A 115,343-nucleotide genomic window follows, 5' to 3' on the forward strand; every position below is an offset into this window, starting at 1 on the left:
GCGCGAATGGTGCCGGCGCAGCTCGGCCCATGCATCGGCTTTCTCGTCGGCCAGCCGGCTCTGGCGCGCGGTGGAGCCCGCCAGTGGCATGCTCGATGAGGCGCAGCGGGACGATCTCCGTCATCGATCGCGCCGGATCGCGCGACGCGCGTTCATCGGCGGCGCGATGGCGGCCTCCACCGGTGGCTTGCTGCTGGCGAAGCCGCCGCTCGGTCTGTGGCCATCCTATTCCGAGTTGCAGGCGGATTTCCGCACCGGCACCGGTGAACGGCGCGCCATCTCCGTTGCGGATGGTGTTGCCGTCGAGATGAATGCACGCACCAGCCTGTCGGTGACCGGCAGCGTCGTCAGGCTGATTTCAGGGGAAGCGTCCTTTTCCGCATCCGAAAAGCGTGCGGGTCATCTCGACGTACTCGCCGACAGCGGCACGACGTCCATGACCGATGCCCGTTTCGATATTCGCACGGCGGGCGGTGAGGTGCGCGTGACTTGCTATGCGAACGAAGTCCGTATCGCCCATCCAAGCGGGGCGATCGTCCTCGGTGCGCGGCAGCAGGTCAGCTACAGCGCCGATGCGATAGGAGAGGCGGTATCCATCGATCCGGCCGTCGCCTCGGCGTGGCAACGCGGCTTGATGATCTTCGATATGACGCCACTGCACGAGGTGATCGACGACCTCAACCGCTATCGTGCGGGCCACATCGTTTTGCTCGATCGCAATCTCGCGCGCAGCCCCGTCAACGGTCGGTTCAGGATCGACCGGCCGGATGACGCCCTGTCCCAGATCGAACTGGCATTCGGCATCCGGCGCCGCACATTGCCCGGCGGACTGGTGCTGCTCGGCTGATCGCAGCCGGCGGCGTGACATGAAAATTTCATAAAAATTCGGTGGGAGCTGCGAGGCCCCAGGTGTCTCCAGGAGGACGCTGCCACAGCCGGGGTCGATCCGGTGGATGGTGCTTGCCTTTGGAATGATGAGAGACCCATGATCGTTTACGCCGCCCATTCGCCATCGTCGGTTTCGCGCAAGTTGCTCAAGCGTAGCAGTCTGCTTGTGAGCGCCAGCCTGGTGGTGCTGCTCGGTGCGGTGACCAAGGCGGATGCACGCAGTCTCGGTGGCAGCAACGCGGCCGGCGCCAGCAATCCGGCAGCGATTGCAGCTGCTGCAGCCGCGGCGAGTGCGCAGCAGTCGTCGGCGGCTGGGCAGCAGGCGATCCAGTCCATGGCGCGGGCGGCGCAATCGCTGCAAGCCATCCGCGATGCGCAAAGTGCCGCGCGGGCGGCTGCGTTGGCCGGGGCGGATAGTGCGGTCCCCAATGGGTTGACAGCGGGGGGGCTCGTCGTGGCGCCGGGCGCCGGTGTGACGCCAGATATCTGGGTCGGCGCTGACAAACCGACGTCAGCACAAGTTGGCGGTCGTACGCAGGTCGAGATCAGGCAGACCGAGCAAAAGGCCATCCTCAACTGGTCAAGCTTTAATGTCGGCCGCGAGACCGATGTGTATTTCAACCAGACTGCAGGTGGCGCCGACAAGGCGAACTGGATCGCCCTCAACCGCGTCACCGATCCGTCGCTGGCACCGACCCGCATCCTCGGCAGCATCAAGGCCGAAGGGCAGGTCTATGTCATCAACAAGAATGGCATCGTGTTCGGTGGCGCCAGCCAGGTTAACGTCAGCAGTTTCGTCGCATCGTCGTTGAGCTTGTCGGACGAGCAGTTTCGTGCCGGCATCAACAACGTGCTCTACGTCTTCAAGGACGATAGTGGCAGCAGCATCGCCAAACCGCAATTCGGTTATCTCGGCCAGGCCAAGCCTAACCAGTCCGTGGGACTGAACGACCCTGGACAAGTGGCTGGCGCCGTCATTGGAGATGCGCCCGGCGACGTGCTGGTCGAGGCCGGTGCGCAACTGACGATGGCCTCGGGCGGCAAGGCGCTCGTGTTCGCTCCGCGCGTGTTTAACGACGGGCGTATCTCTGCGCCGGACGGTCAGGTGATCCTGGCGGCGGGCGAGCAGGTCTATCTGACAGCTGATATCTACGGCGTTCGCGGCCTGGACGTTGCCGTCTCCTCGCCGATGCGGTGGATGTTCGACTATTACCACATGGCGACGGCCAGCGGCCAGGCCAATTGGGAGAACCCGGGCAAGGCTTTCATCATCGGTATGAAGGAGCTGCTCTTCCCGGAAATGGAGGCGCGGGCGGCATCGGTTGGCTACACCGTCGTGAACAACGGCATGGTCAAGGCAGATCACGGCAACATCACGCTGATGTCGCGCAGCATCGTGCAGAATGGTGCACTTGAGGCGTCCACTGCGCTGAACAATCGCGAGGGCTCGATCCGGCTGCGCGCCTGGGATCAGGGCATGCTCTCCTATGCGAGTTCTCTGCCGGATGGGTCACCCTTGCGGTATTGGTCCACGGGCAGCGTGACGCTCGGCAGCGGCAGTGTCACCACGGCGATGCCGGATCTGACCGATACCAGCGAGATCGAGCAAACTTCGCTAGCGACGCGCTACAGCCCCGGCAAGATCGAAATGCGCGGCCAGCTGATCAACATCGGGTCTGCTGCGAACGTCATCGTGCCCGCCGGTACGATCAGCATCGTCGCCAGCACATCGACGTTGTCCGGGGAGACGCCGATCACCGGCGAGCCGGTGAAGCGCGATGGCAGCCGCATCTATATCGGCGAGGATGCCTATCTCAGCGTCGCCGGCCTACGGGATGTGTTGTTGACCATGGAAAGCAACGTCGTCACCGGCGAATTCCGCATCAACGAACTCCGCGACTCGCCGCTCTATCGGGACTCCTGGCTGCGCGGCAAGACCGTCAGCGTGGATAAGCGCGTTGCCGGCCTGTTCACCGATGGTCCGATGGCCGATGTGCAGTGGGTCTCGGGATCGCCTGGTGCGTGGGTCGGTACGCCGCTCGGCGACTTCTCCGGCTGGATCGGGGTCGGTAAGACCTCGCTGGGCGAATTGTCCACGATCGGCGGCTCGATCGCGATCAAGTCCAGCGGTTCGATCATCACGCGTCCGGGATCCCTGCTCGACGTATCCGGTGGCTCGGTGCGCTATCAGGACGGCTGGATCACCACCACGCGGCTGCTCGGCGCCGACGGCCGCCTCTACGACATCGGCGACGCGATGCCTGACCAGCTTTATGTCGGTTTCGCCGGCTCGTTCTCGCGCACGCATAACGTCCAGGGTCAGGTTGATAGCCGGCTCACCGAGACATGGTCCAGCATCTTCGATCGCGGCAATGCGCGCCGCTTTGAACAGGGCTATAGGGAAGGGCGCGCGGCCGGTGCGATCCGCATGTTTGCGGCCGAAGCACTCGTGCTCGAGGGCAGCTATTGGGGCGGCGTCCTTACTGGCGAACGCCAGTCGGCATCAGGCAAGACGGCCGCGGCGGGCTCGTTCACGATCGGCGGCAACAGCGACGAGCATCGCCAGTGGTTGATCGGCAATCTGGTAATCGGCAACAGCCCTGAACTGCTGCCGGCTGGTTTCGATGCCTACAGCACGCTCGATCCCATCTGGTATTCGGGCACACAAGGCGACGACCTGTCGGTGCGCAAGAAGACGACCTATCTCGACGCCGATATTCTGGCCCAGTCCGAAATGGGAAAGCTGGCATTCTACGTTGCCGCCGGCTTCACATTGGCTAAAGACGAAAAGCTGGAGTTGGCGCCCGCGAGCACGCTCAACATCATTGCCAATACCGGCTCGAACAATCCTGCGACCTTCAATGTGGACGGTAGCATCCGCATCGCCGGTGGCACGGTCTGGTTTGCCGGTGCCGAGACCGCGAATTACGGCCCCACGGCGTCCATCGATGTGAGCGGAGTCTGGTTTAACGGGCCGCGCAATGGCCTGCAGCCGGTGATCAAGGGCGGCAGCATTACCGTCGCTGGCGACCTCGCGCCCGGTGCCACATTCGATGTCTCTGGCGGCGGCTGGTACGACACCACAGGCATCAAGCCGAAGCTGAAGCTTGGTGATGCCGGCACGCTGACACTGTCACCGACGGATGTTGCGCAACTCGCCGATCTCGAATTGCGCGGATATTCGGCGGCCTCGGGCGGCTCCCTGTCGATCGTTACAACAGGATCGGTCGTGATCGGCGGCGCCGTGCCGACCGATCCCGCGACGAGCTGGCTGCCCGGCACGCTGTTCGGCGAGCGTGGCTTTCGCAGCTTCGAACTGAGCACCACCGGCGACATCATGGTCGCGGACGGCACGGTCATTTCCCAGGAGGCACGGAGTATCGAACTGGCCGGTATCAATCCGGCCACCATCCTGTCGGGCACCGCGATCCGCGACATCGCTGGCCTGACCATGCGTCCGTTGGCTGAGCGGGTCGCCGGCAAGCCCACCGCGCTTGGTTTGGTTGGCGACAACATCATCATCGGCACAGGCGCGGTCGTGGCTACCGATATCGGCGGCAGCATCACGCTGGTCGCGAGCGGTCATGACGACCTTGTGGGCACCAAGGTGCCTGGAAACCTGACCATCCGCGGCACGCTCGATGCACCTGCCGGCGTGATCGCGCTCACCGCCGCAGGTGGCGAGCTGAAGCTGACGGCCGGCGCCCGGGTTCTCGCGCGTGGTGCGGTAGTGACCGAGATCAGCAATCGTGGCTTGCGGTCCGGCGAGGTGCTCGCGGGCGGCTCGGTGAGTTTCAGCAATGCCCTGACAATAACGGCGGAAAAGGGATCTCTGGTAGATGTCTCCGGCGCCAGCGGCGAGTTCGATCTCGACGGCGGACGCGGTGAATCCGGCGCCTACACGTTGACGAGCGATGGCGGCAAAATATTGCTCGGTTTCAGCGGTGCATCGAAGGATGTAATCGCCGGCAAGTTCGAGGCGCACAGCGGCGGTGCTGGGTCCATTGGAGGAACGCTCGAGATCAGCGTTGCGCAACTGTCGGAAACGACGCCAATGTTCGATCTCCCGACAACGCTCTATTACGTCAATCGTGACACCGGCCTCATCACGGCGCTCAACGCGCGTGGCAATCTGGACATCTACCGCGAACATAGCTCCGGCTCCGACACGGCGTATCGCTATAGCACCGTGCTGCTTGCGATCCGCGCAGCGAGCACGGGGCTTTCCCGAGGGGGCGGACTCGCGATCGTGGATCTCGATGCCGATATGACGCCGCGCGGCATTGATCAGCCGCTCTCGTCCGTGATGCCGACGAGTGTGAATCAGCTCGACCTGTTAACGCGATATTTTTATCTCGATAGCGCTGCCACGCAACGGGTCGAGTTGCCGACGGCGTCCGTCAAACTCACCAAGATCTCCAGCGACACGATCTCCAATGGTGGCTTTGGATCACTGAACGTCAATGCGACGGCTTTCGTCGTTGCTCCCGGTATCAACTTGACGCTCGGCAAGTCGATCTCGATCACAGGCGCTATCAATAGTGGCGGCGCGGGAACGGCGACTATCACCGCGCCTTATATTGCGCTGAACGGTGCATCCGGCTCAGCGCACGATGCAGGGAGCGGCAAGCTCGTGATGACGGCTGACGTCATCGATGTTACTCGTGCGGCATTCTCCGGCTTTGCCGATACGCAATTGGTCGCGCGCGACGTACGGATGGGCGGGCTGCTCACGGATCTCACCACTGCACGTACGGCGACACTGAGCGCCGACGGCCGCCTGGAGCTCAAGGTCGGTCAACTCTATCCCGCCACCGGAATTCTTGCATCGGTTGAAGCGGGGACCGAACTCGTGATCACACGTCACGGCGATAGTGAATTGCCGTTGTCCGCCGCGGGCACTTTAACGTTGAAAGCGCCGGTAATCGCCCAGAATGGCATCGTGCGCGCGCCGTTTGGCAGTATCGTGTTCCAGGCCAGCGACAGCATCACGCTCGGCGCCAGCAGTATTACGTCAGTGTCTGGCGACGGCCTGATCGTTCCATATGGCATGCTGAGTAACAACGAATTCTGGATCGATCCAATAACAAAGCCGACGTGGGCCGAACCAACGCCATCGCTGAGCAAGCTGCCGGAAAAGAACATTGTTCTGCAGGGTCCGAAGGTCACGCTTGCGGCCGGATCGGTCGTCGATATTCGCGGTGGTGGCGACCTTCTCGCCTGGGAACACGTGCCGGGCCCGGGAGGCTCACACGACGTTTTGGCGCAGTCCGGTGTTTACGCCATCCTGCCGGGAATGCAGGTGTCGGGAGTTGCACAGCAGAAGGTCTGGCTGGCCGGCGGCAATGGGTTCGCGGCGGGTTGGTATGACCTCTTGCCTGCGCGCTACGCGCTGCTGCCCGGTGCGTTCGCGGTATCCATGGTGAAGGGCTCTGCCAGCAACCAGTCTTCTTTCAGCGTCGCGCTCGCGGACGGTACGTCCCTGATGGCCGGGCGCCGCGCCGACACCTTCGGTCGCGGGCACGATCAGCTCACCTCGTCCTGGCGTGTGATGTCGGGCGCGGCGCTGCGCAGCTACAGCGAATACAATGAGGCCACGGCCAACACGTATTTCGCCTCCGACGCCTTCAAGCTTGGCCAGTATCGCCTCACTGGCGCCAATGTTGTGACCCCGCGCCTGACGATGGATGGCGGCTCGGTGGTGTTCCAGGCCACGTCCAGCCTCGTTCTCGATGGCAAGCTGCAGTCGCAGCCCGCTCAAGGCGGGCGCGGCGGCCTCGTCGATATCGCCGGCAGCAAGATCGCTATCGTCGGCGCAGGACAGGATCGTAGCGATCTGGTCGGCTATCTGGTCGTGGATTCTGCCTCGCTCAGTAGTTTTGGCGCGGGCAGCGTCCTGATTGGCGGCATCCGCAGCGTCGATGCGCGCGGCATGCGCGTCGACGTCTCGGCCACCGACATCATGGTCCGCAACGATGCCGGAAGCAGCCTCAGCGGTTCGGAGATCGTGCTGGCTGCGAGCGGCACGGTCCATGTGGCTGATGGCAGCGTCATCGTTGCGCGCGGCGGCTCGCCCGGCGCCGGCGTGGATCTCGTGATGGCACCGCAGGCGAAGGCCGTTTATGGCGATATCGGCACGCCTGACACCAATCCGGACAATGACGTGCTGCTCACGCCGTCGCGCGACTATGGTGCGCTGATCCGTGTATCGAGTGGCGACGCGGTGAAGGTCATCCGAGAGAATGTCGATATCTCGGCGGGCGGCTTGGTCAACATTGGCGCCAATGCGACGCTTTCGGGTGGCAATGCCCTGCTTATCGACGCGACGGGCGACACTTCGGTGGCGGGAAGCGCAAGCCTGTCCGGCTTGGCGCTCTCGCTGGCCAGCGGTCGGATCGGATTCGGCGGCGGCAGCAGCGGTCTGGTTCTCAATGCCGCATCGCTGGCACAACTCGCTAATACGCAGGCGCTGACTCTGCGCAGCTATACGACGATGGATTTCTACACCTCTGTCGATCTCGGTCGCGCTGGCCTAGGCACCGTCACCTTCGACGCCGCCGGCCTTGTCGGCTATGGCAGCGGCGCCATCGTCGTGACAGGCGACACTGTGGTGCTGGAGAATTCTGCCGGCACGTTTGTCAGCCCCGGTGCTGTCGGCAATGCCCAACTGTCGCTGAATGCAAATGACATCATCCTCGGCGGCGGCGCCAAGACGCTGCGCGGCTTCGATGCGGTGATTTTGATGGCGAACCGTCAGGTAACCGGGCAGGGCAGCGGCTCGCTCGATGTGGGCACGGCCGCGGTGACGCTGGTCAGTCCGGTGGTTACGGGGCGCGGCGGTGCCTCGCAGTCGATCATCACCCAGAACGCTATCCGCGTGGTCGGAATCGGTAGCGCTCCAGTCGGAAATGTCGAAGCCAGCCTCGGCACGCGCCTCGCATTGACCGGGACCAGCATCGAAATGAGCGGACGCATCGTCGCGCTCGGCGGTGCCGTCAATCTCACAGCAACGGCGGGCAGTGTCACGATCGCATCCGGCGGAACCATCGATGTGAGCGGCTTCAAAAAGCAGTTCTACGATGTCGCGCAATTCGCCGATGCAGGCAGTATCGCACTTACCGCGGTCGGCTCGGTGGTCGTCGCGTCGGGCGGTCACCTCAATCTGTCCGCCCATACGGACGGTGGCGCTGCCGGCAGGCTATCTTTGACCGCCTCCAATGGCGGCACGGTCTTGCTGGGCGGATCGATCGAAGCGCATGCGCGGACAGGCGAGAAGGGCGGATCCTTCGCATTGGATATCGCCACGCTGCCCGACTTTGCCGGCATGAGCCAGACGTTGAACGCATCCGGCTTCTCGGCATCGCGCCAGTTCCGCATCCGCTCTGGCAATGTACTGGTCGATGGCCTGACCGAGGTGGCAGATTTCACGCTGGTCGCCGACCAGGGCTCGGTGACGCTCGCGGGAACGATCGATGCCCGCGCACCCTATGGCGGTAACATCTCGATCAGCGCGGGCAATGGCCTGACCATGTTGAGTTCGGCATTGCTGCAGGCCGGCGCAACCGGCCGATATGGCAGCGGTCGCGTGACCCTCGAATCCAGCGGCGGCCGGATGGATGTTGCTGGTGGCATCATCGACGTGTCGGGCGCCTCGGGCGGCAGCGTTCGCTTCCGCGCGCAGCAGACGATCGGTCATGACGAGATCAACGTCAGTCACCTGCAGGCCACGGTGGTCGGTGCGCGGTCCGCGGTTCTGGAAGGCGTCAGCGTGGAGAACGGCGATGCTGGTTCTGTCGATGCCGTCCGCGCCGCCGCGATTGCCCATGCGAACACGTTTGCGAGCCATACAGCGGCGATCGCGGCCCGGTTGAACGCCGGCGGCATTGCCGTGATACCCGGCATCGAAGTCAGGAGCACCGGTGATCTCACGCTTGAGACCGACTGGAATCTCGCTACCGATTTCGCGTCGATGCGCATGGGAACCCTGACGCTGCGTGCCGGAGGCAATCTCGTTCTGCTCGGCAATCTCAGCGACGGATTCTCGGTAGCGGACACCAGCGGAATTCTGCAGGGCACCGCATCCTGGAACCTGCGTCTCGTCGCGGGCGCCGACCTCTCATCAGCCAGCGCATTGACGGTCGTGCCGCTCGCAGCGCTCTCCACAGCAAGCGGTACGCTGACAATCGGCGATGCGACCTCTGGCAAGGTCGTCCGCACCGGCACCGGCGATATTGATATCGTTGCCGGCCGCGATCTGCTGCTCGCACATCATGAATCGGCCGTTTATACGGCAGGTCGCGCCGACGCGATCGTCTATGCCGATTTCCAGGCGCCGACGGGCGCTACTTACGGCATTGACGGCGGCAATCTGCGGATCGCTGCGCAAGGCAATGCGACCTCGGTGCTCCCGACCGGTCGATCCACCGCTACCGAGCTGGACGACAATCAGCTGTTTACCGAATGGCTGCGCAAGGTCGGGTCGATCGGTCTGGACCTGCGCTTCGAGGATGACCTGCAGAGCTCGTGGTGGATCGACTACGGCAAATTCCAGCAAGGCGTGGGCGCGCTGGGCGGGGGCAATGTTTCCGTGAGTACCGGCGGTGATCTCGTCAACATGCTGGTAGCCCTGCCGACCAACGGCCGGGTGCGCGGCGGAGAAAGTACGACGAGCAATCCGATGCAGCTCGAAATGCGCAATGGCGGCCTGATGCAGGTCGAGGCCGGCGGCGCGGTGCGGGCAGGTTATTACTATGTCGGTCGCGGCGATGGCGTCATCAATGCCGGCGAATTCGCAAATGGCCGCACGGTATCCGCGGTGCTCACTGACGGGCGCGAATCCGTTTTCGACATCGCGCCGGTGCTGGCTCTGGGTGATGCCGTCATGAAGGTGAAGACTGCAGGCGATCTGGTTCTGCAAACGGTGCTGGACCCGCTGATGCTCAATTCGGACAGCGTTTACGCTGGCGGTTCGAGCCGGAACAGCGCCTATATGAGCGGCTATACGGACCGGACTTCGCTCGAACTGCTGTCGGTCGGCGGCGACGTCACGCTCGCCAATCAGGGGCGCTTCCTGTCCAAGGAGGTCGATATCTCCGGCGGGACGTTTGGTCTCCACGTGGACTATTCATATATCGGACTGTTCGCCACTAATCTCTATCCGTCGGTGACACACGTCGCCGCTCTGAATGGTTCGGTGATCAGTCACGATCGCTTCTTCACGGTACCGGGCAAGAATCCGGAACTGCGGATCCTCGCAGACAGCGACATCGTGCTCGGTGAGGTCACCATGGCACGCGCCACCATTGCGATGATGCCCACGCCTCTGATGCCGGTTACCGGCAGTAGCGGTGGCTGGTTGCAGATGCGGACCCCGTACAATTTCAGCGAGTTCCAGTCGCTCAACGGCAGCGGTTTCGCCGCGCTTCTCCTGAACCAGTTCACGTTCAACCACAGCATGACTCCTGGCAACGGCCCGCTTCGGAGCTATCTCGAAAGCGTCCGCAATCCGGACAGCCTCGACAATGCCGCGGATATGGAGCCCAGCCGCATCTATGCACGGAACGGTTCGATCACCGGGTCGCTGATTGCGACCTCGTCGGGTGTGCAGACTCTGGCGAACATCACCACCAACGAACAGACATGGTTCCGCGCTGGCACGGATATCCGTAACATCAACTACAATCTGCGAAACATCCACAAAGCGGATGTGTCGCTGCTCGAAGCCGGCAACGATATTATCGGGATCGGCGGCAAGATCGAAGTCCAGGGACCAGGCGCGATTGCGCTCGCCGCCGGACGCGATGTCTATGGCACCAGCTTCGAGGTTGTCACCAACGGCCGTTACGACGCCTATCAGAGCAATCGCGCGAACGAACTGAGCGAGGTGAAAGGCCTTGCCCGCGAGGGCGCTGCAATTTCTGTCATGGCCGGGCTGAAGGGCAAGCAGCCAACCTATGATGCCTTGATGGCCGCCTATCTGGATCCGGCTAATCTGGCGTCCATGCCGGACTACCTGAAAACCGAGGTCGATGGCTTCATGCTCCCGATCTATCTCACTGACAAAGTCGAAATCCGGCGCGGTGCCGAGCACAAGGCGCGCTCCGGCCTCGTATCCTTCATTGCGGAGATGACCGGAGAGACCTTGTCGCCGCTTGATGCGTGGCAGCGCTTCAAATCCCTGCCGACATTCGCGCAGCAGCGCTTTCTCCGCGACGTTTATATCCAGGAACTGAACGCGGCCGGCGATGACCAGAACACGCTCGATGCGAACGGCCTGCCGCGCAACGGCGGCTATAATCGCGGCTATGCGGCCATCGCTGCGCTGTTCCCGGGGCAGGAATGGAGCGGCGATATCAAGATCGGCAATGCCACCTTCCGCACCATGGCGGGCGGGGCCGTCGAGACCCTGACGCCTGGCGGGGGCCTGCAGGTTGCCGCGCTCGGCATGACTGTGCCGGATGGCGCCGGCCTCGTCACGCTCGGCAATGGCGATATCAGCATCTTCGCCCGCGATAGCGTCACGGTGAACCGTTCGCGCGTGCTCACCTTTGCCGGCGGCGACGAGGTGATCTGGTCCACGCTCGGTGACATCGATGCCGGTCGCGGCGCCAAGACCACCCGCGTGCCCTCGGCACCGGAAATCACGACGGACGAAGATGGCGTGACCAAGGTGCAGGAGCGCGCCGATATCGGCGGTAGCGGAATCGGCACGATCATCGGCTTCACCGGTGTCAGGGAAGGCGACGTGTCGCTGATCGCGCCGCAAGGCACCGTCAATGCCGGTGACGCCGGCATTCGCGTCAGCGGCAATTTCAATGTCGCAGCCTTGATCGTGCTCAATGCCGAGAACATCAAGGTCGAGGGCGACAAAAAGGGCATGCCGAAGGTCGAAAGCGTCAGCCTCAATATGACGGTTCAGACCAAGGACAAGGCTGCCGAGGATGCCACCAGGGAAGCGACGCAGGGCGGCGCCAAGGAACGTCCATCCGTCATCATCGTCGAAGTGCTCGGCTATGGCGGCGGCAGCGATGGCCCCCGCCAGGACGACGAGCGCCGCCGGCAGGACGACCGGCGTAGCTATGACACCAACAGCGTGATCCAACTGGTCGGCAACGGGGCACTGAGCGAAGCGCAGAGCGAGGCGCTGACCGACGACGAGAAACGGCGGTTGCAGGACATCAGCCGCGCGGCACGCACGCGCTGACGCTTCCAGCAAAAATGTCCATAGGGGCTTAGCTGCATATGCGAGGGCGCCTCTGGACGCAGACGTGTTGCGGGTCTAGCGGCCTTCGTACAGCAGGCTGCCCGCGGCATTGGCTAGCGACTACAATAGCCAGCCGTGCTGAACGAACCGGCGAATGTATACTGTTGATGTTGCGTTATACATCCGAGCTTGATTGAGCTGTAACAATCGATGCTGCGCTGTTAGCGCGAAGGCGATGTTTGATCGGTAATGGCATCTTGGCGCCAAGCGATCATGCTTGCTCGGTCACGAGAGAATGAGGTCAAGCGTCTCACTCTGCCACTTTTCTTCGACGCAACCCGGCGCCACTGGCCGCGCTTGACCATGTCAGCAATGAGGTCAGCCATGGCGGTGGCAACCGCTTCGCTGCCGCGGGCGTTCATGGTCCGCTGCGAGACGACCACGACAGGGTCCGTGCGGGCATCGCACGGGCAGTGCATCCGCTCATGGCGCTACGCGGCCAGTCCATGCGCGGAAGACTTGCGGCGAGACGCCGACTGTGCGTGCGACCCGCACCCTGTGACCGTGAGCAAGCCTCGAGCCTCTTTTTCAAGCGGTGAGCGCCGAAAACTGCGGCTTGACACGTGGGGACGGCCAGTCAAGATTATTGACTAACTGGTTAGTAATCCCGAGGTGCGCGATCGTGGCTGCAGCGTCTGGTGGAAAAATACGGGTGGCGGTGGATATCGGTGGCACATTCACCGATATCGCGCTCTTCCTGGAATCCGGTCTGATTCATCAGAGCAAGGTGTCTTCAACCCCTGCAGATCCAAGTCGGGCGGTTGTCGAAGGCGTCCAGAGCCTGTTGGCGGAGCTATCAATCGCGCCCGCCGCCGTGGCCGAGGTGCTGCATGGCACTACGGTTGGCTCCAATACCATCCTGCAGCGATCGGGAGCTAAAACAGGTCTCATCACCACGCGCGGTTTCCGCGATGTCCTCGAGATCGGGCGTATCAGGATGCCCGACATGTTCGATCTGACATGGGTGAAGCCGCAACCTCTGGTGTCGCGCCGCTATCGGATAGAAGTCAACGAGCGGATGGCCGCTGACGGTACGGTGATCGAGCCTCTGTCCGAAGCCAGCGTGATAACGGCCGGCGAAGCGCTGGTCGCCGAGGGCATCGAGGCTGTCGCCATTGCGTTCATCAACAGCTATCGCAATCCGACGCATGAATTGCAGGCCGAAGCGATTCTGCGGGCGAACTTCCCGCAACTGCTGGTGACGACATCCTGCGCAGTTCTGCCGGAGATGAAGGAGTATGAGCGGACCAGTACGACGGTGGTGAACGCCTATCTGCTGTCGGCGATGCGCACCTATCTGCAGAAGCTCGAATCCGGTCTGCGCGCGATCGGCGTGGCCGCACCCATTCTGGTGATGACCTCGAATGGCGGCATGCTCGCTGCCAATGTCACCTGCGAGAAGCCGGTGCTGGTGGTGGCGTCCGGTCCAGCTGGCGGCGTCATCGGTGCGGCACGACTCGGCATCGCACGCGACGATCGCGATGTCATCGTGTTCGACATGGGCGGTACTACGGCCAAGGCCGTCATCATCGAGGATGGCCGTCCGACCATGACGTCGGAATATGAATTCCGTGACGGCATCTCGACATCCAGCCGTTTCATCAAGGCCGGCGGCTATATGCTGAAAGTGCCGGCCATCGATATCGCCGAAGTCGGTGCCGGCGGCGGCTCCATCGCGGGCATCGATAAAGGCGGCCTGCTGGTCGTCGGCCCGCAATCCGCCGGCGCCGTTCCTGGCCCGGCCTGCTACGGGCTCGGCAATGACAAGCCAACAGTAACCGACGCCAATGTGGTGCTCGGTTTCATCAATGCGACGTCGCTGGCCGGCGGCAATCTCAATATCGATCGCAAGCTGAGCGAGACCGCCATTCGCAGCCATGTCGGCGATCCGCTTGACCTGTCGCTACTCGATGCCGCGCATGGCATCCGTGCCGTCGCCAATGCGGCCATGGCCCGTGCGGTACGCGCTGTCACAGTCGAGCGCGGCCGCGATCCGCGCGACCTCACGCTGATGGCGTTCGGCGGCAATGGCGGCGTGCATGCGCCGGATCTGGCGCGCCAGTTGGGCATTCCGCGTGTCGTGGTGCCGCCGATGTCGGGCATCTTCAGCGCGCTGGGGATGCTGGCTTCCGACATCGAACACACGGCGTTGAAGACCGTCAGCCTGTATCTCGACAGGATGCGGGTCAGCGACCTCAAGGCAATCAAGTCCGAGTTGCAGCAGCAGGTGGCGCGGCAACTTGCCGGTGACGGCTATCAGGCCGAACGCACGCTGTTTCTGTGGGAAGCGGATCTGCGCCACGAAGGACAGGCGACCGAATTGACCGTGCCGTTCGAGGGCGAGGATTTCGACCAGATCCGCGAGCGTTTTGTCGCCGAGTATTTCAAGACCTATGGCTATCGCGATGACACGCCGATCGAGCTGATGAAGGTGCGTGTGGCCGGCCGCGGCTTGCGAGAGAACCGTCTCGATTTTGGTGCGATGAAAATCGCTGCGCGCCAGGGCGCGTCGCGCTCTGGCACCCGTGACATATCGTTCGCCCGTGGCGAAGCCGCGATCGCCGTCAAGATCGTCGATCGCAGCGCAGTAGGGGCGTCGCCGCAACAGGGACCGCTGATCATCGAAGAATTCGACGCCACCATCATCGTGCCCCCCGATGCGAGGGTGCACAAGGACGCCATCGGCTGCATCGTGCTGGAGTTCGAGGTATGAAAGTCGATCCGATCACCTTCGCGGTCATCAAGAGCGGCCTGGATTCCATCGCCGACGACATGGCCTATACGGTCGTGCGCATCGCACGCTCGGAAATCGTCAAGGACGTGATGGATTTCTCGGCCGCGATCTGCGCCGGTGACGGCCAGATGGTGGCGCAGGCCAAGACCATCGCCCAGCATCTCGGCGCGATCCCCGAGGCGATGGCGTCGGTGCTGCAGAAGTATGAAGGCGATCTGCATGAAGGCGATGTCGTCATCATGAATGATCCGTATCACGGCGGCATGCATCTGCCCGACATCTTCATGTTCGTGCCGATCTTCCACAGCGGCAAGCGGCGAGCCTTTGCCGTGGTGATCTGCCATCACACCGATGTCGGCGGCCGTGTGCCGGGGTCCAATGCATCGGACTCGACGGAGATCTATCAGGAGGGGCTGCGAATTCCGCCGCTCAAACTATACGATCGTGGCGTACTGAACACGACGCTGGAGACGCTGATCAAGATCAATGTCCGCGTGCCCGATCGGGTGTGGGGTGATCTTTCGGCGCAGTTTGCGGCGGCTCAGGTCGGCAAGCGCGGGCTGGAAAAACTGATGCAGCGCTACGGCGCGGACGATGTCGATGCCTATATGCAGGAACTGCTCGATTATGCGGAGCGGCTGACGCGGCAAGAGATCAAGGCCTGGCCGAAGGGCACCTATCGTTTCACCGACTATATCGACAATGACGGCTTTTCTGACACGCCGATCCCGATTGCGGTGGCCATCACCGTCAATGGCGACGGTACGCTTGACGTGGACTATACGGGATCATCGCCTCAGGTGAAGGGGGCGCTGAACTCGACGCTCAGTTTCACGCATTCGCTGACCTATCTCAGCGTGCGTTGCGTGTTGGCGAAGGACGTGCCGAACAATGTCGGCCTGTTTCGCTGCATCAAGGTGAAGGCGCCGGAGGCATCCGTGCTGAATCCGGTGATGCCCGGCCCTTGCGCGGCGCGCGCGCTGACCGGCTACCGTGTGTTCGACACCATGCTGGGCGCGCTGGCGCAGATCGTGCCGGACAAGGTGCCGGCGGCAGGTGAGGGCGGCAACAGCGTCATCTGCATCAGCGGTCTCAGGCCCAATCGTCAGCCTTTCATCATCGTCGATATGATCTGCGGTGCCTGGGGTGGTCGCCCCGACAAGGATGGCCTCGAAGCCGTCACCAATGCCTCGCAGAACCTCTCGAACATGCCGGTCGAGGTGATGGAAGCCGAGCACCCGGTTCGGATCGAGGATTATTCCTTCGTGCCAGATAGCTGTGGGGCCGGGCAATATCGCGGCGGCGTCGGTATTCGCCGCAGCTATCGTATTCTGGCGCCAGAAGCGCTGCTGCAATTGCGCACCGACCGCGTCAAATTTCATCCTTACGGCCTCAATGGCGGCGAGCCGGGCGGCTTGTCGAACAACTATATCGAGATCGGCAACGAGCGCACCGCCATTCCCGGCAAGATTACGCGCAATGTCAGCGAGGGCGCTTTGCTGATCCACGAGCAGGCCGGCGCCGGTGGCTTTGGCGATCCGCTGCTGCGCGATCCCGTCGACGTGCGCGAGGATTTCCTGGACGGCAAGATCACGGCGGAGTTCGCGCGAAAGCATTACGCCGTGACATTCGGCCCGCGTGGCGTGCTGGACGTCGAGGCAACCGCGGCATTACGATCCGCGCGCGCCAGGCCATCACCGGACGGGCATCATGGAGCTTAGTGTGGCGGCGCCGAGCAAGATCACCCGCAATCCGGAGGCCAGCCGCGCCAAGATCCTGGATGCGGCGCGGGTCGAATTCGTGTCGAACGGGCTCAACGGCGCGCGCGTCGATCGCATTGCCGAACAATCCGGCGTCAACAAGAACCTGATCTATCACTATTTCGGCTCGAAGGATGAGCTGTACCTGATGGTGCTGGAGCGCATCTATACGGACCTGCGCGCCAAGCAACAGGACGAGGATCTGCGCGAACTACCGCCGATTGAAGGCATGAAGCGCCTCGTCAGCAGCACATTCGACCATTTCGTGGCGACGCCCGACCTGATCCGGCTGATGAGCATCGAGAACATTCATTACGCACAGAACCTGAAGAGTTCGAACGTCATCAAACCGCTGTATCGCGGGCTGCTCGACACGATCCAGATCCTGCTCAAGCGCGGCCAGACCGAGGGCGTGTTTCGTGCCAATGTCGATGCAGTCGACCTCTATATGTCGATTTCCGGTCTCGCTTATTTTTTCCTGTCCAATCAGCACACATTGTCCTGGCTGCTCGACCGCGATCTCGCGGCGCGCCGGCGCGTGCTCAAGAGACGCCAGCACGTCGTCGAGATGGTGCTGAGCTATTTGACGCAGAATTCGCCGGCAGAAGCGGATGGCGCCGACACACAATAGTCAAACCGGAGATTGGGATATGAGAAGACTTTTTCTATCGACCCTGATGCTTCTAGGTGTTGCGGCCGGTGCGGGTATCTCTCCCGCCTTGGCCCAGGATAAATTGTCGGTGCGGCTGGATTTCTCGCCATGGGGCGTACAGGCCGCGATGCATCTGGCCCAGAACCGCGGCTGGTTCAAGGAAGCGAAGCTCGATGTCGATGTGCAGGACGGCCGCGGTTCCGGCAACACGATCCAGCTGGTGAATGCAGGCCAGGTCGATGTCGGTCAGGTGCAGGTCGGGCTGGTCGGCTCCGCGCGTGCCAAGGGCGCGACCATCCGCTCCATCGCGATGTTCCAGCGCAAGACGGATCTCTGCATCCTGGTCGACAAGACATCGCCGATGCAGAAGGTCGCCGACCTGCGCGGCAAGAGCGTGGTGGTGTTTGCGGCAAGCCCATGGGCGCCTTTCATCGATGTCTATCTGAAGTCGGGCGGGCTGACGCGCGACGATCTCAAGGTCGAAGTTGTCGATCCGGCCGCCCTGTGGGGCACCTATATCGCCAAGCGCTCGGATGGCCTGATGTCGACCATCGGCTCGGCGCTGCCACTCGCGGAGGCGAGTCGCCCGTCGAAATGCCTGTTGGCATCGGATGCGGGGATCGCGTTCCCGAGCTACGGCCTGGTTGCACGTGATGACGTGATCGCTAGCAAGGGGCCGGCATTGAAGCGCCTGATCGAGGTGCAGCAGCGCGCCTGGCAGCATCTGCGCACCAATCCCGAGGATGGCGTGAAGGCGATGATCGCCGAGCGTCCGGACGCGAAGCTCGATCCCGTGGTGCTGCTCGGGCAGATCAAGCTGACGCTGGATTATTTCGACACGCCGGCGGCGCAGGGCAAGCCGATCGGCTGGCAGGCAGCGGCTGACTGGGAAGCCGCGGGCAAATCGATGGAAGCTGCCGGCGTATTGCCGGCCGGCTGGAAGGCGGCAGACTATTACACCAACAGCCTTATCGAGTAACATGTCCGGTCCTGTCTCATCAGAAGCTGCGGCCTATGTTGCGCTTGGTCGCGTGGGGAAGACATATGCGTCCCCGCGCGGCCCGGTCGCGGCACTGGTCGACATCAATCTCGATATCCGGCCGCAGGAATTCGTCAGCGTGGTCGGCCCGTCCGGATGCGGCAAGAGCACGTTGCTGAAGCTCGTTGCCGGTCTCGAGGCCACGACATCCGGGACGATCGATATCGGCGGCAAGCCGCTCGATGGCACGCCGGACCGGCTGGGCGTGGTGTTCCAGCGCGATGTGCTGCTGGACTGGCGCACCATTCTCGACAATGTCCTGCTGTCAATCGAATTCACCCGCAAGCCGACGGCCAGTGAGCGCGCGCGTGCGGAGGCCCTGCTGAACCGGTTTGGCCTGGGCGGTTTCGAACATCGCTATCCCTGGGAACTGTCAGGCGGCATGCGCCAGCGTGCATCGATCTGCCGCGCATTGCTGGCCGATCCCGATCTGTTGCTGATGGATGAGCCATTCGGCGCGCTCGACGCCATGACCCGCGACGATCTCAATATCGAACTCGCGCAGATCTGGCAGGATACGCGCAAGACCCTGCTGTTCATCACCCATTCCATCGCCGAGGCGGTGTTCCTGTCGGACCGGGTGGTGATGATGAGCAAGGCACCGGGCATGGTGGTCGACATCATCACCATCGACCTGCCACGGCCGCGCCTGCTTGCGGTGCGCGACACGCCGGAATTCGCGGCCTATGTGCACCGCATCCGTCATCACTTCGCCGAGTTGGGGATCGTCAAGGAATGATGCGTTTCGTCAGGCGCCTGTTTGTGGGAGACAATGAGACACGCGACGTCATCGTCGTATTAGTGGCGGCGCTTGTGCTGTGGGAGGTCGGCGTACGCGTATTTCAGCCATCGCCGCTGATCCTGCCGGCACCATCGGCGATCTTCGCTGCATTCCTGGAAACCCCGGGTCTGTTCCTGCGTCACCTTGGCTTTACGCTCTGGATGACATGTGTCGGATTCGGGCTGGCTGTCGTGATCGGCGTCGCGCTGGCGGTCGGCATCGTTTATTCGAAGTTTCTTGAACGGACGATCTACACGCTTCTGGTGGCGCTCAACTCGATTCCCAAGGTCGCGCTGGCCCCGCTGTTCGTGATCTGGATGGGTACCGGTCCGGAGCCCAAGATCGCTATTGCACTGATGCTTGCGATCTTTCCGATCGTCATCGACATGGTGTTGGGCCTGCGTTCAGTCGATCCCGATATGCTGGCGCTGGCAAAAGTCTCGAAGGCGCCGCCCTGGGCCGTGCTGGTCAAGATCCGTTTCCCCTGTGCGTTGCCCAGCCTGTTTGCGGGCATGAAAGTGGCGATCTCGTTCGCTCTGGTGGGCGCCATTGTCGGTGAGTTCGTCGCCGGCAGCCGCGGCATCGGCTTCCAGATCCTCACGGCGCAAGGGCAGTTCGATACGGTGCGCGTCTTCGTGTCGCTGCTGTTGCTGGGCGTCGTCGGCACCGTTCTGTTCTTCCTGGTCGATTATGCCGAGCGGCTGTCCCTGCCATGGCACGTGTCGCAGCGGGGACGTCATCAACCATCCCCCGATCGGGCATGATCGGCGGCCCGCGATCGCTGGGCACGCTGGCGCTGATCGCGACGGCAGCACTGTGGGGCAGCAATCACGTGGTCGCCCGTGCCGCGCGCGACGCTGCGCCGCTGCCGGCGCTCGTGTTCTGGCGTTGGCTTCCGGCGCTCCTTATTCTGACTGCGGTTGCCTGGCCCGGTCTCCGACGATGCTGGCCTGACATTCGGGCGCGACTGGGCGCGCTGACGATCGGCGGTGTCGTCGGTGTCGGCCTGTTCTCGTTTCTTCTGATCGGAGGCGCCTATCAGAGTCCTGCCATCGAGGTCGGCTTCATTAATGCCACGACACCGGTATGGGTGGTGCTGCTGAGCCGAATGATGGGGCAGGGTGAGATCACACCGAGAGGCTATCTGGGGTTTGCCCTCGCCTTTATTGGTACGATCCTGATCATCGGGAAAGGCGATCTGGCGCAGTTGACCAGACTGCAGTTCAATCTTGGAAATCTCTGGTCGCTCTTGGCGGCGATCTCTTTTGCGTGGTTTTCTATCCGCGTGCGCGATTGGTCGCCCGTCATTGAAACGCTGCCACTCACAGTGGTGACAGCCTGGGCGGGGCTCATCGTGGTGTCGTTACCGGTCTACACGATATGGGTAGCCACCGGCGGCCCCTGGTTTGCCTGGAGCGATGCCGACATGGCTGTTTCGCTTGGCGCCATCGCCTATACGGGACTTGGCCCGACCATGCTCGGCAACGTGTTTTATCTCTATGGCGTCGCCACCAACGGACCGACGCGCGCCGCAGGCTTCCTGTATCTCAGCCCGCTATGCACCGCGGTGTTCTCCATCGTGTGGCTCGGCGAACACCTGGCCTGGTATCATGTTGTCGGTATCGCAGCAATTTTCGCCGGTTTGATGCAGTTGGGACGCGTCGGGCAAGACAAGAAGGCGATGTCGTAACTACCGAATATCGGCGCATCCCAACCGGAAAAGCACCCGCGTCGAGAGCTTGTCTGTCAGCGCTTCTCGACTGACGCGTCGGGTCGGCAGGAATAAAAGCAACGCAACGTTCGCTGCGAAGGCCTATTCGGAACTCCGATCAAGACGCGGAATCTGCGCGTAACAACGTTCGCGATTCTGCACCGGATTGGCGATCCCAGCAGGACTCGAACCTGCAACCCGCGGAGTAGAAATCCGCAGGACGATGAGTCTAATCAACGACTTATTGGGATGGTGCTGTCATCGTGCTGTTACGGCAGAGTAAACGAGAATTTCGTCTCTTTCTGCTCTGTGGGCCGATCAAGTCGGTGGTACAGGACATAGAGCTCTGCGCGCTTATTTTTTCCTGCTTCAAGGCTCGGATCTATCGAGATGAAACCTTTCCAAGTGCCGCGCTGGAATGCGGGAATATCTTCTATCTCGCCAACACCAAAAGCGCTGGCGCCCCCTAAGCCGCGCCCAGGCAACAGGCCCGGCTGCCCCAATCTCGAGAGTGTTGCGCCTTTTGGTCCGACAATTGCTAGTTGCTCGAACACAATTCGAGCGTCTGCTCGGTTTTGAATATCGATGTCTAAAGTCCATAACCGACCGCTATCGCCGACTGCTCTTGCGGACGGGTCGACGATCGGCAACTGAGCATTTCGATCACGCGCGTCGCGCTGCTCTGCTAGTGCGAATTGTTCGCGCGTATAGTAAGCCGAAAAGCCCGATGCACCCAGCGCGCAAACCGAAACTACAAGAGCCAGACCAGCGATCTTTTCGGATGTAGTCACGCGGTGACCCCCTTGATTAGCCGATTTTGAATTTGCTCTGCGGCTTTCTGATCCGCTTCGGCATCCTCGAAGAGGTGGCCGTAGACGTCATAGGTCACCTTGATCGACGAATGGCCCATCAGCTTCTGGATCTGCTTCGCGTTATGGCCCTGTTCGATCCAAAGGCTGGCGCAGGCATGGCGCAGTGAATGCATGCCATACTTGCCCGACTGCGAGATCTTCGGCTTACCGGCGTCGTCCAGCGCCGGCTTGCCGTCTGCCTGCAGTACCTGCCGCGTTTCGGTCAAGCCGGCTGCAATCAGGATCGCTTCCAGACCGCGTTCGGCCAGGTTGGAATGGCTCTCCACCTTGCCGATGCCGTTGGGGAAGGCCAAATCAAGCTCACCTTTCGGGCAGACAAGTTTCCATTCACGCAATGCGTTGAGCGCCATAGGCGGGCAAGGGATCGAACGATAGGCGGCCTTAGACTTGAGTTTGCCGATTTTATGCGAAGCGTCGGCGCGCTGTGTCAGGTTCAGCCGCTTGGCCTCAAAATCGATGTCGGCCCACTGCAAGCCACGAAGCTCGCTCGCGCGAAGTCCGCAGAAGATTGCGACCAGCATGACCGGCCTCCAGCGGCCTGCGGCGCCATTGATGATGGCGTTAAGCTCGGCCTTGCTCGGAATGACAGCGCGGGGATCATCGCGATCAGGCAGTGCCAAATCCAGTCCCACGGTCGGCGCCGTGCTGGCCAGCCCCCGCCGACGGGCTTCCTTGAAGATACCGCCGACTGAACGGACCACGCGCTTGACCATTTCCGGCGATCGGCCGGCCCCGCGGAGCGCATCCGCGAAAGCGTGCATGGCCGGCACAGTCATGTCAGCAAGCTTTTTCGCCCCTATGAAGGGGATGATATGAAGATCGACGTGCTCTTCGTAGCCCTTCACGGTCATCCGCTCGAGGCCCTTGTCCTCGCACCGTTTGAGCCATAGCGCCGCTGCATCCTTCACGGTCGGCGATACGCTCGACGCCGTGTGCAGGCCGCGCTTGAGGTCGTGCTGCACGTCGACAAGCCAGGCTTTGGCGTCTGTCTTTGTTTCAAACAGCTTTGCGCGGCGCTGACCGCCGCCGTCGAGATAGGCTGCTTCCCAGCGTGTTTTGCCTGAGGGCAGGGTGCGTTTACGAACGTTCGCCATGGCTTCAGATTTCCTCAACCGAGCTTGAGATTCATGAACATGCGATGAAGATCGATCAATGTGTACGTATCGTATTCACCAGCCTCTCGGAGTGTCTTGGGAAGGTGAGAAAGCTTGGCGTATCGGATAATTGGTTGTTGTTGGTCGGATCGCCCGATTATCAGAAACGTGTCGCGAAACCCGCGGCCGCTGTTCGTATTCAGCAATTCCAGAAATGCGTTGTGCGCATGAACCAGAACGGATGATGCCGCAACTGCTGACGAGCCAGTTCCGTCGATCAGAGCTTGAAGAAGGGCCGCCTCGATTACCCCCATGTGGTCGTAAAGTCGGGCACGTCCGGTACCAGGATTCTTGTCTCCGACCGGCTTGATGAGGCCTTCCTTCGTCCAATTACGCAGCCGATCGGTTGCCGCTTGAAGGCCTTCGCGAGGCCTCTTTATTTTTTCCGCGACCTGACCCGCCGTGAAAGGACCGGTTGTTAGTTTATCGGAACGAGAAGGCATGTCTGGTACTCAGTTGCACTCGGCGTGAATAAGGTACCTACTCCCTCTTGTCAAGTGGATGCAAATCAGTCGTAGTCGACGAATAAGGGAGTAACTCCCTTATGTCAGCTAGGAGATGATCTATGGGAACCGAGGTTGGAGAAGATCTTCTGCGCGGCGCGAAGCGCATCGCGGAATTTATCAACGAAGACATGCGCTCGACCTATCACAAACTATCCACGGGTTTGATCCCGGCAGGCAAGGAGGGGGATCAATGGATCGCTTCTAAGTCAGTGCTGCGCCAGCACTATGCCAAGATCACCGGCGCGCAGGCGGCTTGATAGGTGCAGGTATCAGAAGCGACGAAGCCGGCCACCGCGCGATACGGTGAACCGGCTTTGAAAAACGAGCTGCTTGGCGGCGGGCTCGATCCGGAAAATAGCGAAGCTGTCCTGAGCCTTCAAGTGGCAAAGCTCGCTCGGCGATGCGCGATCAGCACAGCGATGGCGGCTATTGTCGCGCCCCTAGCTTTCGGGGAGGTGCGATCATGACCGAGGCAAAACGCCCCGAATGCGCGACTTGCCGGTTCTTCCACCCCTATGTCGAGACGTCAGTTTTTCTTACGAAACGGACTGACGACGTGCCGGCCGGCGAGTGCCGGCGGTGCCCGCCTCGTTTGCCGAGATACCCCGACCACATCTCCGATACTTCCGGCGGCGTCTTTCCCGTCATGTGGAGCGATGCATGGTGCGGTCAATACGAGGGCGCCTCAGATGCATAGTTTTGAGATCGGACAGACCGTTCAACACAGCGACTACGGCATTGGCCGGGTGACGTCCGTCGATGGGAACGTGGTGCACGCTGCGTTCCCAGGCTACGGCGCCCGCGTCATTCACGGCAAAAATCAACGAAGGCGCAATGGCGGCGCTCCGTCGCGGGACATCATGCCCGCGCCGTTCAATGTCACACCTATCCGCGCCACGCCATTTGCCTGGCGCCCGCGTTCGGCAATCCCGATGCGTGAGTGGCTTTATGGTCGCCTACTGCTTCGGAAATTTGTCAGCGGCACCATCTCGCCGGGCGGTGTTGGCAAGTCTTCGCTGATTACCGCTGAAGCGCTGGCCATGGTGTCGGGATACGATCTTCTCGGTGCAGAGCCAAGCGGAGCGCTACGTGCCGGCGCGCTTCGCGTCTGGCTGTGGAACCTAGAGGATCCTCAGATCGAGACTGAGCGTAAGATCCAAGCAGCGACGCTACACTACAACCTGGAATCGACTGACATCGAAGATCGTCTGTACGTCGATAGCGGCCGCGACCAGCCTCTGGTGATCGCAACCAACACACGCAGCGGCGCCATGATCGTCAGGCCCGCGGTGGATAGCCTTGTAGCCGAAATCGTTGCCCGCCAAATCGACGTGGTGGTGATCGATCCGTTCGTGAGTTCGCATGAGGTCAGCGAGAACGACAATACGGCCATGGATATGATCGTGAAGGAATGGGGTAGGGTCGCCGACCGCGGGGATTGTGCCGTCCATCTTGTGCATCACACGCGCAAGATGGGTGGCACCGAGCTTGAGGTGACGACGGACAGCTCGCGCGGCGGCAAGGCGCTCACCGATGGCTGCCGCGTGGTGCGCACCGTCAATCGCATGTCCGAGGCCGAGGCAGCCAAGGCCGGCGTCGAGAACAGCCGATTCTACTTCCGGACCTTCAATGACAAAGCCAACCTACAGCCGCCAGCCGACCAATCGGACTGGTTCAGGCTGATCAGCGTCGATCTCGGCAACGGTCCACTCCCTGGTGGCTTCGGCGGCGACAGCGTCGGCGTCGTGACGACATGGCAGTGGCCTGACATCGCGCAGAGCATCAGTGCCTCGGATTTCGATGCAGTAGCCAGAGTGATCCGGGGAGGCCAGTGGCGCGAAAATATCCAAGCCAAGGATTGGGTAGGGAACGCTGTTGCGCAGGCGCTGGACTTGGATGTGACAAACAAGGCTGAGAAGTCCAAGGCGGCGTCGATGGTCAAATATTGGCTGGCTGCTGGGTCGCTGAGAGTGTTTGAGAGTGAGGACGCGGCGCGGGTCAAGCGCAAGTTCGTCGAGGTGGCGGACCATGTCGACGACTAAGATTTGCAACACCTCAATTCGGCTCCTTATCTGCAACGCTACACCACATCACCCTAATAAATAGGGTGGTGGTGTTGCAGCAATTGCTACGGGTGCAACGTCGTTGCAACACTTATGGTGTTGCAGGTGTAGCAAGGTAGCCATGGGTGATGATGTCGGTATTACCGATTTTATCCCGATCCCCTACAGATCAGCTTTCGACAACGCGACGCAACTCGTCGGTCATCGTAGTCGCCACTCAGCGCACAACATCAAAAGCGAGTAGCGGATAATGTATCCGTGTGTCCCGAATTCCTCTCGTGTTTTCAACGCACTGCGAGGCGTGCTGTTTTCGTGCTGTTGACGTGAAAACGTTTGTAGCAAGCGGAATCATTGTGGCTATTCCGCGCGATACTTTATCGCGCATGTTCGTGGACATGAGCCGAGCCCGCACCATATCTGCACGCTGCACAGTCTGCCGCCACCCTGAAAAGTGGCGGATCGAGCTGTTGCAGGCCGGTGGTGCCAGCCTCGATCGGCTGGCTGACAAGTTCAACCTGCAGCGCGACGCCATCCATCGCCACTACCGGAACCATGTCAGCGACGAGCTGAAGGCCACGTACCTGGCCGGTCCGGTCCAGCTGCAGGAGTTGGCCGAGAAGGCGGCCGATGAGGGGGGCTCGATCATCGACCACTTGCACGCTGTCCGGGTGATCCTCATGGGCAACCTGGCCAGCATGAACGAAGCTGGTGATGGGCGTGGCGTGGCCTATGTGGCCGGCCGCCTGACCACGACTCTCGAGGCCATTGCCCGCATCACCGGCGAGTTGGGCAGCATGGCCCAGTCCATCAACGTAACTAACAACATCGCCATCCTGGCCGAACATCCGGCATTCGTTCGGGTCCAGGCCGCCATGCTGAACGCACTTGCGCCATACCCTGAGGCGCGCACGGCAGTCGTCGTGGCCTTGCGCCGTCTCGACGAAGAAAACGCGCCCGCGACTCCCGCTGCGAAGGTGATCGACCATGTCGCAGCTTAGCCTCGCCACCAAGCTCGCCGAGACGCTGGCAGATGGCGGCTGGCGTGCCAAGGCGCGACCATCACAGCTGGCGCCTGAGGGCGACTGGAACGGGTGGCTGGTGATGGCCGGTCGCGGGTTCGGGAAGACCCGGACCGGTGCTGAGTGGGTCAAGGAGCAGGTCGAGGCTGGCAGGGCCGGTCGTGTCGCACTGGTGGCACCGACTGCCAGCGATGCCCGCGACGTCATGGTCGAGGGGCCGGCCGGTCTGCTGGCCACCGCTTCGCCGTGGTGCCGACCCGAATACGAGCCGTCCAAGCGCCGGCTGACCTGGCCGAACGGAGCGCAGGCCGCGACCTTCAGCTCAGAGGAGGCCGATCGATTGCGGGGCCCGCAGCATGACCTGGCATGGTGCGATGAGGTCGCCGCATGGAACGAGCCGATTGCGACCTGGGACATGCTGGAATTCGGTCTGCGCCTTGGCAAGCGGCCGCGCTGGCTGGCGACCACCACACCGCGACCGATAAAGCTGCTCAAGGCCTTGCTCGCACGCACAGATGTAGCTGTGACGCGGGGCAGCACATTCGATAACCGCGACAACCTCGCGCCAACCTTTCTTGCGGCGATCGAACAGCGCTATGCCGGCACCAGGTTAGGTCGGCAAGAGCTCGAGGCCGAGCTACTGACGGACGCGCCCGGCGCCTTGTGGCAACTCGACTGGTTGGACCGCGACCGTGTGAAGTCTGCGCCTGAGCTTCGTCGCATCGTCGTGGCGATCGATCCCGCCGTGTCAAACAACGAGGGCTCCGACGAAACCGGGATCATCGTCGCAGGTAAGGACGGGGCAGGGCACGGCTACGTACTCGAGGATCTCAGCGGCAAGTACGCGCCGCATGAATGGGCCGCCAAGGCGGTTGGCGCTTATCACCGATGGAGCGCGGACCGTATCGTCGCCGAAGTCAACAACGGCGGCCAGATGGTTGAGAGCACCATCCGCATGATCGATGCGAAGGTCGCCTACAAGGAAGTGCGTGCCACGCGCGGCAAGGTGATCAGGGCCGAGCCCGTGAGCGCGATGTACGAGCAGGGCCGCATCCACCACGTGGGCGGCTTCTCAAAACTTGAAGACCAGATGGTCGAGTTTACCAGCGATTTCAGTCGCTCCAGCGCCGGGTATTCGCCCGATCGCGTCGACGCCCTTGTGTGGGCGATGACCGAGCTCGTGGTCACCGGTGCATCCACCTACGGCATGTTGAACGTCATTTGAGGAGAATGGAAATGGGATCGGTATCTGTTTTGAAGACGGGCGCGACGCTGACCATCGAGGACCGCATCGCGCAGGCGCTGACTGGCAGCCCGGCGTCAATTGAGCTGCGGGGCTTGCTTGATGATGTCCGCGAGGCCGTGCGCGCTGCGCAGGACGTGGCTGACGAGGCGCGTGAGAAGGCGCTGGATCCAATTTTGCCCGCCGTTGAGGTAGAGAGCGCGCGCAGGGTGCTCGGCGACTCCGAATTCAGACGGGACCGGCTGAATGTGGCGGTTGGCCGCCTTGAGCTCGCTCATAACGAAGCGCTCGCACGCGAAGCCGAGAGCGAGGGGCAGAAACGGTGGAATGCAGCGTTGGCGGAGCGTGACGCATTGGCCGCGGAGCTCGCCGAGACTTATCCCGTGATATGCAATCAGCTCACCGACCTTCTGCGCCGGATTGCTGCGAACGATGCGCGCATAGGCATACAGGCGCCGTCAGCCGAGGCCGTAGCGCGGTCGGCTCCGGAATATTGGGACGTCAGACCGTCAGCGTCTTTTCGGCGGCTCACCACGATGATCCGCTTGCCCGCCTTCGAGCAGACCAATCACAACTTCGGCATGGCCTGGCCGCCGAGCGCTTAGCCACGCGCAATTGAGCGTTCGCGTGGTCATCGGCGGGAGGGGCGGATCTCCTCTGGACCTCCCGCCATCAAATTTGAAAGGGACGACAATGATTTTGAACGATGCACTGACAATCGACGGCATGCGCCGGACCAACGGCGGTTATCTGGCGGTCAGCGCAAAGGTGGCGCGTGCCGGCAATGTCCAGATCTATAGCGGCGCCGAGGTCGGTAAGCCTCACCTGAGCGTTGTGCGGGTTTATCGGCCGGAAGCCGAGGTTTTCAACCAAGACACACTCAAGAGCTTCGCGCATCGCCCCATGACGCTCGGGCATCCATCGTCGGCTGTCACGGCGGACAACTGGAAATCGAGCGCCCGCGGCTGGACCGGCGACGAGGTGATCCGCGACGGCGACAGTATCCGGGTCAACATGCTGCTCGCCGACGGCGACGCCATCCGCGCTGTGCAGGACGGCACCAAAGAACTCAGCGCCGGCTACGACTGTGAGCTCGACTGGACCCCCGGCACCACAGTCGACGGCCAGGCCTACGACGCCAAGCAATCGAAAATCAGAGCGAACCACATTGCCGTCGTGCCGCAGGCGCGTGGCGGATCAACCTTGCGAATTGGAGACAGTGCGATGCAGACGATGGATTTGGCAGCGATGACCCTCGATCATGTAGCGGCGCTGCCCGGTTATGACTGGTGCCGCGGCCGCATGGAACGCGACGGCACACCATCCGAGCGGCATTACGCCATGCGCGACATGGCAATGGCCTCGGCCGGCGGTCAGCGCATTGTCGCAGCTCATGACCACATGTCCCAATCGATGCAGGACGCTTGGCGCGGTGGAGCGCCGAAGCGCTCTGACGGTCCGGAGTTCGCGAGGGACGGCCGACCGATGGCTAATCTTCAGCCGCAGGAGCAGGCCTATGAGCGCATGCAGGCTGGTCTGCAGGATGCATGGAAGGCGGCCTGATCTAACCAATCATCACCGATAAATTCTATTCCCGGAAGGAAAATGAATGTCAGACGACGCAGAGCGCGGCACGGTCAATTTTGACCTAGATGGAAAGCAGCGAACGCTGAAAACTTCGATCAAGGCGGCTAAGCTGGTGAGCGGCGAGCATGGCTTTCAGATAACGCTGGCTAGGCTCTCATCAATGGATCTGTTGACCTACATCAACGTGGTCGCTGCCGGCCTTGAGGTTCGCCCAGTCGAGATCGAGAACGCGGTGTGGAGGACTGGCCTTCCGGAGCTGACCGAGCCCTTGTCTAAGTTCGTGCTGTTGCTCGCAAACGGCGGCCGATCGCTGGCCACTAGCGCGGGAGAGTAGCGCATGTCCGATGTCGCCACGCTTGGCATTGCCGTTGATAGTTCGCAGGCAAAATCGGCCGTCGGCGATCTCAACCAGCTTTCTTCGGCCAGCCAAAAGGCAGAAGAGGCCGTCTCGCAGCTCGCCCAGGCCGGGGCCAAATCGGAATCGGCGCTGAAGTCCATCCAAGGAGCCGCGCAACGAGCGGGTGTATCCGTCGAGGACTATCGTGCGCGCACAGCGAAGTTCAACGCCGAGTCCGAGAAAATGGCAACGGCGTCTGCCACGGCCGCTGGCGCGATGGAGAAGCTGTCGGCCGCCGCAAAGAGTGTCGCCTCGGGTGGCGGCATCATGGGCGGCCTTACCGGCCTGCTCGGCTCTGCCACCGGCGCGTCGCTCATCCTGCAGGGCATCACTGCTGCCGCATCGGCGTATTACGCGCTAACAGCCAATAGCGGTCCCGAGGTAGAGGCCACGCTGGCCGAACAGACCCGGCTGCTCGGTGCAGTGAAGGACGCGTACCGCGATGCAGCCGATAAAGCTGGATCCTTCTATCACCAGTCGAAAGCCATCCTCGAGCTGCAGACCTCGCAAAACATCAATGCGTTGCAATCGGGCATCCGAGATCAGTCGTACAATTTCCTGCGCGCTCAGGTGCCAGTTGCACCGCAATATGATCCGGGCGGCAACGCGTTCGGACAGAGCACATTCGACACTGGTAACATGGGCGCGTTCAAAGCCGCCTACGAGGAGCTCGCCGGCACAATCGCGCAGGGCGCACCGGCGATCGAGAAATTCCGGAACGCAATCGCCGACATCGGCAATTCAAACCCCGCGCTCGCCAGCGTCGCGAACCAGATCCTTACGGCTTCCCAAGAGGCTGGAATCGCCGCCGACAAGGTCAAAGACATGCAACGCAGTCTTCGCCTGCTGCAAGGGAACGCAACAAAGGACGATCGTGAGGCACTCGGTCTATCAAACCGGGTTCGTGCACCGGCTCGCGACCCCTTCGATGGCGCGGTCGTTTCGGCCAGCCGACACATCGCCGCCATGAAAGCCGACGTCGAGGCCGTCGACAAGACCGCGGGCGCGCACGCCCAACTGAGAATGGAAGCTCAGCTTCTCGAAGCCGCACAGCAGAAGGGAACGGCCGCGACTGAGGCGCAGAAGCAAAAGATTGCCGAGATGGGGCAGGCGGCGAACGACGCAGCCATGGCGCTGGCGCGGGCGAACGTGAACAGCAACATAAAATTCGGCCGGGATACCGCCTTCCTCACGCGGGATGAGGTGGCGATCGCCAGCCAGCTCCGCGCGCTCTATCCAGATGTCACTGCCGCACTGCAAAGCGCAGAGGCGGCGCAGCTCCGTCTCAACGCTACGATGACGGACTTTGCCCAAACATCACTCACCACCCTCAGTGAGGCGTTCTGCGACCTCGAAACCGGAGAAGCGGCATGACCAGCATCATCACCATGAAGCACCCTGACGCGCTGTACCTGCTCACGGACAGTGCGAGCTATGACACTGCCGGCGTTGTTGTCGGGATCGAGGATAAGACGAAGATCATCCCCGACATCGACATGGTCATCTTCACCCGAGGCCCCACTTTTGCACGCAACGTGTTCGCCCTGGCATTCTCCCACCGATTCTCGTCTTTCGACGAGTTCGTGGCGGGTGCCGCAGATCATGTCCGCCAGGCGTATTTCGAATACGAGTACCTTTTCCGACAGAACCCTGAGCCTGATGTCGAATTCTACTATGCTGGGTGGTCGGATCGGCGGCAGCGGTTCGAAGCCCATATGATGCGATGCGGGTACGCTGATTCCGCCTGTCACACTGAAGCCAAGACGGCGGAACGCATCAAGGGACGCTACATCAAGCAGGTTCTTCACGCGCCGTTCATCCCCTATGAGATCGGCAATTTGGGCATTGCGCCTGGCGTCTTTAACCCCGACACGCTGAAGGCAGCGGGACTGCCGATGCATCTTGGCACCATGGAATGGACCCCTGAAGTCGACATGCTGCAGATCATGGAGATGATCCGCCGCACCCCATGCGCGCGCTTTGCGGACCAGTGCAAGACGATCAATTGCGGCGGCCGCGCAGTGCTGACCAAGATCGCCAAGCGAGGAATCACCCAGAAAATGCTGGTCGAATGGCCAGACGTTGTCGGCGAGCCGATCATGCAGCCGGCGCCGATCGACTGGCAGAAGTGGCGTGATGTAAATGATTTCCGGCGGCGCCTGGCCACACCGCGCAGCCGGGCGCTGGCGGCATGATGACCACCGAGCAATCGCTGCTGCTGATGGAGCGCGTGGATATCGTCTTCGGCGAGCTCGTCGAGGCCGGTATCCCGCCGATGATGGTGGCGAACGAGATGATGGCGCGTGGGTGGGCCTCCACCTTCATGTGCGACATGGAAATCGCGCGAGAGCGGGTCTGCGAGTTCTATGACGAGATAGCGAAGGCTGCGACGAAAGAGGCCGAGCGCATCGGCATGAACCGACACGCGCGCCGTGCGGCGAATTCGAATGTCAAGCGGCGGTGAATTAGTCGCCGCAACGTACAATAAGCGGCGTAGGCTTTCCGCTGGCTGTGAAGTCACCGTAGCGAATTGAATAATCATTCTGCTCGCCTCGGTTCATAATTGTTCTGATCTTTCCGTCTGACTTGGTCAGAACAAGTGTGCGATCTTCTCGTTTCGGTTTGTAATGGCGCAGCTTTACCGTGAGTGATTGATCGGCGTTGATTGCGACATCGATCACATCGCTTGTTCCACCCGGAAATTCGTAAATAAGCTTGCCGTCAGGCTCATTTCTGTATGCGAGGGCAATGTTGTTCGTCAGGTCGGCGGGCTGAGAGCAGTCTGACCGCCATGACCCCAGCAGACCCCAAGACCTCGCCACCTCTGTCGTTGAGGCGATGGCCTGATCCATCGGAAGAGCAAGCAGGGCGAGTATTGGAAGCGACTTGAGCGTCACAGCTAATCTTTCGCTAACTTTGCATTCACTGCTTTGATTACGATCTCCGCCCGATCGAGAGTTTCGGTGACTTTCGCATCTTTGCCATCCAGAATCTGCGGGTTTCTGATCAAATAATCAGCCGGGCTGTAGTGATCGAATTCCGGGATCTCTGGCGGTAAAAGCTTGAACGCGTTCTCGGTTTGCTTCAGTAAACGCACGCTACCAGCGGCACTAGCGGCGAGTTTTGAAGCTGAAAGTACGTTCTTCTTGTCGAGTGCGAAGGCTCCGTTGACGATATCGAGATATAGATCCGGAGAGAATATGTCTTCGACATCTGCCTCCGTTGCTCCAAGTAACTCGGCGAACGTCATCAGTCGGTCATTGCCTAGCAGTTTTGTGTTACGCAGATTGTCGAGCTTCTTCTTATCTGCTTGAGAGTAATCGGTCAGGGCAGCGATGTGCAGCTTTGCTCCAGAGAAAAGAGCAACGAAAGACTGTATTTTGTCGATGCCGCCCGCAGGACAGATCGTCCACTTCGGATCTAGCGCCGTACGCCCGCGCTTTTTGAGCGCCGCAGATAGTGCATGGAAGTACAGAACGTCGCCGGGCCCTTCAACAAGCAGGGTGTTTTTACCGATGAAGAGTGATTGTGTTATGTCATAGCCAAGAGCGCCTTGGAGAGGGAAGAGCGAGTCCTGATCGACAACCAGTGTCTCTTGCGAGATTTTCGTCCCGTCAGTAGTCCAACTCCCGCCACGACCTTGCTTGATCTTATCTTCTACGATCCGGCATTTATCGAGTTGATCGGCTGGCACCATAAACGGCGAGTGTGTGGAAAAGATAAGCTGATGATGCGGAAGAAGCTTGTCGCTAAAGTATCGCAGAAGATCTTCCTGAGCCTTGCCATGCAGTGTCAGGCCCGGTTCGTCCAAAAGTAATAACAGGTCGCCGCCAGTTTCTCGAACTTGTGCAAACTTCACAAGAAATGAGAAGAACCAGATAAACCCGGCGCTGCGTTCAGAGAAAGGGACACTGACCCGGTGAAGAGTGTTTTTGACGCGGCTGCGAACAATCGTTCCGTCGTTAAATGGCGGTGGATCGCCGGCTTCTGCCCTTGTGACGCGCACTTCTATTTCGAGGTGCGGGTTTTGAGTCCAATATTCTTTCAGTTGGTCGGTGATGTTGTTTGAAGCGCCTTCACATCGCGCATTTAGCGACTCATATGTCACAGCGTTCGTTATCTCTGCTGCTGACGTGCCGGCGTATTCGAGAAAATCAAGGAAGACTTGTTCGCCTTGCTCGATTGGGCCCTGGTTCATTCGATGTTGGAGCGTATCTACGCGAATTTGCCCAACCATGCGATCGTAGTGGGAGAAGTACATGAACTTCGGCAGGCGCTGCAGGATGAGCTTGTTCATGTAAGCTCGGGTGCTTGCCGAGGGATATTTATTTATCCGGTCAAGCAGTCGTTGCTGGCGCTCACTTCGCTCTGCAATTGCCGTTAAGGTTTTAGCGAGAACCTGCGTGTTGGCCGGAGCACCGAGCGCCTTCTTCTCCGTCGCGGTCAGCCTCTCATCGTCGATAAGGTGTTGAACTACTCCGCTGTAATTGACGTCGGGATCCAGCTCGGGGGCGCTGGCGCCATACCGCCTTAAGATCGTGACCTTGTCAGTCAAGAGCGCTTGTTCACCCAATTCTTCGCGGATCTCCGCGTGCACGTCCCTGTCTATTGACCAGACAGTGGTGATCACGATCGCCTGGTCGTCGGGATGGCGCTTAGCGTAGTCCTGCAAGTACCTACGCGGGTAATCGGTCTCTTTGTCGAACACCCGTGGTGTTGATGGGTGGGGGTTCAGACCGGTCAAGGCTTGAAGAATAGCCGTCTTGCCGGCTTCGTTTTTCCCAACAAGGCAAACCATGTTATCGGCGGCTACTTCGCCGGAATCTTCGACACTACGATAGTTCGTGACGCGAAACGAAAGCAGGCGCATTTCCAGTTCCCCATTGCTGCGGCATCCAAGCGCAACCGCAGCGGGAGGGCAACGGGACTCTAGCCGCAGCGGACGGGTGTCCACAGTCGCACGTCGCGCGACGCGCCGTGGCTCGTTGTGCGGTTGCTGATCTGGCTCTATCGCAGGGTAACTTGAACCTCAGGCATCCTGCGATCCGTCTGCGCGTCACCTGTGACGCCGTCACGTGTGACGCCCCAAACCTCGACACCCCCCCGTTACTTCCCCACTTCTGTAACGCTTAATTCGGAATTATTACGCGGCTGTAATGTCGCTTGGTGTGCCAGTTTGGATGTCCGATTGTGGGCTTGAGGCTCAATAAATCGGCAGGTCCTGTGTGCCTCACACAGCAAAAAGCCCGCCAGGAAGGGCGGGCCGTGATCGAACGATTGTATGCTGAATCAGCGCGGGTTTTCCCCGCCCCCAAGCTCTGCGGCGGTAGGCGCGAGAGCGACGTGGAGCTTACCCAAAATTTCAGAAAAATCAAGCCCTACCGGTAGAGAGGTGATTAAACTTATCTTGATAAATCAATGGCTTATTCACCCCCCTAGGCATACAAAATAAATGAACGTATTTGTAGAGAGTAAGTTAGACCGGAGTATCTGGCCGGTTTGACGTGAGGAGGGATCCCAGGGTGGGGCTGGATCTCAATCAAGCTCATCCAGGTTTTGAGTAGAGCCATAAAGGAGGGATGCAATGGCAACTCTTCAAGTTAGTCTGATGCAATTGTTGAGCGTAGTGAAGCCGTCAAAGGACGGCAACAAGCGCGCGCGTGAGTTTGCTCAGTGGGCCTACAAGAAGACCAATGGTCCAACTCCCGAATTGAAGCGGGTGTATGGGGCTTACTTGGAAAATGAGCGACGACGCAAAGAACAGCAACGAAAAGGCTGACCCGGACTCCGTCGAATTCAAGCGGCTCACTGCAGAGTGCAGTAGGGCCGCTTTTTCATGCGGTGAATCTGACATCGATAAGTGGTTCCGCAGGAAGGCCCAGACGCATCACGACGGGCTGAGGTGTCGTGTCATGACGGCTCACATGCCCGGCAATGACGTTCCGGTCGGATTCTATGCTGCTACCATGAAGCTCGAGTCCGTCAATGACCTGCCAAAAGAATTCAGGCCGACCGTCTCGTGGTGGGGAGGCGGCCAGTTTCCCGCGTTTCACCTGCAGTATGTCGCAGTTCAAAAAGCGCTGCAGCGACAGAATTTCGGGAGCATCTTGATGGGGTCACTCATCAACGACTTTTACGAAGTCGCCACCCGGAGTGGGATAGTCGCTCTTACCCTTGTCGCAATCGACCAAGACACGGCATCGTTTTACGAAAAGGTTGGTTTTGTTCGGTTCGGTGATCCAGATGCCAAGCAGCCATCGTTGTTTTTGCCAGCAGTGTCGGTCATTGAGGCAAGAGAGGCCCTGGTAGGGTGACGTTTGCAATTAATTGCACAAGGCCCGCTTCGGCGGGCTTTTCTATTTAAATAGAAAAACCCTACGACGGCTTCCAGCCTCTCAAACCCGTCAGCACGTCGGCAAAGGCCGCCGCAACGTCGGCAACTTCGTCAGCGTCCGGGAGCACGACGGTGCCAGGCTCGTCACCACTGCCGGCGCTGCCGTGGATGGCCAAGATGCTGTTCTCATAGCCGACCATATCGGCGTCGCCGGCCATGAAATCGTGCTGAGGGAACGTGGCGTTCAGATCGCTCAGAACGCGCTCCACCGCCGCTGCGCCTACGTCTTTCGTCAGCATGAATATGAAGGTTGTCACTGAGCGTCTACGATCCTGTCTGCTTACTTTTTTGTCTTCCTATCGCGTCGAACCTCACGAAACTCAGACGGTCCTTTCAGCAGCCGTCGCTTCCGCGTTTCCCGCTCTTCCGCGGGTAGGGCGGGGTCGATCATCTCTTCGATCTGGGTTGCGGCGAGCGTTGAGGATTTCGAAGACGTTGCCGATCGCTTTGCGCGGTTCGACTGTGCGCTCGCTAGGCCAAGGTCGACCAGTCGCCGGATGGCCTCTGGACGCGTGGGGGCATCAGAGTGTTGCTTTGACCACTCATCTACTTGCTGAAGCTGATTGTCCTCGAAACGCACGAGAACGCCATTCTTCCGACCGCCAGTGGAGGGGCGACCGCGTTTATTTGGGATATCCCGAATTGACTTTGACATGAATTTAGGATATCCCAAAAGCAAGCCGAGGGGAAGCTGTAACTTCCGCCCCGGCTCTAACCTTGAGCGAGGATTTGGCCCATGCCCAAAGCTGATTTGATCAATACCACGAGTCCGTCCCGCGCGCCCTGCAAAGATCATGAGACACGTTGTGGCGCCGATGGCGCGAACCAATTGTCTCAGCCAACCGCAGATCTGGCTACCCGGTCTGCCGCATTGCAGGCGGACGGCGGCAGGGGTGAACCATCCACTTCGGTTGTCGCTTATCGACCCATTCAAGAGGTCAACAGGAGAACCATCATGAACATGATCGTTGGAGCGGCGACATTGGCGGGGGCGACGCGGGTGGCGGCAGCGCAGCCGAGCGACGACGCCAAGCTGGTCGAGCTGGCTGAAAAGCTGAAGACTGCTCGCAACCGCTTAAATGTTGCAGAAGCTGAGCAGCGTCGCTGTGACGAGCGATATGCAAAATTAATCCCCGAGTACCCAAAAGCCTTGGTGTGGAGGGTGAATGACCCAGTCGGTCACGACGGAGGGCAGCGCCTTCGGGTGGATGGTCGAATCGTTTTTTGGTGCGACGAATGTGAGATCACGCAGCTACGCGACAAGCAGGTGATGCGACATGAATTTGTCGGTAATGACGCTGATGTAAAGAGCTTTCCACGGCTACTTTCGAACGAGCAGTTGGCCACTCATCCCGACTATGCGCACTGCTACGAGTCGGCACCCGATGCGATCGGCCAAAAGCGAGCGAACGAACTCATCAAGGCACTAGACGAGTATCGAGCTGCGGAAGTTGCCGCTCGATTAATGAGCGGGCTCAGCGCTGCCGATGATGCTTGCGAAAAAATCGATGAGGAGATGACGGACTTATATTGCGATATGCTGGATCTGACGCCGACTACATTAGACGGCTATCGCGCGATGGCGGCTGCGATCGTGATACACTATTGGAATGGTAAGATTGAACATCCGGTATTCGGCGAACAGAAGATGATCGCAGCTATGTTTTCGAACCTCACCGGAGTGATGATCGAGCCGCAGGCGAAGCTTCAATGAGCGACATCGTTGATACGATTGCGAAGCAGATCCTAGACGCATGGATGTCGTCGACCGATGAAAGCGAGCGATGGGACATGTGCCAGACGCTCAGCCGCAGGCTCATAAATCTGGCTCGTATTGACCCTTCGTCGAATGAAGTTGTGCCGACGTTGTTGCGGGCGCTGCAAGCTGCACATTGGTACATCGAGGACGATCTTCTGACGAAAGATCGGCCGGAGCGGCAGGAAATGCTGACGTTTATCCAAGCTGCAACCAAGGTTGCTAACCCTGGATCGCCGCTTCTTCCGCGCAAGTGATGAAGGCGCTACTGCCAATACCCTCGCGCCCGTCGGCTACGGCCGGCGGGCAAATCTTATCACTTAAACGATTGGCTGCGGCCGCCATACATGACAATAAGGTACTTCATCGCATCAGCAACTCGTTCGGCAGAAATAGCGTCGCAAAAATTGTAGTAAGCTCTAGACCCCTTGCGAACAGTTCGTATTTCTTCTCGGTTCTCCGGAAGGTGTCGCAAGAAAGGCTTCCATCGCGAGATTGTTTCGAACGTAAAGCAATCTGGCTGTAAGCAGGCGAGGGTAATGCCGTTACCATTCACACGTACATCCGGATCGATCATACCCCAACCAACCATTCCAGAGAAGATCGTTCCGTCATCTGGATGGGACACTACGGTGTTGAAGTTTTGGTCTCTAATGAGCCAAGAGACAACTTCCTCCTGAAAAAGAAATGTCCCGATCTGCTTGCCGTAGTACGAATTCTTAACCCCGTAGAACTTTCTGACCGAGCCGTCACTGTTGAAGTCTGATGACTTATCTGGCGGGTTGCATGAAGCATTCGTCTTAATTGCATCGATTGCGTCGAAGGCTCGTCGCAGTTTGGCGGCTCTCTCGTCTCCTAAAGATGCCGCACGCTCTGCCCATCGTTTGGCCTCATCATTGTCAATCGAAACGCCAATACCATTTCCATACATCTCTGCGATCCCGACCATCGCAAAGGTGTTGCCTAAGTTTGCAGCCTTCTTATACCACGCCAAGCCTGTGGCTGGATCCGCTGTATAGCCTTCTCCCCTAGAGTAAGAGCGGCCCAAGCTGGCCATCGCAGCTGCGTTATTCAAACTAGCTGCTGCTTCAAAGAATGCATTGGCTTTCTTCATATCAACTGGGACTGCTTTGCCCTCTCGATACGCTTCCCCGAGTTGAAGCATGCTATAGGCCTCCTGGCTGTCGGCCCCTTTCTGAAACCACATAACGGCTTCGTCGGCTCTTAGGCTCAGCGAGGGCTGTGCCGTGAGAAGTCTCCCCAAAGTGTAGTAAGCAGGGACAAAGCCTAACTGGGCGGAGCTACGATATTCCGCCACTGCGCCAGCGAAATCTTGTTTACGCTCCAGCGCTCTCCCGAGTTGAAATCGCGTTTGCCCATCATTGGGTTTTTCAGAAGCCGCGGCTCGGCAAGCTTGCTCTGCGCGGACGGCATCAATCTTCCCAAAGACAACGCCAGCAACGCCGCTACGACTGTAATTCAGAAAAGTAGGGTTTGCCGCGGCGGCATCACACATTGCTACGTTGTCAGCTTGCGCGACAGTTGAGATGCCAGCGAGAGAGGCTGCGAAAAGATAAACCTTGATTGAAGCCATAGCTTAACTCGTCAACAGCCGCAGGTAGTCAAGCACGAGGCCTCTTCACGTCTGCATTGATGGGCAGTTGTGCTGCTGTCACCTAAACACGAATTTAGTAAGCGGCTGCACTTGGCGACACACGCGCCTTGCGCAGTTCGGTCGTACTCGTTGCACGCAATTTTATGGATTTCAGACAAGGGGCGCGTCTGAAAGGCTTTGCGCGGAGCGGAATAACGCGTCAGCGCTTCTTCAGAAAACGAAGCAGTCGAGGAAAGCATCAGAAGTGCGGCCGTGACAATTTTGAGCGTGTTTCTCATTTCAACTCTCTTGCGGGGAAATTTCTGTCAGTTTGTTGATTGAAATTTGAAGGACCGCCGCGAATTCACTCCAGGCCGATCATGCGATCGACCAACAGGATTGCGACGATGGCGCATAAAGCTGCGCCAATCCAAAGTTGGGCTAATACAGGCAACCAAAATCTGTCCGTGGTATTGATTGCGCCGGCAAGCGCCAACGTGAGTGCTGTGAGCGCGGCGCCGATCGCATAGAACGATCTTTCTTTTCTGAGTGCATCGGATTTCTGCACTCGCGGTCGAAAGGATTGAAAGCAGCCGATCAGTGTGCACGCGCATGACGCGCCACAGAGAAAAGCGCCAAACCACATCATGAAAGCCACCCCTATGCACAAACGACACAAAGCGAGTGTGACATTATAGCGCAGCTTTCCAAACAATCTCAACATGAACGCCAATTTTCAATGAGTATCTTGGCCCCAAGAGAAAAGTTTTTCGAAGTGTTGATCGAGGATATATCCACAACTCCAATCAGGAAAAAATACACCTTCGAATGTTTCGCCTCGTGGCGAAGCACTGCCAGTTTCTAGATCAAAGCAGAAACTTCGTCCCATCTCGACTGATGCAAGTATCAAGTTATGTCCATTTCGCACCCTGATCGCTCCACGCGGAGTGTCGACAGCGCCGCAAGACCTCGCGGTGCGCCAGTCCGTTCGAATAAAGGCTTCGGGAAAGTGAAGGATTGGGAAGTGCTCTTGCTTGCCAATCGACAGCCATGGCGAACCGCCACGGTCAGGCGCATTTGAGAAGTATATTGCGGCATCGGGACGATCGTCAGTAGCGACGCGGATGCCCCAGTCCGGCGTGTTGCGCAGAATTTGAAACACGCTGCCAAGCGGAAGCTCAGCCCACGGAGCTAACTGGCCGGCACTTTGAATTCTCATCGAAAAGCTCCGATCATTCCCTAAATCGCTTACGCAGCGTCACCATCAGATCCTCTGCGGCTTTGCTGACCTCAGCGCGTAACTGACCGCGAGTGCGGTTCGGCGGTCGAAGCACCGAAATCGCATCATCATCCTGATCGAATATACGCATGACACCACGGCCGGACCGCTCCTGTTCAGACGCCTTTGCCCTAGTCATCCAGTTTGCGCTGCCGGCATTGCGAATGGCGGCAGCGAAGACGACTTGAGACAGGCGCTCGTTGGGGTCGTGGGCGTTCAAAATGGTCCCGGCGAAGCGTAAAGTTCGCTCAAGGCTCGCCAGAACATCTTCCTCGACTATGACCGAAAAGAACCCGCGCTCACGCTTCAGCGGCATCGACATTGCGATCGATAGGTCCTCAGAAACTGCGAACGAGCGATCGTTTTGATAGATCCGGAGGCCGTGATCGACGAATTCGCGCTTAGTGCCGGCTCCTGGGTCAAAGAGGGCGTGCTGGCCGTATGACAAGTCGCGCATCAGCGTTGTCGCCAGCGCAGGCTGCTCAATTTCGCTTGGCCTCAGTATTTGACGCGGCGGCCCGCCTACGATCGACACCCAAAGTGTTGGTCCTTCGCCACTGTAACTATTTCGGTCGGACTGGGGAATCTGAGCCTTAGCGCGTTCGACCGTCTCGCTCACATCGACGACGCCAGCGGCTTCGGAGATCTGCCAGCGATTGACGGCACGGGTGATCCCCTTGGCCAATTCAGCAGGCGAGGCGAAGCCGGCCGTAAACCCACCGGAGACCCACCCTTGCGCTTCCCTAATCAAAGAGCGTTGCTGATCGTCCGGCGTGATGTTCGATTGAACGAAAACAAACAGCGGCTTGCCGTTGTCGCGAGCCTCAAGGAACTCCTGATGGGTTGGCGAAATGCGTGGAGATGGCTCGCCGTATCGCTCATTGAGCACCAGCACCACAAAGTCGGCATCTCGCACACCGGCCAAGCAAGCAATCTGCGGTGACTTCGGCGAGGCCGCAAACTGCTCCGCGCGAATGACCTCATGGTCCAGGGTCGTTAGGGCTTCGTCAGCCGCGTCTCTAAAAGCTTCGAACCCCGAAATGACCGAGCTCAAGAAGACCTTCATGCGTGCTCCTCGGTGCGAACGCACCACGAACTTCCGTGCCGCTCCCGTGCTGTCAGGAGTCGTTTGCAGTAGTTGGTAACACGCTGATTTTGTTGGAGTCACGTTGCAAAGAATTGCAGCACGAAAACAGGGGAAAAGAACAAAATGAAACGGATAAAACGTCAGTGAAAACAATATCTTCCAATGGCGATCCCAGCAGGACTCGAACCTGCAACCCGCGGAGTAGAAATCCGCTACTCTATCCAGTTGAGCTATGGGACCGTTGGCCGGTTCATAACATGGCTCTATGAAAAATCCGCCCCCAGGCCAAGCCCTTCCCGAACCATTTTCCCCGTGGATACGACCAAGGAGCGGCGAGGTGGCTTTGCCATTTCGTTGACCGACCGTCATCATGGGCCGGAGCGTCCGGCGCTGGCCCGGCCATCAGTCCGTCACCATTTTTGCGCAATTTGGCGCCGAACGGCGTTCGTCCGTGCAGGGGAGTTCGTCATGAAGGTTTTGGTTCGCGCCATCGGTGTCTGTGCCGTGATGGCGCTCGGCCTCGCATCGGCTTCCGCCGCCGATAAAGCCTTCCGGCGGGACGAACTTGCCGACCGCGCCATCAAGTTGGAAACCCAGATCAAGACCGAAGCCGGCCCGGTCGCCAAGTCCGCATCGACGTTGCGCACCGACGCGGACGCCGCGTTCCGGCGCTCCGATACGCGCACCGGCCTGCAGATTCTTGGCCAGATCGTCGCCATTGCGCCGGAAGATGGCGCCAACTGGCTGCGTCTTGCCAAGACGGTGACGCAAATCCGCCCGGCCAATTCGACCGAGACGACATTCCTCAACGAACGCGCGGCAACGGCTGCCTATATCGCCTATCAGCGCGCCGGCAATGCCGGCGAGGAGGCCGAGGCGCTGGCGGTGCTCGGTCGCGCCATGGCGGAGCGTAAGCTCTATCGGCCGGCGCTCGATGCGCTGCGGCTGTCGCTGGATCTGCGCGAAGTCGCCGATATCCGCGAGCAATATGAAAAGATGCGCGGCGATCACGGCTTCCGGCTGCTGGATTACAGCGTGGATTCCGATTCGGCGTCGCCCCGCGCCTGTTTCCAGTTCTCTGAAGATCTCGCCAAGCGCGTCGATTTCGCGCCATTCCTGGCACTCGCTGGCAGCGACAAGCCGGCGCTGTCGGCCGAGGACAAGCAGCTCTGCGTCGAGGGGCTCAAGCATGGCGAGCGCTACAACATCAATCTGCGCGCAGGCCTGCCGTCCACGGTGAAAGAGAGCCTGCCGAAATCGGCCGAGTTCAACATTTATGTCCGTGACCGCAAGCCTTTCGTGCGCTTCACCGGCCGCGCCTATGTGCTGCCGCGCACTGGCCAGAAGGGCATCCCGCTGGTGTCGGTGAATACCCAGGCGGTCGATATCAAGGTGTTCCGGATCGGTGATCGCAACCTGATCAATACGGTGATCGGAAGCGACTTCCAGACAGCACTGAGCAAATACCAGCTAGACTCGCTGGGCGATGAGCGCGGGCAGAAGGTTTGGGCCGGCGAACTCTCGACCGAGACACGGCTCAACGAGGATGTCACGACTGCATTCCCGGTCGATCAGGCCATCGGCGAGTTGCAGCCCGGCGTCTATGTGATGACCGCGGCAGCCAAGGGGCCGGGGGCCGGCCGGAGCGACGACGAAGATGGCTCGCTGGCGACCCAATGGTTCATCGTCTCCGATCTCGGTCTGACCGCCTTTTCCGGCAATGACGGCATCCATATCTTCGTGAACTCGCTGGCCTCGACGGAGCCGATGGGCAAAGCCGAGGTGCGGCTGATCGCTCGGAACAATGAAATCCTGGCGACGAAGAGGACCGATGAGGCCGGTCATGTGCTGTTCGAGGCCGGGCTTGCCAAAGGCGATGGCGGCCTGTCGCCGGCGCTGCTGACCGTCTTCGGCGAGAAAGCCGACTATGCCTTCCTCAGCCTCAAGTCGAACGCCTTCGATCTGTCCGATCGCGGCGTCTCCGGCCGGCCGGTTCCAGCCGGTGCCGATGCCTTCGTTTATGCCGAGCGCGGTGTCTATCGCTCCGGCGAAACCGTCTATCTCACCGCGCTGCTGCGCGACGGGCAGGGCAATGCCGTGACCGCCGGCCCGGTGACGCTGGTGATCGAACGCCCTGACGGCGTGGAGTTCCGCCGCGCGGTGCTGCAGGATCAGGGGGCGGGCGGGCGTAGCCTGACGCTGCCGCTGAACAGCGCAGTTCCGACCGGCACCTGGCGCGTGCGCGCCTTCACCGATCCGAAGGCGCCGGCAGTCGGCGAGACCACCTTCATGGTCGAGGATTACGTCGCTGACCGGATCGAATTCGATATATCTTCCAAAGAGAAGCAGATCAAAGCTGATCTTCCAGTTGAACTCAAGGTTGACGGCCGTTTCCTCTTTGGCGCGCCTGCTTCAGGCCTCAGTTTGGAGGGTGACCTGCTGGTCGCTCCGGCAACTGAAAGACCGGGCTTTGCCGGCTATCAGTTCGGTGTCGCCGACGAGGAAAGCGCCAGCAATGAGCGCACGCCCATCGAGGACCTGCCGGAGGCCGATGCGAATGGCTCGGCAACATTCCCGGTCAGCCTGGCCAAGCCGCCATCCTCGACCCGGCCGCAGGAAGCGCAGATCTTCATCCGCATGACCGAGAGCGGCGGCCGCGCCGTCGAGCGCAAGCTGGTGCTGCCGATCGCGCCATCCGCGCCGATGATCGGCGTCAAGCCGCTCTTCAAGGACAAGAGCGTCGCCGAGGGCGACAATGCGGCTTTCGACGTCGTGGTGGTGTCGCCGGAAGGAACCGCACTGGCGCGCGGCGGCCTCCGCTACGAGCTCCTTAAAATCGAGTCGCGCTATCAATGGTACCGGCAGAATTCGTCCTGGGACTACGAGCCGGTCAAATCGACCAAGCGCGTGGCCGACGGCGATCTCACCGTTGCTGCAGACAAACCGTCGCGGATTTCGTTGCAGCCGCAGCCCGGCCGCTATCGTCTGGATGTGAAATCCAATGATGCGGACGGGCCGCTGACATCGGTGCAGTTCGATGTCGGCTGGTATTCGGACGGCAGCGCCGATACGCCGGATCTGCTGGAAACGTCGATCGACAAGCCGGAATATGCCTCCGGCGAGACCATGACCGTATCGGTAAATGCCCGCACGGCCGGCCGTCTCACGGTCAATGTGATCGGCGATCGACTGCTCACGACCACCAGTATTTCCGTGAAAGAAGGCGCCTCGAAAGTCACGATTCCGGTCGGAAAAGACTGGGGAACGGGTGGATATGTTGTGGCAACCTTGCGGCGTCCTTTGGACAGCACAGCGGCACGCATGCCCGGCCGCGCGATCGGGCTCAAATGGTTCGGGATCGACAAGAAAGCCCGCACCCTCGACGTCGCGCTGACGCCACCGGCGCTTGTGCGGCCGAGCACGACCATGAAACTGCCGGTCAAGCTCGGCGGCCTCAATCCGGGCGAGGACGCCAAGATCGTCGTGGCGGCCGTGGATGTCGGCATTCTCAATCTAACCAACTACAAGCCGCCGGCGCCGGATGAGTATTATCTCGGCCAGCGCCGCATGACGTCTGAGATCCGCGATCTCTACGGGCAACTGATCGACGGCATGCAGGGTACCCGTGGCCAGCTGCGCACCGGCGGTGACAGCGCAGGCGCCGAGCTGCAGGGCTCGCCGCCAGCGCAAAAACCGCTGGCGCTGTATTCGGGCATCGTCACGGTGAAGTCCGATGGCACGGCGGAGATCGATTTCGAGATTCCCGAATTCGCAGGCACCGCGCGCGTGATGGCGGTGGCCTGGACCGCGACCAAGCTGGGCAAGGCGACAGTCGATGTCACCGTCCGCGATCCCGTGGTGCTGACGGTGACGCTGCCGCGGTTTCTGTTGTCGGGCGACAAGGGCACGATGTCCTTTGATCTTGATAATGTCGAAGGCGCAGCGGGCGACTACACAGTCAGTGTGAAGACGTCGGGTCCTGTGAAGCTCACGGGCAATCCCTCGACCACGGTGAAACTTGCTGCCAAGCAGCGGACCTCGATGGCGCTGGCGGTGGATGCGTCGGGCGCCGGGCGGGCGATGGTCGATGTGGACATCAGGGGGCCAAACGGGCTGACGCTGGCGCGGCATTATGAGCTCGACGTCAAACCGGCTACGCAGATTCTCGCGCGACGTTCGATCAGGACATTGGCCAAGGGCGAGAGCCTGACGCTGACCTCGGACATGTTCACTGATCTGGTGCCGGGGACGGGCGGCGTCTCGCTATCGGCAAGCCTGTCCACGGCGCTGGATGCGGCGACGATCCTGAAGGCGCTGGACCGCTATCCCTATGGCTGCTCCGAACAGATCACCAGCCGCGCGATGCCGCTGCTCTATGTGAACGATCTCGCGGCCGGCGCGCATCTGGCGATGGACACCTCGGTCGATCAGCGCATCAAGGAGTCCATCGACCGGCTGCTGGCGCGGCAGGGCTCGAACGGCTCGTTCGGCCTGTGGTCGTCAGGTGGCGACGATGCGTGGCTGGATGCTTACGTCACGGACTTCCTCACCCGCGCGCGCGAAAAGGGTTTTGCGGTGCCCGACGTGCTGTTCCGTGCGGCGCTCGATCGCGTCCGCAACGCGGTGGTCAATGCGGCCGAGCCGGAGAAGGATGGCGGCCGCGAACTGGCCTATGGCCTTTACGTGCTCGCCAAGAATGGCACCGCACCGATCGGTGATCTCCGCTATCTCGCCGATACCAAGCTGAGCAATCTCGCGACGCCGATCGCCAAGTCGCAGCTTGCTGCGGCGCTGGCATTGGTCGGTGATCGCGTGCGTGCGGAGCGCGTCTACAATGCGGCCGTCGAGAGCCTGAAGCCGAAGCCGGTGATCGAATTTGGCCGCACCGATTTCGGCTCGGCGCTGCGCGATGCGGCGGCACTCGTCTCGCTTGCCAGTGAAGGCAATGCGCCGCGGGCGACGCTGACCCAGGCCGTGCAACGCGTCGAAGCGGCGCGCGGGCTGACGCCATTCACCTCCACGCAGGAGAATGCGTGGCTGGTGCTGGCCTCGCGGGCGCTGGCGAAGGAGGCCAATACGCTGTCGCTCGACGTCAATGGGGCTGCCGTGAAGAGCGCGCTCTATCGCAGCTACAAGGCGGCAGAGCTCTCCGGCGTGCCGATCAAGATCACCAATACCGGTGACACGCCGGTGCAGGCGGTGGTCTCGGTCACTGGCGCACCGGTCACGCCAGAGCCGGCGGCATCGAATGGCTTCAAGATCGAGCGCAGCTATCACAAGCTCGATGGCACGCCTGCCGATGTCACCAAGGCGAAACAGAATGATCGCTTTGCCGTGGTGCTGAAGATCACCGAAGCCAAGCCGGAATACGGTCACGTGATGGTGGCCGATTATCTGCCGGCCGGTTTCGAGATCGACAATCCGCATCTGGTGTCGTCGGGCGACAGCGGCACGCTGGACTGGATCGAGGACGGCGCGGAGCCGGTGAACACCGAATTCCGCGATGACCGGTTCACGGCGGCCATCGACCGCAAGGCCAATGACAAGGCGGTGTTCACGGTGGCTTACATCGTGCGTGCGGTGTCGCCCGGCAAATATGTGCTGCCGCAGGCTGCTGTGGAGGACATGTATAATCCGTCGCGCTACGGACGGACGGGGACGGGCACAGTCGAGGTCGCGAAAGCGAAATGAGCGGGATGCCGCACACACTTCCGTCTTCTCCGGCCGTGCCACCCAGGCAATCGCATCCGGATGAGGATAGTGCTCGGCCTGCATGGTTCGAGACGTCCGCTGCTCGGGCTCCTCACCATGAGGGTCGTCTACGGCGCCCAACACTCTCCCCGCATCCTCAGGAGCGGCCGTCTTCGGCCGCGTCTCGAAAGATGGCAGCAGGTTTCGTGAAGCGGGCGGCGCTTGGCGTCGCGATAATCGCCGTGCTCACCATCGCTGCCGTCGCCACCTGGGTCCATTCCCTCGGCCCGCTGCCGCTTGAGAAAGCCAGCACCGTCTCCACCACCGTCCTCGATCGCAACGGCAAGCTGCTTCGCGCCTATGCGATGTCTGATGGACGCTGGCGGCTGCCGGTGACAGCGAGTTCGTCCATCGATCCCGGCTATCTCAACATTCTCCTCGGTTACGAGGACAAGCGCTTCTATGAGCACCATGGTGTCGATCCGTGGGCGCTCGGACGCGCTGCGTTTCAACTCGTGACGCGCGGAAAGATTGTCTCCGGCGGCTCGACCATCACCATGCAGGTGGCGCGGTTGCTGGAACCGCGGCGCGAGCGCTCGATCAACGCCAAGATCCGCCAGGCGGTGCGCGCGCTGCAGCTTGAACGGCAGATGAGCAAGGAGCAGATCCTGGATCTCTATCTGACGCTGGCGCCGTTCGGCGGCAATCTGGAAGGTGTTCGCGCTGCCGCCATCGCCTATTTCGGCAAGGAGCCGAAACGGCTGTCGCTGGCTGAAGCGGCACTGCTGGTGGCGCTGCCGCAGTCGCCGGAAATGCGCCGGCTCGATCGCCATCCCGGCAATGCCCGTGTCGCGCGCGATCGCGTGCTGGAGCGCATGGTCGGCGAGGGACGTGTCTCCGCGGCCGATGCCACGCAGGCGAAAGCCGTGGGTGTGCCGAAGCTGCGAAAGCCGATGCCGATCCTGGCGCCGCATTCTGCTGATCAGGCCGCGTCGCTGCGCAAGGATGTGCCGATCATCAAGACGTCGCTCGATGCCGGCATCCAGCAGGCGCTGGAGACCTTGGCAAAGGACCGTGCGACCGCGCTTGGCAGCAACATCTCCATCGGCATTCTCGCCGTCGATAACGAGAGCGGCGAAGTCCTCGCCCATGTCGGCTCCGCCGACTATTTCGACGATCGCAGGGCCGGGCAGGTGGACATGACGCGCGCGGTGCGCTCGCCCGGATCCACGCTCAAACCTTTCATTTATGGCCTAGCTTTTGAAGATGGCTTTATCCATCCGGAGAGTTTGATCGACGATCGTCCGGCCCGTTTCGGCGCCTATGCGCCGGAGAATTTCGACATGACGTTCCAGGGCACGGTGCCGGTGCGCAAGGCGCTGCAGCTGTCGCTGAACGTGCCGACCATCGCCTTGCTCGAACGTGTCGGCGCCTCGCGCTTCACCTCGCGCCTCAAGCAGGCCGGTGGCAGTCTCGTCCTGCCACCGGGAGAGGCGCCGGGGCTGGCCATGGGCCTTGGCGGTGTTGGGGTGACGCTGCATGACCTGGTCCAGCTCTATACCGGCGTTGCCCGGCTCGGCAGCGTCAAGCCGCTGCGCGAGCTGATGCAGGCCAATGGCGGCGACGATCGCGAAACCTTGCGGCTGATGGAGCCGGTCGCGGCCTGGCAGGTCGGCAATGTGCTGCTCGGCACGCCGCCGCCGGAAAACGCCGCGCATAACCGCATCGCCTTCAAGACGGGCACCAGTTACGGCTATCGCGATGCCTGGTCGGTCGGCTTCGACGGCCGGATGACCATCGGCGTCTGGGTCGGCCGCCCCGATGGTGCGCCGGTGCCGGGACTGGTAGGGCGGGTGGCCGCAGCGCCGATCCTGTTCGACGCTTTCGCCCGCACCGGAAAACTGCCGGCGCCGCTGCCAAAGGCGCCGAAGGGCACGCTGATGGCAAGCAATGCAAAACTGCCATTGCCGCTGCGCCGGTTCCGTCCGGCTGGCGATCTGATCCGCGCCGGCAGCGAACAAACCCTGCATATCCAGTTCCCGTTGAATGGGTCGCGGATCGATGCCAGCGGGGGTGAGGGGCAGTTTTCCTCCGTTCCGGTCAAGGTGGCCGGCGGGGTGATGCCGATGACCGTGCTGGTCAATGGCATGGCCGCGGGGGAACTGGATAGCCGGCGCCAACGCTTGGTCGATCCACCCGGCCCCGGATTTGTTCGCCTGACAGTCATGGATGCCATGGGCGCCGCAGACACAGTTGTGGTCAGAATTCAGTGAGACCCGGCTAACTGGTTGTGAGACCGGCCCTTTCATCGTATGCGACAGCCATATGGCTGAGACAGAATACAGACCCCGCTTTGGCGCCCCCCGAGAGCAGAAACCCCGCGTCGATCCGGGCAATACGCTCGCGCGCGTGCTGGATGTCGTCACCCTGAGCCATGGCCGGGCGGTTGCGTTCCTCGCGGTCACCAGCCTCCTGTTCTTCCTGTCCGGCTTTTTCACCATCCCGCCGATCGATCGCGACGAGTCGCGCTTCGCCCAGGCGACCAAGCAGATGGTCGAAACCGGCGATTTCGTCGATATCCGGTTCCAGGACGAGGTCCGCTATAAAAAGCCCGTGGGCATCTACTGGATGCAGGCGGCTGTCGTGGAGATCGCCGACAAGCTCGGCGTGCCGAATGCCGAGATTCGGATCTGGCTGTACCGGGTGCCGTCGCTGCTTGGCGCCATCGGTGCGGTGCTGCTGACCTACTGGACCGCGCTGGCCTTCGTCACCCGCAGGGGCGCGGTGCTGGCCGGATTGATCATGTGCAGTTCGGTGCTGCTCAATGTCGAAGCCCGCATGGCCAAGACCGACGCCATGCTGCTGCTCACCGTGATGATGGTGATGGGCGCCATGGCGCGGGTCTATCTGGCCTGGCAGCGCGGCGAGGACAACAAGCAGGGCGGCTGGCTTGAGCCTTTCGTGTTCTGGACCGGCATGGCGATCAGCATCCTGGTCAAGGGACCGCTGATCCTGATGTTCGTCGGCTTCACCATTTTGGTGCTCGGCGTCATGGATCGCTCGGTGGGCTGGCTCGGACGGCTGAAGCCGCTGGCCGGCATTCCGTGGACGCTGCTGCTGGTGCTGCCATGGTTCGTGGCGATCTACCTCAAGGCCGGGCAGACCTTCTTTTCGGATTCGCTGGGCGGCGACATGTTGAGCAAGCTGTCGGCGCAGGAATCCCATGGCGCGCCTCCCGGCACCTATTTCCTGCTGTTCTGGGTGACGTTCTGGCCCGGCGCACCATTGGCCGGCATGGCGGCGCCCGCGATCTGGCGGGCCCGGCGCGAGCCCGGCGCCCAGTTCCTGCTGGCCTGGCTGGTGCCGTCCTGGATCGTGTTCGAAGTGGTCATGACCAAGCTGCCGCATTACGTGCTGCCGCTCTATCCGGCCATCGCCATCCTCATCGTCGGCGCCATGGAGCGCCGGGTGCTGGCGCGCAACTGGCTGAGCCGCGGCTCGGCCTGGTGGTTCGCCATTCCCGTGCTGGCAGCCGTGGGCGCGCTGGTAGGCTCCGTGGCCGTCGTCCGGCATCCGATGTTCCTGGCCTGGCCGTTTGCGGCCGGCGCGCTGGTGTTCGGCCTGTTCGCCTGGATGATGTATGACAACAACCGCGCCGAACGCTCGCTGCTGTCAGGCGTGGTGGCATCATTCTTCATGAGCATCGCGTTTTACGCCGTGTTCCTGCCATCGCTGCGCCCGGTCTTCCCGAGCGTGCATCTGGCGCGGGCGCTGCGCACCGTGGTCTGCGTGGCGCCGAAGGCGGCGGCTGCCGGCTATCACGAGCCGAGCCTCGTCTTCATGACCGACACCTCCACGCTTCTGACCGATGGCGCCGGCGCGGCGGATTTCCTCGGCCAGGGCAGCTGTCGTTTTGCACTGGTGGAATATCGTTCGGAACGCCAGTTCGCACTGCGTGCCGAGGCCATTGGCCTGCGCTACAACATGTTCACGCGGATCGAGGGCTATAACTACTCCCAGGGCAAGCCGGTCTCGATCGCCGTCTATCGTTCCGAAGGCACGCAGTGATGGCGGCGCCGGGTTACGTGTCGCAACTCGGGACCATTCTTGGGCAGGCGCTGGCGCAACTGGTTCGCGCGCCCTCCCATTCACGCCGTGCGGAAGCCGCGCGACATTGGGCGAAGCGATCGCTGGCTTTCGCGGCGCTCACCGCACTCGTTATCATCGCGCTGATGTTTCTGCTCGATGCCTATGAGATCACGCTGATGCCAGTGCGCGGCACGGCCGGCCTGTGGCCCCTGCGCATCGTCACCGACTTCGGCAAGTCCGAATATGTGCTGTGGGCGTTGTTCGGCTTTCTGGTCGTGATCATGCTGCTGGCACCGCGGCTGCGCGGGATGTCGCGAGCGATCTGGCTCAGCGTCGGCACCCGCGTTCAATATATCTTCCTGACCGTGTTGCTGGCGGTGATATTGGGCGAGGTGCTGAAGGGCATCATCGGCCGCGGCCGGCCCTTTGTCGGCGGTGCTGCGAACGCGTTCCACTTCAAGCATTTCGCCTGGAGCGAGGTCTATGCGAGCTTCCCGTCGGGCCATGCTACCACGAGTTTCGCGCTGGCCTTCGCCGTGGCGGCGCTGTGGCCTAGGCTGCGGGCTCTCATGATCGCTTATGCGGTGATCATCTGCTGCAGCCGCCTCGTGCTGCTGGCGCATCACCCGAGCGACGTGGTGGCCGGCGGGTTGCTTGGCTGGATTGTGGCCATGGCGGTGCGCTACTGGTTCGCGGCCCGGCATCTGGCGTTCATCATCCGTCCGGGCGGCCATATCGACCCGCTGCCGGGGCCGTCCGCAGCCCATGTGAAGAGGGTTGCCCGCGAGGCCATCGCCCCATAATAAGCGGTCTTCGCGCGGCCGGTTGCGACAAGTTCCCGCAGCCAAGGCCCGCCAACCAAGAGCCCTGATTTGTCCGCTTCCGACACAGCTTCCATCGATGTCTCCATCGTCGTCCCCGTACGCAACGAGGAGGGCAATGTCGCGCCGCTGATCGCCGAGATCGCGGCAGCGCTGGACGGCCGCTGGGCTTACGAGATCATCTATGTCAACGACGGTTCGACGGACCGCACGCCGACATTGCTCGCCGAACTGATGCAGTCCCGCGGCAATCTGCGGCGCATCGATCATGCGGCCTCATCGGGCCAGTCGGCGGCCGTACGCACCGGCGTGCGCCACGCGCGCGGCGGCATCGTCGCGACGCTGGATGGCGACGGGCAGAACAATCCCGCTTTCCTGCCGAACCTGATTTCCGCGATTGCGGATGGCGGGGGACGCGTTGGCCTTGCAGCGGCGCAGCGTGTCGGCCGCAAGGATACCGGCTTCAAGAAGTTTCAGTCGCGCATCGCCAACAAGGTCCGCAATGCCGTGCTCAAGGACGGCACCCGCGACACCGGCTGCGGCTTGAAGGCATTCCGCCGCGATGTCTTCCTATCGCTGCCTTATTTCGATGGTCTGCATCGCTTCCTGCCGGCGCTGGTGCGCCGCGAGGGGTTTGAGATCGCCTATGTGGACGTCACCGACCGTCCGCGTCACTCCGGCGTGTCCAATTACGGCTTCTTCGACCGGCTGTGGGTCGGCCTGATGGATCTGGCCGGCGTGTGGTGGCTGATCCGCCGCAAGCGGACGACGCCGGTCGCAACCGAGTTCAAGTAAATGCTGATCAGCTACGGCCAGGCACTGGGCGACTATCTCTATGACGTGTTCGTCGCCAAATTCGATTTCTGGCTGGCATTCGGCCTGATCGCGCAACTGCTGTTCACGGCGCGGTTCGTGGTGCAGTGGATTTCGAGCGAGCGCGCCGGGCAGAGCGTCGTGCCGATGGCGTTCTGGTTCTTCTCCATCGCCGGCGGCATGATGACGCTGGTCTATGGCATCGCCAAGCGCGAGCCGGTGATCATTCTCGGCCAGGCTGCGGCCACGGTGATCTATGTCCGCAACATCATGCTGATCGTGAAGAATCGCGGCAAGGCGTCGAAGACGCTGTCGAACTAGCGCGTTTTTGGATTCAGACCACCACCGTCCTCATGGTGAGGAGCGCGCCCATTGGCGCGTCTCGAACCATGGCGTGTGTCGCCCATCCTTCGAGACGCCGCTGCGCGGCTCCTCAGGATGAGGGGGGAGTGAGTGGAGAGGGCGCTCCATCTCAAAATGAAAGCGCTCTGGTTGTCAGCCGCCCGACACCGTCATCCACCAGTGCTGCACGACTTCCGGACTGGTGAGCTGCACCGTCGATGACGCCTCGCGCTGGCTCTTGCGATAGGCGCTGGCGGTGACGCCGAAGCGGGCGCGAAAACTCCGGCTGAAATGCGCTTCGCTGCTGAAGCCGAGATCGGTGGCCAGTTTTGACAGCCGACGCGTTTCCAGGGGATCGCTGAGCGCGGCCTGCACGGCGAGCAGCCGGCGTTCCTGCACATGCTTCATGATGCCGCCGTGATCGGCGAACACGCGATACAGCGTGGCGCGCGAGATATCGAGCTGCTGTGCCAGCCATTCCGGCGTGAGATCAGGCGAAGCGAGATTGTCGCGGATGGTGGCTTCGGTGAGGGCCAGAATGGTCTCGTCCGCCTGCTTTTGCTGCTCGAGCTTGTCGTCCGGCGCGGCCGTCAGCAGGCGCTTCAGGAACACGACTGTGTCGGCGACGGTCGCCTCGACATCGGCCTCGGTGAGCTGCGCGCTGCGTTCCTGCAGTGAGCGGATATGCGCGGCGAGCAGGTCGTTGCGGAACGGATCGAGCCGCGGCTTCAGCTTGTCGAGCGGCGCGTCGCCGAGCAGCGCACGCGGGACAATGAGCGATATCGTCGAGGATGCAAAGGCGCGCGTATTCACGGGATGACCGAGGTCGATCATGGCGACCTTGCCGGGGCCGATCGTGGTCTGCTGCCCGGTGATCTCGCCGTTGAAGCCGCCCGTCAGATAGAGATGCAGCAGCAAATGATCGGGGGTCACCGCGATCCGCTCCGGCGTGCGGACAAAATCCTGCGCCGTAAATGCGACCTTGGCGATGATGATGCTGCCGATGATGACACCCGATGCCGAACCGGTCGGGATCTTCTTGCCGGGCCCGGCCGCACGCGGCTCGAACAGCGGCGCGAGCACGGCACTCCAGGTGGCGAAGGCTGTGGCCTCATCAAGGCCGGTTGTGACGTAGTAAAGACGGGGAAGCGGCGGCATGGCGGGTGAATGTGGTCTTGCGATCATCTTTGTCGGACATTCAGGCTCGCGTCCGCTCATCTATAACCATCATCCTAGCGAGGTTTGCTCGGGGCTACGACCACTACATTGGCCGCATAGCCGGAACGTCAGTTCGTGGTGAACGCACAGTGCAATGACGCGTGTCGTCACGACACAACGCGGTTCCGCATGTGTGGTTTCCGCCAGTGTGCTGGAACGTCGTCATGTCGCGGGGAACTGAGACGCCCGGACAAGGGAAACAGCAACCTCTGCGGTGCACAAGCCATCATTGCGCTGTTCGTTCGATTTCTCCCCATACTAGAACGGGTCGAAAGCAGAGCGGAATGGAGATCACTCCAGACGCTCAGAATAATGGGGACGATGCAGGCAGCCGGGCAGCTGCTTGCATCAGCGAATTGGCGAAGGGGACGTCTCGTGGGGGCTATCGGGATGCGTCGGGTTTCGACGCTGTTGATGTGCACGACTTTGTTGAGCAGTGCGTGGTTTCTCACGCCATCGCTCGCAGACCCCGCAATCAATCCTCAGACCTGGCCGCTCGATCTGATGAAGGCCGGAAAGGCCTATGAACGCGGGTTCACGGGCTCTGGCGTGACTGTGGCCGTCGGCGACAGCGGCTTCGATACCGGCCATCTGGCGCTGGTGAACAAGTTCAACACGGCGTTGGGCCGGAACTATCTGGTGCTGGATGGCACCACCTACAATGCATCGGAACTGGCACCGCAAAGCGGTGACAAATTCGACAGCCATGGCACCCATGTCGCAGGCATCATTGCGGCCGCCAAGATGGCGGGCATCGACATGCACGGCGTCGCCTATGACGCCAACCTGATTGCGATCCGGACAGTCATTGCCAACGACATATACAGCTATGCGCCCGGAATTAACGGCGACGCAGCGCCGCTGAACTATTTCGCCTCGCTGCGCGATGTCATGATCTACAATGCAAGCTATGGCCCGAGCAGACCCGAAGGCGCTCCGGCGCAGACGGTCTGGGCGAATACGATGCCCTTGAGCCAGGGCGAAATCGACGCCGTCGCGAATGTGTTGCGGAACGGCAAGATCATCGTGGCGGCGACCGGCAATGATCGCAGGTCGGATCCCATCGCCGGCAAGAACCCGAGCGGGATAGCGCTCTATCCCTATATTACGCCGGCACATAACAATACGGGCGTCTATGATTCCCGCGGTCAGAACCTGGATATGACCGGCTTTCAACAGCAGAGCGGCCAGATCATCAGCGTGATGTCGGTCGGCCCGACCAAGCTTGCGGCCTGGTATTCCCAGCTCTGCGGTGTCACCGCGAGCTGGTGCGTCGCTGCGCCGGGCGGCGACAATGAGAAGGGCGGACAGGTTCTTTCGACCATTCCCTATACGACCCTTTACAATTACGATCAGGGCACCTCGATGGCTGCGCCGGCCGCGTCCGGTGCATTGGCGGTGCTGGTCCAGGCTAACCCGACCTACAATGCGCAGGATCTTTCGCGCCTGCTGTTCTCCACCACCGAGGACCTCGGCGCGCCCGGCATCGATAAGGAGTTCGGCCACGGCCTCGTTCGGCTCGATCGTGCCACCGATGGGGTGACGACCCTGGCCGCCAACGCGACCAAGTCGGTTGCCGCCAACTCCACCGAATACTGGAGCAGGCCGCTGACCACGGACGGTTCATTCACCAAAGCCGGCGACGGTATCCTGACCATTTCCGGGCGGACGACTGCGAAAGGTGATGTGTTCGCACAGCTCGGCACGCTGGCCGTGGATGGCACGCTGTCGGTGCAGTCCGGCAGCAGCCTGAACGTGGCGCAGCCGGCGACATTGGCCGGCTTCGGCGTCGTGGCGGGCAACAGCACGATCGCAGGCACCTTGTCGCCGGGCAAGATGGCCAATTACGACGACCTCGTTGCCTATGGCTCGATCGCCGCCGGCACGGTGTTGCAAGGCAACTCGGTGGGATCGCTGACCTTCAACGGCAATGTCACGCTGACGGCAACGGCGACGACCCGCCTCGACATCGACGGCACGCTGATCGTGCCGGGCGGGCCGGGCACCTATGACAAGATCTTCGTGTCCGGCGCTGGCAACGTGTTCTACGCCGCCGGCGCGCTCACCCCCGTATTGCGTGGCAGCGTCGGCACTGTCAGCAGCTACACGCCGGCCCTCGGCGTTCAGTTTGCAATCGTGCAGGCACAGAATGGTGCGACCACCGCCGGCAGCTTCTCATCGCTGCTGCAGCCGACGGCGGGACTGCCGACCAATGGTCGCTTCGACCTGATTTACAGCACGACGGCGCTCACACTGGCGGTGACGCCATCGAGCTTTGCAGCGCTTGCCAGCACCGACAATCTCGGTACCAGCCAGAGATCCATGGCAGCGCTGCTTGACAGCAAGCGCCCTGCGGCAGGCGTCTTGCCGACCGCCTCCGAAAAGGCGCTGTACGACGCCCTCTACAAGCTCAACGCCGAGCCGCTCTTCGACAAGGCCCTGGCGCAGCTGGGCGGTCCCGGCCAGCCGGCCGTCGCGGGTGCGTCGTTGCAGGCCTTTGCCGGCTTCCTCGGGGCCATCGGCGATCGTCAGGATGCGCTCGCGTTTGGCAGCGACGCCGGCCAGAACGGCACAGCGCAGAATTTCGCGCTGTCCTATGCCGGGCGCAACACCATGACCGCGGAAGCGAATGCGGCCATGAATGCCTTCGCCAGCGTCACGCCGACACAGCGTGTGCAGGACGGCTGGGCCATGTGGGGCCAGGGTTTTGGCCGTACCAGCCGCGTTGGCGACAGTGGCGATCTGTCCGGCTCGAAGGCCACCAGCGCCGGCTTCACCCTCGGTGCCGACCGCTGGTTCTCAAACAACCTGATCGCCGGCGGTGCGTTCGGTTACGCACGCACCACGGCGACCAGCACGGACATGCAGGGCAATTCGGACACCTATGCCGGTGCGGCCTATGCGAGCTGGACGCCGGGCGCGGCCGTGTTCGATGTCCGTATTGCCGCCGGCCCGAGCCAGATGTCGACGACGCGCCAGATCATTCTGGCGTCGAACGGGCTGCAGGGCAGTGCGAACGGCATCGGCGTCGGCACCTCGTTCGAAGCCGGCTACCGCTTTGCGATCGCGCCGGACGTGATCCTCAAGCCCTATGCCGGCATCAACTGGCAGGGTTTTCGTCGCGACGGCTATAGCGAAACCCCGATTGGTATCGGCCTCGCTTATGGCGCGCAGACCTACGACAAGCTGATGACGACGGCCGGCGCCGCGGTGAGCGCGAAGCTGCGCACCACCGACGGCACCACGCTGGTGCCGGAACTGAAGCTCGGCTGGGGCTACGATCTGCGCGACACCACGCTGACCAGCCAGGCCGCGCTGCTCGACCAATCCTTCCTCGTCACGGCCGCAGCACCCGGCCGCAATGCGGCGCTGGTGGGGGCAAAACTGTCGGGCTGGCGGACCGAGATGTTCCGCCTGTTCGGCGCCTATAACGGCGAATATCGCAGCAATGCCACGAGCCATCAGCTCTCGGCTGGCGCTCGGTTTAACTGGTGAGGGTGGGCACGCTGCGCTTTGCCCACCCTGCAGAATGGCGCCAGCGATGATCGGTAGGATGGGTTGAGCGAAGCGAAAACCCATCACCACCTGCGTTTGCGGTGATGGGTATCGCTCCGGCGCGAGGCGCCTGCGCTCAACCCATCCTACGAAGCAGCCTTCAGCGCAGCAAATCCGCGCTCCAGATCGGCCTTGAGATCGTCGAGACTCTCGAGGCCGATATGCAGGCGCAGCGCGGGGCCGCCGGGCGCCCACTTGGTCGCCGTGCGGTAGTCGCTGCAATCGAACGGGATGATCAGGCTCTCGAAGCCGCCCCATGAATAGCCCATGCCGAACAGCTTGACGGTGTCGAGCAGCGCATCGACGGCCTTTTGCGATACCGGCTTGAGCACGATGCTGAACAGGCCTGAGGCGCCGGTGAAATCGCGCTTCCAGATGGCATGGCCGGGATGGTCGGGCAGCGCAGGGTGCAGCACGTTCAGCACTTCTGGCCGCGCCTGCAGCCATTGCGCCATCTCCAGTCCCGCACGCTGATGATGGGCGAGGCGCACCGACATGGTGCGCAGCCCGCGCAGCGCCAGGAAGACATCGTCCGGCCCGGCGCAAGTGCCGAGCAGCTTGATGCCTTCGCTGATCTTCGGCCATGCGGCGTCATTGGCCGAGATGGTGCCGAACATGATGTCAGAATGGCCGCCGATATACTTTGTCGCGGCCTGGATGCTGATATCGACGCCGTGCTCGAGCGAGCGATGATACAGCGGCGTGGCCCAGGTGTTGTCGTCGATCACCAGCGCGCCGTGCTTGTGCGCGATGCCGGCGATGACGGGCACATCGGGCATCTCGAAGGATTGCGAGCCCGGCGCCTCGACCATCACGGCACGGGTGTTGGGCTTCATCAGGGCTTCGATGCCGGCACCGATCAGGGGATCGAAATAGGCGGTTTCGATGCCGTAGCGCGCCAGCATGCCGTTGCAGAAATTGCGGGTCGGGCGATAGGCGCTGTCGGAAACAAGCAAATGATCGCCGGCCTGCAGCACCGACAGCAGCGTCGTCGAGATCGCGGCGAGGCCTGACGGGACGAGGCCGACGCCGGCGCAGCGCGGGCCTTCCAGCGCCATGAGCGCTTGCTGCAGCGCCTTGGTCGTCGGCGTGCCGTGGCGGCCATATTGATATTCGCCGCGATGCGCGTGCAGGTCGTCGGCGGTCGGATACAGCACCGTGGAGCCACGCACCGTGGGCGGGTTCACAAAACCCCATTGGCCGGCGGTGTCGCGGCCGGCATTGACGATCACCGTATCTGGATCGAGCGAGGTGGTGCCGTGATTGTTGGATGATGCCATCGGATACGCCTGCCGGGTCTGGTGTTTTGCCGCAGGAGATCGCCGTCCGCCGGGCTATCTGCTGCACCGCCACTAAGCCGATACGGCCGGTTCCGCGTCAACCCCTTGACCTGACTGGCAGATCGTCATCGTCTGCAGTAATGGCCGCATGATCCGGCCACGATTCGCAAAACTGGATTTGATCTGAGCTGCCGCGGACCGGCCTTTTCGCCCGGCGTGTGGACCGCTATGGAACTGATCGAACGGTTCGGCATTCAGTTCTTTGTACGTCGCTATGCCGATCGCTGGTCGGATTGCTCCGACGCCCTCGGGAAAGGCTCCTCCATGAAATCCGCGATTCTGACGCTCACCCTCGCAATTGCAGCCGGCTGGTCGGCGCAGGGTGCGTCGGCGCAAACACTGAAGACCGTGAAGGAACGCGGCGTGCTTTCCTGCGGTGTGACGCAGGGTCTGCCAGGCTTCTCGGCGCCGGACGATCGCGGCAACTGGGCCGGCCTGGATGTGGATCTGTGCCGCGGTATTGCGGCTGCGATCTTCAACGATGCCACCAAGGTCAAATATGTGCCGCTGTCGGCCAAGGATCGCTTCACGGCGTTGCAGTCCGGCGAGATCGATGTGCTGTCGCGCAACACGACATGGACGCTGTCGCGCGACACCTCGCTGGGCGTGAACTTTGCCGGCATCAACTACTATGACGGCCAGGGTTTCATGGTCCGCAAGTCGCTGAAGGTGAATTCGGCGCTCGAACTCGCGGGCGCGTCTGTGTGCCTGCAGACCGGTACCACCAATGAGCAGAACCTCGCCGACTTCTTCAAGGGCAACAACATGAAGTATGAGGTGGTCGCATTCTCGACCGCTGATGAAGTTGTGAAGGCCTATGAGTCCGGGCGTTGCGACGCATTCACCGCCGATATCTCGCAGCTCTACGCCGAGCGCCTGAAACTGACGACGCCGGCCGAGCACGAGGTGTTGCCGCAGGTGATTTCCAAGGAGCCGCTCGGACCGCTGGTGCGCCATGGCGACGACCAATGGCTCGACGTGGTGCGCTGGGTGCTGTTTGCGCAGGTGAATGCGGAAGAGCTGGGGATCACCCAGAAAAACGTCGATGACCAGGCCAAATCCGACAAGCCCGAGCTGAAGCGCATCTTCGGCACCGATGGCAGTCTCGGCGAACAGCTCGGTCTCACCAAGGACTGGTTTCACCGCATTATCAAAGCGACCGGCAATTACGGTGAAAGCTTTGATCGCAATGTCGGGCCGGGCTCCAAGCTCGGCATCGCGCGCGGCCTGAACCAGCTCTGGAACAAGGGCGGCATCATGTTTGCCCCGCCGATCCGCTGAACGCGAACGACCGGGGATCGATGACAGGCGAAGCCAGACGACCGCCGTTGCAACTCGGCGCAAAACTGCGCCGCGCGCTCGGCGGGCAGGCCGGCTGGAGCGGATTTGCGCTGCAGGTCGTGCTCGTGGTGGTGCTGGCCTGGGTCGCGCATGAGATCATCGATAATGCGCGCGAGAATCTGGCCACGCAGAAGATCGCATCCGGCTTCGGTTTTCTCTGGAGCACCGCGGGATTCGGCGTCAGCCAGACGCTGATCCCGTATACGGAGTCGGACACCTATCTGCGCGTGATGCTGGTCGGCCTGACCAACACGCTGGCGGTCTCCATCGTCGGCATCTTCTTTGCGACGATCATCGGCTTCGTGGTCGGGCTCGGGCGGCTGTCGCCCAACTGGCTGCTGGCGCGCATCGCCGGCGCCTATGTGGAGCTGATCCGCAACCTGCCGCTGCTGTTCCAGATCCTGTTCTGGTATCTCGCGGTGCTGGCGGCGCTGCCGCAGCCGCGCCAGAGCATCAATCTGTTCGACAGCGTGTTTCTCAGCAATCGCGGTTTCGGCATGCCGAAACCGATCGGCACCGAGGCACTGCTGCCGTTTCTGATCGCCATCGCTCTTGCCGTGGTGTTGTCGATCGTGCTGCGCGCGATTGCACGACGGACGCTGTTTGCGACCGGCCGGCAATTGACGATCTGGCCGATGGTCATCGCCGCACTGATCGGGCTGCCCGTTCTCGCGGTTTTCATCTTCGGCGCGCCCTGGACCTGGGAATATCCGGTGCTGCGCGGCTTCAATTTCAATGGCGGCATGCGTGTCGTCCCGGAATTTGCAGCCCTCGCCATTGCGCTCTCGACCTATAGCGGCGCCTTCATTGCCGAGATCGTGCGGGCTGGCGTGCAGTCGGTGCAGAAAGGACAGGCCGAAGCCGGCGCGTCGCTGGGCCTCAAACGCAGCGAGGTGATGCGGCTGATCGTGGTGCCGCAGGCCATGCGTGTGATCCTGCCGCCGCTGACCAATCAGTATCTCAATCTCACCAAGAACTCGTCGCTGGCCGTGGCCATCGGCTATCCCGATCTCGTCTCGGTGTTTGCCGGCACGGCGCTGAGCCAGACCGGGCAGGCGATCGAGATCGTGGCCATCACCATGGCGATCTATCTGGTGATCTCGCTGATCACCAGCGCGCTCATGACCGCCTATGGCTGGCGGACCTCGCGGAGCATGGGCGCATGAGCAAGACCGCCTATGTCGCGAAGGACATGATCGCGCCCCGCACCGCACCGGTGAGCACCACGGGTGTGCTCGGATTCGTGCGCACGCGGCTGCTGAACTCGCCGACCAATATCCTGCTCACCATCGCCTGCATCCTGCTGCTGTGGTTCACGATCATCCCGACCGTGCAGTTTCTGTTCGTCGATGCGGTGTGGCAGGGCACCGATCGCAATGCCTGTTTGCCTGAAAGCGTGGGGCGCCCCGTCGGCGCATGCTGGCCGTTCATCCAGGCCAAGCTGTCGCAATTCGTCTATGGCTTTTATCCAGAGGCCGAACGCTGGCGGGTGGATCTGACATTCGGCATCGGCATCCTGCTGCTCGCACCGCTGCTGATCCCGACACTGCCTGCAAAAGCCCTCAATGCGGCGCTGTTCTTCCTCGCATTTCCCGTCGTCGCCTTCTTCCTGCTGCATGGCGGCTACGGACTGGATATCGTGCCGACCCGCCTATGGGGCGGCATGCTGGTGACGCTGGTGGTCGCCATCACCGGCATCGTCGCCTCCATGCCGATCGGCATTGCGCTGGCGCTGGGGCGGCGGTCGAGCATTCCGCTGATCCGGTTCGGCTCCATCGCCTTCATCGAATTCTGGCGCGGCGTGCCGCTGATCACCGTGCTGTTCTTCGCCACCTATATGCTGCCGCTGTTCCTGCCCGGCAATTTTACGGTCGATGGGCTCGTGCGCGTGCTGATCGGTGTGGCGCTGTTTGCCGGCGCCTATAACGCCGAGGTGATCCGCGGCGGCCTGCAGGCGATCCCGCGCGGGCAGGCGGAGGCGGCGAATGCACTTGGCCTGTCCTGGTGGCGGACGACGCGACTGGTGGTGCTGCCGCAGGCGCTGCGCCATGTCATTCCCGGCCTCGTCAACAGTTTCATCGCGCTGTTGAAGGACACCTCTCTGGTGTCGATCGTGGCGCTGTTCGATCTGCTCGGGCAGTTGCGCGCGGCCTTTGCCGATCCCGCCTGGTCGTCGCCATCAACGCTGTTCACCGGCTTCGCCTTCACAGGCATCATCTATTTCGTGCTGTGCTTCGGCATGTCGCGCTATTCGCTGTTCGTCGAGCACCGGCTCAACGCGCATCGACGGAGTTAAGCATGAGCCTCAATCCGATCGTCGGCATTGCCGGCCTGAACAAGTGGTTCGGCGAGTTTCATGTCTTGCGCGATATCGATCTCGCAGTCGGCAGCGGCGAGCGCATCGTCATTTGCGGTCCGTCGGGCTCCGGCAAATCGACGCTGATCCGCTGCATCAATGCGCTGGAGGAGTTTCAGGAAGGCCGCATTACGGTCGATGGCATCGAACTCGGTCCCAATCTGCGCCGCGTCGATGACATCCGTCGCGAAGTCGGCATGGTGTTTCAGAGCTTCAATCTGTTTCCGCATCTCACCGTGCTGGAGAACTGCACGCTGGCGCCGATCTTCGTGCGGCACATGCCGAAGAAAGATGCTGAAGCGGCTGCGATGAAATTTCTCGAACGCGTGCGCATTCCGGACAAGGCGCGTTCATATCCGGGCCAACTCTCCGGCGGTCAGCAGCAGCGCGTCGCGATTGCGCGGGCGCTGACGATGAATCCGAAGGTGATGCTGTTCGATGAGCCGACGTCAGCGCTCGATCCAGAGATGGTGAAAGAGGTGCTCGACACCATGGTGGACCTCGCCGAGGAGGGCATGACCATGCTGGTGGTGACCCACGAAATGGGCTTTGCGCGTCAGGTGGCGGACCGCATCGTGTTCATGGATTACGGGCAGATCATCGAGGTGAACAAACCGGATGTGTTTTTCGATCATCCGAAGCACGAACGGACGAAACTGTTCTTGGGACAGATCTTGCGGTGACACTCTGCCCCTCATGTGAGGAGGCGCGAAGCGCCGTCTCGAACCATGAGCTGGCCTGGCTCCCGAGTTTGCGGCCATCCTTCGAGACGCCGCTGCGCGGCTCCTCAGGATGAAGGTGGAGGAGGTGGCTAGACCTTCTCGAACGGCACCTGGATATCGCTCTTGCGTTCCAGCCATTCCGGCACCGGCAGATTCTTGCTGCGCATGAAGGCCGGGTTGAACAGCTTTGACTGATAGCGTCCGCCTGAGTCGCACAGGATCGTCACGATGGTCTTGCCGGGGCCGAGTTTCTTGGCGAGGCGGATGGCGCCGGCGATGTTGACGCCGCTCGAGCCGCCGAGGCATAGGCCTTCGTGCTCGGCGAGATCGTAAATCACGGCTACGGCTTCCTCATCGGAAATCAGGAACGCATCATCGACGGTGCGCTTGGCCTGCTGCGCGATGGGCGTAACGCGGCCGAGGCCGATGCCTTCGGTGATCGAGCCGCCCGGTGATGCCGTGGCTTCGCCGGTCCGGAAGTATTCATACATCGCCGCGCCATGCGGATCGGCACAGCCGATCACGACGCCCTTGTTCTTTTCCTTGAGATAGGTGCTGGTGCCGGCAAGGGTGCCGCCGCTGCCCACCGCGCAGATAAAGCCATCGATTTTGCCATCGGTCTGCTGCCAGATCTCCGGGCCCGTCGACTCGTAATGCGCCTTGGCATTGTCGAGATTATTCCACTGGTCGCCGAACAGCACGCCATTCGGTTCGGTCTTGCGCAACTGGTCCGCGAGCCGCTTGCCGATGTGCTGGAACTGGTTCGGATTTGAATAAGGGACGACCGGCACCTCGATCAGCTCGGCGCCGGCGAGCTTGAGCATGTCTTTCTTTTCCTGGCTCTGGGAGTCAGGGATGACGATGATGGTGCGATAGCCACGCGCGCTCGCCACGACCGCAAGGCCGATGCCGGTATTGCCAGCCGTGGACTCGACCACCAAGCCGCCCGGCTTCAGATCGCCGCGCTTCTCGGCTTCCAAAATCATCCATTTGCCGGCGCGGTCCTTCACCGACTGGCCTGGATTCATGAATTCCGCTTTGCCGAGAATGGTGCAGCCGGTGAGTTCGGAGGCACGCTTCAGCTTGATCAGGGGCGTGTTGCCGATGGCCGCGACGACGTCTTTGTTGAAAATCATGATCCTGCAATTCTCGGCACGGTTGACGATGCTGCGCTCAACCTAGTGAACGCAGCGTGGCCATACAAGGGAAGCGCGGACAGGACAGAGGGCCGCCGTATGGGCGCCTCATTTCGCTTTTGCGAACACGACTTGGCGGACGTCGATATTCCCCGACATGAAACCGGCCTCGCAATAGGCCAGGTAGTATTCCCACAGCCGGCGGAAGCGATCATCGAAGCCGAGCGGCGTCAGGCCCGGCCATGCGGCGCGGAAATTATCTCTCCACATCGCCAGCGTCCTGGCATAATCGAGCCCGAAAATGCGCTCGCGGATGACAGGCACACTGAAGCGCTCGCCGAGCGACTTTAGAATTTCCGGCGTCGGCAGCATGCCGCCCGGAAACACATAGCGCTGGATGAAATCGACTTCGCTGCGATAGGACTGGAAGAACTTGTCCTGGATCGTGATGGCCTGAATGCCGGCCAGGCCGCCGGGCAGCAGGCGATCCCTGATCTGGGTGAAATAGCGCGGCCAGAATTGCTCGCCGACAGCCTCGATCATCTCGATCGACACGATGCGATCATAAAGCCCGCGCTCATCCCGATAGTCCTGGAATCGGATTTCGACCTTGTCGCTGAGGCCGGCATCCGCGATCCGCTTGCGGGCAAAGTCGCGCTGCTCGGTGCTGATGGTCAGGCCGACCACCTGCGCGTCGTAATGCTTGGCTGCATATTCCGCAAAGCCACCCCAGCCGCAGCCGATCTCCAGCACCTTCTGACCGGGCTTGAGATCGATGGCTTCGGCGAGCCTGCGATATTTGTTGTGCTGGGCGGCGGTGAGGTCCTGCGTGCCGTCCTCGAAGATGGCCGAGGAATAGGTCATGCTCGGATCGAGCCAGGCCGAATAGAACGCATTGCCGATATCGTAATGGGCAAAGATGTTCTTGCGCGCCTGCCGCTTGGTGTTGCGGTTGAACCAGTGGCGCACCACCTGCACCAGCCGCATCACCGGATTGTTGCCGAGCATCGACTGGATCAGGTCGTGATTGACGCAGAACAGATAGAGGAACTGGGTCAGGTCGGGCGTATCCCAGTCGCCATGCAGATAGGCTTCGGCAATGCCGATATCGCCGCCATTGATGAGGCGCTTGGCAAAGGCGTAACTATGCACCGTCATTTCGGCAGCCGGGCCGGGCTCCCGGCCGCCGAGTCGATAGCGCCGCCCATTGGGGAGCGTCACATCCAGCGTGCCGCGGGTGAGGTGGGCGCCGAAGCCAAGCGCCATCCGGACGATCCTGGGCAGATCCGCCAGGATGCGGCCGGCATTTTCCGGAGTAACGCTCTCCGGCGCGTTGAAGGTGAGATCAGACATATGCATCCGCCGTCATGATTTGCGTTGTGCGTCGCGAGAACGCTCAGCGTGCTGATGACTTTGCGGAAATATAAGCGCGGCTTTGTTCACTCGCCAAGCCGGTATTTGCTGCAGGCGCCTTCGGGCGAGGCACAAGTCGCGCACCTTTGATCCACAGCCGCAGTGCCTCCCAATGGATCGCTGCCATGATCTTGAAGGTCACGAGCGGCAGGCCGACGAACGAGCGCAGCAGCGCGCGTGACGTGAGCGCCTTGCGCCGGCCGTGGAAGGTCGCAGCCAGCAACGGACCTTCGCTGTCGGTTTCGAGAATGCGCAGCTTCACCTCGTCGGCTGGCGGCGAGACGCGAAAATGATAGCGCATCGCCTTCTCGATGAAGGGGGAGACATAGAACAGCTTGTCCTGCACCTGGCGGATGCCGGCATCGGTCTGCTCGCCATCCGCGATCGGCAGCACGTAAGAGTGGATGTCGCCAAAGGTGTTGCGCACTTCGTAGATGATCAGCGCGAGCGTGCCATCCGCATGATGGCAGAAATACACCGAGAGTGGATTGAAGGTGTAGCCGAACAGGCGCGGATAGCAGAGCAGCTCGACGCGGCCACCGGTGAGATCGATGCCATGCGCCGCCGCGCAGCGTTGTGCATAGGCGCGCAGCGAGGAGCCATCGCGCTCACCATGATCTTTCTCATGGAAGCTGTAGAGAGCTGCACGGTTGACGCCGAACAGGCGTGATGTGCGGTCCGCATCGTCGAGCCGGTCGAGGTCGATCAACAGGCTCATGACGCGATAGGTGAAGCGATGGCCCATGGGTTTCAGGCGCGCATGCATGACGTCGCCGAAATACAGCGCCGCCGGTGCCGTCGTCTTGGTGACCTCGCTCACGTCAGTTACTCCGCAGCTTCCGCCAATTCCGCCGGCGGCTCGCGCCAGGGCACGGTTGCGCCAAGCGCTTCGGCAACAGCGAGGCCGGAGCGCAGGCCGTCCTCGTGAAAGCCGTAGCCGGTCCAGGCGCCGCAAAACCAGGTGTGGCGCTGGCCCTGGATGACGCCGAGCCGCTTCTGGGCCGCAAAAGCCTCGGCGTCATATTGTGGATGTTCGCACAGATAACGCCCGAATGTGAGATCCGGGTCCGGCGCGAAGGGCGGGTTGAGGCTGACGAAAAGCGGCTTGTCCTCAGGCATGCCCTGCAGCTGGTTCATCCAGTAGGTCACCGCGACATCGTTCACATGACTGCCTTCGCGTTTCCAGCGCAGGAAATTCCACGACGCCCAGGCGTTGCGGCGCTTCGGCATCAACCGGGGATCGCGATGCAGATAGACGATGTTGGGTCCATAGCCGATATCGCCGAGCACAGCGGTCTCGTCCGGGCTGGGATCGGACAGCAGCGCCAGCGCCTGGTCGCTATGGGTGGCGACGACGACGTGATCATAGAGTTCGTGATGGCCGAGGCTGTCATGCACCATGACGCCATGCGTACCGCGCTCGATGGAGGTCACTGCACAGCCGAGCCGCAGGTGATCGCCGAAAGCGGCCGTCAGTTTCTCCACATAACGCTTGCTGCCGCCTTTCACCGTTCGCCAGATCGGTCGGTCATATTGCAGCAGGCGATGATTGCTGAAGAAGGCGATGAAGTTTTCAGCCGGGAAGTCGAGGATCTGATCTGCGGGGGCCGACCAGATCGCGGCGCCCATCGGGGCGAGGTAGTCGGTGAGGAGGCGCGGGGCGAATTTGCGCCAGCGGAAATAGTCGCCAAGCGTCATGTCGGCGAGCAGGCCGGCGTCACGATCCTTTACGCTCTGCTCGTTGAAGGTCAGGATGTCGCGCAGCATCCACAGATAGGACGGCGAGAACGCATTGCGCTTCTGCGCGAACAGGCCGCGCGCCGTATCCGCCCAGCTGTCGCCGCCGCCCTTCCATTCGAACCGCCCGGCATCGGCGCTGACGGCGAAGCTCATGCAGCTGTCCACTGTCTCGACGCCGAGATGGGCGAACAGCGCCGTCAGATCGGGATAATTGAGCTCGTTATAGACGATGAAGCCGATATCGACGGCGATCGGCGTGCCGTCATAATCGATGGTGACGGTGTGGCTGTGGCCGCCGGGGCGCAATTCGCGATCATAGACCGTCACGGGATAGCGCTGCGACAATGCCCATGCCGCGGCATTGCCGGCTATTCCCGTTCCAATCACTGCGATGCGCATTCAAAAAGTCCCCTTGGGCGGTCAAATGATAGGGAAGCTACGGTAGGAATCGTCTCCGGGTTTCACCGGCGGAACGGGAAAGAGGAGGGGAGATTGGCGGCAGCAATGTCGGGACACATGAAATCTTCGTAAGGCAGTTGTGGCCGATATCGTCGGCGGAAATCCGATAGGTCAGAATAACGCGATAAAATCAGAGAAACTGTGCAAATGAGAGCGCTGGATACGACCCAACGCCCGAGCAAGCTTGCACGTTCCGACACGGAAGAACACTGTCCGCGACATGTTCGGGCGGCTACAATGGCCGCTCGTTTCATTGTCTTCGCATCACCCGGTGAACGTGTCGCAGTCAGTCGCCTCTTCCGTCTGGAATACCTGCATTTCGCGGGAATGCCGGCCTGTGGCCGCCGGGTGGCGGCAGTGAGCGCTTCGCTATCGCGAATCACCGGTCGCGCTCTCGCGGCATTTGCCGTGGCCGCCATGTCGGGCGGTTGCATGCTGACCTCCGATATTCCGAACCCGGCGCTGGATATTCCGCCCGCTTACCAGGAAGCCCGCACCGCCAGGCCCGATGCTGCGACGCCGTCGCTGGACTGGTGGCGTGGCTTCCGTTCCGCCGAGCTGACCCAGTTGATGGAGGAGGCGCAGACCGTCAACCTGGACATCGCCGCCGCCGTCGCGCGAATCAGGCAGGCGGATGCGCAGTCCCGGATCACGGGCGCGGCCCTGTTGCCGACGCTCAGTGCTGGCGGGCAAGAGACCTATTCGCGGACATCGGGATCGAGTGCCAGCGGGTTGTCGATCAGCGGCCGCGAAGTAACGAATTTCTCCGCCTCGTTGTCGGCGAGCTATCAGCTCGATTTCTGGGGCAAGAACCGCGATGCCGCGCTGGCCGCTGAGGAAACCGCGAATGCCAGCCGGTTCGACCGTGAGACCGTGGCGCTGACAACGCTGGCGGCAGTCGCCAATGCCTATTTCCAGGTGCTCACCTCGCAGGACCGCATCCGCACTGCCGAGCGCAACATCGCCAGCGCCCAGCGCATCCTCGATGCCATCAAGCAGCGCTTCAGCGCGGGCACAGGCAACGAACTCGATGTCGCCCAGCAGGAAAGCGTCCTCGCCAATCAGCGCGCTGCCGTGCCAACGTTGCGGACAACGCTGGCGCAGAACGCCAATGCGCTGGCGACCCTGGTGTCGCGTCCGCCGGAAAGCGTCCGCGTGGCCGGCGGCTCGCTCAACAATATTGCCGCGCCAAAAGTGACGCCGGGCATTCCGTCGGATCTGCTGACCCAGCGGCCGGACATCCGTCGCCAGGAGTCGCGGCTGGCCTCGGCCACCGCCAATGTCGGCAGCGCCCGCGCGCAGTTCTTCCCGACCATCTCGCTGACCGGATCGGGCGGCTATCAGAGCTCGGCGCTGGTGGCGCTGTTCAATCCGAACGCGGCCTTTTTCAGTCTGGTCGGCGGCCTGACCCAGCCGATCTTCGATGGCGGCGTCATCAAGGGCAATTTCGAGCTGACCCAGGCGCAGCAGGACGAGTTGCTGCAGACCTATCGCAAGACGGTCGTCTCTGCCTTTGCCGACGTGGATAATGCGCTGGTGGCGATCCGTCAGACCACCGAACGGCTCCGGTTGCAGCGCGAGGTGGTTCGCGCTTCTAGGCGGGCCTTCGAGCTGTCCGAGCAGCAATTGCGCGCCGGAACCGCTGACATCGTAACTGTGCTAAACACCCAGCTGACGCTGTTCCAGGCCGAGGACACCCTGTCCCAGGCGCAACTGGCGCGGCTGCAGGCCTTTGTCAGCCTGTATCAGGCGCTGGGGGGCGGCTGGGAACCGAAAATGGAAAGACCGGTCAATGCTCTTTAAGCCGGATATGAAAGCCGCGAGCGACGGCGTGACCAAGGTGGCCGGCAAGGCGCGCCGCCGCACGGTCTCGATCGCCGTGACGCTGCTGATCCTGGGCGGCCTCGGCTATATCGGCTGGCGCGCGATGCAGACGCAGCAGGGCGGCGGCGATCAGCGCCGTGGCGGCTTCCGCCCTGACATGATGACGGTCCCGGTGCTGGCGGCAACGCCCGAGATCAAGGACGTGCCGGTCTATCTCGACGGTGTCGGTGCCGTGCGCGCGCTGAACAATGTCACCGTGCGCGCGCAGGTCGATGGCAAGCTGATCAAGGTCAATTTCAAGGAAGGCCAGGACGTCAAGGCCGGCGACGTGCTCGGCGAGATCGATCCTGTGCTGTTCAAGGCGCTGTATGATCAGGCCGTCGCCAAGAAGGCCCAGGACGAGGCGACGCTCGCCAATGCCCGGCTCGACCTGATCCGCTACGAGCAACTGGCGCAATCCAATGCCGGCTCCAAGCAGCAGGCCGATACCCAGCGCTCGCTGGTGGCGCAGCAGGAAGCGCTGGTGAAGTCCGATCAGGCCGCCATCGACAATGCAGGCGCGACGCTGAGCTATACCAAGATCATCGCGCCGTTGTCCGGCCGCGCCGGCCTGCGTCAGGTCGATCAGGGCAACATCATCCGCTCGTCGGATACGACCGGCCTTGTGGTGATCACGCAGCTGCAGCCGATCGCGGTGCTGTTCAGCCTGCCGCAGCAGCAGATCACGCGCGCCAATGCCGCCGCTGCCAAGGGTACGCTGTCCGTGGATGTGTTCGGCAATGACGGGGTGACGGTGATCGACACCGGCACGCTCACCGGCATCGATAATCAGGTCGACCAGACCACCGGCACTGTGAAGGTGAAGGCCGAATTCCCCAATCCGACCTATCAGCTGTGGCCCGGCCAGTTCGTCAATGTCCGCCTCAAGGTCGAGACGTTGAAGGACGCCATGGTGGTGCCGACCTCGGCCGTACAACGTGGCCCGGCCGGCACGTTCAGTTATGTGATCGGCGAGGGCGACATCGCCAAGGCGGTGCCGATCACGGTGACGCAGCAGAACGAAACCACGGCTGTTATCGCCAAAGGGCTGTCGGCCACTGACCGCGTGGTCACCACCGGTTTTGCCAATCTGTCCGATGGCGCCAAGGTCAGCGTCGGCACCAATACCGGCGAGCCCGCGGCCGATCTGGCGCCGCGCAGCAAGCGTGGCGGCAGCAAGGGCGGCGATGCCGGCGAGCGCCGCGGCAAGCGCGGCGAAGGGCAGCAACGCGGTTCTGACGGCAATCCCTCCGCGCCCATGGGCCAGACGCCGCCGGCGGCCGGTTCCGGCAGCGCGCCACAGGGAGCGAAACAGCCATGATCGCCGACACCTTGGATCGTCGCGCCTGATGGCGCGGATAGCAGCGAGCGCACAGCCATGAGCGTCTCCGAACCCTTCATCCGCCGGCCTGTCGCGACATCCCTGATCGGGGTGGCGCTGCTGATCGGCGGCATGCTCGGCTATTTCTCGCTGCCGATCTCGGCACTGCCGCAGGTCGATTTCCCGACCGTGCAGGTCTCGACGCAGCTTCCGGGGGCGAGCCCCGAGGTCACGGCGTCGCTGATCACGGCGCCGCTGGAACGCCAGCTCGGCCAGATCCCGTCACTGGTGTCGATGACCTCGACCAGCTCCTACGGCGTCAGCCAGATCTCGCTGCAATTCGATCTCAACCGCGACATTGACGGCGCCACGCAGGACGTGCAGGCCGCCATCAATGCGGCGGCCGGCGTGTTGCCGCGCAACCTGCCTTATCCGCCGGTCTACAACAAAGTGAACCCGGCCGACGCGCCCGTCATGACGCTGGCGCTGACGTCGGACACCATCGCGCTGCGTGCGATGAGCGACCTGTCCGACACGCTGTTGTCGCAGCGCCTCAGCCAGATCACCGGCGTCGGCAAGGTCGGCGTGCTCGGCGGCCTGAAGCCCGCGGTGCGCGTCCAGGCCGATCTCGCCCGGCTCGCTGCCTATGGCATCTCGATGGAAGACCTGCGCACCGCAATTGCCGGCGCCAATGTCTCCGGGCCCAAGGGCTCCCTCGACGGACCGCAACAGGCCTATACGATCGCCGCCAACGACCAGATCGCCGTGGCTGACGCCTATAAGCCCATCATCATCGCCTATCGCAATGGTTCGCCAGTCACCATCGGCGATGTCGCGCAGATCGTCGATGGGCTCGAGAATGACCGCACGGGCGGCTGGTACCAGGGCACACCCGCCGTCATCATCGAAATCCAGCGGCAGCCCGGCGCCAATGTGATCGAGGTCGTTCGCCAGATCCGCGAGGAAATCCCCAAGGTCCAGCGCCTGATGCCGGCCGGCGTCAAGCTGACCATCGTCAGCGACCGCACCGTGACGATCCGCGCCTCCGTGCATGATGTGCAGTTTACCCTGGTGCTGGCCGTCATCCTCGTGACGCTGGTGGTGCTGCTGTTCCTGCGCTCGCTGCGCGCCACGCTGATTGCCGGCGTCGCCTTGCCGCTGTCGCTGATCACGTCTTTCGGCGTGATGTATTTCGCCGGCTTCAGCCTCGACAATCTCTCGCTGATGGCGCTGACCATCGGCACCGGCTTTGTCGTGGACGATGCCATCGTCATGATCGAGAACATCGTCCGCCATATGGAGGAGGGCGAGAGCCCGATGGACGCGGCGCTGAAAGGTGCCAGCGAAATCGGCTTCACCGTGATCTCGCTGACGGTGTCGCTGATTGCCGTGTTCATCCCGCTGCTGTTCATGTCCGGCCTTGTCGGCCGCATGTTCCGGGAATTCGCGCTGACCCTGACAATTGCGGTGGTGATGTCCGCTGTGGTGTCGCTCACGCTGACGCCGATGATGTGTTCGCGGCTTCTGAAGAACATGCACGACGAATGGCAGGTGCCCGGCCTCGCCACGATCAGCCGCGGCATCGATGCCATGGTGGCGTTCTATCACCGCACGCTGCTGTGGGTGATGAAGCATCAGCCGGCGACGCTGGTGGTGACCTTCATCACCATCGCTGCCACGCTCGGACTGTATGTGATCGCGCCGAAAGGCTTCCTGCCATTGCAGGATACGGCCTCCATCACCGCGGTGACGGAAGCGGGGCCGGATGTGTCCTTTGCCGAGATGCAGAACCGGCAGAACGCCGTGGCTGCGATCATTCAGGTCGATCCGGACGTGGTTGGCGTGATCTCGGTGATCGGTGGCGGTTCGGTCAATCCGACCACCAATGTCGGCCGCATGGTGATGACGCTGAAGCCGCTCGGCGAGCGCAAGGACAATATCGTCAAGGTCATCGCACGGCTGAAGGAGCGCGTGGCCGACGTGCCAGGCATGACCGTTTATTTCCAGCCGGTGCAGGACATCCAGATCAGCACCGCGTCCAGCCGCTCGCAATATCAGTATACGCTGACCGGCACGGACGCCAACGAAGTCACCGCGTGGTCGCAGCGCCTGGTCAAGGAGTTGCGCAGCGATCCGATGTTCCGCGACGTGTCCTCGGAAGCCGCGACCGGCGGGTTGCGTGCCTCGCTCGATATCGACCGTCAGCGGGCAGGGCAGCTCGGTATCAGCCTGCAATCGATCAACGACACGCTGAACGATGCCTTCGCGCAGCGCCAGATTTCGACCATCTACGGCCAGTCGAACCAGTATCGCGTCGTGCTCGAGGCATTGCCGTCGCAGCAGCGTGATCCGGAAGTTCTGTCGAAGCTCTATCTGCCCGGCGCCAGCAACGGGACCACCAATGCGCAGGTGCCGCTGTCGGCTGTCGCCACCCTGACGCGGACGACGGCGCCACTGGCGATCTCGCATCAGGCCCAGTTCCCGGCGATCTCGCTGAGCTTCAACCTCGCGCCGAACGAGGCCCTTGGTGATGCCGTCGAGGAAGTGAAGAAGATCGAGACGCGGATCGGCATGCCGACCAGCATTGTCGGCGGATTCTCGGGCGATGCCGCTGAATTCTCCAAGTCGCTGGCAGGCCAGCCCTGGCTGATCCTCGCTGCGATCGTCACGATCTATATCGTGCTCGGCGTGCTTTATGAGAGCTACATCCACCCGATCACCATTCTGTCGACGCTGCCATCCGCCGGCGTCGGCGCCATTCTCGCGCTGATGCTGTGCGGGGAAGACCTGTCGGTGATCGGCTTGATCGGCATCATTCTGTTGATGGGCATCGTCAAGAAGAACGCCATCATGATGATCGACTTCGCCCTCGACGCCGAGCGCGAGCGTGGCATGGCGCCGGAGGCGGCGATCATCGAAGCCTGTCTGCTGCGCTTCCGCCCGATCATGATGACCACGCTGGCGGCGCTGTTCGGTGCCTTGCCGCTGGCGCTGGAGAGCGGCACCGGCTCCGAGCTGCGCTTTCCGCTCGGCGTTTCCATCATTGGCGGCCTGATCGTGAGCCAGGTGCTGACGCTCTATACGACGCCGGTGATCTATCTCGCGCTTGACCGCATCAGCTGGCGTTTTGCGCGGCGCACGCCCGCCGCGCGCAATCCGGGTGCGGCCGGGGCAGGAGGGCCGCCCTAGTGGCGATCTCGATCTCCGAGCCCTTCATCCGCCGGCCGGTCGGCACCACGCTGCTGGCGCTCGGCCTGTGCCTGATCGGTCTCGTGGCCTATCGCTTCCTGCCGGTGGCATCGACGCCGAATGTCGATTTTCCCATGATCATGGTGGCAGCATCGCGCCCCGGCGCAGATCCCGCCATCATGGCATCGACCGTCGCGGCACCTCTGGAACGCCGGCTCGGGATCATTGCGGGGCTCGAACAGATCACCTCGACGAGTTCGCTCGGCTCGACCCGCATCATGATGCAATTCGCCATCAGCCGCGACGCCGACCGTGCGGCGCGTGACGTGCAGGCGGCGATCAATGCCGCGGCCGCCGACCTGCCGACCGACCTGCCGTCGCAGCCGACCTTCCGCAAGGCCAATCCGTCCGCCACGCCGGTCTTCATTCTCGCGCTGACCTCGAAGACGATGTCGGCCTCCGCGATCTATGACGTCGCCGACACCGTGCTCGTCCAGCGGCTGTCCCAGGTGCCCGGCGTCGGCGAAGTGACGGCCAGCGGCGCCGACCAGCCGGCCGTGCGGATCCAGCTCAATCCGGTCGCGCTGTCCAATGCCGGCATCTCGACCGAGGATGTCCGCACCGCCATCGTCAATGCCAATCCGCTCGGCCCCGTCGGCATCTTCCAGGGATCACGCCAGAGCGAGACGCTGTCGATCAATCCGCAGATGCGCACCGCGGACGAGTTTCGCGAGATCATCATCAAGAGCGACAACGGCAACTATCTGCGCCTGTCCGACGTCGCCGATGTTCAGGATGCCACGCGCAACAATCGCCAGGCCGCGTTTTTCAACAAGCAGCCGGCGGTGCTGATCCAGATCACCAAGCAGGGCAATGCCAATGTCATCGACACCGTCGATCGCGTGAAGGCGCTGATCCCGGATCTCAAGCAGTGGATCCCCGCCGGCATCGACGTCTCGGTGCTCAACGATCGCACCGGCACCATCCGCGCCTCCGTCGAGGACATGGAGTGGACACTGCTCGCCACGGCATTCCTGGTGATGGCCGTGGTGTTCCTGTTCGTCCGCCGTGGCGTGCCGACCATTGCCGCCGGCGTATCGGTGCCGCTCGCGATCGCCGGCACGCTGGGCGGCATGTGGCTGGTCGGTTTCTCGATCAACAATCTGTCGCTGATGGCGCTGGCGATCTCCGTCGGCTTCGTCGTCGATGACGCCATCGTCATGATCGAGAACATGTACCGCAACCTGGAAGCCGGCATGACGCCGATGCAGGCGGCGAGTGAGGGCGCCCGCCAGATCGGCTTCACCGTCGTCTCCATCAGCCTGTCGCTGATCGCGGCCTTCATTCCGCTGCTGTTCATGGATGGCCTTGTCGGCCGCCTGCTGCGCGAATTCTCGCTGACCCTGACCTTCTCCATCGTGGTCTCGACCATCGTCTCGCTCACCGTGACGCCGATGATCTGCGCGCAATATATCCGCGCCGGCCACGCGCTGCGCCAGACGCGCTTCGATCGCATTGTCGAAGGCGCGCTGTCGCGCATCATCGCCGCCTATGAGCGGACGCTGCATGTGGTGCTGGAATTCCCGTTTCTCACGCTGCTGGTGTTCTTCGCGACCATCGCGCTGACCATGGTGCTCTACGTCAAGACGCCGAAGGGATTCTTCCCGGATGATGACAGCGGCTTCGTGATCGGCTCCACGCGCGCCTCCGCCGATGTCTCGTTCCAGGCGATGCTGCCGCTGCAGCAGCAGGTGATGGATATCGTGCTGGCCGATCCCGCCGTGCGCAGCGTCGGTTCATCGCTCGGCGGCTCCGGCGGACCGGGCGGCGGCGGCGCCAATCGCGGCACCATGTTCATTGCGCTCAAACCACCGGCTGAGCGCGACGGCGCGACGACGGATGACGTCATCAATCGCCTGCGGCCCAAGCTCAGCGCGCTGCCGGGCATCCGCCTGTTCATGTTCGCCGCGCAGGACCTGCGGGCAGGCGGGCGACAGAGCGACTCCAACTACCAATACACGCTGACCTCCAGCAATCTCGAACTCCTGCAGAAATGGGCGCCGCTGGTATCGAAACGGCTGGAAACCGTTCCGGGCGTCACCGACGTCTCCAGCGATCGCGATCCCGGCGGCCTGCAATTGACGCTGAAGATCGACCGCAAGCTCGCCTCCAGCCTCGGCGTCGATGTGGCCGACATCGACAGCGCGCTCAACAACGCCTTCTCGCAGCGGCAGATCTCGACCATCTATACCCAGCGCAACCAGTACAAGGTGGTGCTGGAGACTGGCCGCCAATTCCAGAACGACCCCGCCGATCTCGACCGCATCTATGTGCCCGGCACGGGTGGCGCGCAGGTGCCGCTCTCGGCCATCGTCAAGGTGACCCGCACGCTGTCGCCGCTTGCGGTCTATCACTCGCAGTCGATGCCATCGACCACGGTGTCGTTCAACCTGATGCCGGGCGTACAGCTGGATTCCGTGACCGGCGCGGTGCAGCGCGCTGTCGATGAACTGCACATGCCCGAAGGCATCCGCGGCGGCTTCGACGGCAGTGCCGGCGACTTCCAGAAGACGGCCAACCGCCAGGTTCTGCTGATCCTCGGTGCGCTCATCACCATGTATATCGTGCTCGGCGTGCTCTATGAGAGCTTGGTGCACCCGCTGACGATCATCTCCACGCTGCCGCCGGCGGGGCTTGGCGCCTTGCTGGCGCTGCAGATCACCAACACGCCGCTGACGGTGATCGCCTTCATCGGCATCATCCTGCTGATCGGGATCGTCAAGAAGAACGGCATCATGCTCGTCGATTTTGCCCTCGACGCCGAGCGGCATCGCGGCCTGACGCCGGCCGATGCCATTTTCGAGGCCTGCCGCGCGCGGTTTCGCCCGATCCTGATGACCTCGCTGGCCGCCGCCTTCGCCGCGATCCCGCTGGTGATCGCCACCGGTCCCGGCACCGAGATGCGGCGTCCGCTGGGCATCACCATCATCGGCGGCCTGTTCGTGTCGCAGATCCTGACGCTCTACACGACCCCCGTGATCTATCTGCTGATCGACCGGCTGCGAAACAGGTACCGGCCACAGCCGCATCCGGTACCGGCTGAGTAGCCGATGGTTGAAGCCGGGGCGTCCGCGGCGTATAGCGGGCAATGTCCAGCACAAATGACCTTTCGCCCGAGATCGTCGAGATCCCGGAATGCCCGCATTGCCAGAAGCCGATGCCGCTCTGCATCTGCGACAGCATCGAGCCTATCGACAACAAGATCGGCCTGTTGATCCTGCAGCACCCGCAGGAGCAGGACCGCGCGCTGGGCACCGCCCGCGTCGCCGCCCAGCATTTCACCAATTCGGAGGTCAAGGTCGGCCTGTCCTGGCCGAGCCTGTCCAAGATCCTCGGCCATAATGTCGATCCCGCCCGCTGGGGGATCCTCTATCTCGGCTCCGCCAAGGTCGCCGATTACGACACCGATCTCGAAATCCTCGCCATCGACCGCAAGGGCGAGGCCGAACTGAACCAGAAGTCGCTGCTGAGGGACCTCGAAGGCGTGATCCTGCTGGATGGCACCTGGAGCCAGGCCAAGGCGCTGTGGTGGCGCAATGCCTGGATGCTGAAATGCCAGCGCATCATCCTCGGCCCCGCCGCGCCGTCGCTCTATGGCAAGCTGCGCAAGGAACCGCGCAAGGACGGGCTCTCGACCATTGAGGCCGCCGGCATGCTGCTGTCAGCGCTGGAGAAGCGGCCGAAGATCGCCGAGACGCTCAATGCGAGTTTCGAGCGGATGCTGGCGCGCTACCGCGAGGTGCAGGCCGAAATCCCGGAACTGGCCCCCAAGGCCAAAAAGCGCGACTGGCGCCGCCGCGGCAGCAAGAAGAAATGACCGGGCAGGGCGCAATCCCGTCCGGATGCCGTCAATTCTGATCTAAGTGTTTGATTGGATTGATGGAGGCCACGTCGGGAATCGAACCCGAATAAACGGTTTTGCAGACCGGCGCGTAACCATTCCGCCACATGGCCCCATAACGGGTTAGTTACAGACCGTTCGCCGGCAAAGCAATGGCCGGCTTCAATCTTTCACGCGGGTTCCCACATGACCCGCGTAAACGCCTTGTCGAGACGCGCCTCAGCAGGAGGCGTGCCAGCCGTCCGGAAACGGGATGTGCGGCCAGGTGCCTTCATTGTCGTTGGCAGCGGTCGGAATCGGCGCGAGAAACAGCATCTGGCTGCGGAAATCGTCTTCGATCTCGGCTTCGATCTCGGTCCGCACGGCTTCCAGAATGTAGTCGAACTCGGCTTCGCTCATGGTCAAACTCCCTGTCTTGCGGGCAATTTGACGAAAAGCTTTTGTGGTCACGTTGAACGGATCGCTCAAATTGTATCGATCCACCGCGCAGGGCTGCGATGGTTGCCGGAGCGTTACGACAACCGACGCAATTTGCAGGAGATCGTCGGCGGACAAGGCGGGATAGATACGGCGGGCAGTCGGACGCATACGCAAGCTTCAATCACGCGAATCTAATCGGCTCCGGCCTCCTGCCGGAGCGCGATGGCTGGATGTTCAGGGGCGAAAGGCGATCAGATCTCGATCGGCACGGCGAGGCGGCCGATCAGCAGCGCGACCTCGTCGAGATGATCGTCATCGTCGTGCGCGCGATCATGTGTCTTCACGGCGGCCGCGAGTCGGGACACGCATTCGTCGTCGCTGATCAGGGGCAGGGAGTGGATGTCGGTCGGAAGCGCGCGGTCGGTGTGCAGGGCGGGCATGAATCACCTCGTTTCGATTCTGGACTGGGCTCGACGTCGAGACCTCAAACTTTGCGATGCAATAAGTCGAAAAGGCGACGAATAGATCCGAAATGAAAGATCGATCCGGCCCGAAAATCGATGCAAGAAGGGCGCCAGCCCCCGAAATATCGCGTGTTTCCGAGCGTTTGCGCGAGTTTTCCCCGGCCGTGACGATGAGATGAAACATTCCGCATTTCCCGCTTTCCAAGCCGGGATCGCTTTGTTATACGCTGCCGCACGCGACAAGATCGCGTTTTCCCTGGTAGCTCAGCGGTAGAGCATTCGACTGTTAATCGAATGGTCGCTGGTTCGAATCCAGCCCGGGGAGCCAATCATTCTTTTCCCAAAATCGATGCTGCCAGACCGCCCAAGCGCCTTCGCTTGCGCAGCAACTGTGCTTTTCCGCATCTTGCCCGCGGCACTGTGTTGCCGTAATTCCTCAGCTTCGAGACCTTCTAGACTCAGCCAATTCTCGACTTAGCCAAGGGATTGCCATGTCCGACTTCTCCGCCGCCCGCCAGAAAATGGTCGATGGCCAGGTGCGTCCGAGCGACGTCACCGATCTGCGCATCATCGATGCCATGCTGTCGGTGGCCCGTGAGGAGTATGTGCCGGCCAATCTGCGCCCGATGGCCTATCTCGACCTCGATCTGGATCTCGGCACGGCCGGCGAGGCCAAGCGCTTCCTGATCAAGCCGGTGGTGCTGGCCAAGATGCTGCAGGCCGCCGAATTGAAGGGCACCGACAAGGTGCTCGTGGTCGGCTGCCCGAGCGGCTATTCCGCGGCCGTGATCGGCCAGATCGCAGGCTCCGTGACCAATGCGGGGACCGAAGGCGCCGCCGCGAGCGGCCCGTATGACGTCATCGTGATGGCGGGCGCCACCGAAGTCGCCCCGACTGGCCTCTATGGCCAGCTCGCCCCCGGCGGCAAGCTGCTCGGCGTGTTCGCCCAGACCAAGCCGCAGCGCGCCACCATGGTCACCCATTCCCACGACGATTTCGGCAGCCGCCCGCTGTTCGACGCGGTGGCGCCGGTGCTGCCGGGTCTCGAGCGGAAGGCCGAATTCGTCTTCTGAGGCCGCCGTCGCCAGACCGGTTGAACGAGACGCCCCGCGGGTCACCGTGGGGCTTTTTCGTCGCCTGCCTAGGAACCTGACTTGCGAATGCAAGTGTGGCTTGTATGTCCCATCGGCCAAGTTTCCACCGCGATCTTGCCACGGGAGGTTCCGTCTCGCGCGTGCGAGTAATATGGTGAGTGGAGACTCGCTAACGGATTTCGCCTGTCTGGCGCAGTGAAGCTGTGCCTTGGATAGGTGAGTGGCAAGAATGGATTACCAAGAATGGGCCGCGTAAAAGTTTCCACCGGCGCTGCTGTTGCGGCCTTGTTGCTGTCGCTCGCCGGCACGACCCCGAGCCTCGCCGACACGATCGAAGCGGCCCTGGTCCGCGCCTATCAGAACAATCCGCAGCTCAACGCACAGCGTGCATCGGTGCGCGCCACCGACGAGAACGTGCCGCAGGCGTTGTCCGGTTATCGCCCCAAGGTCGCGATCACCGCGAGCGGCGGTTATCAGTATACGGACGCTGTCAGCGTCGTCGGCGGCAACGTGATCGCGCTGCACGGCGTGCAGGTGCCGCGCGCGGTTGGTGCGACCATCAACCAGACGCTCTACAACGGTAATCAGACGGCGAACCGCACCCGCGCTGCCGAAGGCCAGGTGTCCGCTGCGCGCGAAGGCCTTCGCGTGCTCGAACAGACGGTGATGCTGTCGGCCGCCACGATCTACATGGACTATCTGCGCGACTCGGCCGTCGTCGAAGTGCAGAAGAGCAATGTCCGCGTGCTCGAACAGACGCTGAAGCAGACCCGCGATCGCTTCAATGTCGGTGAAGTCACCCGTACGGACGTGGCGCAGTCGGAAGCCCAGCTCGCTGCCGGCCGCACGCAGCTGCTCACCGCCGAATCGAACCTCACCACGACGCGTTCGAACTTCCGCCGCATCATCGGCAATGAGCCGAATGCCTTGCAGGCCGGTTCTCCCGTCGATCGCTATCTGCCGAACTCGTTGCCGACTGCCGTGGATCTCGGCCTTGTCGAGAACCCGAACGTCACCGCCGCGATGTATGGCATCGATGTCAGCTTCCTCAATGTGAAGGTCAATGAAGGCGCGCTGTTCCCGACGGTGTCGCTGCAGGCCAGCATCCAGCAGGGCTGGGACCAGTCGATCACCGCGCCGCGCGGCCTGACCGCGGCCGGCATCGCGCAGGTGTCGATCCCGGTCTATCAGGGCGGTGCCGAATATTCGCTGATCCGCCAGTCCAAGGAAACGCTGGCGCAGCAGCGCCTGGCGCTCGAGCAGGTGCGCGACCAGACCCGCGCCAGCGTCGTGCAGGCCTGGGGCCAGTTGCTGGCGGGCAGGGCGCAGGTCGCCTCGGCGCAGGCGCAGGTGCAGGCATCGGAAATCGCGCTGAACGGCGTGCGTGAAGAAGCCAAGGCCGGCCAGCGCACCACGCTCGACGTGTTGAACGCGCAGCAGGCGCTGGTGAATGCGCGCGTGGCACTCGTCACCGCGCAGCATGATCGCGTCGTCGCGTCCTATGCCGTGCTGAACGCCGTCGGCCGCCTGTCGCCGACGGTGATGAAGCTCAACACCAATGTCTATGATCCGAGCGTGCACTATCATCAGGTGCGCGATAGCTGGGCTGGCGTTCGCACGCCGGATGGCCGCTGAGCCGTTCGGTACTTGAATCATACCATCTGCTTCAAAGGGCCGCCGCAAAGCGGCCCTTTCGCTTTTCGCCTTTGCTTGCAATCATTTGATGCAATGACGTACCGTTCAACGACGTAGCAGCGCGATTCGGAACGCATCAGTGCGTGATGGTTGCGACGGCTAGTGGTGAGGCGTCGCTTGATCTGGGGACAAGTCAGGCTTGCGCGATGAATGGTCTGCCCGGCACGGCCGGGCGCCGCGAAATTCAGCCTCGTCTGGTGTAGGATAGTGACGAGAGCTTAGACGATGCGGAGTCGGACATGACGCAACCTGCAAAGGTCCAGGAACCCTCCATGGAGGAGATTCTGGCGTCGATCCGTCGCATCATCGCGGATGATGAAGCAAAGCCTGTCGAAGCAGCACCTGCTTCAGCCCCCGCTGCACCGCCGAAGCCGGCTGTCGTTGCCAGTGCGCCGCCACCGGCCCCGAAGCCCGTTCCCGCCCCCCCGCCAAAACCAGTCGAGAAAGCGCCCGAGCCTGCTGTGAGCAACAGCCAAGACGATATCGACGCGATGCTTGCGAGCCTCGATGCGGTCACTTCCGAACCGGAGGTCCGCGCCGCGCCGCCGGTCGAGGACGTATTTGAACTCACCGACGAGATGGTGGTGGCGGAAGAGCCCGAGCCGGCCTTCCGGCATGTGGAGCCCGCCGACGATCTCGAATTCGCCGAAGCCGTCGCGGCCAGTGCGCCACCACAGCCGCGCTTCGATCCGCCAGCCTATGATGCGCCGCTGCGTGGACAGCCGGCAGCCGCGGCACCGCCGATGATGTCGCAGACGACCGCGTCGGCCGTGGAATCCGCGTTCAATTCGCTCGCCAATACCGTGCTGAGCAACAATGCCCGCACGCTGGAGGATCTCGTCAAGGAGATGCTGCGGCCGATGCTGAAATCCTGGCTCGACGACAATCTGCCGGGTCTGGTGGAGCGCGTCGTCAAGGCCGAGATCGAGCGCGTCTCGCGCGGCGGCGGGCGTTAGGCGCCGTTAGCCGTTTCAGGCGGAAACGGGCCTTCGTTTGGCCCATTCCGGGCTTATATACCGGCCATCTGTTGACTTGCGCCTGTGCTGCGGCTTTCTAGCCGCAGGCACATTGATGGCCGTTTTTGCGGCCGAACACTCCTGATTGATTGCATCCGTCATGATCGAAAAGACCTATCAGCCCGCCGATATCGAAGCCCGCATTGCGGCGGCGTGGGAGAGCGAAGGCGCGTTCAAGGCCGGCCGGCCGGAGCGTCAGGACGCCGAGCCCTATACGATCGTGATCCCGCCGCCGAACGTCACCGGCTCGCTGCATATGGGCCACGCCCTCAACAACACGCTGCAGGACGTGCTGTGCCGCTTCGAGCGCATGCGCGGCCGTGACGTGCTGTGGCAGCCGGGCACCGACCATGCCGGCATCGCGACCCAGATGGTGGTCGAGCGACAGTTGATGGAGCGCAAGGAGTCGGGCCGTCGCGAGATGGGCCGTGAAGCCTTCCTCGAACGCGTCTGGAAATGGAAGGCCGAGAGCGGCGGCACCATCGTCAATCAGCTGAAGCGCCTCGGCGCGTCCTGCGACTGGTCGCGCGAACGCTTCACCATGGACGAGGGCCTGTCCGAGGCCGTCATCAAGGTCTTCGTGCAGCTCTATCGCGAGGGCCTGATCTACAAGGACAAGCGCCTCGTCAACTGGGACCCGAAACTGCTGACCGCGATCTCCGATCTCGAAGTGCAGCAGGTCGAGGTCAAGGGTAATCTCTGGCATTTGCGCTATCCGATCGAAGGCAAGACCTTCAATCCGGAAGATCCGACGAGCTTCATCGTCGTCGCCACCACACGTCCGGAAACGATGCTGGGCGACAGCGGCGTCGCCGTGAACCCAGCCGACGAGCGTTACATCCATCTGATCGGCAAGAATGTCGTGCTGCCGCTGGTCGGCCGCCTGATCCCCATCGTCGGCGATGAATATTCCGATCCCGAAAAGGGCTCGGGCGCGGTGAAGATCACGCCTGCGCATGACTTCAACGACTTCGAAGTCGGCAACCGCCACGGCCTCGCGCGCATCAGCATTCTCGACATCGAAGGCAAGCTCGCGCTCGCCGACAACGAGGATTACGCACGCGGCCTGCCGGAAGGCGCCTCGCAGCTGATCGACGAACTCCACGGCATGGAGCGCTTCGCCGCGCGAAAAGCGATCGTGCAGCGGCTCGACGATTTCGGCTTCCTCGAAAAGATCGAGCCGAACGTCCACATGGTCCCGCATGGCGACCGTTCGAATGTCGTCATCGAGCCGTTCCTCACCGACCAGTGGTATGTCGACGCCAAGACCATGGCGCAGCCGGCCATCGCCGCCGTGCGCACGGGTGCCACCGAATTCGTGCCGAAGAACTGGGAAAAGACCTATTACGAGTGGATGGAGAACATCCAGCCCTGGTGCATCTCGCGCCAGCTGTGGTGGGGCCATCAGATCCCGGCCTGGTACGGCCCGGATGGCAAGGTGTTCGTCGCCGAGACCGAGGACGAGGCCGTCGGCCATGCGCTCGGCTATTATGTCGAGCAGGAGCACATCACCGCGGAGCAGGGCCGCGAGATGGCGCTCGATCCTGCCAAGCGCGAAGGCTTCATCACGCGCGATGAAGACGTGCTCGACACTTGGTTTTCGTCGGCGCTGTGGCCGTTCTCGACGCTCGGCTGGCCGCAGACCGATGTCGATGTGAACCGCTATTACCCGACCAATGTCCTCGTCACCGGTTTCGACATCATCTTCTTCTGGGTCGCCCGCATGATGATGATGGGCATGCACTTCAAGAAGGACGTGCCGTTCCCGACCGTCTACATCCACGCCCTCGTCCGCGACGAGAAGGGCGCCAAGATGTCGAAGTCGAAGGGCAACGTCATCGACCCGCTCAACCTGATCGACCAGTTCGGTGCCGACGCGCTGCGCTTCACGCTGGCCGCCATGGCCGCGCAGGGCCGCGACATCAAGCTCGCGACCTCACGCGTCGAAGGCTATCGCAACTTTGCGACCAAGCTCTGGAATGCGAGCCGCTTCGCCGAGATGAACGAGTGCGTGCTACCGGCCGGATTCGATCCGACCGCGGCAAAGGAAGTGCTGAATCGCTGGATCGCGCATGAAACCGTCAAGGCCACGCGCGAAGTTACCGAGGCGATCGAAGCCTATCGCTTCAACGATGCGGCGGGTGCGGCCTATCGCTTTGTCTGGAACGTCTATTGCGACTGGTATCTCGAACTCGCAAAGCCCTTCATGATGGGCGAGGACGGCCCGGCCAAGGCCGAGACCCGCGCCATGGTCGCCTGGGCGCGCGACGAGATTCTCAAACTGCTGCATCCGTTCATGCCCTTCATCACCGAAGAGCTGTGGGCGGTCACTGCGCCGCGTGACGGTCTGCTCGCACTGGCGCCCTGGTCGCGCAAGGCGACGGGTATCACGCGTGAGCAGGAAGCACTGATCGTCGCGACCGCTGCCAGCGATCCGATCGTCGCGCCAATCCTGTTGGCCGATCCTGCACCGGCGTCGGAAGACTTCACCGACGATGCCGCCGAAGCCGAGATCGGCTGGGTCGTCGATCTCATCACCGCCGTGCGCTCGCTGCGCGCCGAGATGAATATCGTGCCGGCCACGCTGACACCGCTGGTGCTGGTCGCGGCGTCCGCCGAGATGCAGGCGCGGGCGCAGCGCTGGAGCGACGTCATCAAGCGCCTCGCGCGGATCGACACCATCACCTTCGCCGACAAGGCGCCGGAAGGCACCGTTCAGCTCATCGTCCGTGGTGAAGTGGCCGGCCTGCCGCTCAAGGGCCTGATCGACGTCGCGGCCGAACAGGCGCGGCTCGAGAAGGAACTCGCCAAGGCCGAAGGCGACATCAAGCGCGCCGACGCGAAGCTGTCGAACGAGAAGTTCGTCGCAAATGCGGCCGAAGAGGTTGTCGAGGAAGAGCGCGAAAAGCGTGCCGCCGCCGAAAGCCGCAAGGCCAAGGTGCTGGAAGCGCTGGAGCGGTTGAAGACGATGTCGTAAGGCGCGGACGTAAACTCTTGCTGTCATCCCCGCCTAGCACGCCGAAGGCGTGCGCGGAGCGGGGATCCAGTAGACACCGGCGACAGTGATCAACGCGCTGCAAATGTTTACTGGATCGCCCGGTCAAGCCGGGCGAAGACAGCGGAGACGGGCTACTTCGCAAACGGCTTGCTCAAAAACCTCGACCCGCGCACGCCGTAGCGCCAGGGCAACTCCACCGCCTTGCCGATCCCGATCCGGATGCCGGCCACGACATCCGGCATCTCCGTCCGCGCAAATAGCTCGATCGGCGGCTTGTCCAGCGCCAGCCCGTTATGCGCGAGCCCGATCCCCAGCGCCTGGCACAGCCGGCCGGGGCCGGAGCACAGCAGCCGCTCGTCCTCCAGCCCGCGCCGGGCACGCATCTCATCCAGCCCGAAGGTCGGCTGCAGCGCACGGATCAGCACCGCGCTGGCCGAGCCTTCCCCCTCGCACACGGCATTCACGCAAAACACCTGGTGGATGCGATACACATAGGCAAAGCCCGCCGGACCGAACATGATCCGGTTCCGCGGCGTCGGCCCGTTGAAGGAATGCGCGGCCGGGTCGGTGTGATGATAGGCCTCCACCTCCACGATCACCCCGCCGACGCCGTCCACCAGCAGGGTTGCGCCAATCAGGTCCGGCGCCACATCATGGACACTGCGATCGAAGAATTTGCGATTCAGTGCTTTGCCCAATTTGTGGGTGGTTTGGTCGGGTTTTCGGGCCATTCTCACACGATATGCTTGGATGCAGGGCGGGGCCGGGCGAGGGCGGGTTGCGAGCGGGCGCCCGGCGGATTACCTAGGGCATTGCACAGAACGGACAATTCATGGTCACCGTCCTCGATACCGTATCATCGTCGCAAATCCGCCCGCGTCACCCTGAAAAGGTGAATCGGCCCGACAATTTTTCGCCGCAGAAGCCGGACTGGATCCGCGTGCGTGCGCCGACCAGTCGTGGCTATGGCGATACCCGCAAGATCGTCAAGGAAAACGGCCTCGTCACCGTGTGCGAGGAGGCCGGCTGCCCGAATATCGGCGAGTGCTGGCAGAAGAAGCACGCCACCTTCATGATCATGGGCGACACCTGCACCCGCGCCTGTGCGTTCTGCAACGTCAAGACCGGCATGCCGAATGCGCTCGATGCGAACGAGCCTGCACATGTCGCTGAAGCCGTGCGCAAGCTGGGCCTCGAACACGTGGTCATCACCTCGGTGGACCGCGATGACCTCGCCGATGGCGGCGCCGATCATTTCGCGCAGGTCATCCGCGCCATTCGTGCGGCGTGCCCGACGACGACCATCGAAATCCTGACGCCCGACTTTTTGCGCAAACCGGGCGCGCTTGAAGTGGTCGTCGCCGCGAAGCCTGACGTGTTCAACCACAATCTGGAAACCGTGCCGTCGCGCTATCTCACGGTCCGCCCCGGCGCGCGCTACTTCCATTCGCTGCGCCTGCTGCAGCGGGTGAAGGAGCTCGATCCCACCATCTTCACGAAGTCGGGCATCATGGTCGGCCTCGGCGAGGAGCGGCCTGAAGTGCTGCAGGTGATGGACGACATGCGCTCGGCTGAGATCGACTTCCTCACCATCGGCCAGTACCTGCAGCCGACGCGCAAGCATCACGTGGTGTCGCGTTACGTGACGCCCGATGAATTCGCAGGCTATGAGAAGGTCGCCTACACCAAGGGCTTCCTCATGGTGTCGGCGTCGCCGCTGACGCGGTCGTCGCATCATGCCGGCGAGGATTTTGCCAAGCTGAAGGCAGCGCGCGAAGCCATCGCCCGCTGATTGATCGATGCCGAGATTTGCCAATAAGCGCCGCGTGCGCCACAGCGCACCGCAGATGTTCGACCTCGTGGCCGATGTCGAGCGCTATCCGGAATTCGTGCCGCTCTGCAAGGCCCTGAAAGTGCGGCAACGCACGCAGAATGACGACGGCACCGAAGTCATCGTTGCCGACATGACCGTGTCGTTCAAGCTGGTGCAGGAGAGTTTTACGAGCAAGGTCACGCTCGATCGGGCCAACCTGAAAATCCTGGTCGAATATCTGCGTGGCCCGTTCAGCAATCTCGAGAATCGCTGGACGTTCGAGCCGAAGACCGAGACCGAATGCGATGTCGGCTTCTTCATCAACTACGAATTCAAGAGCCGCATGCTGGCGCTGCTGATGGGCTCGATGTTCGACGCGGCGTTCCAGCGCTTTGCCGCGGCGTTCGAGAAGCGTGCGGATGAGGTGTATCGGGCGCAGCGCGCCTAACTCTGACCCTCATGGTGAGGAGGCGCGCAGCGCCGTCTCGAACCATGAGCTGGCCTGGCTCCAAGCTTCGCCGCCATCCTTCGAGACGCCGCTGCGCGGCTCCTCAGGATGAGGGCGGAGTGAGGATTACTCAGCTTTCGGCTTCGGCTTCACAGCCTTCTTCACAGGCCTTGTCGCAGCCTTCCGCCGCGGTGATCGCGCGACACGCGCATTGCTGGCCAAAGCCCGCTTCTTCGCCGGTGCCTGCGGTCCGCGCGCCAGTTCCATCAGCATGCGCAGCGCTTCCAGCACCGAACGCTGACGCACAGCACTTCGGCCGATCGCGCCGAACCTGCATTCCTTGTTGACGATCCGCCCGTCACGCGCGGCCACGGCGAAATGCACGAGCCCCACGGGCTTGCCCGGCGTCGCGCCGCCGGGGCCCGCGATGCCGGTGATCGACACGGCAAGATCGACATCGGCTTCTTCCAGCGCACCGACCGCCATCTGGATCGCGGTCTCCTTGCTGACCGCACCAAAGCTGTCCAGCGTCGTTGCCTTGACGCCAAGCATCTTGCGCTTGGCGTCATTGGAATAAGTGACGAAGCCGCGATCGATCACGTCTGACGAGCCGGGGATCTCCGTCAGTGCGCCGGCGACCAGGCCGCCGGTGCAGGACTCCGCTGTCGCAATGGTCAGCTTGCGACTGCGGCAAAGGTCGAGCAGCGCGCGGGAGAGGGCTCTTGCGTCGCTGCCGGCCATGTCAGTCCACCCAGGGCAAGCGGATCGTGGCCGCCGCTGTTGCTGCAATACCTTCTTCACGGCCAGTGAAGCCAAGACGCTCGCTGGTCGTCGCCTTCACCGCCACGCGCGACACCGGCACGCCCGAGATCTCGCTGATGCGCGTGCGCATCGCATCGCGCAGCGGACCGATCTTCGGCCGTTCGCAGATCAGCGTCACTTCGAGATTGGCGATCTTGCCGCCACGCGCGGTCACGCGACCGACGGCGTATTCAAGAAACTTGTCGGACGCAGCGCCCTTCCACTTGTCGTCGCTCGGCGGGAAGTGCGAACCGATATCGCCATCCGCCAGTGCGCCCAGAATCGCATCCACCAGCGCATGCAGGCCGACATCGCCGTCGGAATGCGCCAGGAAGCCGCGCGTATGTGGCACGCGCACGCCGCAGATCATCAGGTGATCGCCGTCGCCGAAGGCGTGCACGTCATAGCCCGTGCCCATGCGGATATCGCCGAGGGAGGCTGCGAGGCGGGCTTCTTCGCGGGAAAAATCTTCGGGAGTCGTCAGCTTCATATTTGCAGGATCGCCTTCAAAGGTTGCCACGGTCAATCCCGCCCATTCGGCGAGCGCGGCATCGTCGGTGAAATCGTCACGGCCCTCGGCTGCGGCACGACGATGCGCCGCGAGGATGACATCGAAACGAAAGGCCTGTGGCGTCTGTGCGATACGCAGCTTGGCGCGTTCGGGCGTCGCTTCCACATGACCTTTGTCATTCACGACCTTGATCGTATCGACGACAGGCGCGGTCGGTACCGCGGCGCCGGTGATCTGCGCAGCGGCGATGGCGCGCTCGATCACGGCAGGAGACACGAAGGGGCGGGCGGCGTCGTGAATCAGCACGATGTCCGGCGCCTGATCCGCCAGCGCCTCCAGCCCGGCATGGACCGAGGCCTGCCGAGTCGCGCCGCCATTGGCCGGAACCTGGTACCGCAGCCCTGTCACCGCCTCGTTGAAAAGGGCGACATCGTCGGGGTTGGTGATGGGCTGCACTGCGAACACCTGTGGATGTGCGCAAAACGGCTCCATGGCGCGGGCGATCACCGGACGCCCGCCGATGGTGCGATATTGCTTGGGGCCGCCGCCTCCGGCGCGCAGGCCACGCCCGGCGGCAACGATAACGGCGGCAGTTTTCGGTGAATTTGTCATCAGGGTCAGTTGATTAAGGGGTAAGCGGTTGGAGCACAGCCCTTAGCACGGCCGCGCCGAAAAACAGTAGGTTTGCTTGTCGGAATAGTTGGGCATGACGCATAAACGTGCATTGCTGCACTGCACTTGCAAAGCTGTTGGCTTTGGCTAATGTGTAGGCATGACAATTGACTGCCCAACAAATGTGCGCATACTGGGCTTTGTCGCCGCAACGCCGCGGAGACAAGCACGATGAGTAGCTCTGTGAGTCCGGACGCATCATACAGCAAACGATTGAAGATTGGTGATGTGGAAATCGCCAACAGGGTCGTTCTTGCGCCGATGTCGGGCATTACCGATGCCCCGTTCCGCCGCCTGACCGCCGAGCTCGGCGCCGGTCTCGTGGTTTCCGAAATGACCGCCAGCGACGATCTGGTGAATGGACGACCGATGTCGGTGCTTCGCTGCGAGGCGACCGGGATCGGTCCGCATGTGGTGCAGCTCGCTGGCTGCGAAGCGCATTGGATGGCCGAAGGCGCCCGGATCGCCGAAGGCGGCGGCGCGGATATCATCGACATTAATATGGGCTGCCCGGCGCGCCACGTGACCGGCGGGCAGTCCGGCTCGGCGCTGATGCGCGATCTCGACCATGCGCTGACTTTGATCGAAGCGACGATTTCTGCCGTGAAAGTCCCCGTGACGCTGAAAATGCGGCTCGGCTGGGACGATCGTACGATGAATGCGCCCGAACTCGCGCGTCGCGCGGAGGAGGCGGGTGTGCAGCTCATCACCGTGCACGGCCGCACGCGCTGCCAATTCTATAAGGGCGACGCCAACTGGGATGCCGTGCGACCTGTGAAGGCGGCCGTCAGTGTGCCCGTGGTCGTCAATGGCGACATCACCTCCTTCGACAAGGCCGTCAGCGCGCTTGAGGCCTCCGGCGCCGATGCGGTCATGGTCGGCCGCGGCGCCTATGGCCAGCCCTGGCTACCCGGCCAGATCGGTCGTCAGCTCGAAACCGGCATCAAGGAAACAGCGCCGACACTGCAGCAGCAGCTCGCTTATGTCGTCGCGCTCTATGACGACGTCTGCCAGCATTACGGCCTGCGTGTCGGCCTTCGCCATGCGCGAAAACATCTCGGCTGGGCGCTCGACACGGCCGCAGACACCAGCGGTGCGGCACCGGCGAAGCTCAAAGACTGGCGCGCCCGAATTCTCACCTCTGAAGACCCCTCCGGCGTGCATCGCGCGCTGAACGAGGCCTTCGACGACTTTGCATGGAGTGCTGCCGCATGAGCGCCGCAGAATATCGCCGGCCAGCCCCCGCAGACAGCGAGGCCATCCTCAACGCGCTACCGCATCCGATTCTCGTGATCGCGCCGGACGGCAAGATCGTCGACGCCAACATGTCCGCTGAGTCCTTCTTTGACATTTCCGCGCAGTTTCTGCGTCGGCAGTCGCTGCGCGAGCTGGTGCCGTTCGGCAGTCCGCTGCTGGCGCTGATCGATCAGGTCCGCGAAGCCAATTCGCCGGTCAACGAATACAAGGTCGATCTGGGCACGCCGCGCATCGGCGGCGATCGCCAGGTCGATCTGCATGTGGCACCGCTCACGGAGCGCCCCGGCCATATCGTCGTGATGCTGCAGGAGCGCACCATCGCCGACAAGATGGATCGCCAGCTCACCCATCGCAGCGCCGCGCGGTCGGTGACGGCACTCGCGGCCATGCTGGCGCATGAGATCAAGAACCCGCTGTCCGGCATCCGCGGCGCGGCACAGCTGCTGGAACAGCAGGCCTCCGCCGAAGACCGCATGCTCACGCGCCTGATCACCGACGAGGCCGATCGCATCGTCACGCTGGTCGATCGCATGGAGGTGTTCGGCGACGAGCGCCCCGTCGCGCGCGGCCCGGTGAACATTCACTCCGTGCTCGACCATGTGAAGCGCCTCGCGCAGTCGGGCTTTGCGCGCAACATCCGCTTCATCGAGGACTACGACCCGTCGCTGCCGCCGGTGCTGGCCAATCAGGACCAGCTCATTCAGGTGTTCCTGAATCTGGTGAAGAACGCCGCCGAGGCAATCGTCGATCTCGGCTCCGATGGCGAGATCCAGCTCACCACAGCGTTCCGACCCGGCGTGCGCCTTTCCGTGCCTGGCAAGAAATCGCGCGTGTCGCTGCCGCTGGAGTTCTGCGTGAAGGACAACGGCCCCGGTGTTCCCGAAGATCTGTTGCCGAATCTGTTCGATCCCTTCGTCACGACCAAACCGACCGGAAGCGGCCTGGGTCTTGCATTGGTTGCGAAGATCATCGGCGACCACGGCGGGATCATCGAGTGTGAATCCCAACCCCGAAAGACCACCTTCCGCGTGCTGTTGCCGATGTTCAACCCAGCCAAGAACCTAGACAGCAAGACCATAGATCCGGGCAGTGACGATGCGGGTGCATCGTCCGGCTCGCAGACTTAAGTAGAGGACTGACGATGCCTGCAGGAAGTATTCTGGTTGCGGATGACGATACGGCAATCCGCACGGTCCTCAATCAGGCGCTGTCGCGCGCGGGATACGAGGTGCGTCTCACCGGCAATGCCGCCACGCTGTGGCGCTGGGTGAGCCAGGGCGAGGGCGATCTCGTCATCACCGACGTGGTGATGCCCGACGAGAACGCGTTCGATCTGTTGCCGCGCATCAAGAAGATGCGGCCCAATCTGCCGGTCATCGTGATGAGCGCGCAGAACACCTTCATGACCGCGATCCGCGCCTCCGAGCGCGGCGCCTACGAATATCTGCCGAAGCCCTTCGACCTGAAGGAGCTGATCGCCATTGTCGGCCGCGCTCTGGCCGAGCCGAAAGAGCGCGTCGCCAGCAATGACGACGACGGCGAGTTCGATTCCATCCCGCTGGTCGGCCGTTCGCCGGCGATGCAGGAAATCTACCGCGTCCTCGCCCGCCTCATGCAGACCGATCTCACGGTCATGATTTCCGGTGAGTCCGGCACCGGCAAGGAACTCGTCGCCCGCGCGCTGCATGATTACGGCAAGCGCCGCAACGGCCCGTTCGTTGCGGTCAATATGGCTGCGATTCCACGCGATCTCATCGAATCCGAACTGTTCGGCCATGAGCGCGGCGCCTTCACCGGCGCCAATGCCCGCGCCACCGGCCGCTTCGAGCAGGCCGAAGGCGGCACGCTGTTCCTTGACGAAATCGGCGACATGCCGATGGAGGCACAGACGCGTCTTCTCCGCGTGCTGCAGCAGGGCGAATACACCACCGTCGGCGGCCGCACCCCGATCAAGACCGATGTGCGCATCGTCGCTGCGTCGAACAAGGATCTGCGCATCCTGATCCAGCAGGGCCTGTTCCGCGAGGATCTGTTCTTCCGCCTCAACGTCGTGCCGCTGCGCCTGCCGCCGCTGCGCGAGCGCATCGAGGATCTGCCCGACCTGATCCGCCACTTCTTCGCGCTGGCCGAAAAGGACGGCCTGCCGCCCAAGAAGCTCGACGCCTTGGCGCTCGAGCGCATGAAGCAGCACCGCTGGCCGGGCAACGTCCGTGAGCTTGAAAACCTCGCCCGCCGTCTCGCCGCGCTCTATCCGCAGGACGTCATCACCGGTCCGGTGATCGATGGCGAACTGGCACCGCCGGCAGTGGTGTCGGGTGGCAATGCACCGACCACCGTGGATAATCTGGGTGGGGCCGTGGAGGTCTATCTGTCCTCGCACTTCTCCAGCTTTCCGAACGGCGTGCCGCCGCCGGGCCTCTATCACCGCATCCTGCGCGAGATCGAGGTGCCATTGCTCACCGCAGCACTGGCCGCCACCCGCGGCAACCAGATTCGTGCCGCCGATCTCCTCGGCCTCAACCGCAACACGCTGCGGAAGAAGATTCGGGATCTGGACATTCAGGTCTATCGGACGGGGGGATAGGAACGACACGGTCCCTCATGGTGAGGAGGCGCGAAGCGCCGTCTCGAACCATGAGATGGCCAGACTCCGAGCGTGCAGCCATCCTTCGCGACGCGGCCAAGCGGCCGCTCCTCAGGATGAGGGCGGAGTTTCCTGATATTTCACCGATCAAACGGTGAAATTGAGCGACTTGCGCAATCCGCGGCTGTTCTACGCCGCGGATTTGTCGTAATTGAGCAACATTGTTGTATGATTGCATCAGTGCGTAGGTGGTAGCGACCCAGCCCGCGCCAAGGTCACGCAACGCCTCGCTCAGCAAAAAATCCCGGAATGACGAACGCAGAGACGTCGGCACCAGTTTTCGAACCGTCGGTATTCGAGTCGCGCAATCCATTGCGGCGGCTGTTTGTACCCATGGCCGTCGGCATGGCGCTATTCTCCGCCTGCCTGACCTTCCTTGTCCTGAATGGCCTCACGCCGCTCGCGCCCACCCATCTGGTGGTCGTGTCCTTCCTGCTGATCAATGCCGCCACCGTTCTCCTGCTGGTGCTGATCATCGCCCGCGAGATCTGGAAGGTCGTGCAGGCGCGGCGCCGGGGCAGGGCCGCAGCACGGCTGCATGTGCAGGTGGTCAGCCTGTTCTCGGTGATTGCCGTGCTGCCGGCGGTGCTGGTCTCGATCGTCGCCAATGTGACCCTCGATCGCGGTCTGGATCGCCTGTTCTCCGGCCCGACCAAGGCCGTGATCGGCAATTCCATGACCGTCGCACGTGCCTATGTGAACGAGCATGCGCAACTGATCGGCGGCGACATTCTCGGCATGGCCGATGATCTCGCCCGCATCCAGCCGCTGTTCTATCAGGACCGCGGCACGTTCCGCTCGCTGATGCTGGCGAATGCCAAGGCGCGCAACCTGCCGGGCGCGATGCTGATCGACAAGGATCGTACCGTCATCGAGCCCGACCAGCCGGGTGTCCGGCCGGAATTCGAACCGCCGCCGGCGGATTTCCTGGTCAATGTCGGCACCGGCGAGCCGGCCATCACCATCATCCCCGACGGCAATTATGTCGCCGCCGTCATCAAGCTGCGCGCCTTTGACAACATGTATCTCTATGTCGCGCGCAAACTCGACCCGCGCGTGGTCGCGCAGATGGCGCAGACCCAGGCCAGTGTCGCCGACTACACCGAGCTGGAATCGCGCCGCCTCGGAATCCAGATTGCCTTCGGCCTGATGTTCACGGTCATCGCTTTGACGGTGCTGATGTCGGCCGTGCTGATTGGCCTGAACTTCTCGAACTGGCTGGTGGCTCCGATCCGTCGTCTGGTCAGCGCGGCGAACATGGTCTCCACCGGCGACCTCCATGTGCAGGTCCCGGTGATCCAGTCGGAAGGCGATCTCGCCCATCTCGGCGAGACCTTCAACAAGATGACCTCGGAATTGCGCACCCAGCGCGACGAGCTGGTCTCTGCCTCCGATGTCATCGACAGCCGCCGCCGTTTCATCGAAGCCGTACTATCATCGGCCAGCGCTGGCATCATCGGTGTCGATGGCTCCAACGTGATCGGCATTCTCAACCGCTCCGCCGAGAAGCTGGTCGGCCATTCCGAGTCCGAAGTGCTCGGCCATCCGCTGCACGAGATCATCCCGGAGCTGGATGAACTCATGCAGAATGCCCGCGAAAGCTCGCAGCGGTTGGTGCAGGGGCAAATCACCATCGATCGCGAGGGCCGCGAGCGCAATCTGTCCGTCCGCATCTCGGCCGAACAGACCAGCCAGTCGCGCGACAGCTACATCATCACGCTCGACGACATCACCGATCTCGTCTCCGCGCAGCGCACCTCGGCCTGGGCTGACGTGGCGCGTCGCATCGCCCACGAGATCAAGAATCCGCTGACGCCGATCCAGCTCTCCGCCGAGCGCATCAAGCGCAAATTCGGCAAGGTGATTGTCGACGACAAGCAGATCTTCGAGCAGTGCACCGACACCATCGTGCGCCAGGTCGAGGACATCCGCCGCATGGTGGACGAGTTCTCGCGCTTCGCCCGGATGCCGAAGCCCGTCATCGAAGGCGAGGATGTCGCCGACACCGTGCGCCAGGCCGTATTCCTGATGCGCGTCGGGCATCCCGAACTCGACCTCCATGCCGAGATCAAGGAAGAGCCGCTGAAGGCGCAGTTCGATCGCCGGCTGATCTCGCAGGCGTTGACCAACATCATCAAGAATGCCGCCGAAGCCATCGAGGCCGTGCCGCCGGAAGAACTCGGCAAAGGTCGCATTGACGTCACAGCCTTCAGCGAGAACGGCCAGATCGTGATCGACGTCGTCGATAACGGCATCGGCCTGCCGACAACCAATCGCTCGCGTCTGCTGGAACCCTATGTCACCACCCGCGAGAAGGGCACCGGCCTCGGCCTCGCCATTGTCGGCAAGGTGCTGGAAGACCACGGCGGCGGGATCGAGCTCGGCGACGCATCCAGCATCAAGCCAGGTCAGCGCGGCGCCTGGATGCGGTTGCGTTTCGCGATCTCCGGTCAGAAGCCTGACGCGGAGAAGAGCGACGCGAAAGCGGCGCCCGAACAAGAACCGAAGATCGCAGCCGTCACCGGCAGTTGAACAGAAGAAAAGTGACCAGGATATTTTGACCCATGGCAAATGACATTCTGATCGTCGACGACGAAGCCGATATCCGCGATCTCGTTGCGGGCATTCTGGAAGACGAAGGCTTTACGACGCGCACCGCGCGCGACAGTGACAGTGCGCTGAATGAAATCTCCAACCGTCGTCCCAATCTGGTCTTCCTCGACATCTGGCTGCAGGGCAGCAAGCTCGACGGCTTGCAGCTTTTGGAGCAGGTGAAGAAAGACAATCCCGACCTGCCGGTCGTCATGATCTCCGGCCACGGCAATATCGAAACCGCCGTCGCGGCCATCAAGCGCGGCGCCTATGACTTCATTGAGAAGCCGTTCAAGGCTGATCGCCTGATCCTCGTCGCGACACGCGCGTTGGAGACGTCGCGCTTGAAACGCGAAGTGCGCGAACTCAAGCAGATTTCGCCGATCGCCAGCAAGCTGAGCGGCCGCTCCGCTGCGATGAACCAGTTGCGCCAGACCATCGACCGCGCCGCCAAGGCCAACAGCCGCATCCTCATCGTCGGCCCGTCCGGCGCCGGCAAGGAGCTCGCGGCGCGCACGCTGCATGCGTCATCGTCGCGTGCCAATGGCCCGTTTGTCGTCATCAATGCCGCCGCGATCACGCCGGAGCGCATGGAGCTTGAACTGTTCGGCACCGAGCAGAGCAATGGCGAGCAGCAGCGCAAGGCCGGCGCGCTCGAAGAAGCCCATGGCGGCACGCTGTTCATCGACGAGATCGGCGATCTCCCGCGCGAGACCCAGAACAAGATTCTGCGCGTCCTGGTCGATCAGACCTTCATGCGGGCAGGGGGCACGACCAAGGTCAGCGTCGATGTCCGCATCATCTCCTCCACCGCGCGTAACCTCGAAGAAGAGATCGCCGCGGGCACGTTTCGCGAGGATCTCTATCACCGCCTCTCCGTCGTACCGATCCGCGTCCCGCCGCTGTCCGAGCATCGCGAGGACATCCCCGAGCTGATCGAGTTCTTCATGGAGCAGATCTCCGCCAATACCGGTCTGCCGCGCCGCCAGATCGGCCAGGACGCCATGGCCGTGCTGCAGTCCCATGTCTGGCCCGGCAATGTCCGCCAGCTCCGCAACAATGTGGAGCGCGTGATGATCCTCGCCGGTGGCGGACCGGAGGTGATCATCACCGCCGACATGCTGCCGCAGGATGTCGGCTCCATGGTGCCGTCGATGCCGACCTCCAACAATGGCGAGCACATCATGGGCCTGCCGCTGCGCGAAGCCCGCGAAGTGTTCGAGCGCGATTATCTGATTGCGCAGATCAGCCGTTTCTCGGGCAACATCTCGCGCACCGCCGAATTCGTCGGCATGGAGCGCTCGGCTTTGCATCGCAAATTGAAGGCATTGGGCGTCGGGTAAAACGCCGGGCCGTAGGATGGGTTGAACGGCGGCCGAAGGCCGGCGCGACAACCCATCGGCAGAGCCCGCCGCAATCGACGGCCGATGGGTTTTCGCTGCGCTCAACCCATCCTACGCTATAGCGTTTGTGCTATCGTTCCCAGGAAACAACCAACCGGAATTCCGACCCATGTCGCGCATTGCCTATGTCAACGGCCTCTACACCAACCTCAGCGACGCCGCCGTCAATGTCGAGGATCGCGGCTACCAGTTCGCCGATGGCGTCTATGAGGTCTGCGAGATCGTCGGCGGCAAGATGGTCGATTTCCCGCGCCACATGGCGCGCCTGGAGCGCTCGCTGCGTGAACTGCGCATCGCCATGCCGATGGCGCTGACCTCGCTGAAGGTCATCATGCAGGAAGTCGTCCGCCGCAACCGCATCAATTACGGCATCGTCTATCTGCAGGTCACCCGCGGCGTCGCCCATCGCGATCACGGCTTTCCGTCACCCGAGGTGAAGCCGAGCGTCGTCGTCACGGCCAAATCGCTGAACTTCGCCAAGAACCAGGCCTCCGCCGAACGCGGCGTGAAGGTCATCACGACAGCCGAGAACCGCTGGCCGCGCGTGGACATCAAGAGCGTCGGCCTGCTGCCGAACGTGCTCGCCCGCCAGGAAGCGCGCGACAAGGGCGCCTATGAGGCCTGGTATGTGGATGACAAGGGTTTTGTCACCGAAGGCGCCTCCTGCAACGCCTGGATCATCACCAGGGACGGCAAGGTCGTCACCAAGAGCGCCGAGCGCGGCATCCTGTCGGGCATCACCCGCGCCGTGCTGGTCGAGGTGCTGGCATCGCTCCAGCTCAAGCTGGAGGAGCGGAACTTCACTCCGGAGGAGGCTGCCAACGCTGCCGAGGCCTTTGTGTCCTCCGCGAGTCAGATCGTGATGCCGGTCATTGCCATCGACGGGAAGGCGATCGGCGATGGTAAACCGGGACCGACTGCACTCCGTTTGCGCCAGGAATTCCATAAATTTGCGGACATTGCGTAGAGTTTGCCGCATTTCCAGGCACGATTTCCGTGTGGCGGCTTGCCTTCACACGCCGTCTGCCGTCTAATCGTCCTGCTGCGCGCCCCGAGGGGGATCTTTGGGCGTTCGGCAGTCAGGTGACGCTCCCGAAATCAACAGAGGGGCGGGCCGGGCGCAAGAAAAGCAACAAAACAGACACAACAGACTGCGGGATTAAGAAAAATGGCGGCAGACCGCGCACAAAATCTACAGGACACCTTCCTCAACCACGTTCGCAAGACCAAGACACCCCTGACGATCTTCCTCGTAAACGGCGTCAAGCTGCAGGGAATCGTCACCTGGTTCGACAATTTCTGTCTTCTGCTCCGGCGCGACGGCCACTCGCAGCTGGTGTATAAGCATGCGATCTCGACCATCATGCCGGGCGCGCCGATCCAATTGTTCGAAGGCGGCGAAGAAGCCTGAGCGAACGCCTGAAAGACGCTTGATTGGAATTTCGTAGCTTTGAAGGCAATGCTGCCGACCGCCCCGCGGCCGGCAGCGAATCGACCGGCCGCGTTCTCGTGGTCGGTCCTTATCTGCGCGAACGCCGCGGCGATGCCGAGGCCAGCGCCTATGCCCATGTCCGCGACACCGAAGCCCGTCTCGAAGAGGCGGTCGGTCTTGCACGCGCCATCGATCTTGAAGTGGTCGAGGCCGTTGCCGCGCCGCTGAGCCAGATCCGTCCCGCCACCTATCTCGGCAAGGGCAAGGTCGAGGAGATCGCCGGTCTCATCGCCGCCAACGAGGTTGGCATCGTGGTGATGGACTGCGCGCTGTCGCCGATCCAGCAGCGCAATCTCGAAAAGGAACTGAAGGCCAAGGTGCTCGACCGCACCGGCCTCATCCTGGAAATCTTCGGCCGCCGTGCAAAGACGAAAGAAGGCACGCTGCAGGTCGAACTCGCGCATCTCAATTATCAGCGCAGCCGTCTCGTCCGCTCATGGACCCATCTGGAGCGCCAGCGCGGCGGCTTCGGCTTCATGGGCGGCCCCGGCGAAACCCAGATCGAAGCCGATCGCCGCATGATCGGCGATCGCATCGGCAGGCTCGAGGCCGATCTGAAGAAAGTGCAGGCCACGCGTCGGTTGCATCGCGCCGGCCGCCAGCGCGTGCCGTATCGCGTTGTCGCACTGGTCGGCTACACCAATGCCGGCAAGTCCACGCTGTTCAACCGCCTGACGCGCGCCGATGTGCAGGCCGAGGACATGCTGTTCGCAACCCTCGATCCGACGCTGCGCGCGCTGACGCTGCCCCATGGCGGCAAGGCGATGCTGTCCGACACCGTCGGCTTCATCTCCAACCTGCCGACCCAGCTCGTGGCGGCGTTCCGCGCCACGCTGGAGGAGGTGCTGGAAGCCGACATCATCCTGCATGTCCGCGACATCAGCCACGAAGATGCCGAAGCGCAGCAGAGCGACGTCGACAACGTCCTGCGCCAGCTCGGCATCGATATGGATGCGGGCGCCGGCGCGCGCATTCTCGAGGTCTGGAACAAGATCGATCGCTTCTCCGACGAGGAGCGCGAAAACCTCGCCAATATCGCGGCGCGCCGCCCGAGCGAGAGCCCGGTCTTCATGGTGTCCGCTGTGACAGGCGAGGGCGTCCATGAGCTGCTCACCGCCATCGAGGATCGCCTCGCCGCGACGCGCATCACGCTGGACCTCTCCATCGACGCATCGGACGGCGCCGGCATCAGCTGGCTGCATCGCAATGCCGAGGTGCTGGTGAAGGAGCTGCATGAAGGTCATTTCGACATGACCGTGCGCGTGGACGAGACCAAGCGCGACGTGGTGATCGACCGCTTCAAGGCGGTGCTGCGCGAGGCCGAGTAAAACTCCGCTCTCCATCCCAACTCCGTCCCTCATCCTGAGGAGCCGCGCAGCGGCGTCTCGAAGGATGGCCGCAGGCTCAGGAGCCAAGCCATCTCATGGTTCGAGACGGCGCTGCGCGCCTCCTCACCATGAGGGGCGGGAGTAGGCGGCACGGATGTGAGTCACACCTTCCCCTTCGCCTCGTTCCACAGCGCATCCATCTCCTCGAGCGACGCGTCTTCCAGCGTGCGCCCCCTGGCTCTCAGCGCCTGCTCGATATACGCGAACCGCGTCTCGAACTTCACATTGGTCCCGCGCAGCGCCATTTCCGGATCGGCCTTCACATGCCGCGCGAGGTTCACCAGCGCGAACATGAGGTCGCCGGTCTCTTCCGCGATGTGATCGGGATCGCCACGCTCCAGCGCCGCCTCGATCTCGTCGGCTTCCTCGCGGATCTTCGCCAGCACCGCGCGCGGATCGTTCCAGTCGAAGCCGACCGTGGACGCCTTGGCCTGCAGCGCGAGAGCCTGTGCCAGTGCCGGCTGGCTGGCCTTCACACTCGCCAGCAGCGATTTCGGGGCGGTGATGTCCTCGCCCCGCCGCGCCGCGCGCTCGGCCTTCTCCTCCGCCTTGATGCGATCCCAGACGCCCTTCACATGGCCGGAGGTGACATTGCCGTCGGCATCCGCGAACACATGCGGATGCCGGCGGATCATCTTCTTGGTGATCGCCGTGACCACGTCGCCGAAATCGAACCTGCCTTGCTCGGACGCCATCTGCGCATGGAACACGACCTGCAGCAGCAGATCGCCCAGCTCCTCGCAGAGATCGTCGAGGTCCTTTCGCGCAATCGCGTCCACGACCTCATAGGCCTCCTCGATCGTGTAGGGCGCGATGCTCGCAAAATCCTGCTCCAGGTCCCACGGGCAGCCCGTCACCGGCGTGCGCAGCGCGGCCATGATTTCGAGCAGGCGGGTGATATCGCGGGAAGGGGTCATGCAGGCTCCGGTCATAGGGCGGATGAGCGCAGCGTCATCCGCCGCCGGCGCGTCACACGAGCTCCGCCGGCGGGTGATGGCTTCGCCTAACCCGCCCTACAATTCGGTGCAACTTTTGTGCTATGCCCTCGCCATGACCGACCCATCCACCTCCACAGCCCTTGTCCTGTTCTCCGGCGGGCAGGATTCCGCCACCTGCCTTGCCTGGGCGCTGGACCGCTTCGCCCGCGTCGAGACGCTCGGCTTCGCCTATGGCCAGCGCCACGCCGTCGAGCTCGACAGCCGCGCCAAGCTGATCGACGGCATGAAGGCGATCAATCCGGCCTGGGCCACCCGGATCGGCGACAGCCACACGCTCGACATCCCGACGCTGTCGTCGATTTCCGAGACCGCGCTGACCCGCGACGTCGCCATCGAGATGGGCGCCGACGGCCTGCCGAACACCTTTGTGCCCGGCCGCAATCTGGTGTTCCTGACCTTCGCCGCGGCGCTGGCCTATCGCCGGGGGATCACCGATATTGTCGGCGGCATGTGCGAGACCGATTATTCCGGCTATCCCGACTGCCGCGACGACACCATCAAGGCGCTCAACAGCGCGCTCAATCTCGGCATGGCGAAGAACTTCCAGCTGCACACCCCGCTGATGTGGCTGGACAAGGCCGCGACCTGGGGACTGGCCGATCAGCTCGGCGGAGAGCCGTTGACCGGCCTGATCCGCGAACACTCCCACACCTGCTATCTCGGCGAACGCGGCGCACTCCATGACTGGGGCTATGGCTGCGGCAAGTGCCCGGCCTGCGAACTGCGCGCCAAGGGGTGGCGGGAGTTCAAGGCAACCGCTGCCTGACACCCAACTCCGCCCCTCATCCTGAGGAGCCGCGCAGCGGCGTCTCGAAGGATGGCGACGGAGCTCCGCCATCTCATGGTTCGAGACGGCGCTTTGCGCCTCCTCACCATGAGGGACGGAGTGTATGTGCCGCCGCGCGACGATCCGCCGCGAAACTACCGCTCGACAGCGCGCGACTCAGCTACGCTTTCCCGATGGGGAAGACTTGGGGCAAACTACTCGCAGCAGTGATCGTGACGACGATCGCACTGTCATGCACGGTCCATCGCGCGAACGCCGCCAATGGCGCTTACGCGGTCGATGCCGCTGACATCTCTGAAGTCGGCTCCTGCAAAGTCGAGAGCTGGTATTCGATGGCGACGAATACGGACTTTGCGGCGATCGCCAATCCGTCCTGCGTGGTCGATCTCGGCAAGCCGGTCGAACTCAGCGCGCTCACCAATTACAGCCGTTCGGGCGGCGATTACTCCACGACCATCGCGCCCAAGGCCAAATACAATTTCGAGCCCACCGGGATCGGCAAGTTCGGCGTCTCCGTGCTCGGCAGCGCGACCTTCGATGCGGTCACCGGCCAGAACACGGCGCTGTTCGTCGAAATCCCCGCGACCTATCGCTTCTCCGAAACCACGCGCATCAATCTCAATGCCGGCTGGCTCTGGGACCGCGTCAATGACTGGCACTATTTTACATATGGCATCGGCTTCGACTGGAAGTTCACCGATACGCTGCAATACACGATCGAGCTGTACGGGCAGGCGGGCCGGGCGGACATGCCGAGCGTGATCCAGCCGCGGTTGCAGACCGGCATCCGCTATCGGCCCAACGAGACGTTTTCTGTCGATCTGATCTATGGCCGCAATATCACCGGCGAGGATTCCAACTGGATCACCATCGGCACGACGATCCGTTTTCCGCCAGAGGGCGGTTCGCGGAGCCGCGAACCGCATCTATAAGCATCGTTCAATCGCCGTCATTGCGAGGAGCGTAGCGACGAAGCAATCCAGTCCTTGACCAAAGAACTGGATTGCTTCGCTGCGCTCGCAATGACGACAGAAGGGTTTACGCCGCGAACGACTGCCTGACCGCTTCCGCATCGGCCGCGCTCAGCCCCACCAGCGGCGGGCGGACGCGCATCCAGCCGTCATTGCCGTATTGCCGTGCCAGCAGCACCTTCAGCGACGGCAGCTGCGCATAGGTCGAGACCGCATTGCGGCCCGACACGATGCGCTCCTGCGCCGCCGCGACCTCGGCCGCCTTGGACGGATCGTTGAACCCGTTGAACACCGTGGCGAGATCGCCGCCGACCAGGTTCGACGTCGCGGTGATGCAGCCGGCGCCGCCCATGGGCAGCAGCTTGATCATCAGGGGATCGGCGCCGACCAGCACCGAGAAGCCGGGGAAGCGCTCGACGATGGCGCTCATATTGGCAAAGTCGCCCGAGGAATCCTTGATGCCGACCACGGTGTCCGGGAAGCGCTTGATCAGGCGGTCGATGACGTCGAGCGAGATCGGCACCGACGACATCTGCGGGATGTGATACAGCACCACGCGCAGGCGCGGATCGTTGATGCGCTCGATGATCGCCGTATAGGCATCGACGATGCCATCGTCCGAGACGCCCTTGTAGTAATAGGGCGGCAGCATCACCACGGTATTCACGCCATTGGCCAGCGCATGCTGCGTCAGCTCCACCGTTTCCATGATCGAGGCGACGCCGGTGCCCGGCAGCAGCTTCTTCGGCGCGATGCCGGATTTCACCACGGCTTCGAGCAGCGACTTGCGCTCGCTGGACGACAGCGAATTCGCTTCGCCGGTGGTGCCGAGCATGGCGATGCCGGTGCAGCCGTCATCGAGCAGCCGCTGGCAATGCGCGGTGAACAGGCCCTGATCGACGGAGAGATCGGCATTGAACGGCGTGGTCGCGGCGCAGAACACGCCGGTAGGGAAGATGGCTGGCATGGGCGTCTCTCTCGTGTGTGTTGCAGGTTGTTGTCTCGTACGGCGATCAGAAGTGCGTCACATCTCATGGTTCGAGACGCGGCCAAGAGGCCGCTCCTCACCATGAGGGCCTTTGCTGTATGGCCCCAAACTCAGTCCCTCATCCTGAGGAGCGCGCAAAGCGCGCGTCTCGAAGGATGGCCGCAAGCTCGGAGCCCAGCCATCTCATGGTTCGAGACGGCGCTGCCAGCGGTTCAATTGCGCCGCAGGCCTCCTCACCATGAGAGGCAGGGCGTTACGGCATGATCTGGCCGCCATTGACCTCGATCACCTGGCCGGTGATGTAGCCGCTCATGCTCTCATCGGCCAGGAACTGGTAGGCGCCGACGCATTCTTCCGGCGTGCCGATGCGGCCGAGCGGGATGGTCTGGCGCGAGGCCTCGAGCTGTTCGGCATTCGAATAGCGCTGATGGAACGGCGTCATGATCACGCCCGGCGCCACCGCATTGGCGCGCACGCCGAACGGCGCCAGTTCCTTCGCCAGCACGCGGGTGATGGTGCTCACAAAACCCTTGGCCGAACCATAGAGGCCGGCACCGCCGCCGCCGCCATTGCGGGCTGCAACCGACGTCGTGTTGATGATCGAGCCGGAGCGCTGCGCTTCCATGATCTTGGCGACCTTGCGGCAGGCGAAGAACACCGAGCCGATATTGAGGTCGAGCACGTCGTCATACTGCTCGTCGGTGGCATTGGCGATGGAGGTGCGCCCGAACATGGCGCCGGCATTGTTGATCAGCACATCGATGCGGCCGAGTTTTGCATGCGCTTCCTCGATCACACGCGCAGCTTCAGCGCGTTCGGAGACGTCCCCGCGCAGCAGCTCGGCCTTGCCGCCGGCGGTGTGGATGCTCGCCACGACGTCCTGCGCGCCTTCCGGATTGCCGTTGTAGTGCACGATCAGGTTAGCGCCGAGGGCGCCGAATTTCTTCGCCACGGCAGCGCCGATGCCCGAGCTTGCGCCGATGATTACGATGGCCTTGCCGTTCAGTCCGTTGCTCACGCTAAAAATCCTTTCGAAGGTTGTCAGCCTTCCACCATGAATTTTGCAACCTGACAAGTTGCCAGTTTTTGTGCAGCGCAATACGACTTTGGAATGACGCGCAAAGTTTAATCGTTCTAGATCAACGCCATACGCAGGGCGAACAACGCGCTGCGCAATCTTGACATGTTGACAAGTTGAACGCGCCTCGACATGTTCGCCGCAACCTGGCGAGGAAATGTTTCCAAGAGAGAGCCGATCATATCGATCGGGTTTTCGAATGAAACACCCACGCCGCCACCGTGAGCTTTGGTTCGACTTGATCATGAAGCCGATCGATTCATCCGAACTGTCCGACGCGCCACGCGCGCGTCACGCCGGCCCGTCGCTTGTCGACAAGGTCTATGGCGAACTCGCGCAGCGCATCGCGAGTGGCGACTACGCGCCCGACCAGAAGCTGCCCGGCGAGCACGAACTCGCCGCCATTTTCGATGTCTCGCGGCCGGTGCTGCGCGAAGCGCTCGGCCGTTTGCGCGAGGACGGGCTGATCTATTCTCGCCAGGGCTCGGGCAGTTTCGTGCAGGCGCATGCCAAGGCGCCGTTTGGTTATGCGCGCGTCGAGACCATTGCCGACATCCAGCGCTGCTTCGAATTCCGCATCAGCATGGAAAGCGATGCCGCGCATTTCGCAGCACTCCGCCGCAGCGACGATAATCTCGTGCAGATGGAAGCAGCGCTCGGCCTGCTGCGCGAGGCGACCAAGAACCGCAAGCATCGCGAGGACGCCGACTATGCGTTTCATCTCGCGATCTCGGAGGCGACCAACAACCATTATTTCGCGACCTCGCTGAATGCGCTGAAGGACCATGTCGCCGTCGGCATGAAGCTGCACGGCCAGTCGCTGATGGGCCCGCAGCCCGGCCTCGAAGCGGTGTTCGAGGAACACAAGAGCATTTTTGAAGCGATCCGTGACCGCGATGCCGAGGCAGCGCGCACGGCCATGCGTCTCCATCTCGAAACCTCGCGCGACCGCCTGTTCGAAGGCCGTCTGCTCGATCTTTCGTTTCGGTGAGGGGGCTGGATGACAATCACATCTGCAAGCGTCGCTCTCCGTGTCGTCCCCGCGCAGGCGGGGACCCATAACCTCCGTCGTCAAAATCATAGCGGCAGAGCCACGACCATCGCACTTCCAGCAATTCGCCAGCGTGTATGGGTCCCCGCCTTCGCGGGGACGACCGATGAGCTTGTGACGAGGAATCAGACTTGACCGACCACACGACATTCCTCGCAACGCTCGCCGGCATCGTCGGCGAACGCTACATCATCGGCCCAGGCGGCGATTTCGAGCCTTACGTGGTCGACTGGCGCGGCCGCTATCACGGCCATGCGCTGGCCGTGGTGAAGCCCGGCTCGACGCAGGAAGTCTCGGATGTCGTAAAAGCCTGCGTCGCTGCTGGCATCGCCATCGTGCCGCAAGGCGGCAACACGGGCATGTGCGGCGCCGCCACGCCGCTCGGCGACCGCCCGAAGATCGTGCTGCGCCTCGATCGCCTCAACAAGATCCGCCATGTCAGCCGCCTGGGCGACAGCATCGCCGTGGATGCCGGTTGCATCCTTGCCGACATCCAGAAGGCCGCCGACGATATCGACCGGCTGTTTCCGCTCAGCCTCGGCGCCGAGGGCTCGTGCCAGATCGGCGGCAATCTCTCCACCAATGCCGGCGGCACCGCGGTGCTGCGCTATGGCACCACGCGCGAGCTTTGCCTCGGCCTCGAAGTGGTCATGCCCGATGGCGAGATCCTCGACGGCATGACGGCGCTGCGCAAGGATTCCACCAGCTTCGACACAAAGCAGCTGTTCATCGGCGCCGAAGGCACGCTCGGCATCATCACCGGTGCCGTGCTCAAGCTTTTCCCGAAGCCGCGGGCGAGGGCGGTGTCCTTCGTCAAGCTCAACAGCATCGATGCGGTGCTCGACCTGCTGGCGCAGGCGCGCACCGATCTTGGCGACCGCCTTGGCGCCTTCGAGGTGATGTCACGCGGCCAGATCGAGGTGATCGCGGAGAACCTGCCACTGGTGACCATCCCGTTCGAACTGGACACCCCATGGTATGTCCTGATCGAGCTCGTCGATACTCTGCTCACCGTGGATCTCAACGAAGCGATGGAGACCATGCTCGGCGGCGCCTATGAGCGCGAGCTGATCGTGGACGCGCTGGTCGCCTCTAGCGAGACCCAGGCCGCGACATTCTGGAAAGTCCGCCACAGCGTGTCGGAAGGCAGCAAGGCCGCCGGCTATGTCATCTCGCATGACAGCGCGGTGCCGCTGTCGCAGCAGGCCACGTTTGTGAAGCAGGTGGAGAAGCGCATCGCCGCCTACCGGCCGGATGCGCGCATCGTCATGCACGGCCATATCGGCGACGGCAATATCCACGTTCTCGCGATCATTCCCGGCTTCAAGCAGGATCAGAAGGATCAGATCGCCGACACAGTGCTCGGCATCAATACCATCGTCGATGAAGAGACCGCAGCCCTTGGCGGCAGCATCAGCGCCGAGCATGGCATCGGCATCGCCAATCGCGAGCGCCTCGGCCGCGTCGCCAATCCCGTCGAGCTCAAGCTGCTCCGCAGCGTTAAGGCGATGCTCGATCCTCACGACATCATGAATCCCGGAAAGGTGCTGCCGGCGGAATAGAGCAGGGCGGCTTCGACTGCTGAACTAAAAAATCAATTCGAGAAGAGGACTCCCATGAAGATCAAATCCATCCTGATGGCGGCCTGCGTCGCCTTCACCGCCGGCCACGCCAGCGCACAGGACGTCAAATATCCGACCAAGCCGATCACCATCGTCGTGCCGTTTGCGGCTGGCGGCACCGTGGACATCATCGCGCGCATGGTCGGCGAGCATCTGCAGAAGAAGCTCGGCGCCACTGTGGTGGTGGAAAACATGGGCGGTGCCGGCGGCAATATCGGCGTCAACCGCGTCGCCAAGGCGCAGCCCGATGGCTACACGATCGGCCTCGCTTCGACCTCGCCGCTGGCGATCGCGCCGTCGCTCTATGGCAGCAAGCTCCAGTTCCAGCCGGAGAAGGACCTCGTGGCCTTCACCCAGGTCAGCCAAGTGCCGAACGTCCTCGTCGTGAACCCCGATCGCATCAAGGCGCGCACGGTTCCGGAGCTGATCGAATACATCAAGGCGAACCCTGAGAAGGTCACGTTCGGCTCGTCGGGCCCCGGCACCTCGCAGCACCTTGCGGGTGAGCTGTTCCAGCAGATGACCGGCACCAAGATGATCCACGTGCCTTACAAGGGCTCGAGCCAGATGGTCACCGATCTGATCTCGGGCCAGATCGACATCGCCTTCGACAATGTGCCGCTGCTGCTGCCGCATGTCGCCGGCGGCAAGCTGGCCATGCTCGCCACCGCCACGCCGAAGCGCGCCGAATTCGATCCCAAGGTGCCGGCTGTCGCCGAATTCCTGCCGGGTTTTGAAGCCGTCGCCTGGCACGGTTTCATCGCGCCGGCTGCAACGCCGAAGCCGATCGTGGACAAGCTGTCGAGCGAGGTGCGTGAATTCATGAGCCTGCCGGAGACGAAGAAGAAGATGTCCGAGCTTGGCGCCGTGGCTGTTGCCGTCCCGCAGGACGAGTTCACGAAATACATCGCCAGCGAGACCGCGCGCTGGAAGACCGTGATGGAAAAAGCCAACGTCACGATGAACTAAATATCTCGGTCCCTCATCCTGAGGAGCGCGCAACGCGCGCGTCTCGAAGGATGGCCGCAAGCACTGAGCCCCGCGATCTCATGGTTCGAGACGGCGCTTCGCGCCTCCTCACCATGAGGGACGGAGGAGCGGCTACCAACACGATGCATCACGCTGCCGCGTGGTGCATCACCCCAAATCGAGCACCCACAAACGGGGCCGATCAAACCACTGGAGGAACGACCCATGAGACTGCCCTCAATCCTGACGGCTGCCTGCCTCACGCTCGGCATGGCCACATCCGCATCCGCGCAGGATGCCAATTATCCCAACCGCGCCATCACCACCATCGTGCCGTTCTCGGCCGGCGGCACCGCCGACATCCTCGGCCGCATGGTGGCGGAACATCTGCAGAAGAAACTCGGCGCGACCATCGTGGTCGAGAATGTCGGCGGCGCCGGCAGCATTATCGGCGTCACCCGCGTCGCCAAGGCGCAGCCCGATGGCTACACGATCGGCGTGGCCAGCACGTCGGCGATGTCGATCAACCCGACCATCTATGGCGCCAAGCTCAGCTACAATCCGGAGAAGGACCTCGTGCCGATCGCCCAGGTGAGCATGGTCCCCAATGTGCTGGTGGTGAACCCGAACAAGATCGCTGCCCGCACGGTGCCCGATCTGATCGCTTATCTGAAAGCCAATCCCGGCAAGGTGACATTCGGTTCGGCCGGGCCGGGGACCTCGCAGCATCTTGCCGGCGAGCTATTCCAGCAGATGACGGGCACCAAGATGGTCCATGTGCCCTACAAAGGCTCGAGCCAGATGATGCCGGATCTGCTCAGCGGCCAGATCGACCTGTCCTTCGACAATGTCCCGCTGCTGCTGCCGCATGTCACCGGCGGCAAGCTTGCCATGCTCGCAACAGCCACGCCAAAACGTGCCGAGTTCGACCCGAACCTGCCGGCCGTCGCCGAATTCCTGCCGGGCTTCGAGGCCGTCGCCTGGCACGGTTTCATCGCGCCGACGGGCACGCCGAAGGCGGTCACCGACAAGCTCTCTGCCGAGATCCGCGCGTTCATGCAGCAGCCGGAAACGAAGAAGAAGATCTCCGAACTCGGCGCGGTGGCGATGGATGTCGATGGTCCCGCCTTCGGCACATACATCGCCAGCGAGACGGCACGCTGGAAGGGCGTCATCGAGAAGGCCAATATCACGATGAACTGAGGTGGAGCGGCGAGGGCGGATCGGCCGGCCGTGCGATCCGCCCTGCCTCTGTATTGCCACAAGAAAAACGATCGCTCGATTTCGACCGATTTTTACAAGCCGTTGAAATATCTGGATGTTAGAGTCCGCGTGGCTTGAGACAAACCAGAGGCAAACTTGCGTCAATCTTGCGAATGGCTGGTAACGATAGCTATCGCGGCAAAGCTGATCGGCCCGGCCGCGGCTGCCAGCAACCTGCTCACGGAAGCCCCTGATCTCACTGGCTTTTCGCAAGCCGGTCTCGATCGCGTCACCGCGATGCTCGACCGCGAAGTCGGGCAGGGCCATCTCGCCGGCGCCATTATGCTGATCCAGCGCCACGGCAAACCCGTCTATTATCAAGGCTTTGGCGTCCGCGATCCCGCCACCATGGCGCCGATGACGCGGGATACGATCTTTCGTCTGTATTCAATGAGCAAGCCAGTCACGTCAGTCGCCGCCATGGTGCTGGTGGAGCAGGGCAAATTGAAGCTTGACGATCCCGTGGCCAAATACATTCCGGCCTATGCCAGTCCGCAGGTCGCGACCGAAAAGACCGACGCCAACGGTCAGAAATATCTCGATTTTTCGCCCGCGCTGAAGCCGATCACGGTGCTCGATCTGATGCGCCAGTCGTCCGGGATAAGCTCCGCCTTCACCAATCTTGGCTTGATTACAGAGCTTTATTTGAAAGCCGGTTTGTTCGCCGGCGACTTTGACAACAGCGATTTCGCCGATCGCCTGGCCAGGCTGCCGCTCGCCTACCAGCCCGCAACTGTCTGGGATTACGGCCATTCCACCGACGTGCTCGGTCGCGTCATCGAAGTGGCCTCGGGCATGTCGCTCTATGATTTCCAGAAGCAATATCTGTTCGATCCAATCGGCATGGTCGACAGCAGCTACTATATTATCGATTCCGCAAAGGCATCGCGCATCGCGCAGCCGCTGCCGACCGATCGCATCATCGGCAACGAGAGCATCAGCGATCCCACCATCAAGCGAAAATGGGAATCCGGAGGAGGTGGCCTCAACGCCACCACGGGAGATTATGCGCGCTTCCTGCAGATGCTGATCAATGGCGGCGAGATCGATGGCAAGCGCATCCTCAAGCCCGAGACCGTGGCACTGATGCGCAAGAACGAAGTGGCGCCGGCCACTGATGTGAAGCCGTGGGCCTATTATTATCCCGGCGCCGGCTTCGGCTACGGGCTCGGCTTCGGCGTACGCACCGGCCCCGGCGAGGACGGCGTGCCCGGCTTCATCGGCGAGATGGCGTGGGGCGGCGCGGCCGGGACTTATTTCTGGACCTATCCCGACCACGACATGGTGATGATCTTCATGGTGCAGACGCCGACCCAGCGTGGCCGTATTCAGCCTATTCTGAAGACGCTGGTGTTCGACGCCATCATCAAATGAGCGTGGTATCAATCAATCCAGCGCAAGGATCCGCATGCCGGATGTCGGCGTGATGCCGATACTCAGCAGCGCCACGGGCGCGGTCTGTTCGGGAAGCTCGATGGTCAACGCAGCAGCCTGATCACCGCTGCCATAGTGGCGTCCCGTGAAGACCATGCCGGCGGGGCGCAATTCCTGTCCATCCAGTTTCAGGATATCAACGCTGCGCATGGCCTGATCGACGGTCTTTCCATATTGCAGGAACGGACCGTTGAGAACGCCTTCCGGCGCCAGATGCGCGAGTGGCAAGGTGACAGACGCAACATTCATGTTGAGCGACATCGGGATTCGTATCCGTATCTCGCCGGCGCCCGTGCGATAACAATTCGTGGACAGCTTGGCGTTGGATCCGATGCGGGTCGCAATGTCGATTTCCAGCTGGCCACATCGTACATCGCTGAAGATATCGCTCGGGAGGAGGTTGGCTCCGAACAGCAGATATTGAAAGCTCTGGGCCGGCGTCAGGGCTGCGAATGATCCCGCCAGCCACATGGGCGGATCGCCGGCCGTACAGGCATCCGGCCATGCGCGAACGACTTGCTGGGCGTTTAGAATATCGCCGTCAACCAGTGGCGTGAGCGCAGACGTTCCCAGATTGACGTCATGCTGCAAGCTGCCCAGCAGCGTTAGCTCCCGGTCGGTTGGCAGCAACAGAAGGCGTCCGAGAGTCGCCGTGGCCGTGCGCGCGGCCGCATCGAGATTGGCAAAGGGAGAGATGTTCAGGCGCGTCAGCAAATCCCGAGCCGTGGTGCTGAACGCGACGGCGCCCTGTTGCACCTCACGCGCCACCTGATGCTGATCCGCGGATAGACCATTGTCTTCGTGCATAACCGCGCCATTGCGATATCCACGTACGGAGCCGCTCGACGAACAGCATAGCTGCTCCAATACGGCGATGTTACGCAAGAGCATGCGCTTGATGTGTGGCGTGACGATCAGGTCTGAGATCAGGCCTTCAAACGTGTCGCGCGCGTCGCATTCAACAAAACCATCGTCCAGCGTCAGCAGATAGAGGCCGTGGATGCGCGCCTTGATATCCTCGATATCGAAGATGCGGCGCAGCGCTTTCTGGATGCTCCCGGAGTAACCGAGGTCAATCAACACGAGATCGCTGCATTGATCCAGATCGGGAATCCGGGTGCGGAGATAGGTCATCAATTCCATGCGCAAGCCATCGGCAACCGTGGTCAGCTCGCGCCTATCGAGTAACTTCGGTAGCGCCTTGGCAAGGTCGCGTCCGCTGCAGCGGCCGTGCGGCTGCTTGGCGAAAAACTCCTCGATCCGACGCGAGCTGAATTTGACGATCTCGGAAAAGGCATGCGCATTGATCGCCGGCAGTTCGCTGACGAGATCGACAAGGGGCGCCAGTGTCCGGGCGGACGCCATCATGCCGACACGGCGATTGATTTCGAGATATGTCGCAGCCGTATCACTCAGTGCCCGGATCTGATGCGGGAGGTGGCCGTCGCGTCCGAGAAACGCGACGCGTGTGCTGGTGCCTGCTTCGCTGATCCGCGCAATGCGATCGTCAGTGAAAGCATCGAAGGCGTGCATTACAGGGCCCAACACGGTCAGGCCGAGATCATGCGCTGGCGAAGGGCTCGCCGCGTGGGACGCTGTCAGCCGGCGCAAGGTGCGCATGCCGCCGTCCAGCATGGTTGCATGAACCGGGCAGAGCAGGCGCTCCACGGTGGCCTCGCGCGACAATACGGATGCCAGTGCGGCACTGGCCTGCGGTATATGCAGCGCGTTGACGGCCCGGCGCTTGGCGGCGGCGATATCGGCCACCGGATTATCGCCTACATGAACCGCATGCTGCGGATCGACCGCACACTTCTTCAGATAAATATCGAATAGCTTTTCGCTCTTGCTGCTGCCGTGCTGGCTGGATGCAAACAGGAAGTCCCATTGCAGATCGGCGCAGCACGCACGTAAAAGCGTGCTCAGTTGCTGAGTGCTCCAATAGGTATCCGAGATGAAGCCGGTCCGCGCACCGTTGGCACGCAGCTCTCGATAATGCTCGTGGATTGCCGGATTGACGCGACAAAGTTCGAGTTCAGCGGCAAATTCCGCGTCCACGAACTGCTCGACGGCGTCAGAGGTAAGGCCGAACAGCCGAAACGGGAAGAGGCGGTAGATCGCGTCGATGCCGACTTCTGAAGATCCGGTTTTATGCTGTGCCATCCTGCGAGCGCGTGCCTCTGCCTGGCGGCGGTGCTCCACGTAGGATGCGGCAGCATCCGGGTATCGGGCGAAAGCCGGCGAGAGCTGATATGCGCGCTCGAACACGCCCTCGGGCGTCGTGCATGCCCGGACGAGAAACGTGTCGAAGACGTCGAAGGAGGCGAAAAAACTGGTCGCATTGTTGCGCTCAGCTCGCCGGATACCCCGTGTGTGTATGTTCAT

The 115,343-nt window shown here is 62.3% G+C and carries 85 protein-coding genes and 3 tRNA genes (1 of these 88 cut by a window edge); 61 read left to right on the forward strand and 27 right to left on the reverse strand.

Annotation, left to right across the window (positions count from 1 at the left end):
* The 9 genes from AC1RQ5_RS16885 to AC1RQ5_RS16925 all read left to right on the forward strand — a co-directional run.
* Nucleotides 1–847, forward strand: partial view of a FecR family protein gene (locus AC1RQ5_RS16885; RefSeq protein WP_493200447.1) — the 3' portion only. Its footprint begins 113 nt before the window's first position; the window shows 847 of its 960 coding nt (coding positions 114–960); its start codon lies off the left edge, out of view; it ends in the stop codon at nt 845–847.
* Between the two features lie 138 nt (nt 848–985).
* Nucleotides 986–12,091, forward strand: coding sequence for a filamentous hemagglutinin family protein (locus AC1RQ5_RS16890; RefSeq protein WP_493200449.1), 11,106 nt, complete (start codon nt 986–988; stop codon nt 12,089–12,091).
* A 682-nt stretch (nt 12,092–12,773) separates the two neighbouring features.
* Complete coding sequence (locus AC1RQ5_RS16895) at nt 12,774–14,864, forward strand: hydantoinase/oxoprolinase family protein (RefSeq protein WP_493200451.1); 2,091 nt, start codon at nt 12,774–12,776, stop codon at nt 14,862–14,864.
* The gene (locus tag AC1RQ5_RS16900) at nt 14,861–16,606 is read left to right on the forward strand and encodes a hydantoinase B/oxoprolinase family protein (RefSeq protein ID WP_493200453.1); all 1,746 of its coding nucleotides are present in this window, start codon (nt 14,861–14,863) and stop codon (nt 16,604–16,606) included. Before AC1RQ5_RS16895 ends, AC1RQ5_RS16900 begins: the two co-directional genes overlap by 4 nt.
* Complete coding sequence (locus tag AC1RQ5_RS16905; protein WP_398479538.1) at nt 16,596–17,276, forward strand: TetR/AcrR family transcriptional regulator; 681 nt, start codon at nt 16,596–16,598, stop codon at nt 17,274–17,276. The genes AC1RQ5_RS16900 and AC1RQ5_RS16905 overlap by 11 nt, the downstream gene beginning before the upstream one ends.
* 19 nt (nt 17,277–17,295) lie before the next feature.
* The gene (locus AC1RQ5_RS16910) at nt 17,296–18,276 is read left to right on the forward strand and encodes an ABC transporter substrate-binding protein (RefSeq protein WP_493200455.1); all 981 of its coding nucleotides are present in this window, start codon (nt 17,296–17,298) and stop codon (nt 18,274–18,276) included.
* 1 nt (nt 18,277) lies between these two features.
* On the forward strand, nt 18,278–19,075 hold the full coding sequence (locus AC1RQ5_RS16915; RefSeq protein ID WP_398479542.1) for an ABC transporter ATP-binding protein: 798 nt from the start codon (nt 18,278–18,280) through the stop codon (nt 19,073–19,075).
* Complete coding sequence (locus tag AC1RQ5_RS16920; protein WP_493200458.1) at nt 19,072–19,881, forward strand: ABC transporter permease; 810 nt, start codon at nt 19,072–19,074, stop codon at nt 19,879–19,881. The genes AC1RQ5_RS16915 and AC1RQ5_RS16920 overlap by 4 nt, the downstream gene beginning before the upstream one ends.
* Entirely contained in the window at nt 19,878–20,807 is a 930-nt protein-coding gene (locus tag AC1RQ5_RS16925; protein WP_493200460.1) for a DMT family transporter, read from the forward strand. Before AC1RQ5_RS16920 ends, AC1RQ5_RS16925 begins: the two co-directional genes overlap by 4 nt.
* A gap of 290 nt (nt 20,808–21,097) precedes the next feature.
* Here AC1RQ5_RS16925 and AC1RQ5_RS16930 read toward each other — a convergent pair whose 3' ends face one another.
* Genes AC1RQ5_RS16930 through AC1RQ5_RS16940 form a run of 3 tightly spaced genes read right to left on the reverse strand, consistent with a single transcriptional unit; the run spans nt 21,098 to nt 23,297 of the window.
* The gene (locus AC1RQ5_RS16930; protein WP_493200462.1) at nt 21,098–21,619 is read right to left on the reverse strand and encodes a hypothetical protein; all 522 of its coding nucleotides are present in this window, start codon (nt 21,617–21,619) and stop codon (nt 21,098–21,100) included.
* Complete coding sequence (locus AC1RQ5_RS16935) at nt 21,616–22,794, reverse strand: tyrosine-type recombinase/integrase (protein ID WP_493200464.1); 1,179 nt, start codon at nt 22,792–22,794, stop codon at nt 21,616–21,618. Before AC1RQ5_RS16935 ends, AC1RQ5_RS16930 begins: the two co-directional genes overlap by 4 nt.
* Before the next feature lie 14 nt (nt 22,795–22,808).
* Complete coding sequence (locus AC1RQ5_RS16940; RefSeq protein WP_493200466.1) at nt 22,809–23,297, reverse strand: MerR family transcriptional regulator; 489 nt, start codon at nt 23,295–23,297, stop codon at nt 22,809–22,811.
* A 122-nt stretch (nt 23,298–23,419) separates the two neighbouring features.
* Here AC1RQ5_RS16940 and AC1RQ5_RS16945 point away from each other — a divergent pair, with 122 nt between their 5' ends.
* The 10 genes from AC1RQ5_RS16945 (at nt 23,420) to AC1RQ5_RS16990 (ending at nt 32,133) form a co-directional block, all read left to right on the forward strand.
* Entirely contained in the window at nt 23,420–23,617 is a 198-nt protein-coding gene (locus AC1RQ5_RS16945) for a hypothetical protein (RefSeq protein WP_493200468.1), read from the forward strand.
* A gap of 432 nt (nt 23,618–24,049) precedes the next feature.
* Complete coding sequence (locus AC1RQ5_RS16950) at nt 24,050–25,402, forward strand: AAA family ATPase (RefSeq protein ID WP_493200470.1); 1,353 nt, start codon at nt 24,050–24,052, stop codon at nt 25,400–25,402.
* A 374-nt stretch (nt 25,403–25,776) separates the two neighbouring features.
* Nucleotides 25,777–26,421 (forward strand): hypothetical protein, encoded by a 645-nt coding sequence (locus AC1RQ5_RS16955; RefSeq protein WP_493200471.1) that lies wholly within the window; start codon nt 25,777–25,779, stop codon nt 26,419–26,421.
* Nucleotides 26,408–27,667 (forward strand): DNA-packaging protein, encoded by a 1,260-nt coding sequence (locus tag AC1RQ5_RS16960; RefSeq protein WP_493200473.1) that lies wholly within the window; start codon nt 26,408–26,410, stop codon nt 27,665–27,667. Before AC1RQ5_RS16955 ends, AC1RQ5_RS16960 begins: the two co-directional genes overlap by 14 nt.
* A gap of 29 nt (nt 27,668–27,696) precedes the next feature.
* The gene (locus AC1RQ5_RS16965; RefSeq protein ID WP_493200475.1) at nt 27,697–28,290 is read left to right on the forward strand and encodes a hypothetical protein; all 594 of its coding nucleotides are present in this window, start codon (nt 27,697–27,699) and stop codon (nt 28,288–28,290) included.
* Nucleotides 28,291–28,312: 22 nt separating this feature from the next.
* Nucleotides 28,313–29,248: a DUF2213 domain-containing protein gene (locus AC1RQ5_RS16970; protein ID WP_493200477.1), complete on the forward strand. Its 936-nt coding sequence runs from the start codon at nt 28,313–28,315 to the stop codon at nt 29,246–29,248.
* Nucleotides 29,249–29,294: 46 nt separating this feature from the next.
* Nucleotides 29,295–29,606 (forward strand): hypothetical protein, encoded by a 312-nt coding sequence (locus tag AC1RQ5_RS16975; RefSeq protein WP_493200479.1) that lies wholly within the window; start codon nt 29,295–29,297, stop codon nt 29,604–29,606.
* Nucleotides 29,607–29,609: 3 nt separating this feature from the next.
* Nucleotides 29,610–31,043, forward strand: a complete 1,434-nt coding sequence (locus AC1RQ5_RS16980; protein WP_493200480.1) for a hypothetical protein — start codon at nt 29,610–29,612, stop codon at nt 31,041–31,043.
* Entirely contained in the window at nt 31,040–31,864 is an 825-nt protein-coding gene (locus AC1RQ5_RS16985; RefSeq protein ID WP_493200482.1) for a hypothetical protein, read from the forward strand. Before AC1RQ5_RS16980 ends, AC1RQ5_RS16985 begins: the two co-directional genes overlap by 4 nt.
* Nucleotides 31,861–32,133 carry a hypothetical protein gene (locus tag AC1RQ5_RS16990; protein ID WP_493200483.1) on the forward strand — a complete coding sequence of 91 codons (273 nt, stop codon included), beginning with the start codon at nt 31,861–31,863 and terminating at the stop codon, nt 32,131–32,133. Before AC1RQ5_RS16985 ends, AC1RQ5_RS16990 begins: the two co-directional genes overlap by 4 nt.
* Before the next feature lies 1 nt (nt 32,134).
* On the opposite strand, the gene AC1RQ5_RS16995 is transcribed toward AC1RQ5_RS16990, so the two are convergent.
* The gene (locus tag AC1RQ5_RS16995) at nt 32,135–32,566 is read right to left on the reverse strand and encodes a hypothetical protein (RefSeq protein WP_493200485.1); all 432 of its coding nucleotides are present in this window, start codon (nt 32,564–32,566) and stop codon (nt 32,135–32,137) included.
* 2 nt (nt 32,567–32,568) lie between these two features.
* A complete protein-coding gene (locus tag AC1RQ5_RS17000) occupies nt 32,569–34,539 on the reverse strand; it encodes an AAA family ATPase (protein ID WP_493200487.1) in 1,971 nt (656 codons plus the stop codon).
* Nucleotides 34,540–35,253: 714 nt separating this feature from the next.
* Between AC1RQ5_RS17000 and AC1RQ5_RS17005 the strand changes: the two genes are divergently transcribed.
* Together AC1RQ5_RS17005 and AC1RQ5_RS17010 are read left to right on the forward strand one after the other, a co-directional pair.
* The gene (locus tag AC1RQ5_RS17005) at nt 35,254–35,448 is read left to right on the forward strand and encodes a hypothetical protein (protein WP_493200489.1); all 195 of its coding nucleotides are present in this window, start codon (nt 35,254–35,256) and stop codon (nt 35,446–35,448) included.
* Between the two features lie 133 nt (nt 35,449–35,581).
* A complete protein-coding gene (locus AC1RQ5_RS17010) occupies nt 35,582–35,983 on the forward strand; it encodes a GNAT family N-acetyltransferase (RefSeq protein WP_493200491.1) in 402 nt (133 codons plus the stop codon).
* Nucleotides 35,984–36,044: 61 nt separating this feature from the next.
* Here AC1RQ5_RS17010 and AC1RQ5_RS17015 read toward each other — a convergent pair whose 3' ends face one another.
* Nucleotides 36,045–36,302, reverse strand: coding sequence for a hypothetical protein (locus AC1RQ5_RS17015; protein ID WP_493200493.1), 258 nt, complete (start codon nt 36,300–36,302; stop codon nt 36,045–36,047).
* 716 nt (nt 36,303–37,018) lie between these two features.
* Between AC1RQ5_RS17015 and AC1RQ5_RS17020 the strand changes: the two genes are divergently transcribed.
* Nucleotides 37,019–37,777 (forward strand): hypothetical protein, encoded by a 759-nt coding sequence (locus AC1RQ5_RS17020; protein ID WP_493200494.1) that lies wholly within the window; start codon nt 37,019–37,021, stop codon nt 37,775–37,777.
* Entirely contained in the window at nt 37,774–38,076 is a 303-nt protein-coding gene (locus AC1RQ5_RS17025; protein WP_493200495.1) for a hypothetical protein, read from the forward strand. The genes AC1RQ5_RS17020 and AC1RQ5_RS17025 overlap by 4 nt, the downstream gene beginning before the upstream one ends.
* Nucleotides 38,077–38,135: 59 nt before the next feature.
* Here AC1RQ5_RS17025 and AC1RQ5_RS17030 read toward each other — a convergent pair whose 3' ends face one another.
* The 5 genes from AC1RQ5_RS17030 to AC1RQ5_RS17050 form a co-directional block, all read right to left on the reverse strand.
* Nucleotides 38,136–39,413: a tetratricopeptide repeat protein gene (locus AC1RQ5_RS17030; protein ID WP_493200497.1), complete on the reverse strand. Its 1,278-nt coding sequence runs from the start codon at nt 39,411–39,413 to the stop codon at nt 38,136–38,138.
* Nucleotides 39,414–39,777: 364 nt separating this feature from the next.
* Nucleotides 39,778–39,981 (reverse strand): hypothetical protein, encoded by a 204-nt coding sequence (locus tag AC1RQ5_RS17035; protein WP_493200499.1) that lies wholly within the window; start codon nt 39,979–39,981, stop codon nt 39,778–39,780.
* Between the two features lie 168 nt (nt 39,982–40,149).
* Nucleotides 40,150–40,632: a hypothetical protein gene (locus AC1RQ5_RS17040; protein WP_493200501.1), complete on the reverse strand. Its 483-nt coding sequence runs from the start codon at nt 40,630–40,632 to the stop codon at nt 40,150–40,152.
* Nucleotides 40,633–40,645: 13 nt separating this feature from the next.
* A complete protein-coding gene (locus AC1RQ5_RS17045) occupies nt 40,646–41,758 on the reverse strand; it encodes a DUF4062 domain-containing protein (RefSeq protein ID WP_493200502.1) in 1,113 nt (370 codons plus the stop codon).
* A 184-nt stretch (nt 41,759–41,942) separates the two neighbouring features.
* Nucleotides 41,943–42,019 (reverse strand) — tRNA-Arg (locus tag AC1RQ5_RS17050).
* Between the two features lie 228 nt (nt 42,020–42,247).
* Between AC1RQ5_RS17050 and AC1RQ5_RS17055 the strand changes: the two genes are divergently transcribed.
* The 6 genes from AC1RQ5_RS17055 (at nt 42,248) to AC1RQ5_RS17080 (ending at nt 53,514) form a co-directional block, all read left to right on the forward strand.
* Nucleotides 42,248–47,470 (forward strand): alpha-2-macroglobulin, encoded by a 5,223-nt coding sequence (locus tag AC1RQ5_RS17055; RefSeq protein WP_493200504.1) that lies wholly within the window; start codon nt 42,248–42,250, stop codon nt 47,468–47,470.
* A gap of 191 nt (nt 47,471–47,661) precedes the next feature.
* Nucleotides 47,662–49,743, forward strand: a complete 2,082-nt coding sequence (pbpC, locus tag AC1RQ5_RS17060) for a penicillin-binding protein 1C (protein WP_493200506.1) — start codon at nt 47,662–47,664, stop codon at nt 49,741–49,743.
* 52 nt (nt 49,744–49,795) lie between these two features.
* Nucleotides 49,796–51,538 (forward strand): ArnT family glycosyltransferase, encoded by a 1,743-nt coding sequence (locus AC1RQ5_RS17065; protein WP_493200508.1) that lies wholly within the window; start codon nt 49,796–49,798, stop codon nt 51,536–51,538.
* Nucleotides 51,538–52,362, forward strand: coding sequence for a phosphatase PAP2 family protein (locus tag AC1RQ5_RS17070; protein ID WP_493200510.1), 825 nt, complete (start codon nt 51,538–51,540; stop codon nt 52,360–52,362). Before AC1RQ5_RS17065 ends, AC1RQ5_RS17070 begins: the two co-directional genes overlap by 1 nt.
* Before the next feature lie 69 nt (nt 52,363–52,431).
* Complete coding sequence (locus tag AC1RQ5_RS17075; protein WP_398482949.1) at nt 52,432–53,175, forward strand: glycosyltransferase family 2 protein; 744 nt, start codon at nt 52,432–52,434, stop codon at nt 53,173–53,175.
* Nucleotides 53,176–53,514 carry a lipid-A-disaccharide synthase N-terminal domain-containing protein gene (locus AC1RQ5_RS17080; RefSeq protein WP_398482951.1) on the forward strand — a complete coding sequence of 113 codons (339 nt, stop codon included), beginning with the start codon at nt 53,176–53,178 and terminating at the stop codon, nt 53,512–53,514. It begins immediately after the preceding gene.
* Between the two features lie 174 nt (nt 53,515–53,688).
* On the opposite strand, the gene AC1RQ5_RS17085 is transcribed toward AC1RQ5_RS17080, so the two are convergent.
* Nucleotides 53,689–54,693 carry a helix-turn-helix domain-containing protein gene (locus AC1RQ5_RS17085; protein WP_493200511.1) on the reverse strand — a complete coding sequence of 335 codons (1,005 nt, stop codon included), beginning with the start codon at nt 54,691–54,693 and terminating at the stop codon, nt 53,689–53,691.
* A gap of 450 nt (nt 54,694–55,143) precedes the next feature.
* Here AC1RQ5_RS17085 and AC1RQ5_RS17090 point away from each other — a divergent pair, with 450 nt between their 5' ends.
* Entirely contained in the window at nt 55,144–58,248 is a 3,105-nt protein-coding gene (locus AC1RQ5_RS17090; protein ID WP_493200512.1) for an autotransporter domain-containing protein, read from the forward strand.
* A gap of 146 nt (nt 58,249–58,394) precedes the next feature.
* Here AC1RQ5_RS17090 and metC read toward each other — a convergent pair whose 3' ends face one another.
* Nucleotides 58,395–59,588, reverse strand: a complete 1,194-nt coding sequence (gene metC, locus AC1RQ5_RS17095) for a cystathionine beta-lyase (protein ID WP_493200513.1) — start codon at nt 59,586–59,588, stop codon at nt 58,395–58,397.
* 324 nt (nt 59,589–59,912) lie between these two features.
* Here metC and AC1RQ5_RS17100 point away from each other — a divergent pair, with 324 nt between their 5' ends.
* The 4 genes from AC1RQ5_RS17100 to AC1RQ5_RS17115 are packed head-to-tail and all read left to right on the forward strand — an operon-like array spanning nt 59,913 to nt 64,028.
* Nucleotides 59,913–60,929, forward strand: coding sequence for an amino acid ABC transporter substrate-binding protein (locus tag AC1RQ5_RS17100; protein WP_493200515.1), 1,017 nt, complete (start codon nt 59,913–59,915; stop codon nt 60,927–60,929).
* 20 nt (nt 60,930–60,949) lie between these two features.
* The gene (locus tag AC1RQ5_RS17105) at nt 60,950–62,155 is read left to right on the forward strand and encodes an amino acid ABC transporter permease (RefSeq protein ID WP_493200518.1); all 1,206 of its coding nucleotides are present in this window, start codon (nt 60,950–60,952) and stop codon (nt 62,153–62,155) included.
* Nucleotides 62,152–63,285 (forward strand): amino acid ABC transporter permease, encoded by a 1,134-nt coding sequence (locus AC1RQ5_RS17110; RefSeq protein WP_493200520.1) that lies wholly within the window; start codon nt 62,152–62,154, stop codon nt 63,283–63,285. The genes AC1RQ5_RS17105 and AC1RQ5_RS17110 overlap by 4 nt, the downstream gene beginning before the upstream one ends.
* A gap of 2 nt (nt 63,286–63,287) precedes the next feature.
* Nucleotides 63,288–64,028 carry an amino acid ABC transporter ATP-binding protein gene (locus AC1RQ5_RS17115; protein WP_493200522.1) on the forward strand — a complete coding sequence of 247 codons (741 nt, stop codon included), beginning with the start codon at nt 63,288–63,290 and terminating at the stop codon, nt 64,026–64,028.
* A gap of 128 nt (nt 64,029–64,156) precedes the next feature.
* On the opposite strand, the gene AC1RQ5_RS17120 is transcribed toward AC1RQ5_RS17115, so the two are convergent.
* From AC1RQ5_RS17120 to AC1RQ5_RS17135, 4 genes are all read right to left on the reverse strand, one after another.
* Nucleotides 64,157–65,203: a cysteine synthase A gene (locus tag AC1RQ5_RS17120; protein WP_493200524.1), complete on the reverse strand. Its 1,047-nt coding sequence runs from the start codon at nt 65,201–65,203 to the stop codon at nt 64,157–64,159.
* A gap of 108 nt (nt 65,204–65,311) precedes the next feature.
* A complete protein-coding gene (locus AC1RQ5_RS17125; RefSeq protein WP_493200526.1) occupies nt 65,312–66,556 on the reverse strand; it encodes a class I SAM-dependent methyltransferase in 1,245 nt (414 codons plus the stop codon).
* 43 nt (nt 66,557–66,599) lie between these two features.
* Nucleotides 66,600–67,436 carry a DUF1365 domain-containing protein gene (locus AC1RQ5_RS17130; RefSeq protein ID WP_493200527.1) on the reverse strand — a complete coding sequence of 279 codons (837 nt, stop codon included), beginning with the start codon at nt 67,434–67,436 and terminating at the stop codon, nt 66,600–66,602.
* Nucleotides 67,437–67,441: 5 nt separating this feature from the next.
* Nucleotides 67,442–68,755: an NAD(P)/FAD-dependent oxidoreductase gene (locus AC1RQ5_RS17135; RefSeq protein WP_493200529.1), complete on the reverse strand. Its 1,314-nt coding sequence runs from the start codon at nt 68,753–68,755 to the stop codon at nt 67,442–67,444.
* Between the two features lie 477 nt (nt 68,756–69,232).
* On the opposite strand from AC1RQ5_RS17135, the gene AC1RQ5_RS17140 reads away from it, so the two are divergent.
* The 5 genes from AC1RQ5_RS17140 to AC1RQ5_RS17160 are packed head-to-tail and all read left to right on the forward strand — an operon-like array spanning nt 69,233 to nt 79,065.
* Entirely contained in the window at nt 69,233–70,618 is a 1,386-nt protein-coding gene (locus tag AC1RQ5_RS17140; protein ID WP_398481664.1) for an efflux transporter outer membrane subunit, read from the forward strand.
* Nucleotides 70,608–71,999 carry an efflux RND transporter periplasmic adaptor subunit gene (locus AC1RQ5_RS17145; protein WP_493200531.1) on the forward strand — a complete coding sequence of 464 codons (1,392 nt, stop codon included), beginning with the start codon at nt 70,608–70,610 and terminating at the stop codon, nt 71,997–71,999. Before AC1RQ5_RS17140 ends, AC1RQ5_RS17145 begins: the two co-directional genes overlap by 11 nt.
* Nucleotides 72,000–72,056: 57 nt before the next feature.
* Nucleotides 72,057–75,188, forward strand: coding sequence for an efflux RND transporter permease subunit (locus AC1RQ5_RS17150; RefSeq protein WP_398481635.1), 3,132 nt, complete (start codon nt 72,057–72,059; stop codon nt 75,186–75,188).
* On the forward strand, nt 75,188–78,295 hold the full coding sequence (locus AC1RQ5_RS17155) for an efflux RND transporter permease subunit (protein WP_398481637.1): 3,108 nt from the start codon (nt 75,188–75,190) through the stop codon (nt 78,293–78,295). Before AC1RQ5_RS17150 ends, AC1RQ5_RS17155 begins: the two co-directional genes overlap by 1 nt.
* Nucleotides 78,296–78,336: 41 nt before the next feature.
* Complete coding sequence (locus AC1RQ5_RS17160; RefSeq protein ID WP_493200534.1) at nt 78,337–79,065, forward strand: tRNA-uridine aminocarboxypropyltransferase; 729 nt, start codon at nt 78,337–78,339, stop codon at nt 79,063–79,065.
* Nucleotides 79,066–79,128: 63 nt separating this feature from the next.
* Here the strand turns inward: AC1RQ5_RS17160 and AC1RQ5_RS17165 are convergent.
* The 3 genes from AC1RQ5_RS17165 to AC1RQ5_RS17175 all read right to left on the reverse strand — a co-directional run bounded on the left by AC1RQ5_RS17165 (nt 79,129) and on the right by AC1RQ5_RS17175 (nt 79,949).
* Nucleotides 79,129–79,202 (reverse strand) — tRNA-Cys (locus tag AC1RQ5_RS17165).
* Nucleotides 79,203–79,308: 106 nt separating this feature from the next.
* Nucleotides 79,309–79,488 (reverse strand): hypothetical protein, encoded by a 180-nt coding sequence (locus AC1RQ5_RS17170; protein ID WP_398481641.1) that lies wholly within the window; start codon nt 79,486–79,488, stop codon nt 79,309–79,311.
* A 272-nt stretch (nt 79,489–79,760) separates the two neighbouring features.
* The gene (locus AC1RQ5_RS17175) at nt 79,761–79,949 is read right to left on the reverse strand and encodes a hypothetical protein (RefSeq protein ID WP_493200536.1); all 189 of its coding nucleotides are present in this window, start codon (nt 79,947–79,949) and stop codon (nt 79,761–79,763) included.
* Nucleotides 79,950–80,226: 277 nt separating this feature from the next.
* Here AC1RQ5_RS17175 and AC1RQ5_RS17180 point away from each other — a divergent pair.
* From AC1RQ5_RS17180 to AC1RQ5_RS17200, 5 genes are all read left to right on the forward strand, one after another.
* Nucleotides 80,227–80,301: transfer RNA gene (locus tag AC1RQ5_RS17180), tRNA-Asn, on the forward strand.
* Nucleotides 80,302–80,464: 163 nt separating this feature from the next.
* Nucleotides 80,465–81,046 carry a protein-L-isoaspartate O-methyltransferase family protein gene (locus AC1RQ5_RS17185; protein ID WP_398481645.1) on the forward strand — a complete coding sequence of 194 codons (582 nt, stop codon included), beginning with the start codon at nt 80,465–80,467 and terminating at the stop codon, nt 81,044–81,046.
* Nucleotides 81,047–81,310: 264 nt separating this feature from the next.
* Nucleotides 81,311–82,702 carry a TolC family outer membrane protein gene (locus tag AC1RQ5_RS17190; RefSeq protein ID WP_398481647.1) on the forward strand — a complete coding sequence of 464 codons (1,392 nt, stop codon included), beginning with the start codon at nt 81,311–81,313 and terminating at the stop codon, nt 82,700–82,702.
* Between the two features lie 299 nt (nt 82,703–83,001).
* Complete coding sequence (locus AC1RQ5_RS17195; RefSeq protein ID WP_493200538.1) at nt 83,002–83,718, forward strand: PopZ family protein; 717 nt, start codon at nt 83,002–83,004, stop codon at nt 83,716–83,718.
* A 160-nt stretch (nt 83,719–83,878) separates the two neighbouring features.
* On the forward strand, nt 83,879–86,755 hold the full coding sequence (locus tag AC1RQ5_RS17200; protein WP_493203453.1) for a valine--tRNA ligase: 2,877 nt from the start codon (nt 83,879–83,881) through the stop codon (nt 86,753–86,755).
* A 152-nt stretch (nt 86,756–86,907) separates the two neighbouring features.
* On the opposite strand, the gene AC1RQ5_RS17205 is transcribed toward AC1RQ5_RS17200, so the two are convergent.
* Entirely contained in the window at nt 86,908–87,507 is a 600-nt protein-coding gene (locus tag AC1RQ5_RS17205) for a DNA-3-methyladenine glycosylase (RefSeq protein WP_493200540.1), read from the reverse strand.
* Between the two features lie 101 nt (nt 87,508–87,608).
* Here AC1RQ5_RS17205 and lipA point away from each other — a divergent pair, with 101 nt between their 5' ends.
* Entirely contained in the window at nt 87,609–88,568 is a 960-nt protein-coding gene (gene lipA / locus AC1RQ5_RS17210) for a lipoyl synthase (protein ID WP_398481654.1), read from the forward strand.
* A 7-nt stretch (nt 88,569–88,575) separates the two neighbouring features.
* Entirely contained in the window at nt 88,576–89,037 is a 462-nt protein-coding gene (locus tag AC1RQ5_RS17215) for a type II toxin-antitoxin system RatA family toxin (RefSeq protein ID WP_493200542.1), read from the forward strand.
* 126 nt (nt 89,038–89,163) lie between these two features.
* Here AC1RQ5_RS17215 and AC1RQ5_RS17220 read toward each other — a convergent pair whose 3' ends face one another.
* Nucleotides 89,164–89,778: a CinA family protein gene (locus tag AC1RQ5_RS17220; protein WP_493200543.1), complete on the reverse strand. Its 615-nt coding sequence runs from the start codon at nt 89,776–89,778 to the stop codon at nt 89,164–89,166.
* 1 nt (nt 89,779) lies between these two features.
* Nucleotides 89,780–90,961, reverse strand: coding sequence for a bifunctional 2-C-methyl-D-erythritol 4-phosphate cytidylyltransferase/2-C-methyl-D-erythritol 2,4-cyclodiphosphate synthase (locus AC1RQ5_RS17225; RefSeq protein WP_398481660.1), 1,182 nt, complete (start codon nt 90,959–90,961; stop codon nt 89,780–89,782).
* Nucleotides 90,962–91,234: 273 nt separating this feature from the next.
* On the opposite strand from AC1RQ5_RS17225, the gene dusB reads away from it, so the two are divergent.
* The 8 genes from dusB to hflX all read left to right on the forward strand — a co-directional run bounded on the left by dusB (nt 91,235) and on the right by hflX (nt 101,737).
* Nucleotides 91,235–92,236 (forward strand): tRNA dihydrouridine synthase DusB, encoded by a 1,002-nt coding sequence (gene dusB / locus AC1RQ5_RS17230; RefSeq protein WP_493203455.1) that lies wholly within the window; start codon nt 91,235–91,237, stop codon nt 92,234–92,236.
* The gene (locus AC1RQ5_RS17235; protein WP_398481662.1) at nt 92,233–93,405 is read left to right on the forward strand and encodes a two-component system sensor histidine kinase NtrB; all 1,173 of its coding nucleotides are present in this window, start codon (nt 92,233–92,235) and stop codon (nt 93,403–93,405) included. The genes dusB and AC1RQ5_RS17235 overlap by 4 nt, the downstream gene beginning before the upstream one ends.
* 14 nt (nt 93,406–93,419) lie before the next feature.
* Complete coding sequence (ntrC, locus tag AC1RQ5_RS17240; RefSeq protein WP_233021612.1) at nt 93,420–94,862, forward strand: nitrogen regulation protein NR(I); 1,443 nt, start codon at nt 93,420–93,422, stop codon at nt 94,860–94,862.
* 309 nt (nt 94,863–95,171) lie between these two features.
* Nucleotides 95,172–97,454, forward strand: a complete 2,283-nt coding sequence (locus tag AC1RQ5_RS17245; RefSeq protein WP_493200545.1) for a sensor histidine kinase NtrY-like — start codon at nt 95,172–95,174, stop codon at nt 97,452–97,454.
* A gap of 32 nt (nt 97,455–97,486) precedes the next feature.
* Nucleotides 97,487–98,857, forward strand: a complete 1,371-nt coding sequence (ntrX, locus tag AC1RQ5_RS17250; protein ID WP_398484199.1) for a nitrogen assimilation response regulator NtrX — start codon at nt 97,487–97,489, stop codon at nt 98,855–98,857.
* Between the two features lie 169 nt (nt 98,858–99,026).
* Nucleotides 99,027–99,884 carry a D-amino-acid transaminase gene (locus AC1RQ5_RS17255; protein WP_493200547.1) on the forward strand — a complete coding sequence of 286 codons (858 nt, stop codon included), beginning with the start codon at nt 99,027–99,029 and terminating at the stop codon, nt 99,882–99,884.
* Nucleotides 99,885–100,085: 201 nt separating this feature from the next.
* Complete coding sequence (hfq, locus tag AC1RQ5_RS17260; RefSeq protein ID WP_211908183.1) at nt 100,086–100,328, forward strand: RNA chaperone Hfq; 243 nt, start codon at nt 100,086–100,088, stop codon at nt 100,326–100,328.
* A gap of 23 nt (nt 100,329–100,351) precedes the next feature.
* Nucleotides 100,352–101,737, forward strand: coding sequence for a GTPase HflX (hflX, locus tag AC1RQ5_RS17265; protein WP_493200549.1), 1,386 nt, complete (start codon nt 100,352–100,354; stop codon nt 101,735–101,737).
* A gap of 161 nt (nt 101,738–101,898) precedes the next feature.
* On the opposite strand, the gene mazG is transcribed toward hflX, so the two are convergent.
* Entirely contained in the window at nt 101,899–102,714 is an 816-nt protein-coding gene (gene mazG, locus AC1RQ5_RS17270; RefSeq protein WP_493200550.1) for a nucleoside triphosphate pyrophosphohydrolase, read from the reverse strand.
* A 133-nt stretch (nt 102,715–102,847) separates the two neighbouring features.
* On the opposite strand from mazG, the gene queC reads away from it, so the two are divergent.
* Together queC and AC1RQ5_RS17280 are read left to right on the forward strand one after the other, a co-directional pair.
* Nucleotides 102,848–103,561 (forward strand): 7-cyano-7-deazaguanine synthase QueC, encoded by a 714-nt coding sequence (queC, locus tag AC1RQ5_RS17275; protein ID WP_493200552.1) that lies wholly within the window; start codon nt 102,848–102,850, stop codon nt 103,559–103,561.
* A gap of 233 nt (nt 103,562–103,794) precedes the next feature.
* On the forward strand, nt 103,795–104,514 hold the full coding sequence (locus AC1RQ5_RS17280; RefSeq protein WP_493200553.1) for a PA4824 family protein: 720 nt from the start codon (nt 103,795–103,797) through the stop codon (nt 104,512–104,514).
* 106 nt (nt 104,515–104,620) lie between these two features.
* On the opposite strand, the gene AC1RQ5_RS17285 is transcribed toward AC1RQ5_RS17280, so the two are convergent.
* Nucleotides 104,621–105,520, reverse strand: coding sequence for a dihydrodipicolinate synthase family protein (locus AC1RQ5_RS17285; protein WP_493200554.1), 900 nt, complete (start codon nt 105,518–105,520; stop codon nt 104,621–104,623).
* Nucleotides 105,521–105,794: 274 nt separating this feature from the next.
* Nucleotides 105,795–106,559, reverse strand: coding sequence for an SDR family NAD(P)-dependent oxidoreductase (locus tag AC1RQ5_RS17290; protein WP_493200556.1), 765 nt, complete (start codon nt 106,557–106,559; stop codon nt 105,795–105,797).
* Nucleotides 106,560–106,863: 304 nt separating this feature from the next.
* Here AC1RQ5_RS17290 and AC1RQ5_RS17295 point away from each other — a divergent pair, with 304 nt between their 5' ends.
* The 5 genes from AC1RQ5_RS17295 (at nt 106,864) to AC1RQ5_RS17315 (ending at nt 112,898) form a co-directional block, all read left to right on the forward strand.
* The gene (locus AC1RQ5_RS17295) at nt 106,864–107,610 is read left to right on the forward strand and encodes a FadR/GntR family transcriptional regulator (RefSeq protein WP_398482349.1); all 747 of its coding nucleotides are present in this window, start codon (nt 106,864–106,866) and stop codon (nt 107,608–107,610) included.
* A 191-nt stretch (nt 107,611–107,801) separates the two neighbouring features.
* A complete protein-coding gene (locus AC1RQ5_RS17300) occupies nt 107,802–109,232 on the forward strand; it encodes an FAD-binding oxidoreductase (protein ID WP_493200558.1) in 1,431 nt (476 codons plus the stop codon).
* Between the two features lie 54 nt (nt 109,233–109,286).
* Complete coding sequence (locus tag AC1RQ5_RS17305) at nt 109,287–110,261, forward strand: Bug family tripartite tricarboxylate transporter substrate binding protein (RefSeq protein WP_493200560.1); 975 nt, start codon at nt 109,287–109,289, stop codon at nt 110,259–110,261.
* Between the two features lie 225 nt (nt 110,262–110,486).
* Nucleotides 110,487–111,464, forward strand: a complete 978-nt coding sequence (locus AC1RQ5_RS17310) for a Bug family tripartite tricarboxylate transporter substrate binding protein (protein ID WP_398482343.1) — start codon at nt 110,487–110,489, stop codon at nt 111,462–111,464.
* Between the two features lie 156 nt (nt 111,465–111,620).
* Nucleotides 111,621–112,898 carry a serine hydrolase domain-containing protein gene (locus AC1RQ5_RS17315; protein WP_493200562.1) on the forward strand — a complete coding sequence of 426 codons (1,278 nt, stop codon included), beginning with the start codon at nt 111,621–111,623 and terminating at the stop codon, nt 112,896–112,898.
* Nucleotides 112,899–112,910: 12 nt separating this feature from the next.
* On the opposite strand, the gene AC1RQ5_RS17320 is transcribed toward AC1RQ5_RS17315, so the two are convergent.
* The gene (locus tag AC1RQ5_RS17320) at nt 112,911–115,343 is read right to left on the reverse strand and encodes an HAD family hydrolase (RefSeq protein WP_493200564.1); all 2,433 of its coding nucleotides are present in this window, start codon (nt 115,341–115,343) and stop codon (nt 112,911–112,913) included.

The sequence above is a fragment of the Tardiphaga sp. GW821-FHT12E02 genome, assembly GCF_058807155.1.

What these genes read in the sequence shown, in the direction of transcription:
- AC1RQ5_RS17285 (WP_493200554.1), bottom strand. Translation starts at nt 105,520, where the DNA reads ATGCCAGCCATCTTCCCTACCGGCGTGTTCTGCGCCGCGACCACGCCG.
- AC1RQ5_RS16950 (WP_493200470.1), top strand. Translation starts at nt 24,050, where the DNA reads ATGCATAGTTTTGAGATCGGACAGACCGTTCAACACAGCGACTACGGC.
- AC1RQ5_RS17000 (WP_493200487.1), bottom strand. Translation starts at nt 34,539, where the DNA reads ATGCGCCTGCTTTCGTTTCGCGTCACGAACTATCGTAGTGTCGAAGAT.
- AC1RQ5_RS17225 (WP_398481660.1), bottom strand. Translation starts at nt 90,961, where the DNA reads ATGACAAATTCACCGAAAACTGCCGCCGTTATCGTTGCCGCCGGGCGT.
- AC1RQ5_RS17160 (WP_493200534.1), top strand. Translation starts at nt 78,337, where the DNA reads ATGTCCAGCACAAATGACCTTTCGCCCGAGATCGTCGAGATCCCGGAA.
- AC1RQ5_RS16900 (WP_493200453.1), top strand. Translation starts at nt 14,861, where the DNA reads ATGAAAGTCGATCCGATCACCTTCGCGGTCATCAAGAGCGGCCTGGAT.
- ntrC (WP_233021612.1), top strand. Translation starts at nt 93,420, where the DNA reads ATGCCTGCAGGAAGTATTCTGGTTGCGGATGACGATACGGCAATCCGC.
- AC1RQ5_RS17195 (WP_493200538.1), top strand. Translation starts at nt 83,002, where the DNA reads ATGACGCAACCTGCAAAGGTCCAGGAACCCTCCATGGAGGAGATTCTG.
- AC1RQ5_RS17255 (WP_493200547.1), top strand. Translation starts at nt 99,027, where the DNA reads ATGTCGCGCATTGCCTATGTCAACGGCCTCTACACCAACCTCAGCGAC.
- AC1RQ5_RS17100 (WP_493200515.1), top strand. Translation starts at nt 59,913, where the DNA reads ATGAAATCCGCGATTCTGACGCTCACCCTCGCAATTGCAGCCGGCTGG.
- AC1RQ5_RS17190 (WP_398481647.1), top strand. Translation starts at nt 81,311, where the DNA reads ATGGGCCGCGTAAAAGTTTCCACCGGCGCTGCTGTTGCGGCCTTGTTG.
- AC1RQ5_RS17150 (WP_398481635.1), top strand. Translation starts at nt 72,057, where the DNA reads ATGAGCGTCTCCGAACCCTTCATCCGCCGGCCTGTCGCGACATCCCTG.
- AC1RQ5_RS16945 (WP_493200468.1), top strand. Translation starts at nt 23,420, where the DNA reads ATGGGAACCGAGGTTGGAGAAGATCTTCTGCGCGGCGCGAAGCGCATC.
- AC1RQ5_RS17235 (WP_398481662.1), top strand. Translation starts at nt 92,233, where the DNA reads ATGAGCGCCGCAGAATATCGCCGGCCAGCCCCCGCAGACAGCGAGGCC.
- AC1RQ5_RS17295 (WP_398482349.1), top strand. Translation starts at nt 106,864, where the DNA reads ATGAAGCCGATCGATTCATCCGAACTGTCCGACGCGCCACGCGCGCGT.
- AC1RQ5_RS17185 (WP_398481645.1), top strand. Translation starts at nt 80,465, where the DNA reads ATGTCCGACTTCTCCGCCGCCCGCCAGAAAATGGTCGATGGCCAGGTG.
- AC1RQ5_RS16890 (WP_493200449.1), top strand. Translation starts at nt 986, where the DNA reads ATGATCGTTTACGCCGCCCATTCGCCATCGTCGGTTTCGCGCAAGTTG.
- AC1RQ5_RS17070 (WP_493200510.1), top strand. Translation starts at nt 51,538, where the DNA reads ATGGCGGCGCCGGGTTACGTGTCGCAACTCGGGACCATTCTTGGGCAG.
- AC1RQ5_RS17040 (WP_493200501.1), bottom strand. Translation starts at nt 40,632, where the DNA reads ATGAGAATTCAAAGTGCCGGCCAGTTAGCTCCGTGGGCTGAGCTTCCG.
- AC1RQ5_RS17170 (WP_398481641.1), bottom strand. Translation starts at nt 79,488, where the DNA reads ATGAGCGAAGCCGAGTTCGACTACATTCTGGAAGCCGTGCGGACCGAG.
- AC1RQ5_RS16905 (WP_398479538.1), top strand. Translation starts at nt 16,596, where the DNA reads ATGGAGCTTAGTGTGGCGGCGCCGAGCAAGATCACCCGCAATCCGGAG.
- metC (WP_493200513.1), bottom strand. Translation starts at nt 59,588, where the DNA reads ATGGCATCATCCAACAATCACGGCACCACCTCGCTCGATCCAGATACG.
- AC1RQ5_RS17135 (WP_493200529.1), bottom strand. Translation starts at nt 68,755, where the DNA reads ATGCGCATCGCAGTGATTGGAACGGGAATAGCCGGCAATGCCGCGGCA.
- hfq (WP_211908183.1), top strand. Translation starts at nt 100,086, where the DNA reads ATGGCGGCAGACCGCGCACAAAATCTACAGGACACCTTCCTCAACCAC.
- AC1RQ5_RS17020 (WP_493200494.1), top strand. Translation starts at nt 37,019, where the DNA reads ATGAACATGATCGTTGGAGCGGCGACATTGGCGGGGGCGACGCGGGTG.
- AC1RQ5_RS16915 (WP_398479542.1), top strand. Translation starts at nt 18,278, where the DNA reads ATGTCCGGTCCTGTCTCATCAGAAGCTGCGGCCTATGTTGCGCTTGGT.
- AC1RQ5_RS17110 (WP_493200520.1), top strand. Translation starts at nt 62,152, where the DNA reads ATGAGCAAGACCGCCTATGTCGCGAAGGACATGATCGCGCCCCGCACC.
- AC1RQ5_RS17115 (WP_493200522.1), top strand. Translation starts at nt 63,288, where the DNA reads ATGAGCCTCAATCCGATCGTCGGCATTGCCGGCCTGAACAAGTGGTTC.
- AC1RQ5_RS16990 (WP_493200483.1), top strand. Translation starts at nt 31,861, where the DNA reads ATGATGACCACCGAGCAATCGCTGCTGCTGATGGAGCGCGTGGATATC.
- AC1RQ5_RS17245 (WP_493200545.1), top strand. Translation starts at nt 95,172, where the DNA reads ATGACGAACGCAGAGACGTCGGCACCAGTTTTCGAACCGTCGGTATTC.
- AC1RQ5_RS16920 (WP_493200458.1), top strand. Translation starts at nt 19,072, where the DNA reads ATGATGCGTTTCGTCAGGCGCCTGTTTGTGGGAGACAATGAGACACGC.
- AC1RQ5_RS17085 (WP_493200511.1), bottom strand. Translation starts at nt 54,693, where the DNA reads ATGCCGCCGCTTCCCCGTCTTTACTACGTCACAACCGGCCTTGATGAG.
- AC1RQ5_RS17030 (WP_493200497.1), bottom strand. Translation starts at nt 39,413, where the DNA reads ATGGCTTCAATCAAGGTTTATCTTTTCGCAGCCTCTCTCGCTGGCATC.
- AC1RQ5_RS17005 (WP_493200489.1), top strand. Translation starts at nt 35,254, where the DNA reads ATGGCAACTCTTCAAGTTAGTCTGATGCAATTGTTGAGCGTAGTGAAG.
- AC1RQ5_RS16975 (WP_493200479.1), top strand. Translation starts at nt 29,295, where the DNA reads ATGTCAGACGACGCAGAGCGCGGCACGGTCAATTTTGACCTAGATGGA.
- AC1RQ5_RS16940 (WP_493200466.1), bottom strand. Translation starts at nt 23,297, where the DNA reads ATGCCTTCTCGTTCCGATAAACTAACAACCGGTCCTTTCACGGCGGGT.
- AC1RQ5_RS17310 (WP_398482343.1), top strand. Translation starts at nt 110,487, where the DNA reads ATGAGACTGCCCTCAATCCTGACGGCTGCCTGCCTCACGCTCGGCATG.
- AC1RQ5_RS17205 (WP_493200540.1), bottom strand. Translation starts at nt 87,507, where the DNA reads ATGGCCCGAAAACCCGACCAAACCACCCACAAATTGGGCAAAGCACTG.
- AC1RQ5_RS16985 (WP_493200482.1), top strand. Translation starts at nt 31,040, where the DNA reads ATGACCAGCATCATCACCATGAAGCACCCTGACGCGCTGTACCTGCTC.
- AC1RQ5_RS17145 (WP_493200531.1), top strand. Translation starts at nt 70,608, where the DNA reads ATGCTCTTTAAGCCGGATATGAAAGCCGCGAGCGACGGCGTGACCAAG.
- AC1RQ5_RS17320 (WP_493200564.1), bottom strand. Translation starts at nt 115,343, where the DNA reads ATGAACATACACACACGGGGTATCCGGCGAGCTGAGCGCAACAATGCG.
- AC1RQ5_RS17090 (WP_493200512.1), top strand. Translation starts at nt 55,144, where the DNA reads ATGCGTCGGGTTTCGACGCTGTTGATGTGCACGACTTTGTTGAGCAGT.
- AC1RQ5_RS16910 (WP_493200455.1), top strand. Translation starts at nt 17,296, where the DNA reads ATGAGAAGACTTTTTCTATCGACCCTGATGCTTCTAGGTGTTGCGGCC.
- AC1RQ5_RS17065 (WP_493200508.1), top strand. Translation starts at nt 49,796, where the DNA reads ATGGCTGAGACAGAATACAGACCCCGCTTTGGCGCCCCCCGAGAGCAG.
- AC1RQ5_RS16935 (WP_493200464.1), bottom strand. Translation starts at nt 22,794, where the DNA reads ATGGCGAACGTTCGTAAACGCACCCTGCCCTCAGGCAAAACACGCTGG.
- AC1RQ5_RS17175 (WP_493200536.1), bottom strand. Translation starts at nt 79,949, where the DNA reads ATGCCCGCCCTGCACACCGACCGCGCGCTTCCGACCGACATCCACTCC.
- AC1RQ5_RS17055 (WP_493200504.1), top strand. Translation starts at nt 42,248, where the DNA reads ATGAAGGTTTTGGTTCGCGCCATCGGTGTCTGTGCCGTGATGGCGCTC.
- AC1RQ5_RS17220 (WP_493200543.1), bottom strand. Translation starts at nt 89,778, where the DNA reads ATGGCCGGCAGCGACGCAAGAGCCCTCTCCCGCGCGCTGCTCGACCTT.
- AC1RQ5_RS17105 (WP_493200518.1), top strand. Translation starts at nt 60,950, where the DNA reads ATGACAGGCGAAGCCAGACGACCGCCGTTGCAACTCGGCGCAAAACTG.
- AC1RQ5_RS17120 (WP_493200524.1), bottom strand. Translation starts at nt 65,203, where the DNA reads ATGATTTTCAACAAAGACGTCGTCGCGGCCATCGGCAACACGCCCCTG.
- AC1RQ5_RS17045 (WP_493200502.1), bottom strand. Translation starts at nt 41,758, where the DNA reads ATGAAGGTCTTCTTGAGCTCGGTCATTTCGGGGTTCGAAGCTTTTAGA.
- AC1RQ5_RS17125 (WP_493200526.1), bottom strand. Translation starts at nt 66,556, where the DNA reads ATGTCTGATCTCACCTTCAACGCGCCGGAGAGCGTTACTCCGGAAAAT.
- AC1RQ5_RS17080 (WP_398482951.1), top strand. Translation starts at nt 53,176, where the DNA reads ATGCTGATCAGCTACGGCCAGGCACTGGGCGACTATCTCTATGACGTG.
- AC1RQ5_RS16980 (WP_493200480.1), top strand. Translation starts at nt 29,610, where the DNA reads ATGTCCGATGTCGCCACGCTTGGCATTGCCGTTGATAGTTCGCAGGCA.
- AC1RQ5_RS17200 (WP_493203453.1), top strand. Translation starts at nt 83,879, where the DNA reads ATGATCGAAAAGACCTATCAGCCCGCCGATATCGAAGCCCGCATTGCG.
- AC1RQ5_RS17140 (WP_398481664.1), top strand. Translation starts at nt 69,233, where the DNA reads ATGTCGGGCGGTTGCATGCTGACCTCCGATATTCCGAACCCGGCGCTG.
- AC1RQ5_RS17305 (WP_493200560.1), top strand. Translation starts at nt 109,287, where the DNA reads ATGAAGATCAAATCCATCCTGATGGCGGCCTGCGTCGCCTTCACCGCC.
- mazG (WP_493200550.1), bottom strand. Translation starts at nt 102,714, where the DNA reads ATGACCCCTTCCCGCGATATCACCCGCCTGCTCGAAATCATGGCCGCG.
- AC1RQ5_RS17015 (WP_493200493.1), bottom strand. Translation starts at nt 36,302, where the DNA reads ATGCTGACGAAAGACGTAGGCGCAGCGGCGGTGGAGCGCGTTCTGAGC.
- lipA (WP_398481654.1), top strand. Translation starts at nt 87,609, where the DNA reads ATGGTCACCGTCCTCGATACCGTATCATCGTCGCAAATCCGCCCGCGT.
- AC1RQ5_RS17215 (WP_493200542.1), top strand. Translation starts at nt 88,576, where the DNA reads ATGCCGAGATTTGCCAATAAGCGCCGCGTGCGCCACAGCGCACCGCAG.
- ntrX (WP_398484199.1), top strand. Translation starts at nt 97,487, where the DNA reads ATGGCAAATGACATTCTGATCGTCGACGACGAAGCCGATATCCGCGAT.
- pbpC (WP_493200506.1), top strand. Translation starts at nt 47,662, where the DNA reads ATGGCAGCAGGTTTCGTGAAGCGGGCGGCGCTTGGCGTCGCGATAATC.
- queC (WP_493200552.1), top strand. Translation starts at nt 102,848, where the DNA reads ATGACCGACCCATCCACCTCCACAGCCCTTGTCCTGTTCTCCGGCGGG.
- AC1RQ5_RS17010 (WP_493200491.1), top strand. Translation starts at nt 35,582, where the DNA reads ATGACGGCTCACATGCCCGGCAATGACGTTCCGGTCGGATTCTATGCT.
- AC1RQ5_RS16925 (WP_493200460.1), top strand. Translation starts at nt 19,878, where the DNA reads ATGATCGGCGGCCCGCGATCGCTGGGCACGCTGGCGCTGATCGCGACG.
- AC1RQ5_RS16960 (WP_493200473.1), top strand. Translation starts at nt 26,408, where the DNA reads ATGTCGCAGCTTAGCCTCGCCACCAAGCTCGCCGAGACGCTGGCAGAT.
- AC1RQ5_RS17025 (WP_493200495.1), top strand. Translation starts at nt 37,774, where the DNA reads ATGAGCGACATCGTTGATACGATTGCGAAGCAGATCCTAGACGCATGG.